This window comes from Pedobacter sp. GW456-11-11-14-TSB4 (genome assembly GCF_059424425.1).
In genome coordinates this window covers 385,681-501,023 of sequence record NZ_JBWKZK010000002.1, presented here as the reverse complement: position 1 = coordinate 501,023, position 115,343 = coordinate 385,681, and the positions used below count along the sequence as shown (strand labels likewise).

The following is a 115,343-nucleotide window of genomic DNA, read 5'->3' as shown; positions in this document are numbered from 1 at the left end:
TAGAATTAATTATACATAAATGCGGCATCGGATTTTCCTCAAGCACCAAATCAATAGTCTTTGTTTTTAAGAAATTAATAAATTTTTTAGTGTAAATAAACTCTTTTGTATTAAAATGAAAAATCACTGAGGAAAAATTAAAGAACGCAGTCGTAGGTAAAGAGTAAAATTCAAAAAGATCAGACTTAACTTTATCTTTTTTGTAAGCCCATGTATTCTCCACGTGCCACAAATCAACACTTAAAGTTCCTATTTTTAACTTATATCCGCCAAAGCTATTTTGTTTGTAATCTAAATTGGACAAGAAACTCATAAGAATAGCATTATCAGTTTTAACTACTAAGTCAAAGTCACGTATTTGTCCATTATATTTAATAAAAAAATTGCGCACTACACCGCTGAAAATATAAATCTCCGAAATTTTTGATAATTCTTCTAAAAAAGAAAAAACCTTAACACCAATCTTATCCTTTAGAAAACTTAAAAAATTATCTGTTTTCGTCTTATCAATAATGTTATTAATTAATTTTTTGTCCACTTAATTTTTGATAATGATTCAGCGCAAACTGATCGGTCATACCTGAGACAAAATCTACAATCATTCTTAATTTGTAGTATTTATCTAATTGCAATATACTATCAGTTTCAGGAAATCCATTTTCAATTAGAGCAACACGTTTTATTCCATTTGATAATAATCCTTCTGCCCTTATTCTATATGCTTTATCTTCATGAAACAAAAACTTTATATAATAATCTAATAATCCAGTCAAAACAGAGTGTCCTGTTAATTCCAGCGAAGTAATTTCTCTTTCTGGGAAAATATGTTTAATCGAAAACTCCTGTAAATGTTTTGCTAAATTATCTTTATCGTCATTGATCAACTCTTTATTGTAAGCCCCTGAAGATATTAAATCTATCTTTGATAAAAAATTTTCTGATGCTAAAGAAACAAGCCTTTGAATTAAATAGATTCTCAAATTCGCTACCCGAGTTATTTCCATACCGTTAGTTTTATGATTTTCTTCTAATTTTAAAAACTGTTCCTTCATCGAAGGAACTTTTATCAATTTTTCCTTAATAAATTCATAGTTATACCAACCTTTATTAAAACCATCTTCTAAGTCCATAACCAAATAACAGATAGAGTCTGCGGCTTCCATTAGATAACACAGAGGATGCCTTTTGATCTCATCCTTTAAAAGTAGATCACAATTATTCGAAATTTCATTTAAATACATCTTCTCGGATTGAAATACGCCTCTTTTCTTTCGATTTATTTTAGATTTATCAATTTTGTCTGTATTAGGATATTTGAGATATGCTCCAAGAGTTGCAGATGTAAGATTTAATCCCTTGTCATCATCAAGTATTTGTAATTTCGTCAATACTCTAAACCCCTGAGCATTTCCATCAAAGTGTGTAAAATCTTCCTCTTCAAGTTCTGTCAAATTAAATAGTTTATCTATTTTAACTTGAATTGCTTCTTTGTCATCAGAATGACAAGTCTTAAGCAGCTCATCTAACTTTTGTTTTTCCTTATGTTGCAAGTCAAAAATATTTTTAAAATAGTTTTGTATTACGGTCTCACCGAAATGTCCAAAAGGAGGATTTCCTATATCATGCACTAAACAAGCACTTTGTAAAATGAGTGGTATTTTTCGAATTAATTCTAATTCAGTTAGACCTGTTAATGTTTGGAAGCCTTCACTTTTACAAACTTTAATTCCTAAAGAATACCCAATTGCCATCACTTCCATTGAGTGAGTTAATCTTGAGTGGGTATTATCATCAGCGGTAAGTGGAAATACTTGGGTTTTATCATGCATCCGTCTCGTAGCGGGACTGAATACTACTCTGCCAAAATCACTTTCAAATGGATTTCTTATATCATCAAAAGTATCTTTAGATTTATCATTGTGCTCAATTGGTCTTGTAGATGTTCGAATACGTGTAGTACTTAATAAATTTTTCCAATTCATCATTTTAGTTCCTGTTTTTTTTAAGCTTTAAAAAAGATTTTTAAATTATAATTTATCATAAATTTCAGGTATATCCGCTACCATGCCCAACTCCCCGTCTACCATTTCATAAACATCTTTTATCGTAACCTGCCCATTCATTAACATAGGCAACAACCAATCTCTCAAAGATGCTAATTCTTGGTTTTGTTTAGAGTTAATAAATATTTTACTATCAAAAGTCAACACAATTTCTTCAAACTGATGTAAAACATTAGAAGACGGATAACAAAGCACTAACGAGTGTAAATCATCTTTAGTTATAGAGCCGAATGTAGTTCCTACAGAGTTAATGTTGTCAAATTTCTTCTTAAAATAACTCATTTGATAAAGCAAGAATGAATTGAAATTGTCTTTGCTATTTAAGGCTGACAATCCTCGACCTATACAGCAATCTTCTTTTGCAACATTAAAAGTTCCAACAGGTGCTCTAACACTAAGAAGGATATCGCCTATTTTAGCAAATCTCGTAGGCTTTGTTGTAAATTGTCTAATAGTCGGGAAACGCCATCCAAAATCAGTTGACCCTTGATAAAATATCATTCCTTCTCCCTCATCATTGTATGATGCTCCATCAGGCGACTGACCCATAGTTATATTTGCAATCTGGCCCAAACGCTTCGCCTCCCAGCCCTTTGGTATCTCTCTTTTCAAAACTTCATCATAAACCATTTCTCCACCTGATGATTTATAAGGTTTACCATCAGCATTAGGAAAGTCAAACTGCACAAACCAATAATCATAAAGCGTTTTGGCCATAGCCTCTAACTCTGCATTTATTTTATTGTTAAGCTCTATTTTATTGTCTAACGCGGAAAGAATAGAAGCGATTTTTTGTTGGGTTGGTAGATCTTTGTAAACAATATCAATTTCTCCAAAGTTTTTCAGAATAATTCTTGGTAGGGCACTTCCAGAAACATATTTTTTAGCAACAGTTTTTTTTACTGATTCTGTCTGTAGGTAGTATTTTAAATAATCAGGAACAACCTTCTTTAGGTTAGGTCGTAATATCCCAATTGATGATAAAATAGCTTGATCAATCTCTTCTTTTATTACAAAAACATGTTTTAAATAACTACCGTCCTTCGCTATTAGGATATCATTTTTAAGCGGCTTACAGTCGTTCCTCTTTAAAAACTCATAGTCTTCATTTGTCACATATTTGGTTTCAGAATAGTTGAAACCATTTTCTCTCATATCTTTTACTGAAAGCATTGGAATTCCAACAAAGCTATCTTTTGGGCTATAATGCGAACCATCAGTAATTCTTAAACAAAGGTCTTTTAATTTTACAAGATTATTCAAATTTCAATCCCTCCATTTGCTTCTGAATTTCTACATCTAAAACATTTCCCTCAGCAAAAAGACTACTTAACGTATTTTCAAACCCTGCCATCTTTTCTTTGAACTCCTCAGCCGTAATATCCACATAATCAATCTTCACTTCAAAATATTGCCCAGCTGAGAATGAATAATTTTTCGCTTTAATATCTTCCGCAGCTACCACTACACTAAAATCATCTTCTGCCACTTTATTGTTCATCGCATCAATAATGCGTTGCTCTTCGTTTGGCGTTAAAACTGTACGTTGGTTTTTACCTTCTTTAATGGTTTGCCCCAATTTACTGGCATCTACCAAAACAATATGTTCCGCATCGGCTCTGTTATCTAAAAACAAAACGCTTACGTTGGTACCTGTACTGGCAAAAATATTACTCGGCATACTTACCACACCACGTATTAATTTACGTTCTATCATTGCTTCACGTATTTTACGCTCAATACCACTTTGAGCAGTAATAAAGCCAGTTGGTACCACAATAGCAGCCTTACCTTTTTCGCTTAAGCTGTACATGATATGTTGGATAAACAGCAGGTAAATAGCCATACTTTCTTTCTTGGCTTTCGGAATATTGGGTATGCCAGCAAAAAAGCGAGTTTTGTTGATGTCTTTATCTAAGGCAACACTAAAATCAGAAAAATCTAATTTAAAAGGTGGATTAGAAACAATGTAATCAAATTTTTCTTCTCGGTAGTAAGGCTCTAAAATAGTATTGCCTTTAATGATATGCGGTATGCTATGGCTTAAATTGTTCAATACTAAATTCAAACGCAACATATTGCTAGATTTTTGCGAAATATCTTCACTGTAAATGCTGCAATTGTCCTCACCTATTGCGTGTGCAATGTTCATCAATAACGTACCAGAACCTGCACTTGGGTCGTACACTTTTACGCCTTTAGGCCTGTCGTTTACCATAATAGATGCCATGATACGGGCAACCGCATGTGGCGTGTAATATTCGGCATATTTACCACCGCTATCGGTATTGTAATCTTTAATCAGATATTCGAAAATGGTGGCAAAGAAATCATATTTCTCATTAAACATCCCCTCGAAGCTAAACTCAAACAACTTGCTGATTAAAGCCTTGCAAAAAGCATCACGTTGTGAAGAGTCGCTAATGAAATTGCTCAACTCATCAAACATTTTATCTTTTGCCCCACTTGCCGCTTTTACCGAATAAATCTCTGCATTGTTAATACTGATTTCTCTTAAGGTATCATCAAACAACTTGGCAAAATCGTTACTGTTTTGCTTATTGTGTAAATAGGTGATAGTTTGGTGCGGATATAATTGTGGTGTGTTTGCATTGATAAACGCCAACAAGAAATTGTATTGTTCTTCATCTAGCGCTTCTAAAGCTTCCTGAAAATTTTCTGCTTTGGCTAAGTTAAACTGTTCAATGGTTTTGGCCTCGAAGGCAAACTTATCGTTCATAAATTTATACAGAAAAACCTGTGTAATAATTTTGAACTCGTTGCCATCATTCCCCAAACCGTAATTGGCGCAAACGCTTTTTAGGCTATCAATTAACTGTTTGGTTTTGGTGATAAATGTTAAATCGGTCATTTATAAATAATTGTTATACTGTTGCAGGTATTCGCCTGCTATGAGTGTATTGATGTTTTTGGTGGTGTTATAATCTAATTTAATTTTTTGTTTGGTTACAAACTCATTGGCAACAAGATTAAGTAAGTACTTTTTAAAGAAAGCTTCATTATCTAAAATATTGTTGTTGTTTGACAACTGCTCATCTGTTTGATGTTTTACATTCATTAAAGCTTCGTGCAATTGTATTTCTTTGGCAGAGATGCCTTTGTTTTCTACCAAACGTTTATGCAAACGAGCATATTTTTCGTCTTGCTCATATTTGCTTTTCAGCAGGTTATTTTTACGATTAAGCTCTGTTACCCGATCGTAAATAGATTGCAAGAGCAAGATATTATCTCGCATATCTTCCTGCTCTACTTCGCCCAAGTTTTTCTTTTTAAAGATGCGTTCTAGTTCTTCTCTTAAGGTTACAAATTCTGGGTCTTTTTGGTCGAAATTATATAAAAGCGCTTCTCTTGTTCGTTTCAACTGCCCACGCAGTTGGTCGGCCAAAATGAGTTCTTCTTCTGATATTTTTGTGAATAAAAAGATAACATCCTCGAGTGCCGAATTTAATAAATTAGTGGTATCGGCTTCGTTATTTATGTTGTCAATTAAATTTAGTTTATCTAATTGTGCTTGTGCCACACTTAATAATTGGTGCAGTTTAAAGAAATCGAGTTTATCCAACTGTTCATCCAAACCTTTTAAGCGGATGATGTTCTTAAGCTCTTTGGCATTGCTCAACACTTTAATCAGCTCCAACAAATCCTTTTTGTCTTTAATTTCGCTTACCTGCTGACTAAATATCTCAGCATTAATGGCATCAAAGTGGAAAAGCTTTTCTTTAATTTCCAAAATTTCGGCATCAATTTCTTCAGCTGATTTAAAAAGGTTGGTGTAGTTCTGCATTTCATCGCCTAACTCTCCCTGCAGCTCTTTGAAGTAATTATCGTTGGTATCTTTAAATGCACTGGTGATATCGGCAAAATCTACCACGTAGCCATATTTGTACTTTTTATATGGACGGCTTACACGAGTTAGCGTTTGCAGTAAATTATGGTCTTTCACCACTCTTGCCAAATACAACTTCTTCAATCGTTTGGCATCAAAACCCGTCAATAACATATTAAAAACGAATAGAATATCTATTTCTCCCGCTTTAAATTGCTTAACCTGTTCTTTTCGGTCGTCTTTAGAATTGATGTCATGTAAAATTAACGCTCCCTTAAGCGGTTTACTTAACTTTTTATATTCAGCAGGTTCTTCAGCAACCATACCCAAAGATTGCATTTCTTGTACACCATATAATTCCTCAAAATATTCAAACAAAGTTTTGGCTTGGTCGCTAGTATCACATACCACCATTCCGCCTAAACTATCATCAGTTTCGGTTTTTCTAAACTGGATTAAATCTTTTACAATATAATCCAACATTGGCTTTGCAAATTTGGGATGCGCAAAAACTTGGCTTTTTGGGACATCGCCCTCCAATATTTTAATCTGTTCTAGCACCTCTTTCAATTGCATTTTATAGGTAGTATCAATCCCTTCCCTAATCAAACGCAAAGTATAGCCATCTGCGATGGACATGTTGTAATAATACTTGTGGATGTATTCACCAAACAATGCTTTGCTATCAAATTCTTTGGCCACTTCCCGTAACAAAGGCGTTCCGGTTAAAGCAATCTTAATGGCATCTTCATCAGAACGAAGTAGGTTTACCAATGCGGTACCTTTCGGATTATATCCACGATGTGCCTCATCGATAAAATAAATTCGTTGGATGTTGATGTCGTAAGCCAAATCTTTTACCGCAACGGTTTCTTCTGTAAATTTTTGAATGTTAACTACAGAAATTTCTCTATCGCCAGAGCTGTTATGTACAACACTTACTTTTTTAATATCTTCTAAAAATTCGGTTCTCGAATTTACACGGTTAACTACCAAACCTCTGTTTCCAAACTCAGTACTGGCTTGGTTAGCCAAATCAATACGATCTAGAATGAAATAGAATTTGGCAATGATGTTTCGCTTTTGGAAATGATCTGTCAAAAACTTAACATTATAATAAGCCAAGGCTGTCTTACCGCTTCCTTGGGTATGCCATATAATTCCTTTTTTAACTCCCTCATTCAGTTTACGCTCAATTGCTTTTGTAGCAAATATTTGCGGATAACGCATGATGTGTTTAAGCGTAATTGTTTTGCCCTTAATTTCTTCATCTACATAAGCAATAGCATATTTTAGTATAAAAGCCAACCTATCTTTACTAAGCAAGGAGGTTAAAATGGTATTGGTAGGTGTGTTGTAATGTTTATTGGTAATGAACTCTGGAGAATGTTTAATGGCGATGATATTGTTATCCTTTAAAATTAGATTTTCTATTTCATCGCTTTCGGCAGCCAATAAATGAGTTAGGTTTAAGTTTTCTTCTTCCCTAAAATAGTTGAATTGTAAATCAGCATATGCAGATGTAGCGTAATAAGCACCTTGCAATGGTTCTATTACTCCATCTTCATAAGGCATGTTGTTAGAGAACAACATCATTTGAGTGATGTTAGCGAAACGCTTAAATTTCTTGTTCTTATAACGATCATTAATGCGTTTACGCTCTGCCAAAACACCATCTTTATTGTTAGGCTTTTTAACTTCGATAAATACCAAAGGCATTCCGTTAATTAAAATGGTTATATCTGGTCTAAATTCTTCTTCTTCGTTTTTACAGGTTAATTCTGTGGTTACATGGAAGCTATTGTTATCAAATCTTTCAAAATCAATTAGCTTTATCCCGGATGTTGCTGTTAAACTTTTATAAAACTCACGCCCTAAATCATCAAAATCGAGTTTAAGTGTTAGCTCCTCTAAAAGTCTATTTATATCTGCTTCATCTACACCAGGGTTGATTTTGGAAATACTCTGTTTAAAAACGGTAGGGAATATATTTGTTTCTTCTTGCCTATATTGCTCTTTTCTGGAAATATAGGTATAGCCTAATCTTAACAGGTGCAATATTGCGGGTATCTTAACTCTTGAATCTTCGTTGAAAGCCATTCAATCTACGGGTTATTTAGGCGAATTTAAATAAAACATTCTCATTATAATCAATTACAATGAACCGTAATTCAAATAATGTAGGTAAATTTATCTATTTAATTACAATCACACTGATAATCAAAAATGTACTTGTGAAATCTTTCACCATAAGAGGCAGACATTCCGTAACCTCCATATTGAAAAGATTGCCAGTTTGAATTGGGTATTCCGCAAAAAAGATATGATTTAGTTTTAAAACTATATTCATTTTCTTTAATGTCTGCAACCACGTATACCTTATAATCGTAAGTATAGGCAGTAACTTTTGAGAGCCATGATGACCCTAAAGAATAACTTGTTAAAGTTGCTTTTTTATAACCTTTAGAAATAATAAATTCTAAAAGATCATTACATTTTACTGTTTGAGAGATAGCAACCGTAACTACAAATTGCATTAAAATCACTAATAAGAGCTTTTTCATTTGAGAACATTTAATATGTTACAATAATATACAAATGTTTGAACATTAAATTCCGGTTTCCCGTAAACCCAAAATTTACCCTTGTTTTTCTCTGGTAATTCCCTCCATTAAATCTTGCAGACTTACCGTATTTAAGTTTTTGCGTATGGCGGTGATGGCACAATACTGCAGCACATTTAAGATGGAAGCAGCTGTTAATTCATGATTTTCGGCGATGGTATTTAAATTGATGTCGGATGCCAATTGCGGTTTGCCATTAAAAGCATTTTGCCATAATTGTAAGCGTTGTTGCGCATTGGGCGGAGGAAAATAAATGCTGTTTTGGAAGAGTGGATAAAAACGAGGATCGATGTTGGTTTTGCGTTCGGTAGCTAAAATGACTAAACCCGCAAAGTCCGCTAACTGTTTTAAAACGGATGCGTTAATTGTGTTAACATGATGATCGTTAGCAGATTGAGCGTTGACTGGTTTGCTGAATAAGGTATCGGCTTCGTCGAAATATAAAATCCAATCCCTTTGGGTAGCCGTTTTAAAAAGCTGGGCTAGGTTTTTTTCGGTTTCGCCGATGTATTTAGAGCTGAGCGCTGCTGCATCAATTCGGTACACGGTTTTATTTAATTCTTTACCTAATAATGCGGTGCTGAGGGTTTTGCCAGTTCCGGTTGGACCATGAAATAAGGCTCGGTAACCGGGTTTAAGTTTTTGTTGCAAGTCCCAATCTTTAAGTATGGTATGCTGGTGTTGGCACCATGTGGTAATTTCATGGAGGGCGGCTTGGGTGAGCGGGTCTAAAACCAAATCATGCCAGCTGAGTGGAGTTGTTAAAACCTCTCCAAATTGATGATTGAGTGAATGTGCTAAAGGTTTGCCAGTTACAAAATGATCGAACCAATATGGGTTGAGATTGAATTGCGCATTGATTTTAGCCTCGTGTTTTTCGGTTTCGCTAAAGTTGATGACTTCGTTTTGTTGCAATACATGATCTGGAGAAAGCAGTTCGTATCCTTTTAGGAAGAGCATTGGATCATTTGCTGTAATGATGAAGATTAAAGTTTGCAGGGTTGGTACAAAACCACCTTGACTGTTCCAATTTCCACCAAATTCGCTAAATGGTCGATCTATATTTTGGTTACGAAGATACAATAGATCAAGCGTTTGTGGTTTCAAATTTGGCGCAAGGCTTAAGGCTAGTGCCAATCTACTGTAGTTATCCAATTTATATTGATCTACAAAACTGCCATAGCTACTTGTTTGGTCTACTGGAGGTGGACTTAGCTCCTGCCAGTTTCTGGGATCTTGTTGAAAGTGGCCTGCAAAAGCAACATCGATCACTTGAGAAAGCCATTCGAGCTCTTGATGCAAGGCTTTTAAATTTGAGTTGGTTAGCGTCATTTAATTTAGCAATAGGGTTTTGGCTAAGTTAAGATGTTTGCAGCAGAAAGTGAAGTGTCGAGAGTTGGGAAGTTGGGAGTTGTGAAGTTGGAAATTATTTGAGTTAAACTTTATTAAAATACTGTCACGTGAGCGTAGTCGAAGCGCATTACGGGTCTTCGACTACGCTCAGACTGACAACAATTATGAAAATTATATGCGTTTAACACCCCTCCTAAAACCCCAAACCTTAAAATAAACGGTTTCACCCACCCGCCTCTCAATCCCTCTGTTTATGGAGAGGGAGCCGAATAGCCAGAGTTCTACCACCAACTTTGATAGGGTGAGGTCTTCGACTACGCTCAGACTGACAAAAATGATGAGATTTGACTTCCTCTCTAGTTACCCTGATAATTACCCACCAATTCAATAAGTAAATCTGGTTTGTTGGTAATGATGCCATCCACTCCCATATTGCTTAAATTGATCATGTCTTCTTTTTTGTCTGCCGTCCAAGGGAGGATGAGCATATTTTTTTCGTGTACTTTTTTTACCATTGCTGCATCTACCCCACTGTAATACGGACTGTAAATGGCTGGCGTAAAACCTAAGTTTGCTAAATCTTCTTCAAGACCAACCTTTTTGGCATTCATTTGTTTAAAATAGGCTTCTACCTCTTGGGCAGTAAGTCCGTATTTTTTAAGCTGATCTGCTGTAAGGTTCATTTTACCTTGCACCAATAGCGCTAGTTTTACACTCGGCTCGGTTTGATGTAAAATCTGCAAGGTTCTTACATCAAAAGATTGAATGATTAGTCGGGCTTTGATATTTTTTTGATTGATGACCTGCATTAATGTTTGCACAAAAACAGCTGGTTTAGGATGGAACTTATCATCGCCCTGCGGTGAACATTTGGTTTCGATATTGTAATAAACCGGCTTTAAATTGTTTAGTTTAACATAGGCTTCTACGCTATCAATTAAATCACTTAACAATGGCTTATGGCTTTTTAACTTTACCTGCTCTGGAAACATAGGATGAGTTTTAATTCCCATGCTGTAGCGACGAACACTGTCGTAAGCCATTTGATAAATATTATGGTTTTTCTCGTCTTCTTTTGCAATTTCGGTACCATCGGGTTTACTCATAAAAGCGGCCGACATGTACGTATCATGCGAAACTACCACTTTGCCATCTGCGGAAATGACTACATCTAGCTCTAAGGTTTTAGCACCCAACTTTACTGCATTTAACATCGCAGGGATGGTATTTTCTGGTAGTAATGCCATGCCACCTCGGTGTGCCTGCACATCTAATTTTTGTTGGGCAAATGCCAAATTAGATGCTAATAAGGCTAGAGTAATTAATTTCGCTTTCATACTTACTGTAAATTTAATGCCCAAATTTAAAAGCTGGTATTGCGCAATTGTGTTAGGGGAATATTAAGTTTTGAGTTGGGAAGTTGGTGAGTTGGGAAGTTGGTGAGTTGAGGAGTTCTGAGTTGAGAGTTAAGGAGATTTAAAGGTCTTCGACTACGCTCAGACTGACAATATCTATGATAAATCACTATAACAGACCTTTATACAATCAACCAAATATTCCGTCCAAACGGTTACACTCACCCACCTCTAAATCCCTCTCTTTTAGGAGAGGGAACCGAATAACCCGCGTCTTACCACCAACTTTGATAGGGTGAGGTCAAACGCCTATCGCTAACCGCTTAACTATTCCTTAAACATAATACCCTGAACAATGTTCACTACATGGAAAGCACCAACACTAATACCTTAACATGATTACCATATATACAGCAGAGGGATGGCAAATTATTACCCAGCGGAGCCACGGACTATTGGCAGGCCAGATTTGCGCAAGATGGAAACTTAACGATCAGCCATCGAGGTGGACAGAAACCTTGATTGCCACAGCAGAACACGACGATGTTTTTAATGAATTTGAGCGGAACCCGCTGATAGACCCCAATGGTGCACCGATCAATTTTAAAGAAACTAGTTTTGAACTTGACGCTGCTCAACGGTTGATGGACATGGCGCTCACCAAAAGTCGCTTTATTGCTTTACTGATTAATCGGCACATTAGATTTACCCATGGTGATGATCCCCTAGCCGCTTCATTTATTGCAGACTTAAAGCAGCAGGAAGTTATTTGGCTCAAAGAGGCTGAGGTTAAGAAAAAAGAGCTCGATCAGGCCTACGAACTCCTTGAATTTTGTGATGCTTTTTCCCTATTGATCTGCCAATCTTTAATTCCACCAGAAGGCCGCCGACTAGAAATTAGCTGTGGGCCAGATGGCACTTCATATACCCTATACCAGAACCAAAACCGAATTATTGTAGAACCTTGGCCTTTTGCAACAGCAAACTTCGAAGTGCTAATGGAAACTAGAATCATCAATCAGCTGAAGTTTAGTAGTGATGATCAATTCCGAAAGATGTTAAAATCATGCCCAATACAAATGGTAAAATGGAAACTTGCCAACAAATGAGATTGCTGCTGACTTGAGCTAAACTTGATGTTATTACCATCGTTAAATACGGTTAAAATAGGTAAGCGAATTACCTCTTCCCCATGCTCCGTGTAAAACATTATCCTTACTAGGCTTGTTGATGAAACAATATGGCTCGAAAAAAAAGCATCATCTCTAAGCAGCATTATACCAAGGCATTAGCAAGTGAACAAGCTGGCAACTCTGATGCTGCGCTTAAATATTACCAAAGGGCTGTTGTGAGTGATCCATCGAACATTAAGGCTTGGAACAGGCAGCTAATTCTCTACCGAAAATTAAAATCGAAGGCGCAAGAAGTAAAACTCATCAAAACCGCGATTAACCAATATCAAAAAAGCATAGCTGATCAGCATGAAAATTGGTTAAAAAATCACCAGCAAAAGGCAGAAAGTTCGAGAGCTTTAGCCAAGGTATTAGGTATGCTAGAAGAAAATGGACTGCCAAAGGCCGAGCATCCGATAGTGGAAAAATGGGAAACGAGACTGTACCTTTTGAATTACCGAATTAAAAATGCCAGAAAGAAAAAAAGTACGGCAGCTAAAAAGAAATCGAGTGGGACAAAAAAAATTATCCAACGGTAAATTGCTCAATAAAGTTCTTCCTTGGTACCATGCACAGGTAAGGATAGCTGCCATTTAGCTGTGGCCGATGTCTCAATTCATATAAAAAATAGCCTCCCAAGTCTATCACAATTGGAAACTTGGCCTGATACCAAACCCGATGAGGATTTAACCACCTAAAGGAATACAGATGCCCAGTTCTTTTGATATCCCTGAGCTCAGGATGGTGAAAAGTTAATACCTTGGGCTTTTCTACTCCAGCAATCAACTCCTTTTTGCGTACCATAGTTAAGTTAGCGGTATGACTAAAATCAAAATCAGCAATGGCTGGATCATCCATTAAAGGTAAATTTTTTAGCACCCTAAAACCTTTAAACTTGTGACCGTTTACTACCCAAATCATTTTAGGATAAAAAGCCTCCCGACTAGCCAATTCAGCAACAGAAATCGGTGAATTTTGAAATTCAATGGCAGTTCCGCATGGAGTAAAAACATCGGCCCTATGGCAATAACCCTCGGTTTTACTTAGAAATGTCCGTTCCCTAAACTCCAATGGAAAGGCCGTTTTCCAATCCCTATGCCAATCGGTTTCCCCATATCTTTTTTCTATCGCCGCAGCTTGTTCAACATCAACTTCCTGTAATTCGCCAAAAAACATATCCATCCAATAAACGCCACAAATATCCTAAAAATTATAGCCTAACAGCTACAAGTTTTAAACATGTTTAAGAAAAAATTGCAATTAAAGGCTTACTATTCCGAAGCCTTCAGGGCTGTGGTTAAACTCGCAACAGCATCCTGAATAGTTACCCGTGGACTATAACTTGGATCTTCTATCAAACAAATCAAATCAGCGAGAATATCCTGCACACACTTTCCATAAATATCACTTTTAGTTGCCGAGAGTTTAAAATTCCCAGTTAGCATATGGTCTACAGGATAACTAATCCCCGCAGCAGAAATCCCTTTTTCACGATCACCATGCTCGAGCGCTTTAACATTAGCTAACTTCCATTCGGGTAGTGCATTGAAGAGGTCGCCACTCGAGCCCTCAACCATTGCTGTCACGCTTCCCGACATCGGGATCCAGCCATTAATCTCCACTCTTGCCAAATCAAATTGGAGCCTAATGGTAGTCTGTTCAAAAAAGTCTGGTCCAGAAAAGCTATGGTAATGTTGCGCAATTAGCCCACCATCATATTGCACAGTGGCCGAAACCTGATCTTGTTGCGCTTGATTTCTCCAACTCGAAACCCCATTTACCCTAAGCACCTGCTGAGTGGTTAGAGAATTGATCACATCAAAAAAATGAACACCATGCTCTACCATTATCCCGCCAGAAAAATCCCTGTTCCAAAACCAATGGTCGGGCGGTAGTGAGCTGTCTTGTGCATAGTTGGAAACCTCTGCCTGTCTTAATTCTCCTAAGCTTCCGCCTAAACTCAACTTGGCTATTTCCTTTAGAATTGGATTATAGCGCAACATATGGTTGACCATGATACGCATACCTGTCTGCTGGTGTGTCTTTAAAATGGCATCTGATTGCTCAAGAGAGATGGCAACAGGTTTCTCTAACATCACGTGTTTGCCAGCATTCATGGCCGCGATAGCAATCTCAGCATGAACCGATGGCGGGGTTACGATGCTCACAATATCCACCTGATCTGATGCCACCAGCTCCTCCCAATGGCGATAAATCTTGCAACCTGCCACTTCATGCAACTCTACTTTAGAATCTGCAATAGCTACCACACTTACCTGATCCATCTTTTCCCACCATTGCTGAAGAAACTTTCCAAACCCACCGTAGCCAATAATTCCAACCCTATATTTTTTCATAAATAAACAATGTTTTAATTGCCATAAGACTAACTCTTGGAAAGAAATATTGTTTTTATTAATTGTTAGTAAGGGTTAAAGATGGGAGTTGAGAGTTGGGAATTTGAGATTGTGGAGATTAGTATTTAGTGTTTAAAACTTCCTTATAATGCTAGCCCATAAAACCTATGAACACCAACTTTATCATTCAAGCTCCTCTACCTCGCTAACAAAATGAATTTTCATCACCACATCTTAACCTTTAATTAAATATTACAGCATACTTTACAGCTTAAGCATAGCTCAAGTAGGGATCAAGTATAGATCAAGTATAGATCAAGTATAGATGAAGTATTGTTGAAGTATAGTAACAATTTTTGGTCAAAAGTTAAAAACGTTCTTATTTGCATTAAAATGCCTGTTATACGTAAATATGAACGTCAAATAACTCCAATAATTTGTTTATTAAGTTTTCTTTTTAGTTAACTAACGGAACCCAGTAAATCGATGTATTTGGCTATGGCTAATTGGTGAAGGTGTTGAGTTGAAAAATTTGTGAATTGGATAGATATTAGGTGAGCCAATGATAAGTTTACTAGATCAGGTAAACGCCAAACACTTTTACCTACACACCCTCAATCCAACTCTTCAAGGAGAGGGAACCGAATAACCTGCATTCCACTACCAACTTTAATAGGGTGAGGTTAAACACTGCCCCACTAAGCGAAATAAATAGTAAATGTGGTTCCTTTTCCTAAAACACTTTCTACTGATAATCTGCCGCCGGTAGCATTGATAATTTTTTTGGCTAGGTATAAACCAATACCACTGCCTTCAATATCTTGATGCAACCTTCCGTACATCTGAAAAATTTTGCCCAAGTCTTTTTCACTCATTCCTTTACCATTATCTACAATAACTAGCGTAGTTATACCATCAACTTCTGCAGATACAATTTCTACAATCGGCAATTCATCACCCTTAAATTTGATGGCATTGGCAATGAGATTAAAAAGAATGCTCCGTAAATTTTTTTTAGAAAAATTGATTTGATTGATGGGTAAATTGCATTTAATTTTTGCCCCAGATAGTTGAATTTTATCTTGCAAACTCCATTCTATATTTTCTATAATTTCTTCGATATTAACCATTTCCATGTGACTGGTTTCGCTTTCAACTTTTGCGATCACAGAAATATCGGTAATCAATTGCCTGTAAGTTTTAATAGACCTATTGATGAGATTAAGTACATCTATAAGTTTTTCATCCGATAAGGCTATATGGTTCATTACATTTATGCTAGTTTCTATGTTACCTAAGGGAGCCAATAAATCATGCGAAGCCGTATTTATAAAATTGTCTAAGTCTTCATTAATGCGCAATAAACTCTGATTTTTCCTATCCAATTCAAGTTGAACATCTTTTAAAGCGGTAATATCTCCAAAGGTGATGATTGCACCATCGGGCTGGTTGCTTTGCTGGTGCAGGTATGGCATAATCATCATTTGGTACCATTTACCTTCAGTAGTCTGAATTTCTTGCGAAACAATGTTTCCATTTTTCATTACTTCTTTGATATCGGGCAAAATACTATGAAACTTGATATTGGTAGAAATATGACTTATCGGCCTGCCAATATCCGAATCGCGTAAATTCATAAGCTTTACTGCCGCTAAAGAAAATTTCATGAGCTGCATTTCGCCGTTTATGAAGAGTTGACCATTAACATTACTCCTAAAATAATTGTTAAGATCATCGTTGAGCTCCATTAATTCGCGGTTTTTAAGCTGATAATCTGAATTGATGGTATGTAATTCTTCATTAACAGATTGCATTTCTTCATTGGTACTTTGCATCTCTTCATTGGCAGAAACCAGCTCTTCATTAAAAGATTGCATATTTTCGTTTGATGCATCTAATTGCTCTACCAATACATTGTGTTTGTTTTTTAACGATTTAACCTCAAATTCTAGATCCTGTGTGTACTGATCAAGATAGGTTTGTCCATCAAACAATGCTGTATTACTATCAATAGGTTTTTCCGATTCTTTGAGCAACAACATGAGTAATTCTCCGGAACCATTTTTATTGGATATTGGAGCAACTGTGAGGTTTACATTTAGCTTTGTTTTATCAATTTGTATGGGAATATTTGATACAATTTCTTTTTTATTGGTACGTAAAACCTTTGCGGATGACACCTGAAGCGCAATACCTAAAGATGCTGGCAACAATGAGTTTAAATCATTATTAAAATTCTCTTGAAGTAAAAATTTAGAAGTATCACCATAAGATTTAATGACTTGGTTATTGGAGTCGATAAAAAGACAAAGGCTATCGGTTTCTAAAAGCAATGTATTGGCCATCAAATCGCTAAAATGTTGCGATGAGGTTTGTTGGGCATTGCTGCTAAATGGGGTGCTATCATTTCTCACTAAAGGCATTTCTGGCAGCGAAAAGGCATCGTAATTAAGTGAACGTTTGCCTTTGGTATTTTTAAAGATTTTATAGCGTTTGTCAATAACTTCTAAATTGCTTAATATGGATGTTGGATTTTCGCTTGAGCCTAAAAAAAGATAACCTTGTAACTTTAATCCAAAATGTAGCATGGCAAATACTTTCTTTTGCAAAATGGGCATAAGGTAAATCAATAGATTTCTGCAACAAACAAGATGCATATTACAGTAGGGTGGATTTTTAACTAAATCATGCTTAGCGAAAATCACCATTCTGCGGATGATCGGCTTAACCGTGTATTTATCTCCCTCTTTGGTAAAATAAGTTGTTAAGTAATCAGCAGGTATTTGACTAATTTTTTCATTAGTATAACTCCCCTTGGCGGCATAAACCATTGCGTCGCTATCTACATCGGTAGCAAATATTTTAACAACAACATTTTGATATGGGCACACTAATTTTTCGGCAATGGTAATGGCCATCGAATAGGCTTCTTCTCCTGTGGCACAACCAGCAACCCAAACTTTAAGTTCTTCTCCGGGTAATAATTTGGCTAATAAATCTGGGATTACTTTATCACTGATAATCGCAAAAGCACCTGCATCTCTAAAAAAAGCTGTTACACTAATCAGAAAATCTCCTGCAAGTAGCGTTAATCCCTCTGGCGATTTTTTTAAAAATGCTAGATATTGTTTAAGAGAAGCAAAATTTTCTTGTTCTGCCCTCTTTTTAGTTCTTCTTAATATGGTTGTTTGTTTATAATCGGTAAAATCTATTGGAGATACTTCATTAATGAGCGCCAAAATTTCTGTTATACACTGCTGTTCATTCAAATGAAGTGAACTATCTTCTCGTTCTGCAACAAATTTTGCAATTGAAGCTGGCATATCCTGAGGTTCCAGAACAAAATCTACCACCCCTGTGGCAATTGCATGTGCGGGCATACTAGAAAATTCGCTTGTTGCCGGATTTCTTACCATGACTACGCCTCCACCTTCATGAATAGCCATTACGCCTTCTGTACCATCAGAGCCTAAACCAGACAATACCACACCAACCGCTCTATTGCCACAACTAATTGCTAAAGAATTAAAAAAGGTATTGATGGTAAGATGTGGCCCCTTTAGTTTTCCTTTTGCCGTTAGGTATAACACTCCATCATCCACAGTCATAAACTTATCATTTGGGATGAGGTAAACTATATTTTTTCTAAGTTCATCTCCCTCTTTTGCCTCTCTAATTTCTAAGTCGCTGTGTTTGGCAAGTAACTCTACCATTCTACTTTTAAAATCTGGCGACAAATGCTGTACAATTACGTAAGCAACTCCATCTAAAGGAGTATTATCAAAAAAAATATTAATTTCTTCCATACCACCCGCAGATGCACCTATGGCAATAATGTAACTTGGTTTTTGGCTTAACATGAGATAGGGTTGAGAAGATGAGCAGCAAAAAATACTGAGATGAGTGGGGAATTGTTGAATATATGTATAATTAATTGACAATAGCCTTTTTAATTCATAAACTTGTTAAAGCAGTTAATAAATAAAAAGCTTATGGGTTTATACCATTTTGTTGGCTAATAGTATAGGACCTCATACCAAACCATTAAACCTAATCGCTTAACTCATGTATACTCACAAAAATGCGCTTTGAATAAAATTATCTAAATAGATTTGCTAAATTGTTTGAGCAAAATATGAACAACGAAATTTCAGATCACACGCATATAACGGTTAATACTTTTGATGAACTCATACATACAGCATTTGAGGGTGAAAGAAATGCAATTTGTTGGCACAGAAATCTCGAAGGAGATTTTAAGGAAATTGTTGCGCAGCTTCAGTTTAAAGAAGATGTTACTGACATTACCGTTAACGAACTCTTAGCACTCAAATTATCAACTCAAGGTGCATCAGCCAGGGAAATTATATTAAATGATTTAAAATTGCTAACAGATTACGGTTCATCGCCATCGCTTAACTTAATTAAAAACTACCAACGAGATGAGGAGTTAGCTTTCATTGCTACAGATGTTTATTCTTTTCATGTTGATAGATCGCCTATTCCTACAGATACGTTTTTGTGCACCTATTATGGGGCAGCAAGTGAGATTTTACCCAATAACCAGGCCGACCAAAAAATTTTGATCCCAGAAATTCGTGAAAAGCTAATTGATTTATATGATGATACCGAAGGCTCATTTGAAGACTTTTTAGCAGCCTACTTTTTTGATCTTCATTATCAACCAAAACCTTATGCCACACCTATTAATTTAGGCAAAGGTAATTTATGGAAATTAGCAGTAGATCATCCTAAACAAGAGGTTTTGCCTTGTGTACATCGGGCTCCTAAAGAAAAAGAAGGTGAGTATAGGCTACTTCTGATTTGTTGATTTTGATTTAACTTAAATAGAGGATTTATAAATTTTTAGTGTTTAATGAATTAGTCTTGGATCTGTTTGTGATTTCCTTAATGGCTTGATCTAATTGCGATGCCGCCTCATGAATGTAATTGATAGCCAAGGCTCTTTCCTGCTCATCTGAAGATTTAAGGATTTCTATCAATCCCATTATTTTAGATAATGGCGCCCTAAAAACATGAGATTGTATCCATGCTACTTCCTTCAACTTTTCATTCTGTTGCTCAATAGCCTGTACATATTTCTCTTGTTCGGTAATATCATTTGCTATAATAAGTTTTGCATTATGCCCTTTAAAATCAATCATTGCACTCTGAATGCTAACACGGATCAATTCCTTATTTTTCTTTTGATGTGTAAATAGTCCTTGAAAAATAAAATTTTGCTGAAGTCTACTATTTTGAAGCACTTGTTTTAAGCGCTCTTGCTCATCCAATGGCCTAATATCGAAAATATTCATTTCCAGAAATTCTTTTTGTGAATAGCCATAATGTTTAATTGCAGCTTCATTAACATCTAAAAAACGGAAAGTTTTTAGATCGAAAACCCACTTTGGCAATGGGCTTAACTGGAATAGGTCGCTATATCTTTTTTCAGAAGCAATAATTTTAAGCTGATCTAGCTTTTGAACCGTAATGTTTTTAAAATAAACACTCAGTCCGTTTGCTGATGGATAAGCGCTGATATCATACCATACTTGAGTTGATTGTGCAAAGGTCTCAAAATGAATCGGTCTTTTAGTCTTCATCGCAAGGTGGTACTGATTGTAGGAATAGGATCCTACAGCTTCAGAAAAAACATCCCAAAGATTTTGATTCATTAGCTCTTCTTTTTTCCTTTTCAGTTCTTGAGCTGCTTTGCTATTCCAAAATATAATCTTCCACTGTTTGTTTACTGCAAAAAAACCATCGCCAATACTCTCCAGAATTTCATTTCTTTCTTTCGTAATCTTTTCAGCAAGCAGTTCAGCTTTTTTTACTGCTTGAATGTCTTTAAAACTGCCTGTTATTCTTTTACATTCTCCTTTAACAAATTCTGGTTCGCCAATTATTCTTATCCATTTTTTATTATTTCTTGCGGTTAAAATCTCAATTTCTATATCAAAAGGCTTAGCTTTTGTAAATGAATTGCCAATTTGTTTAAGAATATCTTTATTGCCTCTAGTGAATTTTAAAAATGGTGCGGTGTTAGCTAAAGTTGGCTCAAAATTAGCTTCAACTTCGTAAATCTGCTTTGCTGTTTCAGACCAGTAAATTTGCTGATTATCCATTTCGTATGACCAGCTTCCTATGCCAGATAGGTTAGATGCTTTTTCCCAAACATCCTCCAGATGTTTCTTCTCGGTGATGTCTTTAATAATAGCTATCCAATGTGTGTGAGCGCCAATTTCATTAGTTAACGGTGTAAAAGAGCAATCTAAATGGTAAAGTAAATTATCTTTTCTGATAATGGTTAAAGTAATTTCAAAAGCCTTATGTTTTTTGATTGTATTTTTTATAGTTTGTAATTGTTGTTGATTATAGAACACCGACTTTAAAAACCCACTTGATCTTCCTAATACTTCCTTTGATTGATATCCACTAATATTTTCGAAAGATTTATTTACAAACACAATTTTGGTATGGTCAGGCTCTCCTGAATTAGCCTCAATCAGAATTACTCCATCTTTTATTTTTGTGATTACAGATTCGAGTACTTTCACCCAACTAAATGGTATATGGCGAATGTTTTCAGTAGGAGAAAAATCATCGAAAAGTTGATAACTAACAATGATAACATTTCCACTCTTCTCATTTAACCTATTATTAATTTTGCATTTTAACAATAATTTATAACCGGTGATTATTGTGAGCGGAATGGATAAATTTTGGTTTACAATAAGTCTATCCTCAGTTAGTATTTTTTTGATACTAGACCTAACAGACTTAGCAATTTTTTTTTGGAGCAAGTGTTTTGAGCCTAGATTTATATCATCTATAAGAGGGAAATTATCTGAATGATAAATAATATCACCAAATTCACTAAACATAATTGTACCGGCAAAAATCTCATTTTGAGATTGAGAACTTACCGCAGAATGATGCATTAACTGCTTTGCTTTTGAGAGTGTCATTATTTTGGTTAGCTTATTTCACTTAATAAAAATTACTTTATTGGTGAATAATTAAATGTAAGAAAAATATTTAATTATCAGTTAAGTTCAACTCTACATATCAGTCCAATAAAGAGTTTATTCAATTAATTATAAGCAAGAAAGGCAACCATTCGATTGCCATTCTTGCCAAAATTATCCTTCAGTTATTCCTTTATTCTGGAGCATTTAACTAATGCAAATCACGCTTTAACTTGATCGCTTCTTACCAAGATGAATTGCTGTATGTTTACATCCATATTTCGGCTACATGCGATAGTCTATTATCTTACCATGAGCTTTATTACCAGGTCTTAGTAATTCTTCCTTGTCTCAAAAACAATTGAAGTAAAAAATCTACTGTTTTACTTCATGAACTGGTTTTTGTTGTTCGGCCATTAAAGCGGCTTGTTTACTGTCTGGCGTAACGTTCCCTATGGCTACATTTAATTTATTTTTGAACCCTGAAACAACCATATCTTTCCCCTCCATTAATGCATTATAACCATCCTTAGCTACTTGCTTGGCATCTGCCAAATCACCCTCTACTACCACTTTAGCAGCTTCCATACCTGCTTTATTAAAAAAGTCGGTAGCTGTAGCGCCTGGCAATAGTGAGGTTAAGGTTACACCAGTATCTTTAATCTCATGATTAACAGCTTCGTTAAAAGAATGAACGAACGCTTTTGTACCATGGTAAACGGCTTGCCATGGGCCAGGCGTTTTACCCGCAATAGAAGCCACATTAAGGATTTTACCACTCCCTCTGCCCACCATTTCTTTTAAATAAAGTTTGGTAAGCACTACCAAAGAGGAAACATTTAGCTGGATTATTTTCAATTCATCATTAAGGTCGTTATCTACAAATTTACCATAAGCACCTTGCCCGGCATCATTTACTAAAATATCAACTTTAATGCCCATCGCAGCAACCATGTCATAAAGATCTGCTGCAGCATTTGGTTCAAAAAGATCGGTAGCTATTGGAATAACTTTTGGTGATCCCTTGCTTTCTAATAATTTGGCGGTGGCTCTTAGTTCACTTTCGGTTCTTGCAACTATTACCATGTTATAGCCATTTTTGGCAAATATTTTAGCAAGCTCTAATCCAATTCCGCTTGTTGCACCGGTAATTAGGGCAAATTGTTCATTGTTTTTCATAGTTTTTGTTTTTATGTGAATAGGTAAAATTAAGGCTGTCCATCGCCACCGGCTGCGCCATAAATTTGTCCGGTAGAGAAACTTGCATCATTAGCCGCCAACTGTACATAAATGGAAGCCAATTCTACAGGTTGTCCTGGGCGACCTAAAGGAGTTGAACCTCCAAAAGAAACCAATTTTTCTTGGGTAGCTCCCCCACTCACTTGTAAAGGTGTCCAGATTGGACCAGGTGCAACGCCGTTAACTCTAATCCCTTTTGGACCTAACTGTTTGGCTAAAGATTTCACATAATTTGTGGTAGCTGCTTTTGTAATGGCATAATCAAACAAATCTGGTGATGGATCAGTAGCTTGTACAGAAGTGGTTCCAATAATTGATGAACCAGGTTTAAGATGGGGCAATGCGGCTTTTATGGTCCAAAATGGAGCGTATACATTTGTTTTCATGGTAGCATCAAAATCAGCAGAGCTGATATCCATTACACTAGCTTTTGTCTGTTGTCTGGCAGCATTATTCACCAAAATATCCAATCCGCCTAATGCGGCAACAGCATCATTTACCAGTTTACTACAAAAAGCTTCATTGGTAAGATCACCTGGTATAGCTACTGCTTTTCTCCCAGCCGCTTTAATCAAATCAATTACTTCTTTAGCATCTGCTTCTTCAGCCGGCAAGTAATTAATGGCAACATCTGCACCTTCTCTTGCATATGCGATTGCACAAGCTCTGCCCATGCCAGAGTCTCCTCCAGTTATCAATGCTTTTCGGCCCATTAATCTACCAGAACCTTTATAGCTTTTTTCTCCATGATCTGGAACGGGCTCCATTTTTGAGGCTAGCCCCGGCCAAGGTTGTAATTGTTTTTTAAAAGGTGGTTTAGGATATTTACTTGTCGGATCTTCTAACGGTAAATTGACATCCATTGCCGGAATTGAAAAACCATTGGCGCCGAATACTGGAGAAACAGCAGCAATTGCTAAGCCAGCACCCATTCCGGTAAGGGCCGTTCTGCGTGAAATCTTTTCATCTTTTTTCATAGGGATTTTGTATTTAAAAAAACAACACCACCCTTGCGTTTTGGTTTATAAAAGTTGAAACAAGTGAGTTGTATAAAATAATTGTTGAATTTGATTTCATACCAAATTTTAAAATAAAAGACAAATACAAATAATAACGAAAACTAAAGTGAGTAGCGAGCGTTGCTTAGTTATAACAATCATTTAACCTATAAAAACAAAAAACATGGCAACTCAAAAAAACAAAGTGGATATGCCCAATGCGCATTTACACGAATTATTTGTTGATGAATTAAGAGACATTTTAGGCGCAGAAAAACAGCTACTAAAAGGTCTGAAAAAAGTTTCTCAAAGTGCAACTAACGAAACCTTAAAAATGGCATTTGATGAGCATTACAAACAAACAGAGCAGCAAATTGAGCGTTTAAAACAAGTATTCACTTCTATTGGACTAACTGCTAGAGCTAAAAAGTGCAAAGCGATGGAAGGTCTATTAGAAGAAGCGGATGAATTGATAGAGAGCTTTGATGAAGGACCAGTTTTAGATGCTGCTCTAATTTCTGCAGCTCAAAAGGTAGAGCATTACGAAATTGCTAGTTATGGCTGTTTGGTTACTTATGCAACACTAATGGAGCATACAGAAGCCCAAGAGTTGTTGCAAGCTACTTTAGATGAAGAGAAAGACACTGATGTTAAACTAACCGAAATTGCAATGTCGGAAGTGAATGTTGCTTCTTAATTAACCTTAAACAAAAGAAAGGCGCTTTAATTTAAAGCGCTTTTTTTTGCTTTTATGATGATCTTTAAGCGTATAATTTAATGAATATGCGAGCTATTGTGGATGTTTTTTAATCAAATAAGTTAATTTGAAGTAAATATTTAGATTTATTATTTTCGCGGGCAAACTTAAACCTAATTACAAACGTTTATGTTCTAATATTTTTTTATTACGAATTAAATATTTATCATGGATTATACGCAAACTGGTAAAAAAATCAATATAGATATACTTGCAAAGGTATTAGACGCTACCAATACTGGTATTGTAATTACCGACAATTTGTTGTCTGATAACCCAATTATTTATTGTAACCCAGCATTTGAGAATATATCTGGATATACAAGAGAAGAAATTATTGGACATAACTGTAGATTTTTACAAGGTAAAGATAGAGGGCAAGTGCAACGTGCTGAGATTGCAAGTGCCATTGCTAATGGCGAAAACTGTATAGTAGAAATAAGGAACTATACCAAAACTGGTAAATTGTTTTGGAATGAACTTTACATCTCTCCCGTAAAAGATAACAATGGAGATGTTACCAATTTTATTGGCATTCAAAATGACGTTACCGCTAGAAAAAAATCACAGCTTGACCTAGAAATGAGCCAAGCTGATATGGAGAAAAAGGTGGAAGACCGTACCCGAATGCTAAGGGAAAGTCAGGAATACCTCAAAAGTATTGTAGAAACCATAAGAGAGAGTTTGTTGGTAATGGATAAAGATTACAAAATCTTAAGTGCCAATAATCACTTCTTAAATACATTTAAAGTTTCTATTAACGAAACTAAAGGTAAAATACTTTACGATTTAGGTAATGGGCAATGGAATATTCCAGAACTTAAAGTAATGATGGAAGAAATTTTGCCAACCAATAATCCAGTGCTAGATTATGAAGTTGAACATGATTTTCCGCACATTGGCAAAAAATTAATGCTCCTTAATGCGCACCGTATAGAGTTAGAAGGACAATATAAAGATTGGATTTTGTTGGCCATTGAGGATATTACCGATCGAAGGGCAATACAGCAAAGAAAAGATGATTTTCTTTCTATTGCAAGCCACGAGTTAAAAACTCCACTAACAACTATTGTTGGTTACATGCAGATGATGGAAAGGTTAATGCCCGAAAATGCCAGCGATAAATTCAAAAACATAGTTGATAAAACTGGAAAGTATGTGCATCGTTTAAATCAATTATTGGCTGAGCTATTGGATGTTTCACGAATACAGACCGGTAATATTGAGTTACACCGTGAGCCTTTTGACTTTGATAAAATGTTGGCAGAAACTATTGAAGGAATTAAGGCAGCCACACCTAAACGCAAAATAGAGTTAATTGGCAAAACTGGCATTATCTATAATGGAGACGAATCTCATTTGGTGCAGGTAGTTTCAAATTTACTTAGTAATGCATTAAAATATTCGCCAGAAGACTCAACAGTAACTGTGCAAGTGAATTCGATCAGCGATTTCATCAAAGTATCAATAACTGATCAAGGAATGGGTATAGGTCATGATGAGCAGAGTAAAATATTCGATCGTTTTTATCGAGTTGGTGAAGTACAGCGTCATTTTCCAGGTATGGGGATTGGCTTATACATTTGCCAACAAATTATCACTAATCACGGTGGTACCATCTGGGTAGAGAGCGAAAAGCAAAAAGGCTCAGTATTTAGTTTCACACTTCCTGTTAACAGATAAAAGCATTAAATGAAAGACAAAAAAATATTGGTATGCGATGATGATCAAGGCATACTAGAAATGTTAGAGTTAATACTGGAAGACGAAGGTTACCAAGTAATTATCGAACCAAAAAGTGTAAATGCTTTAAGAAAAATAGAGCAAGAAATTCCGGATTTAATTTTGTTAGACATATGGATGCCGGTAATATCGGGTGATCAAATTTTAAAATCACTAAAGACTGATCAAAATATGTCTAAAATACCAGTATTGATGTATTCTGCTAGCACCGATGGTAAAGTTATCGCTAAAGCTGCAGGTGCTGATGGATATTTAGAAAAACCTTTTGACATTGAGATTTTACTTGCTAACATCGATGATTTGATAGAAACTTATCCGGTTTTGAGGTAGATTTTGTGGGTTTAGGGGGGTATAAAATTATTTTGTTAATTGTTGTATTGATCAATTGTTATAGGGCTCAAAATACCAAAACCTAAATTCTAAATCTTAATTACAGAACATCGTTAGCTGGTCTTTGACTACGCTCAGACTGGCAATAAACTGAAATATCGAATGTTATGTGTACGATTAATGTTAAACCAAAAAAGGTTTTTAGTTTTTAGAACGACCTTAGTCTCATCCCATACTAACTGGTATGTTAGAAATTTAATGGTTTTATCACGCTCAACACCATTTGCTAACCTCTGAACTCAAAGCCCTAACCTTTTTGATAACTCAGCAAATCAGCTTTGCTATTGATAGTTTTTTTAGAATACAATTCATAGTGGAAATCTTCTAACTTTTGCAATAAATATTGTAAGGTGTATTTTTCGCTAGTACTCAATTTACCTGTTATAATTCCACCCACTTGGTTCATATCCTTAAAAACATCGTATAAAAGTAATTTCCCTTGCTCTGTAATGGCTATCCTTCTCCCTCTTTTATCATTAGGATCATCCCATTGGTGCACTAAACAATGTTTTAGAAGTCTATTTAACACCTCAGTACCGGATGCTTTCTCTAATAAACTCATCTGTATGAGGGCTGTTTTAGATAAACATTTATGGGTTAATAATAGAGCTAGACAAGTAAAATCTTCGGCTGTTGCCAAATTTGTATGATGTAGCGCCTTTTTAATGTATGATTTTGCATACCTACTCATGTAAATAAATAAACGGGCAATGTTATTGTCTAACTGATAAGCCATAGCTACAGCTTCTGGCTGCTGCTTACCGAAACGCAGATCATTTACATTGTTTACTAAAATGGTAGCACCCAATTTAGCATTTAAAAATCCCGAAAAATTTTCGATACTTGAAGGCGTTTGTTCTTGCTTGTGCTGTTCAAATTCTTCAACAAGCGAAACCAGTTGATTTATCAGCTGATAATTATTCATGATCATTGTTTTTAAAACTGTGGTTACACATGGTATCTATAGCAAAAATTGCACTATCCATTGCCGCATTAATAGAACCATATAACAAATGATCACCACAAAGGTAACAATGTTCATGCAACGTGATTGCTTCAGCATTCGTTTTGTGAATTACAGTTTCATTATTTGGTAAAGCATATGGGATATCATAAATAGCCAACAACTTCCAATTAGTAGAATCTGGGTACAATTGCAGTAATTCGGTTCTGGTTTTCAGTTCAATTTCTGCTTTTGCTAAAGGCAAATCGGTATTTAAAGATACAGCTACTAAAGATTTACCCTTTGGAGCATAGGCTGGAGAAATGTGATCCATTATAGCAATATTTCGAATATGTTCGCCTTTGTTCGCATTTAAGGCAATTCTTTCACTTGGTTGTTGCATAAATGGAGCACTAAAATACAACGTTAATGCACTTTTACCCTTTATTGCTCTCGGTTTTGATATCGGCAGATCTGGTAAATCAGTTGCCACAATAATCGCTTTTGCTGTAAATGTTTGTCCAGATTTTGTGTTTACTGTAGTGCCATCTATTGCCGTTACACTTTCGTTTAGGATGAGTTCATCAGGCAATAAATTCTCTGCCAACTGTTCACTAATTTTACCCATTCCATGTGCAGGCACTGTTGCTGCACCCTCGCTAAACATTTTAAACAAAAACTCAAAGAGCCTACTTGAGGTAGTTAACCTCTGTTCTAAAAATATCCCTGAGAAAAATGGCCTGAAAAAGTTCTCGATAAATTTATTACTGAAACCAATCTTCTGCAAATAATCTTGTGTGCTTGTTTCCTTGCGATTGAAAATTTCATCCACCGATGTGAACTTAAGCTTAATTTTTAATTGCAGTAAAAGCAGTTTATCTTTAAAAGTGCCAACCGGCGATAATAAGGTAGTAAACAAAAGTTGTGGATCTCTTAGTGGATCGGCGATGCGGTAATTTTTATTTGATTTGTGAACGAGTGCCCCAGGTTTAAATGATTTTAAATCTAATTTTTGGTAATTGAGTATTTGCTTAGCCGTAGGATATGAAGTTAACAATACCTGAAAACCACGATCTAGTAAAAAACCATCTTTGTAATCGGTACGTACCCTGCCTCCTACAGCGTCTGATGCCTCTAATAGCAATATACTTTTGCCCTTTTGCTTTGCTAGCTTAGCTGCTGTTAATCCAGCAATTCCAGCTCCTACAATAATTACATCAACTAGTTTATGTTGCATATTAATATTCGTTCTGTAATTTTAAAACCTGTGGCTGCTGGTTTGGTTTTGCATAAGTTAATCTTTCTAACAGGCTGTTTTCAAAATAGCCATCTAAACCGCCAACACTAATTGTACCTGCTTTTTGATGGTTGATGTAGCCATCTTTTTCCAGTATATTTTCGTTCAATTGGATACATTTAATTTCTCCAATTAAAATTGTAGTGTTATTTAAGGCTACCGGCATCAATTGTTGCAGTTCCATACCAATTTTAATTGTCGCCTCTGCCACAAATGGAGCCTGAAAGTTTGGACTAAAATATTCTGTAAGCCCACATTCTACAAACTCTGAAACTCCACTAGGATATCTTGCACTGGTTTGGTGCGCTTGCTGATAAAAAGAAGTCAGTACATTATTTAACGTATAAACTCCAGTACGTTTAATATTACTCAGGGTATCATGATCATGTGAACCTGGTCTAAAAACCATACCCAGCAATGATGGAGAGGCCCCAAGATGAAAAACAGAGTTGAATAAACCCAAATTGCTGTGCCCGTTTTCACTCATAGTACCCACCAAATGTAAACTTTTTAAGCCTGGTAATGAATTAATTAATGTTGCTCTAAAACGATCATCGAGTTGTTTTAGGGTATTTGAAGAAATATTCATTAGCTAATGTATTTTAGAAATTCATTTTTGGTTTCCTGTTCTTTAAATTTACCATTAAACGAGGTTGTAATAGTGGTACTGCCCGAGTCTCTAATGCCTCTAGACGATACGCAATGGTGACTAGCATCAATCATTACAGCAACATCTTCTGTGCCCATTACCCTTTTTATTTCTTCAGCAATTTGAATGGTTAATCTTTCTTGTACTTGTGGTCGTTGAGAATAATACCTTACAATTCTGTTCAATTTAGATAAACCAATTACTTTGCCATTGCTAATATAAGCCACATGTGCCTTGCCTGTTATTGGCACAAAGTGATGTTCGCAATTACTAAAAATTTCAATGTTTTTCTCTACCAACATTTCTTTGTATTGGTAAGGATTTTCGAAAAGTGTTGGGATCGGTTTATTTGCTGGATTTAACCCGCTAAAAATTTCTTTAACATACATTTTAGCAATTCTTTTGGGTGTATCTTTTAAGCTATCGTCTGTTAAGTCTAAACCTAAAATATTTAAGATATTATTAAAATGGCCGGTAATGAGTTCAATTTTTTCGTCGTCGTTTAGCTCAAAAGCATTTGGCTTTAATGGTGTTTCAAAGCTTATTTTTTTTTCAGGAGATACTTCTAGGTTCTCAATGATCATGTTATTTATTTATTTAGTATGGTAAAGTACGGAAATACTTAATTATTAGATGTAAACATACTAATTATAGATAAAAAAGATTTTGCGTCTTAGAAATATGACTTTTTGGAGATGGGATTGTGTTTCGGGAAGTCGGGAAGACGGGAAGACGGGAAGACGGGAAGTCGGGAAGTCGGGAAGTCGGAAAGTTGGGAAGTTGGGAAGTCGGGAAGTCGGAAAGTCGGGAAGTCGGGAAGTCGGGAAGTTGGGAAGATGGGAAGTCGGAAAGTTGGGAAGATGGTTAGTTGTTCAGTTACTAAGAATTTTGTCGAATTGCATTCACGATTTTCCCTCAAGGCTGAGCGCCAAAACCTAATCATCTTTTCGAAATTCTATTGCCGCTGATTGCTCTTTGCCTATTACACTTGAAACGTAACATATCTGCATTGGCTTTAAATTCATGTTTTACACCCACACCAGATGAAACTCTTTTACGCCATCTCTTAAAACCAGAAGGACTGAGTTCGCTACGCATTAATTTTTCTACTTCACCCTGTGTAATACCAAATTGTAATTTAATAGCGTCAAAAGTGGTACGGTCTTCCCATGCCATTTCAATAATACGGTCTTTTTCTATTTCGGTAAAGTATTTCATATTTGAAAATTAAGTAATTACTTACGTTCAAATATAGGGTTGTGGCTCTTTTAAGATTGTAATTTATTTATCATTAATTTGCTGTAAAAAAATAGCCGCCTTCACAATAATATGTAAAGACGGCACGAGATGATTTGTTAATTTTTAATAAGCTCCTAAATAAAAACTACCCGATTGGTTTTTAAGTTTTGCACCTTTAGTTACTTGTTTGGTTTTGTAGTTAATTACATATAAGTTTCCATCAACTCCATTTGGTGTCATTGGTATATAGACATTCTCTCCAGCAAAACCAATATTTTGAAACTGACCAAAAGTGCCTGTAATGGCTGTTACACCTGTTGCAACATTTGCCGATCTGCCAGAGTAACCGATATCGTTTTGGTTGTCTGTGGTTAATTTTGTTGCCGTTTTTGCATTTAAGTCTATTAAAGAGATGAAACCACCGTTAACATTGCTTTCGTTATATAAAACAATGCCAACGCCATCTTTTAGGTATCTCCAAGCTCTAATGGTAACTGCATTTGTGGTGTTTAATGCTGTTTTTAAATCGAAATTATAGTTATCATATTCATTTGTAGCACTACTAATCCTTAAAATCTGTGAACCTGAAGTAGCCGTTGCCTGATAAACATTTCCATCAGTGCCTACGTATTGTGTCATTGTGCGGTACGAGTGATTGTTAATTTTACTAATATTTGGATCAACATAAATCAGTTTAGGATTGGTTAATGATGGATAATCAACCACTAAAGTCGCTGTACCTAATTCTCTTGTTGCTGTGCTCCAAGTCTGTGTACCTGTATTATTAACAGTAGATTTTCTAGTAGGGTCTGTTCTGGTCAAGTTACATCCAATGTAAATTTTAGTTTTTGCTTTGTTTAGTATAGGCACATCAATACGTCCAATTTGGTAACCAGCTTTAGTTTGTGCAGCTGTAAAAGGAATTACAAATTCTGTTTGACGTGTAATTTTTGGATCATCTAAATTAAGAACAGCAATTTTCGCTGTGCTTTTTACATCTATAAAATCTGCTCCAGCACCCACGCCAGAAGCCTGGATTTCTGACGAGGCATAAACCCCTACTCCTATTCCTTCGGCTGCAACTACCCAACGTGGTGCAGTACCTAAAATTGGCTCAGTGTTCACTTCTTCGCGAGTATCTACAAAGTTTTTAGCACCTTCTACTTTGTATTTGTTAAAAATACCACCATCATTACCCGTATATTGAATGTTATACAAAAAATTGCCATTTACCGAACCCTGCACACGAGCTGTACGTTGAGATCTTAATCCGTAACCATTTGCAAAAGCATTCACCTCAAAATTTGGATTTATAGCTTGCTCTAGTGTAACAGCGTAAGCCATTGTACCGCCATTCCCTGCTGTACCTTCAGCATCTGGAAAAGCTGCAGTTAAGGTAATATATTTTCTACTCATGTCATCTGCGCCAGATAATTCTGGTGCTGTAGCATCATTATTTTTTTTACAAGCGTTAAATAAACTCATGGTTACCATTGAACCAACGATCACTTTTGTAAGTAAACTAGTTTTCATATTGTTATCTTTTTAAATTATTAATTGTGAAGTTTAATTTGAAATAAAAGGCTCTACCTGGTTTTTGTACCCCGAAGTTGTCGTACAACTCGGCATTTAAAATATTTTTACAATCTAAACTGGCTACCAATTTCCCGCTAGGAAAACGGTAACTCGCACCTAAATCGTGGGCAAACTGCGTTGGAGTGGTAAACCATTCAGATTCTATCCAAATGGTACTGAATGCACCAACATAACCTGCATTGTAGTAGGCATTTAATACCGAACGTTTCTGAAACACATCATTAAAGCGGTACTGTACGTTTGCATTCACCGTAAAAAATGGTTCGTTTGGCACCTGTCGGTTATATAAAGTATTCGGATTTCCTCTTTCATCTTGCTCTAATTTAAACAGCGTATTAAATTTCGAAAAATTGAGCATGGCATTTAACCGGTTATTATAGATGTAGTTGATCTCTGCCTCAAAGCCTAAAGATTGTGTTTTGGCCAAGTTTACAAATTGCGTAACCTGAATATCTTCTACCTGATTTTCTCTACCTTCAATTACTGGATCTAAACGTGTTTGCAATACAATTTTATCGTATCCATTTCTCCAAAATCCGTTGGCATATAATGATATTTTATGTTCATTTGAACTTGAAAAACCATATCGAGCACCCAAATTATAATTGACGGCCAGTTCTGGTAAAATATCAGGATTAGCTAACAAATTGTTTTCTGGTTCACCGTAAATGTGCCTGTCTGTTGGCATGATGAACGATTTCTCGGCCGAAAAAATCAAATAGCCATTATTTATTGCCTGGTAAGACAATGTTCCTCCAAAACCTTTATTGTTTCGTTTTACACTGTTATTCTCATAAATTAAAGCTCCGTCTCTTTCTGCTATCGGAATTTGTTGATCGGTTTGATAAATGGCATATTTTCCGAAAATGTTGGTTTTTAGCTTTCCTTTTAATAAATCAGCCTCGTAATTCATTGCGAAAATATTGGTAGTTAAATCGTTTTGGGTTATCCATTTACTTCTTTCTGGAACGAGCAAATCTTGATCTTCTCGATTTGATTTTTCGAACTTGTGATTTAAGGAAACTCGATGTCCTGAGAAGATATTGTATGACAGGTTTGAACGAACATTGGTGATAGTTCTATCGATATTTGTCATTACCGCATCGCCTTGTTGCCCTTGTCCAGGTGTATAACCATACGTTTCTGGCGGACCTTCAGCATTTTTAACCAATAATGTTCCATCCCAATTGTAGCGTAAACTAACGGTATCTTGTAAATAGGTACTTCGCTGACTATGAACCGCATTTACGTTCAACGCTAAACCATCAATCAACAAATCTTTTTTTGCATAATTTAAGCTAAACACATTGGCTTGGTATTCGTTAAATCGGCCAAAATAGGGTTTAGTCATAGTTATCCCATGGGGGATTTCTTTGTATGAATCTGAAACATTGTAGCCGATGAAAAACTGATCTGCCCATTTCACATCGGTATAACCAACTTCAAAACGACCACCAATGGTTTCAAACTTATCGTTTGGTCGGCGAGTACGGTAATTTCTAATAATTCTTCCTCCTGGCAAGGTATACTTAGAAAATTTGCCCCACATTTCGTAGTTATTATCCGAATGACTGTAAAAGCCTGAAATTCTGGTCGTAAATCCGTTTTTTTGGTTGCGATACAAGCCGCCCACATCTGCACGGTAGGTGTTAAATGAACCATAAGAAACTGCCGCATTAATGTTGTTAGCTGATGCATCTTTTTTCATGATTACATTAATGGCGCCACCAACGTAATTGCCACTTAGGTGCGATGGTAAAACACCTTTGTAAACCTCAATACGTTCAATCATTGCTGGCGGAATGTTATTTAAATTAAATGAGGAGCCATAAGTAGAAATTTCAATTCCATCTAAAAACAAACCGATGGTACTACCAGTCATTCCGTTTAAATTGTACTCAATTGGCGATCCTTCACCACCATTTTGCCTAACTCGGACGCCAACAGCTCTATCTAACAATTCATTGGTTGTTAAATTTCTTAGTGATGCTTCCTTAGTTTCGATAATGGACACAGCAAAGCCTGATGTCTCAATTTCTTTTTTTACGGTTTTTTGAACTATAGCTACCTCTTTTAAATTTTGTTCATTAGCCGATACCAATTTAATCAGATGTTGTAATTCTGGCTGCTTAAGCTGAATATCAAAACTGTATGGTTTAAATTGAATTGAGGTAACAGTTATTGCATAAGTTCCAAATGGTAAGTTCTTAAATTCATAATTCCCATTTTGGTCAGTTGACAAACCTCTTTGTAATGATTTAATTTGAACAGCAATTCCTTCTACAGCATTACCATATTGATCTTTTACAGTACCGAATATTTTTCCCGTCTGCGCTTTTACTGTAATACTTAAAAGAATGGATACAACAAGGATTAAAAGGTATTTCATGTGTGTTTTGTAATATTTTAGTATCTTCTTTAGAAATAGTCTAAATAATAATAACTTCGCTGCAAAGATATATACCACACATGACGCCTAAGGGAGAAGAACTAACGCAAGAGGGAGAAATTCCTTTAATTTTTGGACTTAAAAGGAAGATTACGCAAGGTTTTTCGGCACAGGGTGAAATTTTGGAAAATCCAAATTTGATTTCTGGAAGCTTTAAAATGGTTTTTGTTTTAAAGGGAACTCTGAAATTTTATGGTTCGCTTAGCAAAAAGCCGTTAGGTTTATTAACCGAGCAACAGCATAATCTTATTTTAATTGGAGATGAGATCAAATGGAAAGCTGATGAAGCAACTCATGAACTCATTTGCCTGGAAATAGAACATTCTTTTTTAGAGCGATATTTACCAGCTGATCATGCGGGTTTAATAAACCTCAAGAAAGGATTTGATAAAAATCAATTTGGGCTGTTTTCTACCCAAAATCTACCTATCAATCCTGAAATACTAACAATACTTAACAATTTAAAAACAGCTACACATACCGGCTTTTGTGAACGCCTTTTTTTAGAGGCTAAAGTACTGGAATTGTTGATGTTCCAATCTTCGCAATTTGAGCAAATAAGTGAAAATACCGACTTAAGGCAACTCAAGACAGAAGAAATGAATAGGATGTTAGCTGCAAAAGAGATTTTGATTAAACATATTGATAATCCATTTTCACTACGTGATCTAGCACATATGGTTGGCACTAATGAGTTTAATTTGAAGCGGAATTTTAAAATTGCTTTTGGTACTACAGTTTACGGTTATCTTAATCAATATAAAATGGAAATGGCAAAAACCATGTTGTTGGCAAAGGATATTACCATTGCAGAAATCGCCAATAAAATGGGTTATACCTATCCTACTCACTTCAGCAATGCGTTTAAAAAATACTTTGGTTATTTGCCTAATAAACTAAAATCAAACAAGCTTTCGGTATTTATTTTGGCTTTTGATTTTTCATGGTTTGGAGAATTTTTAATGCTAGTTTAAGGTTTGGATTACCATCGTTACTTAACGGAGATCTGCTATGTGTTCTGTGTGCTACAGACCACTGATTGTTAAACTCTTTGCGTCATCCCGACGCAGGTGGGGATCTTAATGCGGTAGCAAAACTTAAATAAAACCTATCATAGCATTACGATGCCCAGTCAAGCTGAGCATGACGAACTCCACTTGTTAAGCGTCATCCCCACGCAGGTGGGGATCCTAATGCGGTAGCAAAACTTAAATAAAACCTTCATAGCATTACGATGCCCAGTCAAGCTGAGCATGACGATTTATACTTCTTAAGCGTCATCCCAACGCAGGTGGGGATCTTAATGCAGAAAAAAAATTTAAAAATCTCTATCATAGCATTACGATGCCCAGTCAAGCTGAGCATGACGGTTTGTTATACTTTATGCGTCATCCCCACGCAGGTGGGGATCCTAATGCGACAGCTGAACTTTAAAAATCTCCTTTCAGAGCATCACAATGCACACTTGAACTGAGCAAGAAACGAAACCAAAAAATCAATCCCTATCCTCAATTAAAATCCCTTTGTAACTAGGATATTTTTTTAAAAGCTTTAACCCATCTTTCTTACCCATAACCATAATTGATGTACTTAAAGCATTGGCAAACTCTGCACTCGGGCCAGTAACCGTAACACTAATTAATCCAGTAGCTGGGTAACCTGTTTTTGGATTAATAATATGTGAATACCTGATATCATCAATTTCGGCGAACTTTTCATAACTACCAGAAGTAACCACTGCGTTTTCTTGCAATTGAATTTTCTTATAAATTTTATTTCTTCTAAAAGGATTAGTGATGCCTACTATCCAAGGTTTTCCATTTGGTTGTTTGCCCCATGCTGCAAGATCTCCAGAGGCATTTACAATTCCGCCAGTTACACCTTTAGCCAATAGCAATTTTTTACCTTGGTCGGCGGCATAACCTTTGCCAATAGACCCGAAACCAATTTTCATACCTTTTTTGGCTAGAAAAATGGTGCAATTGACACTATCTAAAATAATATGCTGGTAACCAACATTTTCAATAGATTTTTTGATAGCTTCTTCACTAGGTAGCGCATCCATCGAACCATCAAATTTCCACATTTTATCTAATGCAGCAATGCTGATGTCAAATGCGCAGTTGGTCATTTTAGCATAATCAACTGCTCTTTTGGTTAAATTAAATACTTCTCGATCTACTTTTACAGCTTTAATTCCTGCATTTTGGTTAACCTGAGAAATCTGTGTTTCTGGTCTCCATTCAGAAATTAAATTCTCGATGCGCTCAATTTCTCTAATTACTTCTGCGATATGATTTTTAGCCATAGTGCTATCTTCATCCACCACTGTGAAATTAAAAACAGAGCCCATTAAGGTAGTTTGTTTTTTTAAAAGCACTTGAGCTTTATTTTCTTGCGCAACAAAAAACAAAGCTATAATGATGATTAAAGAATATCTTAACTGCAATTTTTTAGAAAAATTCATCAATAACAATCGCTAAGTATTTGTTTATTTTCTTTATACAAGCTTAATGGCTTGCCGTTCATTTCTAAAGTCAAATTTTCTAAAACTTGCTCTACATCTTTTTGCATTTCAAGCGAGCCACAAATCATAATCACTCCTCCCTTTTCTAAAACGTTTACAATTTTAACAGCATCATTTTTTATTAAATCCATTACATATTGCGAGTTTTCTTCTCTAGAGTAAGCAATATCAAAACTATTTAACTTACCTAATTTAATTTCCGCCGATGCGAAATCTTTATAATTTTCGATAAGCACATTTTGGTGGCGAAAACCTGCATATAAATGAACTGGGGTTTGTTTTTTATTCTCCAAAATCATTCCTAAAAACGGTGCAATACCTGTCCCATTGGCAACCATAACCACAACTTTGGCTTTTTTAGGGAAGTGAAAATTTGGATTAAGCATTACTCTACATTTCAACTCCTCTCCTTCATTCAATTTATAAAGATAACTTGAGCCGAAACCATCTTCGTATAATTTTACAATGAGTTGTATTTTTCCATTTACCTGCGCAATAGAATAAAATCTTTCTCTATGGTCTGCAGCCGGATATATCGCTAACAAATCGCCAGATCTAAATTTTATTTTTTTTAAAGGCTGAAGGATGATTTTAAAAGTAGCATTATCCTCACTTACCAATGTTTTGGCAATAACCTTAAACTGAGATAAATTAGGTACTTTTTCGTTGTAAACTGCCGGCGAGGTTGCTAAAGCAATCATTGATTTTTCACTCCAATTTTTCACCCATTTGGTAAATTCCTCAGTTGATTTATCGTTAACTAAGTAAATTGGTAAAAACCGTCTTGCCCAGGTTTGCTTGCTCATTAAATCATCCAATTCGATGGCATAGGCACAATAATCTGGATAGGCTCTTGAACCAAAACCAATTACAACATAATCTATTTCTTGTTGCTGAGGATATTTTTGCAATAAACTTTGAAACTGAGAAGCATTAGTAGGCGCCGTACCCAACCCATAAGTCGAGCTAAAAATTAGCAGCTTTTCTGCTTTTGGGTATGTTCGATATTGATTGAGTTCCGCCAAAAACGATTTTTTCCCATCTGCCAGTAATTGTTGATGGATCTGATTGGCAAAAAACAATGTACTTCCATTTTCTGAGCCTACTAAAATTACAACTTCAGCTTGATCTGCCTTAAATTTATTTTTAATTTTTGTACGTGTTCTTTTGTAGGTAATTACAAAACCTGTATAAATAAAAAACACAATATTTAACGAGGCCAAACCTAAAATGATAGCCAAAAGTACGCTTGTTCTACCTGTATGCCAATCTAAACTCAGTTTTTCTAGCAAAGCTGAATAAGGATATTTTGTAGAAGCAACCACCTGACCATTAATCTGGTTCACAGTAATTTCTCTATCTCGTAATTTTAAGATAAAAAATTCTTCAGGTTCATCTGCTATAAAAGGAAATTCTATCTTTTCTACAGCTGCCAATGGCGTTGTTTTGAAAATGGGAAATGCTGCTTCGTCTATTTTAGCCGCGTTACCATCTTTTTTGTGCTGTACTTTATCAACTTCGGCTTTCGGAATTAAATCCATCCTTACCATAAAAAGATAAGTACCTGTTAAAGCGATGATAATAATGGGTATCAAAAATATCCTGCCGGTGATAACATGAAAATATTGCGCAAAAAAATCGCGGTTAATTTTTGCAAAAAAATGTTTAATTCCTTGCTGCCTTTTTACGATTAATACCAAACCACTGATGGTAATGAGCAGCAATAAAAATGAAGCGATGCCAATGATAATTCTGCCAGTTTCTTTTAAAAACAGTGATCGGTGTAAAGCGGTTGTCCATTGGATAAATTGGCTTTTGGTTTTTACCTTGCCTAAAATTTTCCCATTGGTTGGGTCGATGTATGCTTTTACCGCCTCACCATTTTGGTCAAATGCATCTATGCTTACAAACTGATTATGGTCTACCGTAAGTTCGGTAATTTCTGGATAAACCTTTCGCAGTTCTGGTACAACCTGCGAAAGATTTAGGTCATTAAAATTTGATACGGTATACGATGGTACTTTCTCATTAACAGCATCAAAAGCTAAAATAACTCCAGTTACAGCAAGTATGAATACAAAAAGCGATGAAATTAAAGCTAATGCTAAATGGGAATACCTCCAGATAGATACTGTCATCCCTATCTTATTGCACTTTGTTTAATTTAACCATTTTAATGTATCCTTTACCTTTAGCCATTTCGGTAATACCAGCTGTCGTTAAAGGAATTTCTACATCCGTAACATGATATTTTTGCTCTTCAACTGCCGATTCGAAACGCAATTTGTATCCTTTGTTCATTTTGGCATTATCAATTTCTAAGGTTTTGATGGCTCTATCTCCACCGCCAATAGATGCACCAGTAACGGCGCTTAATTTTTCTTTGGCCTTAGTTTGATATTTGTACCAATCTTTTAACGTATTGTACCACTGCTTATCAGTTCCTAAAACAGCTAAGGTTTTTTCGTAAGCTCCTGCAGGGTTAACCAATGAAACTACAACATAAGCAGCTTCACCTTCGTAACTTACCATTTGAATGAGGCATTTGTATTTACTCGTTTGTGCAAAAACATCAGCTTTGCTAAAACCTAAAATAACAAAAAGTAAGATTATAAATTTGATATTGAATTTCATGTTGGTTATTTTAAAAAGTCTACAGATACTTTATTTTTAGCTAAAAACTCATTTTCTTTTGCTAAAGCATAAGCAGTTTCTTCAAACTCTGTTTTCAAATCTTTTTTAGCGCCTAAAGCAATTAACGCTTTTAAAATTGTATCATCTTTAGCAATTAGTGCTGCTTTGTGTAAAGCTGTTGCACCTTCACTATCTTGGGCATTGATATTTGCACCAAGCTCATTTGCTTTTCTAACAAGTGCTAAATTTTCTTTGGCTACGGCTAAATGAAATAAAGTGTTTCCATTTTTTTGAGGAGCAGCCACATCTAAACCAGCCGTTTTTAATACCGCTAATTTGTCACCAAAATCATTGCCTTGAGCATTTTCTCTGTAACCATTAAACCAGAAATAAGCTAAATTATTTCCGTCTTTGTTAGTTATTTTAACGTCAGCACCATTTTTAACCAATAGGGCAACAATTTCTGCTGAACCTGTAGCTACAGCTTGAGTTAATGCGCTTTCGCCCTTTTCATTTACTGAGTTTACGTTTTTAGCTTTTGCTAAAAGTGTTGCTACCAATTGAGCATCTTTTCCGCCAGAGGCAAGCATCAGTGCAGTATTTCCTTCATTATCAGCTTTAGCTACATCTACACCTTTCTCTAAAAAGTAATTGATCACTTCTGTATTTGGGCGACGAACAACTGCATGTAAAAGTGTGGTACCTTCTGGACTGATTACTTTTGGATCTAATTTTAAAGTTTCTACTAAATATTGAAAAGTAGCCAATCCATTGCTGCCCTGTCTAGAACCTTGAGTGGCAAAAAACAATGCCTGGTTAGTTGGTTTAACACCTTTAGCAATTAATTTTTCCATTAATTCTTTATTGCCCAATTTAGCCGCATAATCTGCAACGGTTCTTCCATATTCATCTTTATCATTAATAGATAAACCTTTAGCAGCAAAATAATCAGTTACGCTTAAATCCTGATCAGTTGCAACTGCCATCATCATTAATGTTGTACCGTTTTTAAATTTTTGTTTAGGGTTGATGCCTTTTTTAATAAGCTCATCGTAAACTGCTGTATTTTTATTTCCGGTTGATGCAGCATAAGCTATAATCACATCGCCATGGCTATCCTGATAATTCACATCAGCTCCTTTGGCAATTAAATATTGTACCAATTCTACATTTCCAGCAGATGCTGCCCAGTGTAAATAACTACGACTATGGTGCGTTTTTTTAGTTACGCTATTTCCTTCTTGCTCTACTAAAAACTTAACTACATCATTCCCTACTCTATTATTTATAGCCATCGTAACTGGGTCAAATGAACCAGCATTGGCTTGCGAAGGACTATTTCCCTTTGCAATTTCTGCCTTAACTGCAGCCAAATCTGGCTTTGTTTTCCAAAAATCGGCACTTAACAACGTGTTGGTTTGTGCATTTGCATAAACACCGGTTAATACCAGTGCAACAAGAAGGATCTTTTTCATCTTTATTTAAACTAATTCTAAATTGTGATGCGAAGATATAAAAATCTATTTGTTTACAAAAAATCAGCACTGAAATTTCTGTGTAAAAATTTATATGATGAAAAAATACCGATGTTCTTAGTCTGAAAATTTAATAATGGCGTTCGTAATTTTTAATTCCGCGGATATTATCCTACACAAATTCGTATCATTGCGCTACCAAATTTAAATGTTAAAAAACAGGCATATCCTTCCTATTATTGTAATTGCGCAATTTTTTTGTACCTCAATTTGGTTTGCAGGTAACGCGATAATTGGTAGCATATTGCCAAATGAAAGTGCACAAAACATAAGTCACGTTTTATCTGCTGTGCAGTTTGGTTTTATCAGCGGTACATTAATTTTCGCTTTGTTATCGGTAAGTGATCGTTTTTCTCCATCAAAAATATTTTTGGCAAGTGCTATAATCGCTGCAATTTTTAATGTTGGCGTGGTGTATGCCAAAGGCGATTTAACAACTATACTTTTGTTAAGGTTTTTAGCTGGTTTTTTCTTAGCTGGTATTTATCCTATCGGGATGAAAATTGTTGCAGACCATTACATAGATGGTTTAGGCAGTGCTTTAGGATTTTTAGTTGGCGCATTGGTGTTGGGTACGGCCTTACCTCATTTGCTTAAAGGCATTTCACTAAACCTTTCCTATCACTTAATATTAACCATTACTTCTGCAATGGCTTTAACTGGCGGATGTTTGGTCGGATTTATAGTACCCGTTGGACCCTACCGAATTCAAAGTAATTTTGATGCATCAGCTTTGCTTAAAATTTTTAAGCAGAAAGAATTCAGCTCAGTTGCGATAGGATATTTTGGGCACTGCTGGGAACTTTATGCATTTTGGGCTTTTGTGCCACAAATATTAATTCAGTACATTAAAATAAATAATCTGCATCATTTTAATACTTCGCTTCTGGCTTTTATCATTATCGCCTCTGGCAGTTTGGCTTGCTTTATTAGCGGAAACCTGTCTAAAAAATTAGGTGTAACAAAATTAGCCACCCTAATTCTTTTACTTTCATGCTGCTGCTGTTTATTGTCTCCTTTGCTTTTTCAAATTACCAATTTTTGGATTGTAGTTAGCATTTTAGTGATTTGGGGAATGCTCGTAGTTGCAGATTCTCCTTTATTTTCTACCTTAATGGCACAAAATGCACCTAACGGATTAAAAGGAACTGCTTTAACTATTGCCAATTGCATTGGCTTTTCAGTAACTATTATCAGCATTCAGTTTCTTGGATTATTAATTGAGCATATTAATCAATCTTTTGTATTCGTGTTTCTAGCTATTGGCCCAATCATCGGATTAATATCATTAACGCGTAGAAGATTTTCATAAAACGAAATATTTTATAAAAACCACCCCACTCGCCGCCGCGGGCAAGCCTACAAAGAAGGGGAATCGAACACCATTGTATTAAATTGATTCTTTTAGGTGTTTTACATCGATAAAATAAAATCCGCTTTGCGTCATTTCAATAAAAAACAGTGAACTAAAACCTTGAGTTTTAAAAAAAAATCTCAAATTCAAACAATTGCCAATCTGTTGCGTTATAGGCAAATCCATTTCATATTTAAACGCAATTGAACGCTAACACATCACCTGCTTTGGGCAAAGGTTTTAATACCTTAAAAACCCTAATAATTCTAGGTTTAGGACTACTTTTTGTAGTTGGAAGCTACTTTGGCTATCAACTAAATCAGCTTTCTGAACGCCAACAAAAATTAAAAGAAGATTATGCGAACATGAACAATATCATGCTTGGCTTATTTTCTATTGAGCAATGGCATGATAAAATTGAAAGAATTATCAATTACCAAAGTAACAATTTAGACATTACCCCAGCTCAGAAAAAAGCGCTGCAAAAAGAAATTGAGCAGGTTATTTTGGCTTTAATTAACAGAGCGGAAGCATTGGTAACTAAACCCGAGAAAAAATCGGTTAGAGGTAAATTGGTAAAATTTGCAGTCAAAAATTTTGTAGAGATTGACACCTTCAAAAAACAAGTTCCGAGCCTTGCAAAAGCAATGATGGATAAGGTTGATAATCCGCAAACTAAAAAACAACTGAGCAAAATTGGTTTGCAAAAGTTGGAAGAAATGGAAGATACTGAATTTATTGACAGCACATTAAAAGCTAATGCATTTAGAATTGCAAAGGTTTATCGAGTTTATAAAGTTGATAACAGAGCAGATTTTAACCGAAAAATTCAGAAGGAACTTAAAACGATCCAAAACCTTACCTACACTTACAGTATTATAATCTTATGCGGTATTATTGTAATTTTACTTGCATGGTGGACATTCAGAAAGCGTAAGGACTTACATGCCAGCTTATTCATCATGTCGCTTTTATTTGCCTTTATGTTATTGGGAGTTGGTTTAACCGCTTCAATGATTGAGGTTGATGCACGTATAAATACTTTAGAGTTTACTTTATTAGGCCAACAAATTGAGTTTAATGATCAGGTGTTGTTTTTTCAGAGCAAGAGTATTTTAGATGTTGTTTTGGTTTTAATTAGCGGCTCTGGTATCGACTCTATTGCTGTTGGTGTGTTAATTCTAGTTTTCAGTATTTTATTTCCGGTGATGAAACTAAGCTCAACAGGTATACATTTATTAGGTAAAAAGAGCTTGGCAGAAAATAAAGTGATTAAATATTTCGCCTTTCAATCTGGCAAATGGAGTATGGCCGACGTGGTGGTGATTGCAATCTTAATGGCATATATCGGGTTAAATGGTTTATTAGAAGACCAATTAAAAAAATTAGACATTCCTGCCGATACGCTAACGCTAATTTCAACGCATAATACTGCTTTACAGCCAGGTTACATCATTTTTATTGCATTCGTACTTTTTGGTTTGGTACTTTCTACCATTTTAAAGTTTATCACTCCTCACGATTCGCACTAAAAATATAATTAAACAAATCTCTATTTAAAAATATATCCTAACGTGGAAACCAATCAATCATCTTCAACTACACAAAAGCCTAAATATGCAAGCTTAGCAAATATTTTACTCCTTCTGGGGTTAGGTATATTGTTAGTTGTACAAGGATATTTTGCTTATCGTTTACATGAGCAATCTAAAGAACAGCAACAGCTTAAAGAAGATTATGCCATGTTTAACAACATCAGTTTTGGCCTTTTTTCGGTTGATTTATGGAGCGATAAAATTTCTTCAGTTGTTTCTGGTAAGATAAAAGGTTTTGAAGTTACCGCCGAGCAAAAACGTGAAATACGTAAACAGGTAGAAACCCAAATGCACACCATGGTAAATGAGGTGGTTAGGCAGTTTAACAAAAAACAAAAAGGTATAGGCAACAAATTAAAGAAGTTTGCCTTTAAACAATTTGTTGATCCGAAAGAATTACATGCCGAAGTGCCAGGCTTTGCCAAAACCATTGTAGACAGGCTATTAAGTAAAAAAGCTACCAATAAACTTAAAGATATTGCCAATACTAAGTTTGAAGAATTGGCCGATCAAACGTATGACAGTACCGGTATTGCTATTGCAAAGCTTACCAAACACATGTATACCAAGTACAAGGTAGACAATCCAGCTTCGTTAAATATAAAAATTGAGCGAAAAGTAGAGGAAATTCGCAAAGTGAATTACAACTATGCCTATGCATTACTTTTTACTTTGGTGATCGTAATTGTAATATGGGCAAGTTTAAGAAAAAAGAAACATTTGCAAACTAGCTTATTTGTAATGTCTCTTCTATTTGCTTTGCTTTTACTATTTGTAGGTGTAACTGTACCTATTATTGAGGTTGATGCTAGATTAAGTTCATTGAACTTTTTAATGATGGGAGAAAAAGTAGCTTTTGATAATCAGGTGTTATTTTACCAGAGTAAAAGCATACTTGATATTGCCATCGTTTTGTTGCAACAACCAAAGCCAGATTCAATAACTGTAGGTGTGATTATCATTCTATTTGTAATCATTTTACCTATACTAAGAATTACCTCAAGAGGAATACATTTATTGTGTAAACCATTAATTGCAGAAAACAAAGTGACCAGATATTTAGCTTTCGAATCAGCAAAATGGGATATGGCTGATGTAATGGTTGTTGGTATTTTAATGACTTACATTGGTTTAAACGGCATATTGAAAAGTCAGTTGACTGACCTAAATATTAAAAATGAATTTTTAACTACATCAACGGTGAATTATACTTCCTTACAGCCAGGTTACATTTTATTTGTAGGTTATGTGGTTTTTGCAATTATGCTGTCGTACATGCTGAAGCGATTAACTTGTAGCACAAAGTAAGATTTGTTATTTCGAGAAACAACTCGTCGCGATTTGTATGGAGGAAACCTATTATTTTTTATCGAACATAGAGATCCTTCGCTTCACTCTGGATGACAAGCGATTTAACATCATCGTAAATTATATTGATTTTTATGAGGTGAATTAATCCCTAAATCCTTCCATACATCCATGTTTGTGTAGAGAGAAAATCAGTTGCTTCAGCTTTAGGCCAGTTTTCCATCATCCACTCCCAATTATTTTCGGTTGTACCAGGTACATTCATTCTCGAAACAGCTGCTAAACCTAACAGGTCCTGCATTTGAATAATGGCAATTTTTGCAGTAGTAGCCAATAAAAATTTAATCATCAGCCTGTTAACATTTTCCTCAGTAATGTCTTGACCTAAATAGGCTGTAAGTCTCTTTTTATCTCCTTCTGCTAAATCTTCATCAAACCAACCTTTTATGGTGTTGTTATCATGTGTACCAACGTAAACCACAAAATTATCACTAGTAAATTGATGAGCTTGGTGTAATGCATAAGGCATATCTGCACCAAAAGCAAACTGAAAAACTTTCATTCCGGCTAACCCAAACTCATCTCGTAAAGCAATTGGCCCTTCCATGTCCCCACCTAAATCTTCCACTAAAAATTTTGATCGCCCAAATTCATTACAAATGCTAGTTAAAAACCCAGCACCCGGACCATTGATCCATTTCCCGTCCTTTGCACTTTTTGAATTTGAAGGAACTTCCCAATAACTATGGATTGCCCTAAAATGATCAATTCTCAGTAAATCGAATAGCTCCATGTTTTTTGCAATTCGCTGTTTCCACCAATGGTAAACTTCTACTTCACTTTCATTCCAGTTAAAAATTGGCATTCCCCATAACTGCCCATCCTCACTTAGCATATCGGGTGGTACGCCTGCAACTACAGTCATTTCCAAATTTTCATCAAGCTTAAATAATTGCGGATTAGCCCAAACATCAGCAGAATCAAAGCCAACGTAGAACGGAAGATCACCGATAAACTTTATTCCTAAATTATTGGCGTAAGCTCTTAATTCTTTCCATTGTTCTTCAAAAATAAATTGTTGCCATTTAATTTCTTCAAGTTCAGCTTGCTTATCAATAGCATATTTTTTTAATATACCTTGATCTCTGGTTTTAAAATCTTTATCCCATTGGTTCCATGGCAGCTGATTGTATTTTTGTTTTAGCGATTGATAAATGGCAAAATCATCGAGCCAAGATTTATTTTGAGCGCAAAACGATTGATATTCAATCGATAAACCACCATCATTTAACTCGTAATTTTTGTAAGCTTTATGCAATAGCTCTGCTTTATGCTGCTCGGCAATTTTGTAATCCACTTTGTGAGTAGATGAAACAATTGCATTCCCTAAATCTTGCTCCGCTAACCATCCTTTTTTAAACAACCAATGCAAGTCAATCAATAAAGTGTTACCCGCCATTGCAGAAGTTGCGCTATAGGGAGAATAAAATTGATTAGCTGTAACAGGATTTAATGGCAACAATTGCCAATATTTTTGTCGACTTTCATTTAAAAAATCTACAAACCCATAAGCTTCTTTACCCATATCGCCTATTCCTGTTTTGCTTGGCAGTGAGAAAATTGGCATCAATATTCCACTTCCTCTTTGGTTATTTGAAGCGCCAGATTCTATTATTGCCAATGGCAAATTGCCAAATAAAGACGATACAACAATTTGAGATGGAGATGAAAACTGAACATCCTTAGTTTCAATTAAGCAATTTTTCCATCCTAAACCTGTTTCTTTAGGCAAAACGATGGCTGTGTCTTTCCAATCGAAGTTATTTAACTTTTCTACCTCACCATTACAGATTGAAGCCATGCCCAAACCAGCGGCAAAAATTAGCCATTTATCTTTAAGTCTTTTTGCATAGGCAATTATATTTTCACTGTAAACACCTTCAGTTTTTAAAGGAATATATTCGCCTTGCTCAAATAATAATTTGTTTGCTGTTCTTAATTGCAGCAATTGTGTAATGAGCCAAAGTTTAATTTTGCCAGATTTACGTTCGTCCCAAAGTTCAGCTAAATCAACTCTATTTTGCAGCTCGTTAAGGTATTGCTGCCTTTTTTGGTAATCAACTGGTCGGCGGTTATCCGGATCAACTAAACTAAAATCAAAAAGCTCGGTACCTTGATAAATGTCTGGAACACCGGGACATGTAATTTTTAGCAACTGCTGTACAAGTGAATTTACAACAGCAAAAGGTTCAATTTTATGGATAAAATCTTTAAGTAATTGATTGCTTTCATGATTTTCATCAAGCATGGCTAAGGTAAAATCTCTAGCTTGCTGTTCGTAATCTTCAGCGGGATCATCCCAACTCGTTCGTTTTTTAGATTCCCTTAATGCCTTTTCTACAAAACCTGATAATCGATTTTCAAGATCTTCATCATCTCCGGTTTCCATCACGCCAACCATCGCCTGAAACAATAAAAAAGCATCATTTGGATGAATTTTAAAGGATTGATTTGCCAATAAATGCTCACTCAACTGGCTAACTAACTCATTGAACTCACTCGGCAAATCAGATAATACATTTAATCTTGCCCTGGTATCTTCTCCCCTTTTGGTATCATGCGTAGCAGAAGCATTTAAACTCAGTGGCAATTTTGCTTGTCGCTCAATCATTTCCTTATGAAAATCAGCTATGCTAATTCCAAACGCTTCAGGCGCATCACCAACTTCATTATGTGCTGCAAAACGATTGTAGGTATACATTAACGTATCTTCTATGCCTTTTGCCATTAATGGGCCACTAAATTGCATGCATCTTTTAAAAAAAGTTACCGCATCGGCGGATTTGGAACTATTGCTTTTTAACAAATTAAACGCTTCGAGTAATAGCTTCCCTGCTTGTTCGGTATTTCGATTGGCAATAACTTGAATAATAATTTCCGATAAAATATTAAAATCATATTCCTCAATTGGAGCTGTATTGATGTAAAAGCGATAAACCGGGCAGCGGATTAAAAATTCTGCAATTGCATTTTTTAATTCATCCTCATTAAGCTTTAGCAAATCTTGTTGATTAACTAGTTGTAGCTTTTTAAAGAGCTCAACCAAATGAGCTAACTCCCCGAGCATGTGACCATACAAAATTTCTTCTTTCTTTTCGTAAGCCAATTGCTTAACATCTATTTCTTTGCCAATTTGTTCGTGGTAAATTGTATCAAACTCACTTTCATTTTTCTGTGTTGTAAGTAGGTTGTTTGCTAAGGATAAAAATTCATATCCTGTTGTACCCTGTATGGGCCAATGACTTTCAAATACTTCTTCTTTTTCTAAAATTTTTTCAACAACAATGTAAACCTCCTCACCAACTAAATCTCTTAATCTTTTTAAGTAGGTTTCCGGATCGGCCAAGCCATCAACATGGTCAATTCTTAAACCATTGAAAATGCCTTTTTGAACCAATTTATTAATGTAAGAATGATAAGTTTCAAAGACCTTTTCATCATCCATGTTAATGCAAATTAAGGAGTTAACGGTAAAGAACCTCCTGTAATTAATTTGATTTGAAGTTTCATTATGGCAACACAAACGATAATATTGCAAACCTAAAACCTGCTGTAAAAATTGACGGTTTGTACTTAGTTGCTCAAGTTTAGAATCCAATTTATCGCCATTCGTTTCATCTAAAGCATCAAAAATTAAATCTTTTCCATTTTGGTTTATCGGCCAAAGTTGCCCTTGGTAATCTAAATGCAATTGATCATCCACATTGTGTAATCTCAATTTATTTTCACGCAAAGCGGATGATAGTTCTTCACCCAAAAAAGGAACCATGAGCCTTTGATCGTGAAGGTTATTTACAAAACAAATATCAAAGAAATGATAGAATGCAGAGCCTTCACCTTTTTCTAACACATCCATTAACCATAAATTTTCGGGCACATATGACATGTGATTTGGCACGATATCTTGCACCCAGCCTATTCCTTTTTCTTTAAGTTTTTGGCTCAGCTCAATTAACTCCTCCTCAGTTCCTATTTCAGGATTAATTTGATGTGGATCGGTCACATCATAGCCATGTGTACTTCCTGGTAATGCTTTAAAAATTGGTGAAGCGTAAATGGTAGAAATACCGAGTTGCTCAAAATATGGGATTAGCGATAAAAGATCTGCAAATCTGAAATCTTTATGAAATTGGATGCGATAGGTTGCACTTGGCTTATACATGTTGTTGGATAAAAATTAAAATTGAACTTGGTTTAATTTGAACCAAATTTTGATTGCTATCAATTAATGATCCTTGACCCCCAAATTCTTCGGCAGCCGAATCGATTAACAATTGATAGTTTGTATTGGGTAACTCTATTTTTTGCACCTGAACAGAAAAATTTAGGCAGCAAAATAAACGCTCTCTGGTGTTCCACCTTTCAAGAAATAAACAATTCTTATCTTGATCTATGTCGACAGCCAAATTTCTCCTATTCAGTTCATTTAAAACTGAGTTTGATTTTCTTAAGGCGATTAATTTTTTATAAAAGGCTAAAATTTGTTGATGTTCACTTTTGCTTAATTCTTCCCAGTCTAATTTTGAGTTAAAGAAAGTATTTTCAGCTTGCGGATCAGGTATTGAGAAATTATGGAATGCACTAAACTCTTTAGCCCTTCCAGCTCTTACAGCTGCTACCAATTCTTTATCAGTATGAGAAATGAAATACAAAAATGGCGTTTTGGCACCCCATTCTTCGCCCATAAATAACATGGGGATGTATGGTGAGACCATAGTTGCCGCAAATAGCAGCTTTTGCATTTCTGGTTTGTACAAATGCGATGATCGTTCACCATTCATTCGGTTTCCAACTTGATCATGGTTTTGCGAAAAAACGATAAAATTTTTCCCAGCCAAATCATTAGCTTTTGCTCCAAAATTACGTTGTCGATGTGGCGAATATTGACCATCATAAACGTAGGCATCAGTATAAGATTTTGCCAAATGCGCTAGTCCATTAAAATCTGAATAGTAGCCATTTGGTTTTTCGCCGGCAGCAACCCTTAATGCATGATGAAATTCATCAATCCATTGACTATCCATGCCAAAGCCACCAATTTGAGTTGGTTTTAAGTATTTTGGATCATTTAAATCAGACTCAATAATCAAATGTCTTTTAAAAGTTGAGGTTTTGTTTAGCTCATCAACTTGTTCATGTAGCTGTTGTAAAAAATGCTTTGCACTAAAATCTTTAATGGCATGTACAGCATCCAATCTCAAAGCATCAATGTGAAAATCGCGAAGCCACATTAACGCATTTTCTATAAAGTATTGTCGCACTCCATCAGATTGAGGTCCATCAAAATTAATCGCTTTGCCCCAAGGTGTTTGGTAGCTTTCAGTATGGTATGGCGCAAAATCTTCAAAATAATTTCCCTCTGGGCCAAAATGATTGTAAACCACATCTAATATTACAGCCAATCCTTTTTGGTGACAAGCGCTAACGAGTTTTTGCAGTTCAGTTGGGCCACCATAACTTTCTTGAACGGCGAAGGGAAAAACGCCATCGTAACCCCAATTTCTATCTCCTGGAAAGGCTGCAACTGGCATCAATTCAATTGCAGTAATGCCTAAATCGACTAAATAATCTAAATGATTGCTAATACCTTCAAAATCTGAGGTGTGGGAAAATGTACCTACATGAAGTTCGTAGATGATGTATTTATCTAAAGCTAAACCTTTCCAATTATCATTGGTAATTTTAAAATCCGTTAGATTAAAAGCTACACTGTTGTTATGTACACCTCTTGGTTGATTTAACGATGCTGGATCTGCTCTTTTTAATAATTTTCCATCTATTTTTAATTCAAAACAATAGGAATCGCCGGGTAAAAGTTGGTCAGTTGTAAGGGAGTAATAGCCATTTTTTTGGGGAGCCATTTGCAAATTCTGCTCATTTTTAATCAACAGTTCTACCTCATTAGCTTTTGGAGCCCAAACCAAAACTTGGGCCAAATTATCTATAAAATTTACTCCGATTGTACGCTTGTCAACCTGCATATTTAAACTCCTGTAATCGCAATGCGAAAAAATTTTCTTTTGAAATAATTCATCAAAAAGTGTAGAAACAACTACATATTGTGTTCTGAAACCAGCTCACCAATCTGATTTACAAAGTCAGGACTTAATTCATCCATTGTTTTCCAAGTTGTTCCATCTTTATCAACTTCGGGGTAGATTACACCTATTTTTTCTTCGCCTTCAAAAATTCTGAAGGTTCCGTTTTCTTGTGGCTCGATTTGATAAGTTTGGTTTAGTAATTGAACATTAAAGTTTTCCATACAGCCTTAACATCATCATATTAAAATTGTTTTCAATGTTATCTAAGTATATTGTCACTTAAATGTATTGTCTGATGGTTAATAAATTAGCATGAACTTTTCCTATGGTATTGTTAAAATAAACAAACACGGTTTTATCCTCAGCTAGCCAATCAATGATATAAGTTGCGTATTCACTTAAAACATCGTCAGCATATGTACCTTTATAATTTCCCTCTGGACCATGAAATCTGAGGTAAATAAAATTGGTGTTTGAGTTTAAAATAGGACTTTGAGATTTAGCTTTGTCATGCATCACCATTCCAATATTAAATTCGGCTAAAAGCTCATAAATCTCTTCGCAGTATAAGGAAGGATGCCGAAATTCGAAAGCAATTTTCCAAGGATCTATTGAATTAAATTCATCAATAGCAAGCATCAATAAATGCATTTGCTTAAAATGAGCTAACGTAATACTCGGCGGAAATTGAACCAGAACACAACCTTTTTTATCGCTCACATGATTAATCACAGTAAAGAATTGCCTAAGTATTTCAGGATCGAAATTTAGATTTTTTTGATGCGTTATTCCTTTAAAAAGTTTAAAAGTAAACTTAAAATCAACAGGTACTTCATTTCTCCACTTTGTGATGGTACGAGCCAGAGGGATTTGGTAAAAAGAACTATTAATTTCTATGGAATTATATAGAGAAGCATAATAGGTCAATCTACTTTTATCCTGAAAATTGGGTGGATAAAAAGTTTTGTTTGGAACGGGAAGTAAGAGACCGCTTGTACCAGAATAATAATGCTTAAAACCTTGCTTCATTTAGCCTTAACACTACTCGCCTATTTTTGTTGTAATGATTTGGTATTTAACTGAAACATTAATTGTAAATGTGTGTTCAACTATCACATCAATCAGAAAAAACAATGAACTATAAATTAGCAAATACCATACTTAACACGCTAAATCAAGTAGATTTAGGCAAATCAAAAGATACCAATATTGACAATGGCGAGCGGGCATTATCGCTTTTAGCAGGAAGTTATTTATTGTATAAATCGCTCAAAAACATTACCAAGCATCCGCTAATTGGTTTACAAGGAGCAGCCGCAAGTGGATTATTGATTTATAGAGGCGCAACAGGAGTTTGCCCATTATACAAAAAGTTAAATATGGATACGACCGATCCAGAGGCGATACATATCTCTGAAACGATAACTGTAAACGCTCCAAGAGAAAAAGTATATGCATTTTGGCGTGAGCTTTCAAACTTGCCAAAATTCATGAAGCATCTTAAAGAAGTAAAGGAATTTAGTGATACCGAATCTAAATGGGTTGCGCACACACTTGGACACATAGTGGATGTAAGCTGGTCTGCAGAAATTACCCATGAAGAGGAAGGTAAATATTTAGGTTGGCAATCTACCGCAGATTCGATGATTGAAAATGCAGGTAAGGTTGAATTTAAAGATACATTGAACACCATAGGCACACAGCTGCACGTAGAAATAAGTTATTTTCCGCCTGCCGGAAGTGTTGGAAGAGGAATAGCTTCACTCTTTAATGGGGTTTTTGAAAAAATGATTAGATCTGATATTAAAAACTTCAAGTTTTATGCAGAACATGCTGACTTTATGAATTATGCAGGAATAACAGATCCTATTTAAAATTAGTAATAACATAAATTTATTTAATGATGGAAGAGGGAAGAAAAAATCATTTACAGAGCGTAAGTGAGAGTGATTATCAGTTAATTGATGGCGAGCAAAACATATTTGGCTGGAAAGTAAAAAATGAAGCTGACGTAATTATTGGCTTAATAAAAGATTTATTATTTGAATTGGAAACAAATGCAATTAGATATGTGGTTGTAGATTTAAGCGAAGGAATGCTGAATTTAAATGATAAAAAAGTGGCTATCCCGATTGGTATTGCAGAGCTTCATCATGAATTGCCTGAAGTAATTATTCCTAATATTCATGGAGATCAATTTGCGGCTTTACCAGCTTATGACATAGATAAAATGGATGATGAAACTGAAAGACAAATTAGAATAATTATTGGCAGTCCGGCTGCGTTAAGAATAGAAGAAACGATTGCAGAATTGGAAGATCAGCAGTTTTACAAGCATGATCATTTTGATACGGCAAGGTTTTATGGAAATAGAAAACCAACTGATTTTTTGCCGAGAGATACACAAGAACATACCATCCATGATATGATTGAAAATTCTAAAGAAAATAACTTTCACGCAGCCGATGAACAAACAGGTGTGAACTCACATCATAACGAAGGAAAACAGATTGACATTAAAAACCAACAATCACCTATTTGATTTTGATGGAAGATTTAGCGTTGAATGAAACAATAGTTTCTGTAATTAATTCGATGGCAGCTTTGGAGAAGAAGTGTGCAAAAATCTTCAGTAAATTATCGAATGCTGCGCATGCACCAGAGTTGGCTAAAGCACTACATGAAGAACAAACTGATGTACTTAACCACATTAAAAGACTAAAATTAATTACTAAGCTTTTTCCAAAATCAATAAAAGTCTCTCAACAAAGTATTCAAGTTAATGCTGTTAAACTAGCTAAAAACAAAACACTAACACAAGATCTCGAGATTATTTTCATAGCCAACCAATTGTTGGCTATGAAAAATAATCAATATGATTTAATGGTTAAATTATTAAGCAAATGCAGCAATGATAATGCAACGGAACTAATTAAGCAGACCATTACCGACAATGAAAATACCTTGATTTGGATTAATAGAACTTTGATGCAATTGATAGATGAATAACTAGTTTCGCATTCTATTTTCCTAGCATTTTTTTCACCAATCCTACAATTAATACTACAACAAGACCAACAATAGCACCCATTGCAAACTCGGTTAGCATAGCTGGAATATTTGGAAACAGACCATGTAAAAAACCAATATTGTGAGCAAAAATACCTCCTGCTACTAATACCAATGCAATTGTACCAACAACTGCTAGAATTTTAATCAATACAGGTAACGCTTTAACTAAGAAAATACCTAACGCATTTACTACTCCTTTTTCTCCTGATTTTGTAATTAGCTTGTGTCCCAAATCATCCATCCTAACAATAAGGGCAACAATGCCATAAACTCCTATTGTTGCTACAATTGCGACTAATGAAACGGATAGAATTTGGATCGTCATGCTGCTATCTGCTGCACTACCTAAAGCAATAATTACAATCTCAACCGAGAGAATAAAATCTGTTAAAATTGCAGATTTAATTTTTGCTTTTTCTGCCTGAGGATCATCTTTAATAACTTGTGTTGCTGGTTTTGCAACTTCCTTTTTGCGATGAAAAAGAAACTCAACTATTTTTTCCATACCCTCATAGGCCAAGTATAACCCACCGATAACCAAAATAACTTTGATAGAAATTGGCCAGAAAATGTTAAGTAAAAGGGCTATTGGAACAATAATTAATTTATTTAGAAATGAGCCTTTGGTAATTGCCCATAAAACTGGTATTTCTCTAGAAGAAAGGAAACCTGTGGCCTTTTCTGCATTCACCGCAAGATCATCTCCAAGGATACCTGCCGTTTTTTTAGTCGCCACTTTTGTTGCCATTGCAACATCATCCATTAGTAAAGCAATATCATCAAGAACAGCGAGAAATCCAGAAGCCATATTAAAATCTTTTTTCGGCAAAGTAACAAAATTTATGCCACTAGCAGTTTGATGTACTTCTTAACCAAATTTTATTTTAACAACAATATGATATCAATCAACTCTAATACACAATTCAAAATTGTTAGATTTACAACCATAAAAAATTAACATGATAGCAATTGAAACACTGCCTCAAAAAGAAGTTATTCCGGGCTTTAATGGTCGCTTTGTGCATACCGAGCGTGCAACTTTAGGCTTTTGGGAAATAAAAAAAGGAGCTAGCCTTCCTGAACATAACCATATGCATGAACAAATAACCGAAGTTCGTGAAGGGGAATTTGAACTAACCTTTAATGGAGAAACAAAAATTTATACCCCCGGAATGATTGCTGTAATCCCTCCTTTTGTGGCGCATAGTGGTAAAGCGATAACAGATTGTAAAGTGTTTGATATTTTTATGCCTGTTAGAGAAGATTATAAGGCTTTATAAACCATCATTATGAAAATAGATTTAACAAACAAAAATGCGCTAGTTGGTGCTAGTTCAAAAGGCATCGGCCTTGCCATTGCTAAAGAATTAGCCAATTGTGGTGCTAACGTTACTTTAATGGCTAGAGATGAGCAAAAACTACAAGAATTAATTGCAAATCTTCCTATTAATCATAATGTGCAACATCATAGCTATTTAAGAGTAGATTTCTCAGATTTTGATGAATTTAACAGTAGCATTACTGAGTTTTTAAATAACCATACTATTGATATTTTGGTGAACAATACCAACGGTCCGAAGGCTGGTAAAACAGTTGATCTGGGCGTTGATCATTATCAAAAATCTTTCGACTTATTATTTAAAACGGTTTGCCAAACTACCCTACTTGCGCTTCCGCATATGCGTAAACAGCAATTTGGTAGAATTATTAATGTTTCTTCTATTTCTGTAAAGGAGCCAGTAGCAAATTTGGTTCTTTCTAATAGTATTCGTTCGGCTACTGCAGCATGGGCAAAAACATTAGCAACTGAAGTAGCGGCAGATGGCATTACTGTTAACAACATCATGACAGGTTTTTTCTATACCGAAAGACTACAAAGTTTAATTGCAACTGAAGCGGAACAGACTGGAAAAAGCGAAGAAGAAATCAAAAACACTAAGCAAAATCAGATACCAGCCAAAAGGTTTGGTGAACCAGAAGAGTATGGTTATCTGGTTGCATTTTTGGCCTCTTCATTTGCTAACTACATTACAGGCACCAATATTCCAATAGATGGGGGATTAGGCAAATCGAACTAATCATTTAAAAAGGGAAATCTATTTTTTGATTTCCTCAACTTCTTGTAATGAAGCATTTTCTTCCTCTACTTCTATTTCTCTTGTAGTAACGGCATAAGAGTTAGGATGAATTGCTTCGCCAAAACGCATGGCATAAGCTTTCGTAAATTCAGCTCCAAAATATAAAATTATTGAAGAGTAATATGCCCATAACAATATCACGATTAAACTTCCAGCGGCACCATAGGTACCACCTACATCACTTTGGCCAATGTAAAATGAGATGCCTAGTTTGCCTAACATAAAGAGCAAGGCAGTAACCATGGCGCCAGCAGTAACGTCTTTCCATCTAATTTTTGCATCAGGTAATACTTTAAATATCACTCCAAAAATTAAAGTAACTACTAAAAATGTAACAAGAATATTTAATCCATTAAAAAAGATAACAGATACATCTTCAAATCTCAATTTTAACCTTTCGCTAAAAGCGTCTAACACAGCCGAAATACCTAAAGAAACCAATAACACAAAACCTAAACTAACAATTACAGAAAAAGATAAAAATCTGTTTTGCAATAATTTCAACCAGCCTCTTTTCGGTTTTGGTTTAATCCCCCAAATGGTGTTAATTGAATCTTGTATGTCGGCAAAAATTGTCGTTGCCCCTACTAAAAGCGTTACCCCACCAATTATAGAAGCTACAATTCCTTTATCACCTATAGATGCTTTTTGGATCAATTCTTGAATTTGAGCTGCAGTTTCTGCTCCTAAAAACCCTCTTAACTGCAAATAAACTTGACCTTGAGCTGCATCTTTTTCTAAAAATATACCACATAAGGCGATCACCATTACCAATAACGGAGCCATTGAAAAAACTGTGTAATAAGCTAAAGAACCAGAAATTTTGGTAACCTTATGATCTGAAAATCCGGTAAATGCATCTTTTAGCACTTCCCAAATTCCTTTTAGAGAAAGCTTTTCTCTTGGCTTTTTGCTTTTTTTACTTTTGTTAACTACATCTCTTTGTATTTTTTCTTGTCGCTGCTCGTTATTTTCTTCTTGCCCCATAGTTATCAATTTGAAATTATCTATTATTTCCATTCAAATATGACATTTGCCATCATCTGAAATTATTAAACCTAAAACATCAGTTGGTAGGTATTGTTTAGGCAAAATGAAGTAATATATACTTCTTGTTTAGCTCAGCACACTAAATTTTAGTTATAAGTTCTCTGCGATGGATCGATCAATTAAAAAAATCTATCAAAAGTAAGTCCGTAAGTTAAATTTAGGTTTTCACTTTTAGTAACGTTCAACCGATTGTAATTCAACGAAGTATTAAAAGTAATCCATTCCCTTAATTTTATTCCAATTGAATTTGTTGTACGGATGATATAATCGCCATTTCTAGAAAATGAATTTTGCAGAAAGTTGTTGCCACTAAAAATAAAAATCTTTGAAACTTCGAATCGGTACTGGAGCCGCAAAGAATTTCGAAAGGTTGTATAATTTTCTGAAGCAATGAGATTACTCTTATCAAACAAAATTCCATTGCTAATATTCAAATAGGCATAGCTTGTATCTATTAGATTGTAAGCAATACCCAAGCCAGCTAATAACTGATTTTTCAATTTTAGAGATAAACTGGTATTGTAATTTAGCAGGCCCCAATAATAAAAATTTGGAAAAGTTTTGTACAAATTGAAATTTAAGCTCGATGAAAAATCATTATTGGTAAGACTATTATTTTGCTTGCCATAAAGCCATGTGTTACTTGAATTAAGCACAACGCTTTGCTTTTTCATCCCAAGATTTAAGCCATTATTAAGTAGGTAGGCGCTACCATTATCGGTTTTATTTATAGAACCCGCAGCAGAAAGTACTACATGATAACTTGTGGTATCGGTAAATTGTGCTTTTATTGGGTGGTAACAAAAATTGATTAGAAAAATTATTGGTAAAAGTTTACGCATCAATTTCACAACAACCAAAATTTAAAAATGTTCAATTAAATGATGGCCCAAAACCTCAGAAAACTTTTCAATACATGTATCCATAAATGATTGATGATATTTTAAAATACATGAAAGAAATGCTAGGATAAAAAACAATTTGTTTATCCCTTTGGGATTAAGATAAATTTAAAAAATGGTTATTTCCCAAGCTCTTTTATTTTTTCTTCAATTACATTAAAATATTCATCGGGATCTGAAATTGCCCCCTTAGGTTGCATAAAGCGTTCTATATTTCCTTTTTCATCTATAAAAAAACTTCCTAAATCTTCCCCATCAACATTGATGTGATAACCAGATCCTTCTTTGATGACAATAACATGGGTTAATTTTTGATTAATAACCACATCAAAAATAATTTTTTCTCCATCTGGATTTCCACCCCTTATCACTGGTAGTTGCGCATTTTGGTTTTCCATAACTAATGGTTTTTATTTAATCACTATCACCATAACAATCTATCAATTGCTTTGTTCCAATAAATGCGCTATCCCTTTATATCATGTTTGAACAATGATTTCAAACAAGCTATCTTTGCAACACCAAAAGGCCAATGAACACAAATAAAAAAATCATCCATCGATTTAAAAAACAATTCAGATCAGAGCACCTAAGCGACGCTATCAGAACTACGGCCTGTATTTTTATACCAACAATTTTTTTCTTTTATTTAGGCTATAGTGCATATGCTATTGCTTGCGGAACTGGAGCACTTTTAATTGCAGCAACTGATGGTCCAAACACACTGAGCGGAAAAATTAGATCTACCGTTGAAAATTTATTGCTTTTCAGCCTAACATCCATCATCATCTGTTATAGTTTTTGGAATATTCCTTTATCAACATTAATTCTGTTTATCATCACTTTATTTTGTGCTATCATCGCATGTTACGGCCAGCGTTATGCACTAAGCGGCACTATGGCTACCGCACTTTGTATTTTTGTGATTGGCCTTAAGCCAGAAAACCCTGTAATGTTTACACTTGGTATTTTAACGGGAGGTACAATTTATTACCTGCTAAGTATTCTCCATCAGCTGCTGCTGCCTTTTAGATCATTAGAACAGGCTATTTCCGAATGCTTAAAGGTTACATCAAGTTTTGTAAAAACCAAAGCAGACTGCTATGATGACCAGATGCCATTGAGCCAAGCACAAAATGAAACTATCCTTAAACACATCAAGGTAAGCGAAAAACAGGAACTCATCCGTAGCCTTTTGCTAGCAGAAAATCCAAAGAAAATGCAGTCTTCTGAAAAAGGAAGAAGACTTTTCCAAATCAGCATTACACTCATCGACCTCTATCAACAGTTTTCTGCAAGTCACCACAACTACCAAAAAATTAGAACAGAACTGAAAGGCACTGGCGCATTAGAAATTATCATTAGGCTAATTTACCTACAATCTTTAATTATTGATCATTTGGATGACGGTGATAATGTTAAAAGTCTATGTAAGGAGATCCAAACAGAAATCATCAAATTAGAAGAGCTAGGCAATAAGCTAAACTCAATACAACAACAGTTAACATCTGCCATTGGCAACAATTTAAAAAACAGTTACAAATTAATAAAGCAGCTTTCTAGCATAGCTGATGAAACAAAATATCATGAAACTACTGAAATAAACAGCACTTCTTTTGCTGATTACCAAAACTTTATCACGCCCCCACCATTAACATTTGCTACGCTTTTTAATCAATTTGATATTAAAAATCCAATTTTTAGGTTTTCACTTCGGCTGGCGCTGCTAATTTCTATAAGTTACCTAATTACAGAAGCATTTGAGTTGAGCAGATACACCTACTGGCTCTTATTAACCATCCTTGTAGTTGCCAGACCAAAACTTGCACTCACATTTAAGCGAAATAATCAGCGGCTTATCGGCACCATAATCGGTATTGCATTTTCCATTGTTTTTCTTTTGCTGATAAGTGATCCTTTTATACTAATACCTGCGATTGCAGTTTTGTTAACTGCATTTTTTTTCTATGCCCGCATAAATTATTTGATTGCAGTGGCTGCTCTTACACCCGCCATTCTTATCGCCCTTGCATTAAATGATAACAATTGGCCAGTAATGTTCGCTCAGAGATTTTTATTTACCATTGTGGGATGTTTGATTGCTTTGGTTACAGCTTTTTTATTTCCCATTTGGGAAACTAGTCGCATTAAAGAACTATTACTAAAAACATACAAAACGGCTTTTGATTACCTAAAGGCTTCACTACAAAACCAGAGCGCTAGCCCGGCAGAAATAGCCGAACTGCGACTTGCCAGAAAGCAAAACTACCTCGCCACTGCCGAACTTTTTCAGGCGATGCAAATGATAAATATTGAGCCACATGCCAAAAAACTTCCTATAAATTCGTTAAAAAGCCTTCAAGTTTCTGCATTTCAGATCAGCTCCGTAATTAGTTCTATTGCTTTGGGAAGCCATAACTCAATGCAAACTATCTCAAAAAATGATTCTAAGCAGATTATCCATATTCTACAACAAAATGTAGACATGGTTTACCAAGCACTGGCTGAAAAAAGACTGATTGTGCCTACACTATCACTTCAAGAAAATAGTCACCCTGTAACTATTGCCTTATTTGAAATTGGCCAGTCTATTTATCAGATGATAGAAAAAGACTAGCATCCATCTTTGATAAAACTATTTAAAAAGCAAATAGGCGATGATAAGTGTAATAACGATATTGAAAAGTTGGGCAATTAAAAAGGCATAAAATGGAGTTTTACTGTTTCGATCGAAAAGTTCAGAAAATTTAGTTTCTAAACCTATGCTAGTAAAAGCAAGTGCAAACCATAGGCCTTGCAGGTTCTTTAAACTGTCTTTTACATCACTGATCGCCTCCTGGCTAAGTGCAAAACTAAAAAGCAATGAAGCTGCTATAAAACCTATTACAAATTTTGGAAACCTCTCCCATATTATCTTTAAGGTAGGTTTTTCAACCGCAACCTGTCCTGCTGGTTTTTGAGTATATGTCCAGTAAACCGAAATGGCAAAAGCAGCAAGCCCTAGAAGCACATTCTGGGAAAACTTCACGATTGTACTAATTTTAAGAGCCTCTTCACCTACTAACGATCCAGAAGCCACTACCGCTCCAGTGGTATCAATACTTCCTCCTAGCCAAGCACCGGTTACCGCCTGACTAAAATTAAAATAATGAGCGATATAAGGCATGAAGATCATCATTGGTATCGCGGTAATGAGCACCATCGAGATCACATAAGATAGTTTTTTAGGATCTCCCTTTATTGCTCCCGAGGTGGCAATAGCCGCAGAAACACCACATATAGAAACCGCACTAGAAATCATCATTGTTAATTCCTGATCTACCTTAAGTTTTTTACACAGCCAAAAAGCGAAGTACCAAACAGATAGCACCACAAGCAAAGCCTGTATCAAACCTAATGAACCAGCTTTAAGAATATCTGAAAAAATTACAGAAGTACCCAATAAAACTAAACCGATTTTCACGAAAAGTTCGGTAGAAAGGTTCTCTACAAACCATTTTGGTAACTTAAAAAAATTACTGATTGCCAAACCTATGCCCAAACTAAAAATCACCCCTTCGAGGTTAAGCGATCTCATGGTAGCACTACCAGAAATAACCAAGGCCAGAATAGTAAGCACATAGACTATGGGCACAACTACGACTAATTTTTTAATAGGCTTCCCCATGGCGAGAGCACCAAGCAAGGCCACTAAAAAAATCAATAAAAACTGATAAACAAACTTCAAGAGGTTACCTAGCGAAAGCACCTTATCTGTCAATTCGGCAACGCCGCCCCATTTTAATGCAGGAACAGGCAGCACAAGCCCTGATAAAGAAATTAGAATAATAAAAAAACCAAGAACAACTACCGTCCAATCTTCTGTAAGTAAGGATTTAAATTTAGCCTGCATCTATCTAGTGGTTGAAAATCAATTCTCCAAAACTCGGTAATTCAAAACTAAAAACACAGCAATCTTCTAAATCTTATACTACTATAGCTATAGATTTCTGTAACATTTCTAACAAAATTCATGATGCAACACGTTGCTATATACCAAAAAAGCGAGGCAGATTTAACTGTCTCGCTTTTTGGTTGATTATCTTAGTATCGATAATTATTTATTGAATGCTGATTTTAACTGAGAAACAGCATATCCCATCGCATCCTTAGCTTGAGGAACAACAGCTCCCATTCCAAAAAATTCATGAGTTACGCCATTGTAGTTTTTACTATTTACACTAACACCCGCAGCCTTAAGTTTCTTTTCTAATTCCATACCATCACTTTGTAATGGATCAAATTCTGCAGTAATAATAGTTGTAACAGGCAATCCTTTAAGGTTAGCAGCTACCAAATTAATTCTTGGGTCGTTTGCTTCACCCATGTTGTTAAGGTAGTTTTTTACAAACCATAACATCATCGGTTTATCTAGAGGTTTTGCATTGGCTTGTTTAACATACGATTCGCTGTTCATATTAGAAGAAGCAACAGGATAAACTGCAAGTATAGCAGTTGGCAACATAATTTTGCTATCTCTAGCTTTTATTGCAGTATTTACAGCCAAATTACCACCAGCACTTTCTCCGGCAACAGCAATCTTTTTAGGATCTCCTTTAATTGAACTTGCATTTTTTACCACCCAATCATAAGCCGCGTATGCATCATTATGTGCAATAGGAAACTTATTTTCTGGTGCCAATCTATAAGCTACAGAAACCACTACAGCACCCACTTGTTGAGCCAATGATTTTGCTGATGCCTCATAAACTTCAATATTTGCAATTACAAAACCGCCTCCGTGGTAATAAACAACTATCGGAAATGGACCATTACCCTTTGGAGTATACACTTTAGCGTGAATGGTGCCACCATTTACCGGAATTTCCTTTCCCATTGTATCTAAATCCATCATAGGCATAGCGATGTTATTTTCTTTCATCACATCCATCACAGCATCTGTTGGTGTATGATTTTTTCTAGCTTCAACTGCAGTAAGTTCTGGAATCGGTTTGTCGTTATAACTAGCTAATTTTTCCATAACCACCTGCATTTCTGGTTTAATGCCTGGCGCCCAAGCTGGCTCTGGTCCGGCAGGGGTTAACATTTGAGCGGTAGTATCAGTAAGATTGGTATCCAACGCTGTGCTGTCGTTAGAGTCAGCGTTTTGATTACTTTGGCAAGAAGCCATGAATAGCATTCCGGCAATGCTAAATGATAAAATGATTTTTGTTTTCATAGAGATAATTTTTATTATCTCAGTAACTATGCATGTTAGTTAATTGTTTGCAGTACAACTTTAAGGTGTTGTTATAATTGTTGTTCAGTGAGAGAGGGAAATGATTTAAATTTTAATGTTGTTACTTACCGATGCATAAAGCGAAGCTAACTCACTGACAGTCAGTCCTCAACAAAAAAGACCAATCTAGAGACAATACGAAACATACTTAAAGCACTGATAATCAGATAATTATACTTAATTTTTCTAACTACGTGTTTTATAATGTTAAAGAACTGATATTGAGTTATTTGACAGAATTACTATCTGTCCAAATCCCCACATTGCCTATGCGAATATAAGTATTTTCTATTTAAACCCACATGAAAAGAAGAAATTTTCTTTCCAAGAGGTGCGATTTTTCAGAGCAGTTTGCATTAAACCCCTTCGTTTTAATTCCGTTAAATCTCGCTAAGTGAAGTTATGTACAATCAAAAACATTTAACATTAAATAGCGACAGCAAATTTCGGAAATTTGGAAGAACCCTATTGCACCATTGATCTCCTAAGCCTATCAATGGGTTTAGCAAAACGCAGCAAAATCGGACAAAGCCTGAATTAAAAGTGGAGTCGCGAAAAAAATACAGCCCGTAATGGACTGCATCTATCTTACTCCACCCCCTCATCTTCTTCCCACTCGGGAAAGATATAACTCAAATAATCGTCAATTACGTCCCAAGTAATCCCGATATTGCAATCGTGCTTATCCTTAAGCATATCGAGTACCTTTTGCGCTTGGCCCTCTTTTAGCAGATACCCGTTATCTTTTGCCCGTCCTTACAAATCCTCAAGCCCCCAAAACGATCGAGATTGTTCCATGCTGCCTCCTCTGATAGCCTAAGATTGCACGCTCATACACATATTTTGTAGACTGGTCGAAGGCAGCGGTTGCCAACTCAAGATTTCCTTCAAATTCTTTGTCGAACATGATTTCCGCGTCCCCGTTGAGTTCACCGTTTACAATCTTGCAAAGGTCATCGTTGCGCCTGATCTCATCGCAGGAATAATATTTCGGATAGTATTTTTCCACGAATTCCCAAACCCCATCACCTTGCCTAAGATCTGGCGAGTAGATTTCCGCTTCCTGCTGTATCTTGTTGATGTGGTATTTATTTAGTGATAATACATCGGTGTCTAAAGCGCTTGTAAAAACATTGCACAAAAAACTTTCAAAATCTGCATTAGTCTGTTTAACATCCGCCTCAATTGTAAGGGTGATATTGATATTTATTTCCTGTGTCATTGTTCCATGTTTTATAACGGTTAAACTTTATCCGTTGGCACCTTCAGGAGGCGGATACCAAAGAGCCAATGGTATTTTGCCCTGTATCCGCTAAAATCGATAATACCCATTAGTAGCCCTTTTGCTAATTGCACCTCGAATGCGTCATTCTTTGAGAGTTCCATTTTTTCTAGGCTTTGCAAAAGCCTTAGCGCTTGGGCTATCTTTTTCAATACTCGGCGCTCGTTCCTGTTTTTCCTTTTCATCTTCCATGCTGGGTTAAATTGGGGCGGTCTCCCGCCCCAAACAAATTAATTGAACTGTAAACTGCCCTTGCTGGCGAATTCTCCGCATAGATCAAAGGCAACCTGAGCCCTCTGCTTGGCTGTCCCCTCTATGATGGACTTAAATTTTGCCTCTCCATCCCTGAACCTGCGCACGTTCTGAAAATATCCTGTTACCGCGTTGTAGGCTCCAAATACAGTCCCCGCTGTCGTTGCCATCTGCTGGGTCTGGTTGCCCATCGCATAGCTGTAGACCTCATCGACAATGTTTCGGTAAACAGCCGAAATTTCGTCGCCTGCTCCCTGTTGTAGTTTCTGAAGAACCTCTTTGTTTGGCGCCATTGCTACCTGCACCAGTTTTTTAACTTCAGAGTCCGAAATGCGCACCTTTGCCCAGTGGTTGAATAACCCTTCCAGTTCCCCTGCAAGGCTGCCAGAAATCCCCATTAGCGTGTGTGCCTGTTTCAGCCTATCACCAGCTCCCGAGCTGTGGCGGATGCGGACTGCGTTCTTATGATTGCGCATTGCAGCATTCAAAGTATTGTTGCAGACGATGCGAACAGGCGTAAATGCCGCGGTAATGCTCCCGCCCCCATCGTGTGAGGTGGTCAGAAAAAGATACTGCTCGATAAGGTCATCAGCGCCAACACGGATGTATGAGGGAAGTTTAGCGGTTATAAAGATCCGCTCCCCCTTACCGAGTGCTCCCGCGGTCTCGTACTGGATGCCCTCGCTTCCGCCTACGATGCTATCGAAAAAAGAAAACGCGTCGATATTTTGCACTACGCTGTAATCCTTGCCCACTACCCCCAGCACCTGCTCGGTATCGGTGCGCATGGTCGCAAAAAAGTTTGGCACCTCCACGCCCGCCTCTGAGGTCAGGATCTGCTCCTGCCTAAATTCGTTGTTCAGGTTGTCCATCGTGAAAAGTGGACGCTTCACTACCGTGTAGTCCAGCCCCGCGAACTTCAGCGCTTCTGCTGAAGTGGGGTAACTATCTACTATGGTGCCCAGCCCATGCCAAGCTTTTTCCTTAACCGAAAAGAAAGAGTGTTTTTGTGTATCCTCATTGAAATTTAAATTATGTGCCATGACTATAAAGTTTGATGCTTAAATAAATTGGACTGCTTAAAATGGTAGGTCGCCAGTTTGATTGGCTGGCTCTGCTACGGTCGGATTCTTTGAACCAGAACTGAAAAGTTTGATTTCAGAAACCCGAAAAGTGAGTGCCGCTGCTGCTTCGGCTTCCTTTGTCACATAAGCCCTGCAGCCCACATGCCCGAAGACCTGCACAACGTCCCCCTTTTTCAGAAACTCGGCGATCCCCTCATTGCGCCAATAACTGCACTCAAAAAATCTTGCGATCTCTTTTCGCTGCTCACCGCTCAAATAGCTGTGGTTTACCGCAATGGTAAAGCCTACTACCTTTGTACTTTCCGATACTTCCCTGACCTGAGCGTCCGCGGTCAGCCTTCCTGTGATAATTTCCATCTTTGTGGTTTTTAGGTAAAAAATTGAACTAGTGTTTTGTCCTTTCAACCCAGTGCCCCACACATTTTTCCGGCGAGGGGGGATAAAAAGAACAGCCGTCGACCACCGTGACCTTAGGGCGAAGTCCCCGAACTATAAGTCCCTAAGGGTGGACGGCGCAGCCGGACATTATGCGTTCGGGGCCAGCCCAAGGTCACGAGACTTGCATTTCTTTTTCTCCCCACGATAGGAAAATTTTTAAATCAGAAGCCTTAATCGAGACTGGCAGCTGACCCGCCTGGGCTGAAAAGGCAAAGCAGGACACATTTAGTTCATACAGCCCGTCCCTTATATTGACCATTACCCCCACGCCCAAAGACCCGCATGGCAATCTCTACCGAGGAAAGTATCGCACTGCATTTGGCAAGGCCAAGTCCCGAGAAACGCGAAAGCCTTTTATAGCTTGCACCACCCAGCAGTCCAGCAAGTCCTCCGAAAGCCTCCAATACCCTTGCCGCAAGATCCACTGCTGTTTCCTTAGGTGTACCCGAGCCGATCAGCATCGCCAACAGTTCCGCATCAGAAAGGGCCAATGGGCCGTGGGCAAGAAGTCTTTCCCGAGGCTTCTTATCTGGTTCCCAAGACGGAATCCCGCGTTCACGCCTGACCTCAGGTCCCTGATCTGGCCCGGCCAATTTCAGGTGGGCGGCATGATGGCAAAGAGATGCCAAGGCCTGCACCACCAGGGGCAGATCCCTTTCAAAAAATACGACTCTATTGCGCTGATAGCCACCATCGCGCCGCTTCTCGCTACAGGTCAACTGCACAAACAGATCTCCCCTTGCCCCCTGTTTATAATCAAAGAAATAATGCCTCATCGGCCCCGAGGGAAAAGCCTCGGTATACATGATCTTGCTTTCCATAACAAATTGTTTTTGGTGAATAGCAAAGGTGGAAAGCCAAACAAAATTAGTCGGGAGCAAAACGATTTAACCGTTTTAAACGTTTTTAAAACGGATAGACAACTGATTTACAGCCATGAACGGATTTAACCCAAACTTTCATCCATTTGAATGCCATCATTGCGGGAAGCAGCTTTATGGTAGGCGCGACAAAAAGTATTGTAACGATACCTGCCGGAATGCCGGAAACAGGAAAAGAGTAGGTGTGGATACCTGGTATGAACCACTGTTCATTGCCCAGATCAACGCCATACTGAAAAGAAACTATAAGATCCTGAAGCAAGAACTGAACAAGAGCGGTGGTCCAACAACCCTTGGAAAATTCTACCTGATTGACAAAAACTTCAATTTCAGATTTTATACAAGTCTTCTCACCACCGGTTCGGGAACCTACCAATTCATTTACGACCATGGCTGGCGTGAACTGGAGGATGGAAGGATCATGATAGTAATGAACCCAAAGCAGGCTGAACTTTGAAAACAACTGAAGAGGAGCCTAAACAATTAAAACAGCAGGCGCTCGTTTACCAGAAGATATAATGAGGGCCCTTACAGATACACTGCAAAGGGCAAAAAGAAAGCGGGAAAAACCAAAGGCCCTTCCCGCTCATCTAAATTAACGCTCTCGAAAGATTAAATGCAAGCCGCATGAAAATGTTTTGCGCTAACTGAAATATTTTTGGACTAACCCGCCTTTTGGGTAAGAAAGTCCACCAGATGCTGTTTTAGAAGTTCAGCATCATAGGCTCCTTCTGTGGTATGTTCGGTCAGTTCCAGGTGATCAGCGCCAACGGTAATGGTAAAGGCATTCCCCTCTATCACCTCCGGAAAAGCTACATTCACAAAATCAGAAACGTGCACGGCTTCAACCGCAAGGTTACTGCCAAGTCTCTGGTCCACAAAGGCTGGAAATTCGCTCTTAAAGATTTCTGTCAACTGTGCCGCATCAAGGGGCTGTACATTTTTTATGGTTATCATATATTTTTTCAAGATACACCCAACAATGGTGCCCGGAATTAAAGCCTACCCAAAGTGCTCACAGTGCAGCCAGAGGAGGAACATTCCCAGCTGTGTCCTATTTTCAATTCCGCATCTGCTTGAACCAGGACTCACCCGGGTTTCCAATCCCCCTACAATCTGACCGTTACCCAGCGGAAGCTGGGTGTTGAAAAGTCGGGACATCAAAATCTGCCCACATCCCATATATTTGGTGGTTACAACCAGACCGACATGCACAATTTTGAATGCCTATACCTGCTCAGTAATCCCCGTTTTCAGATCATCGAGGTAAAACGGATTGGCCTTCCCGATACCGCAGGCGCTGAGCAGAAGTTTCTCTGGCTGAAAATCGATGCAAAAACCCTTGATGTATCCCCGTTGAACTTCAGCAGCATGGATTCTGCCGGAACAGTCGAGGAGCGATACTTCGAGCAGGGCTACCTTAAGTTCAACGATCAGACGGGCACCTTCATCGAAAAATACAATTCCGCCCAGCACCCCCTTCAACGCCTCGACCCACGGGACCTGGACCAGCGGATCCAACACGCTGCAGCCCCTTTCCTTACCCCGGAATAACAAGAAATCGTGAACAGTATATCCGGGAATGCGGGCTGAACCAAAGCAACAGATCATAGAAATCCTCGGGAGAAAAAACAGAAGAAGGTCTTCTATTTTAAAACTGCAAACGCCCTCCTGAATTGAAATTGGTAGACTGGCCAAACACAACCGGATCTTAGAAAAAAATATTCTTTAATTTACTTAACCAATAACCTGCTTATTGAATTTATCAGCATATGATAGGGAAGACAACAAGGCAGCAACTGTCATTCGGCCCAAAAGAGAAAGCGAGAACAAACCTAAGTCCATTCCCGCTTATCTAAATTAACGCTCTCGAGATAAATAACAGCAAAATTTTCCAGCTATTATAATCTTGGGGCAACTATTTCTTGGCCAAACTATAAGCCCTTGTATTTCTGCTCTAGAACTTCAATCTCCTTAAGCGCCTCTGCAATGCCGTTGCGCTGAGAGGTCAACAGGTTCAAATGGTCCTCGTGCAACTGGTTATCCTCGATTGCTGAGTCATATTTTGCCAAGGCCGCTTTCTCTCCGGTAACGATAGCACCCAGTAGCGCGGTCTCGCTGTTATCGGTCAAAGCCTCTTTGATATCGATCCAGGTACGGTGGATCGCTCCCAATATTCCGCCCTCATCATTATCAGACACAGCGCCATGCGCTGCCAGGTGAGCCTTGAGCTCATTCTCATAAATAGCACGCTCTGCAACATATTTCAAAAATACCGCTTTCAGTTCAACGTTATCCGTGGACTCCGAAGCTGATTGATATCCTTCCTTTCCATCGTTGATGATGGAGATCAGACCCTTTAGGTCCGATACGATTTCCTGATTATTTCCCATGGTTTTTTTTTATAAGTTATCTAATACAAACCAAAACGGCACCGAAATGTTTGTCATTTTCCAAACACAACAAACCCTCTAGAAAATTGTTAACCTTCCATGGCCAGTGAAAGAAAACCCTCTTACCTTGAATTTGAGCTCGACAGCTACCCCTGGAAACCGGACATCGATTACAGCAAGCATCCCGAAAGATACAGGGTCGGAAAGGGCGAACAGGGTGTACTGATCTGCGAGCCCTACAAGTCCCAGATCGGTCCTCATTGGCGTTTCCGGACCCCGCAGATCGCCACCCAGAGCAGCGAAAAGATCCTTGTAATGGTAAACGGCTACATCAACGGAAACGATTTCGTGGGGGTGGAAATGGCCCGGAAATACCTGCAGATGGGCTACACCCTTGCAAGGCGCCAACTATATTGACGGAACCAAATATGACTAGGGTAATTACTACCTGCCACGTAAACCGGGAACCGGATCGGACGAAAAGGCCAAGTCTGCCAACTCTTTTACATAACCTATAAGACCGCAGAATTGTACGATGTTTACGCTAAGATCAAGAAACAATGTGAAAAAGCCCGGCTGAGAGACCGTACCAGAACAGTCAACACCAATTAATCAAAACTTAAACCCAGTTGATTGGTTTTTAGCCAAACATGATGCGAGCTTTTTTATCAACCTTCAATTCTCCAATTTCAATAGCCAGAGCAAAACACTACCGGCAACTGATCTCCCTCTGGGAATGCGCCGTTAGGGCAACACACCACTTTCTATCAGAGGAAGATATCAGCCATTACAGGCTGCTGATCCACGATTATTATTTTGACAGGCTCAAGCTGTTCTGCTACAGAAAAAACAACAGGATCACTGGTTTCATCGGGGTCAGCCAGGGTGACATCCAGCTTCTTTTCGTGATGCCCGGCCACATGGGCCTTGGCATAGGAACCTGTCTTATGGAATTTGCAGTGAAAAAACTCGGAGCCCAAACAGTTGACGTGAACCAGCAGAACACCGCCGCCATTGATTTCTACACAAAACTGGGCTTTGAGCCTACCGGCATCACCCAGACCGACTCCGCCGGGAAGCCATTTCCAGTAATTTCGATGAAACTGAACTCCGTTAACCAAGAATAACTAAGTCATTCAACCAAAAAGCCCCGAAACAAAAGGTCCGGGGCTTTTTCCCAAAACGGTCATCAATACCGGTATTATTTTGCATTCTTCTTTTCGGTCACCTCAGCGCGGATCACCTGCGCCAGGTTCTTCAGCTCCTGCATCCCCTTGCGCACACGGGTCCCCGCCGCACTGTTGCCATTCTCATAGAACTTCTTGGCGTCAGCCTCGACCGAGGAGATCAGTTCCTTTACTTTTTCGAAATTTTCCATTTCCAATCTTTAAGTTAAACAATAAAACAATTCAAGGCGGCTAAATTAACAAAACGGATCAACAACCAGAAACAGCCCGCAGTCCATTTTCCATTTTAGCTGTTCAAAGAAGATAAATCACTGCCTATTCTTAGCTGAAACCCTGCGAATGATTTCCAGACATGCCCTGGTATTGTGATAGGGACATTTCCAAAAACCTACCTTATCCTCATCTTCCATCAGCGCCAAATCTTCAGTACGTCCCCAAAACCATTCTCCGTTTTCATGGTCAATAACATATAGGTTTATAAATCCCCAAAGTCTTTCAGCGATTTTCAGGTATCTATCATCTTCTGAGATTTCCCATGCGTTAATAAACCCAACCAGGGCCTCAGCCTGTACCCACCAATGCTTCTCCTTATTAAGATGTGATGTGGTCAGGTTGTGTTCATACCAGATGGACCCGTCCGCATCTAACCCTTGCAAAGCTGATTCTGCAAGCTCAATGGCGATCCTTTTATAACAGTTGATCAAATCCTCATCCCTGATCGCTTCTGCCGCTTCCAGTAACAACCAAGAGGCTTCTATATCATGTCCAAAGGAATAAATATGGGCCTTACTTTCCCAGTTTTCATCCATGAAAAGTATCAGGTGCTTACTTGAGCTATCAATGATGTGATTTTGAAAATCAGACAAAAGATTTTTGATCTGGGCTTTCAATCCATCGGTTTGCCAAACCCCATATAAGTTCACGTAAGCCTCTATCACATGCAGATGGGTATTCATGGTTTTTTTCTCATTGGCATCCTTATCACTCAACCTGAGATCCTTTATTTCCTTCCAGTCCCTGCCAAAAGCCTCAAAATATCCGCTATTGTCCTTGTCAAAACAGTAACGTTCTAGTTCCTGATACAGTTTTACAGCCAGATCCAGCGCCCCCTGATCCGCACTGATCTTGTAATATTCCGACAGACCATAGATGGCGAACGCGATGGCATAAGTCTGCTTCTTGGTATCCAGTGGTTGTCCGTTGAAATCCACCGACCAGAAGACTCCCCCAAAATGTTGATCATAAAAGAAGGTTCTGATATATTGATATGCCCTTTCGGCAAGAGCTAGGTGCACTTGCTTACCGGTAAAGGCATAAGCTGCAGAAAATGTCCACAGGATCCTTGAATTCAATACCGACCCCTTCGGCATATTTGGTATTAGCCGATCGTTATGATCCCTTTGGCCTACGAAACCTCCAAATTCCTGATCAACAGTCTTTTTCTCCCAATAACCGAGAATACTGAACAGTTCTTGTTCAATCTCTGCTGCAAACCCTATCAAAACGAGAGACTTTTGTTTGGTTGGAGTACTGATTTTGAGATTTCTCTGTTTTTATCAACGAGGCTGAAAATCAAATCAACCGAAGATGAAGATTTCAACCCGTCTTCTGGTGTATTGATCACATAGTCCATCAACCTGCCGATTGTTGAAGTTGCCACATGCATACGTGTATCCGAGGAGGCATAATAAATGAAAACCTTTCCCTCGGGATCCACGATCCAACCATTGCAAAAGGCTACATTCGAAACATCTCCCACTCTCTCTTCTCCCTCTGGAGCGAGAAAATACCCTCCCGGCTTATGAATAATCTTGGTCAAATCGTTAAGGTCGGTCATAAACATATACAATACATATCTTAGGCCTGCCGCTGTATTCCTAACTCCATGGGCTAAGTGCAGCCACCCCTTTTCAGTTTTGATCGGAGCTGGTCCCTGGCCGTTCTTGGCTTCGTAGACAGTATGGTACTGCTTCGAAAAAAGAATATGTTCATGGGCAATTTCAGCCTTTTCTATGTTTTCTGCCAGACCAAAACCTATTCCTCCCCCAGTTCCAGCCTCTATGAAACTATCCTGAGGCCTGGTATAAAAGGCATACTTGCCATCTACGAATTCGGGGTGCAAAACTACATTTCTCTGTTGTGGAGATGGGGTTTTAAGGTCTGCCATCCGCTGCCAGTTCCTTAAATCCTTTGTTCTGATTATCCCGCATTGAGCCAGCGCTGAGGTCTGGTCTGCCGCATGCGCCTCAGGGTCTCTTTTTTCGGTGCAGAAAAGACCATAGATCCACCCGTCCTGGTGTTCTACAAGGCGCATGTCATAAACGTTGGTATCTGCATTTTCATGGGTATCGAATACGATCGGATATTCCCAGAACCTGAAACCATCGATACCATTATCACTCTCCGCCACGGCAAAAAACGACTTTCTGTCCGAGCCCTCAACGCGGGCAACCATAATGTATTTTCCCTTGAATTTTATTGCGCCCGCATTAAAAACTGCATTCACCCCGATACGCTCCATGAAATAGGGGTTGGCTGTTGGATCGAAATCATACCTCCAGGACAAGGGAACATGACCTGATGTAAGTACAGGGTATTTGTATCTGTCGAATATACCGTTTCCCGCCTCCTCTATCTTGTTTTTTTTATTGATCAGTAAATCTTGTGCATCTTGCAAAAGCGCCATGCGGTTGTTAAAAGTGGATGTCATGCTATTATTGAATAGGTATTTATAATTTGATAACTTTACTTATATAGCGATCGATCTGAGGTGTTATCAGGGGTCAAATCGATAGTGCTTCATCTTTTGGTTAATTGGATCCGTCTTTCAGCCTTCTTTGTTCCAATTCTGCGGTTATCGTGTGCATCAAAGGGTCGTTGAGTTTATAGAATATGATGAAAACTGCCGATAGCACCGCACCGGCTGCCGGTATGAAACTCAGCATCATCCTGATCCCTGTCTGGGTTTCAACTGTTTGCGGCACATTTGCCTGGAAGCCATAAATGGCCAGCATCCATCCGGTAAGCGCACCTCCCAATGTCCATCCCAATTTCTGGGACATGGATGATGAGGAAAATATCAACCCGGTTGCCCTTCTTCCGGTTTTCCATTCAGAATAATCGGCAATGTCCGCGTACATCGACCAGAGTAAAGGAAAAATGCTTCCCGCACATACGCTGATCAGAAATTGAAAGGAGAAAATCAATACCAAATCATTCTGTTTGAAAAAATAGAATATGCAACTCAAAACTGCCGCCAGGACCATCGCATAAAGAAAGGTGTTTTTCTTACCTATCCTGTCAGAAACTGGCTTTGCCAACACGACCCCAACAATATTGGCAGCCTGTCCGAGCACCAGGTAGAGTGTACTGAAATTGATCGCTACATCGAAGATGGGTAACTGGAATGCCTGTTGGCTTTGAAAATAGTACTTGAAATAGTAGATCGCAGATCCATCCCTCAAGGAGTTGAATATCAAGGTGGAAACACCCGCTCCCAGCAGTATGAACCATGGCTTGTTGGTCGCCAGATTCTTTAGGTCGGCTTTCAGGGATGTTTTTTGTTCCTTTGGTGGACTTACCCTTTCCCTTGTCCATGCGAAGGTAAAATAGAAAAATACAGCGGCAATAAATGCGTAGATGATCATGGTCAGTAGCCATCCCCTCTGTGCATCTACCCCTGATGGGGTTTGGCTGAAATAACTTACAAAAGGTTCTGCAGTGGCCAAGACTAGGATACTTCCTGCAAAGGCGAAGATAAACCTGAACGTAGAAAGTGTAGTACGGTCTTTGATATTGGATGTGATCACCCCCATCAGCGAGGCATAAGGTACGTTGATCGCAGAATATACCATCATCATCAAAGTATAGGTAACATAAGCGTACACCACTTTGCCCGTCATGCTCAGCTCGGGGGTAGTGAATGTCAGTACGCCCACGATTCCGAAAGGAACGGCCACCCATAACAGATAAGGCCTGAACTTTCCCCATTTGGTATTGGTCCTGTCGGCGATAATCCCGATGATCGGATCCAAGGCCGTGTCCCAGATTCTGGTGATCAGGAACATGGTCCCGACCACAGCTGCCGAAATACCGAAAACGTCGGTATAATAGAACAGCAGGTAAACAGAAAATATTTTCCAGAACATGGAAGAGGCAAAATCCCCGAACCCATAAGCTAATTTTTCCTTTAATTTTAGTTTTTGATCCATACTTGTTTTTAAATGCTGTTGATGATTTTTCTTGCCATTGAGCACAAAACTACTTGCTGCTTAAAGTTAAGGATATTTATTGCCTACTTAGTTGCCCCAACCTGGCATCTCATCAAGGGTTATCACGTTTGTGGCGTTATGCAGCGCCCTAAGTTGTGCAGCTGTGTTACTTTGTTCCTTAAAAACCAGTTCAGACCAGCCCATAAAGAATGTCCATTTGGGCTGCTCCAGAAGTTGCTGGGCGGTAGGATATTTCTCACACTCTCCAATGGCTATCGGCTTACCTTTTGCAACATCAACCATGGTCTTGTATTTCGAAGCTGTATAACCTGCCCCATCCGAGAAATACATATCCATCGATACCACATCGAAATAGTCCTCGCCTGGATTATAGGAAATTGCATCACTGGCCATACTGCCAAAATCCTGTATATTCCATACCCAGATCAGATTTGAAAGGCCCTTTGTCTTGGTCATGTAATCATGCGTCAGCTGGTAAAGTTTTCTGGTCCCATTCGCACCTGGTCTTCCACCCCACCAAAATTTCCCCTGGTTCATTTCATGTAGTGGTCGCCATAGCACTTCCACTCCCTTATCCTCCAGCTGCTGAAGATACACAGATACCTCGTCCATCATCTGCTTCCATCTGGCGTTGATCGCAGTTCCATCTGTGATCAATTGCGTGAACTGCTGATCAGTCAAGGCGCTCAACACGCCCTTGCCATCATCCCATCCACAAGGCTGCGAGTTGGCAGGGTTACAGGCGTGCCACATGATATTGATGACCGCTCCTTTTTTCCATTGGTTTACGGCCTGATCGATCATAACCTGACGGTTATTGATATTATCGGCCTGAAAAAGAAAATCTCCGCTCCAAAGGGCTGGATACTTATCTGTTACGGTTTTCACCTCTTCTGTCCATCTGGTAGGATCCGAGTTCGGCTCTCTGTTATGGATACCCGCAACAGTTTGCTTTCCAGCTATGCTATTGAGGTAATTGATTGTTTTGAACCGGGATTTGGGCACTTGAGCTGTTGGTGTTTCATCCTTAGGATCGGCTTTCGGAGTAAGGTTATCACTGCGCTTACATGAGCAGGAGGCGAGCATCGCAACCAGCAGCAGCCCATTAATAATCTGTGTTTTCATATTTTCTACTTTTATGTTTCATCGAAAAAGATGACCCAGCATGGATCATCTCGGCATTTGGCAATTTATCATTGTTTTTTCACATCGATCCAGAACCTTCTGGGTTTTTTCACTACCTTATCATAATCGGAATAGATATTTCCCCAATCATCAATTCCATTCAGGGTAAAATCGAAGGAATTGTCTGTAACGGTTTTGCTGGTATTATTGCCAAGGGACAGGCTTCCAGCACCTCTGAATGTAGCGATGGATACAAGCCCTGTTGAAGAAGTGAACTTGACAACGTTGGCCGTATAGTCACGTTCCCATTTGCTCACCCCAATGGGTATCTTCCTGTAGAAACTGTTCACATCTGTCTGAGGAGTTGCCGTAAAAACATAGTTTGCGTATTTCCCGTCGGCACCTGCGCTATTGGTAACCTTGCCAAATGTCTTTCCATCTGCTGCTACACCCTCGAACTCAAAGGTCAACCTGTTGTCCAGCTCTGAAGAAGGCCCTGTACTTGCAGACCACAACCAAGGCTTTGCTGAAAAATCGATCACCTCACCACCTCCATATTCTGGTCCGGTACCACCGTAAACCACCTGTTTTTGGATCGCATAGGTTCCCAGAAGTGTCTCAGTGAACGGGATGAGTTCAACTACCCAATCCCTGGTCTTTCCAGATTCTGAAGTAATAGTATAGGTATACTTGTTGTTATTTGCTGCGAAATTGACCTTCTCTCCCGATGCAGGCTTGATGTCTGATTTATATGAAGTCTGGATCTGTGTTGACACAGAAGAAAGGTTTGTCCCAGCCTGGATTAGAACTTTAACCGTTACAGTTCCTGCCAGCCTATCCACAACCGCCGGCCCTATCTGTGACAGTCCGCCACCCAATGTTACTGCCTCAATCGAGCGTTCATTGCTCACAACCCCATCATATGGATCTTTCTTACATGCCCCGAATATGATTGTTGTAACAAATAGTATTACAACCACCAATTTATTGTTCATTTTCATTTCTAAAGCTTTTATGGTTTGATTAATGGATTGGTATCTAATTCTCTTTGTGGTATAGGAAAGAAATATGCCCCACTGGTAATGGTTTTGCCATAATCCCGAGCCATTTTTTCCATGCCGTTTGTACGGCGCAGATCGAACAGGCGGTTTCCTTCAAACGCAAGTTCCCAGGCCCTCTCCTGTACAACAGCGTCGCGGAATGCCCGAACACCTAGTGCCGGTGGAAGATTGCCAAGGCCTGCCCTCGCCCTAACCCTATTCACCGCTGCATATCCTTCAGTTGGCCCCGCTGCCTCTGCGTAAACAAGTAGGATATCCGAATAGCGGATAACAGGGGAATTGGCATTCATTTTATCTGCATCACGTCCAGGGTCTATAAATTTCCTGGAGAATGGCCTAGAGGCTGAGTTGATATCCAGATTATAAACCGTGCCCGAGTTGGTATAAGAAGAAACGATAAGATCTGTCTTACGCTTATCATTATTTGCATAACTGCTGTAATGGCCTGCTTCTGTCCTGAAGTGGTTCCAGCCTTGTCCTATATTGATTACTGGACTTGCAGGGTTGCTCGGATCATAGGGAATGGTCATTGGCCGATCAGAACCTATAAACATGTTTGGCAACTTTGTATATTCTCCCTCCCTTACACCCAACCTGTCAACAGCGGCATCAAAGATATGCTCGTTCACACTTCCTGCCGCTTTATATAAGGTAGTGTTGTAAATGTCAACAAGTATGTTGGTGAAGCCAAAAACAGCCTGTTCATTGATCACTTTTGCGGCATAGTTCTTTGCCTCGGTATACTTGGTCTCCGCATCGGCAACGAAAGCATATCCCGGGGAATTATAGCTTTTGGAAGAAGCCAGGTGAAGGTAAACTTTGGCTAATAGCGCCTGTGCAGCAACTCTGTTTGCTCTTCCCTCTTTATTTTTGGCTGCACTCATCAATCCCTCTGCAGTCTTCAGATCAGCTTCTATGAGCGCATAGATATCGCTCAAAGAGGATTTGGCCATTGGAACCTGATCTGCATCAGCAATAACTTCTGTCCTTAAGGGAACCTCTCCGAATAGCCTTACCAGATTAAAATTATGCAAGGCTCTCAAAAAATGCCCTTCGCCAATGATCTGGTTTTTACCAGCCTCTGTAATGCCCTGTACATTGGGCACGTTCTTGATTACCGAGTTTGCCCTGGCAATGCCCCTGTACAGATAAGTCCAAAGGTTATCCAGGTCTGAATTGTTGGGGGTCGTCCTTATTTCATCCAGTTCAAAATTAGACACTCCGGCATCGCCTTTTTGCGTCAAATTTTCAGTTGGCAGTTCAGTGATGATGTAATAGCCCCTTGAATAATAACCTACCTCTGGGAGTATGGCATAAGCATATGCCAGTGCTGAATTTGCATCCGCCTCTGTCTTATAAAAAGAGCCGGTGTTTACCAGTCCGTAAGGCTTTTCTTCTAATTTCTGACAGCTAGATAAAACTGCTGATAGAACAAAAGCACCGTATATATATTTTTTTAAGTTCATGATTTTAATAATTAAAAGCCGACATTTAAACCTAATGAGATTGCTCTGGGTCTTGGGTATGCACCTTCGTTGATGCCATTTTCGCCAAGCTCTGCATCAAAGCCAGGGTTGAACTTGGTAAATGTGTAAAGGTTGTTTCCAGAAAAGAATACCCTGAAGCTCTTGATACCCTTAACAAAGTTTGGCTGGAAGTTATATCCTACAGTTACGTTCTGGATACGAAGGAAAGAACCGTCTGTGATAAAGTAATCCGATGCCAAGAAACCACGTGTGTTATTGGCTCTTGGAATATCATTGCTAGGGTTGTCTGGCGTCCATCTCAAGATCTGTCTACTTGGCGTAAGTTTTCTGAAATCAAACACATCATTGCCGTAAATGCCATAAAGCTGAGCAGAAAGATCAAACCTTTTATATTTCAGGCTTGTATTAATGCTATAGAGAAAGTCAGGGGTTGGATTGCCGATTATTGTCCTGTCATTACCGTCAATAACGCCGTCAGGTATTCCGTTTGGCCCTGATATGTCAAGATATTTGATCTCACCGGGTTGAGCGGCAGCACCCGTAAGGCCAGAAGCAACCCCTTCGGCCACGGTCTGTATGATACCGCCTGATTTATATCCAAAGTATGAGAACATCGGCTGGCCTACCGTATAAGTAAGGATTCTTTGTCGAACCAGTTCGTATAAGGTGCCCACCTCAACACGGTCCTTTTCGCCCATGCTGATCACCTTATTTCGGTTTCGGGTAAAGTTGACGCTTAAATTCCAGGTCAGCTCACTTTTGCTGATGATATCAGCATTCAGGCCCAGTTCGATACCTTTATTGTTGATCTCTCCGTCATTGATCCACTGTTCGTCAAATCCAGAAGAGGGAGCAATAGTCCTCAACCTCAAAAGGTCATCCGTATTCTTGTTGTAATAATCGATGGTCAATCTAAACCTCTGATCCATGAAACCGATATCCACACCCAGATCCAATGAGGTGGTGGTTTCCCATTTCAGGCTGTTATTGCCTAAACCTCCCACAATGGTTAAACCCTGCTCGTTATTTGCACCAGACAAACCTGGTCCAAAGCCTGTCTGAAAACCATCACCGGTAAAGTATCGGCCTGTTCCAAACCTATCCAATGTTTGATACGGGCTAATGCCCTGATTACCGGTAAGACCATAGCTCACCCTGAATTTAAGTTCTGAGAACACATTCAGCGATTTGATAAATTCCTCTTCGTTTGCCTTCCACGCAACAGCGGCAGAAGGGAAATATCCCCATTTGTTATTCGAACCAAACTTACTGGAACCATCAGCCCTAGCGGTTAACGTGAAAAGGTAACGATCTTTATAGGCATAATTGGCACGTCCAAACCATGAGGCAAGTTCTGATCTTGAAAGTCCGTTTGAAATGATTCTGTTTACAGCCGTGCTCAGATTTTCATTCTGAATATTGTCGTTGACAAAACCATTTCCCACCAATGAACTTGTCCTGGTATTGAATTTCTGGAAGGAGTAGCCTGCCACAAAGTTAACACTGTGGTACTTACCAAAATTTTTATTTGCGGTAAGATAATTCTCGGTCAATAATTCAGTCGTATTAAAATTGTTGATCGCACCAAATCCATTGCTTTCAAAACCCCTGAAAGTTACTATTGATGGCTCATAGACATCTCCAATCGAGTTGCCATATTTAGAGCTCAATTGGGTCCTGAACTGTAACCAACTGTTTATCTTGGCATTTACGTAGGCAGTTCCTATGATATCAAGCGTCTTGTTGGTATTCAGAACTTCATTGGCATTGGCCAATGGATGTCCGAAGTCCGTTGGACTTGTCCTAAAGTAATTACCGGTATCATCATAAACCGGAAAGACCCTGGTGCGATCTGCATTGACCTGTACACCATTGTTCTTGGTGTAGGTCAGGATCACGTTGGTACCTACATTGATCGCATCGGTCAGTTTCTGGTCTAAATTCAGCCTATTGGCATACCTGTCATAGAAATTTTTGATCACCAAACCTTCTTCCTTGTAATAGTTACCAGAAATGGCATACTTGGTTTTTTCGCTGCCCCCGTCAGCAGTGAGAGTATAGTTTTGGGAAAAAGGATTCCGATAGACCAGATCTACCCAGTCTGTATCATGTGGCCACTTTGGTTTTGAGGGATCAAGCCCCCTCAATTCTGCTATGGAGGGAAAGTAGACACCTCCACGTATTTCACCAAGATATGGCAACTGGTTTGCCGGTGTCCCCCCGGTCAAGGCGGCCTCATTGGCAAATGTTGCCTCATCAACCGCATCCCTCCAGAGATCTGGTTTTGCAGACATCCCAGCAACGGTATTCAGTGTGCTCAATGATATATTGGATTGCCCAATCTTGCCCTTTTTTGTCGTGATCAGAATTACCCCGTTGGCGCCTCTTGAGCCATAAATAGCTGCAGATGATGCATCCTTTAACACTTCGATGGATTCGATGTCATCAGGATTGATCTGACTTAGATTACCCGCATCACCAAAAGGGAAGCCATCTACAACCATTAAAGGGCTGTTTGAGCCATTCAATGAGCTTGTGCCTCGTATGCGTATAGTCGCACCGGCCCCCGGTCTTCCCGAACCAGATATCACCTGGACCCCAGGTATTTTTCCCTGCAGAAGTTGGTCTACCGAAGATGAAGGCGTCCGATTTAATTCGCTTCCTTTTAAAGTGGCTACAGAACCAGTAAGATCACTTTTCCTAACGGTTCCATATCCCACCACCACAACCTCTCCCAAATTTTTCAGATCAGGCTGCAAAATGGCATTTACTGTATTCTGGCCAGAAGAAGCAATGATTTCTTGAGTTTGCATGCCCAACAATTTAAAAACGAGCGTTGAACTCTGTCCGGTCAATGTAATGGCATAATTGCCATTGGCATCTGTCGAAGTTTGGATGGCCTCTCCCTTGACAGCAATCACAACCCCTGGCAAGGGTTGGGCAGTATCGTCTACTACTCTTCCTTTTATTGTCCTTTGTTGTGCGAGTACGGTTTGGATGCCCATACATACAAAAAGAACGCAAGCAAATGCGATGTAAAAAATTCTTTTCATAAAGTTTAATTTGGTTAATAAATTATTTCGCCCATTGTTGAATGATCGACTTTTCAAAACTACTTGATATTAACCCATGGAATTAATACTTTTTTAACATTTAATAGTATTAAATCCAGACTGAACAATTTTCTTGTTGACATTTTTAAAAAAATCACATGATATTATTTTAACTTATTGTGATATTTAAAAAGCATTATAACAGTACAAAGGAGCACACAATGCTTATTTGACAACTTTGAGCCAAGTTTATGGCAATACGCATCATAATGCTTATTTAACTACTCTTGGGCGGGAAAGAATAATTTTTTATTAGATTTGAAATAGATATTTTAATGTTTTTCTAACTTCAAATGATAAACTATGGTCAACAACGTAATTAGAGAAATAACACCGCTGACTTCATATGACTGCTTCACCATTTTTACACGGGACAAAAAAGAATTTGATTTTCCTTTACATAATCATGAGGAGATGGAGCTTAACCTGATACTCAATGCCAAAGGAGCAAAGCGCATAGTTGGCGATCATATTGAAGAAATTGGTGATATGGAATTGGTATTTGTAGGCTCAAATCTTTCCCATGGGTGGTTCAACCATAATTGCGAAAGCGAAAATATAAAGGAGGTTACCATCCAATTTCACAAAGACTTGCTTGATGATATTTTTCTGAGGAGGAACCAGTTGAACCATATTCGCAAAATGTTTGAAGGCTCTCAAAGGGGAATTTTGTTTTCCCAGGAAACGATTAGACAGATTTCTCCCAGGATATTGGCTTTAGATAAGAAAACCGGATTTGATTCAATCCTGGAACTGTTTTCTATTTTTCATGATCTCTCCATCTCAAGGGATATGAAACTGCTATCCGACTCCACTTTTACCAAGGAACAGTTCAATTATAACAGTAGGCGTATAGAGAAGGTATTTGATTACATGAATAAAAATTTCCACAGGGAAATCACTTTGGCGGAGGTGGCCAAAGTGGCCAATATGCCCGAGGCATCCTTCAGTCGTTTCATCAAAAAAAGAACAGGTTATACATACGTCGACAGTCTGACAGAGATCAGATTGGGCCATGTTTCAAGAATGTTGATCGACACCACCCACTCTATTGCAGAGATTGCCTATAAATGTGGCTTTAACAATATTGCTAATTTCAACCGCGTCTTCAAGAATAAAAAAGGCTGTACGCCCAAAGATTTCAGAGCAGATTACACAGGCAATCGGGTATTTATCTAACGGTTACCATAACCCTCCTAACTACAAATCTGCTAAAATCGATAGGACCTGGCCTAAGGGTTCACCGAATCAGAATACCAATACCAGATCGGAATTTGATTTGATTGTGATGCCCTTGGCCTGTCGAGTACCAGAAAAATCCAATTTTTGATCATTCCATCTTCCATTTTCACAATCAAACACACGCCCCTTTTCAGGAAAAGAAAAGCCAGCCAAATCAAGATTTGCTGTTTTGCTAACTGAGGTGCTGTTGTAGAGATATACAAATGTTTTCTTCCCACATTTTACGGCAAAAATTTCAATGTCCTTATCATCAACCCTAACTTTTACAGGCGCAAAAGACCCCTTGCCAGAATCCATCATTTCATCCAAAATAGTCCTAACCCTCCTTAGATATGCATCTGTGCCCCTATTGTCAAAATATTCCCACCACCAGGACAAGGGCAGGATTGGCGTAGGCGAGAACAGCCCATACCATAGCCCTCTTTTGAAATCGCTATCCATTTCATCAGCGAAAAGATCGAAGTTCTTCTGCCAATCGTACTCATAACCATACTCACCTATTACGTAGGGTTTCTGAAAATCCTGTGTATAGTTAACGATGGTGGTCGCCAGAGCACGGTTATCCCGGTAAATATGTTTCTGGTTGAAATCAATATCCTCGATTGAATTCAATCCCAGTAAATCCCGGTGGGAAATACTGGTAGTGATCAGATGGTCAAAGGGATCAAGGTCGGCCAGATAAGCGCTCATCTCCCTATGCCAATCCACAATATGCGGAGCGGGAATTGGGTTATCCTTGTTTCTGTACTGCACATTGTCTATTTCGTTGAAGAATTCCCAAGCGCCAATAGATGGACTATATCCCCATCTGCCGACAATGAACCTCAACATATTCTTATATTGCGCTTTTGCCTTTGGATCCACAAAAAAATCCGCAGTTGAAACCTCATACCGTCCATGTTTAGCGGTATGGCTTCCCTGGCCCAATGTCAGCATCATATGCAGCCCCAGAGAATCGGACAGATTGATCATATCCTCCATTCTCTGAACTGCACTTGGATTGAAATATTCATCAGAGACCCCATACCTGCTGTTATTGAAACCACTCTTCCAATCCAATGCCAAGTTCCAAGCGCATATCCAGGTCCTGAAAAAATCACCTCCGTGGCCGGCAAGGGACGGAAGCATGTACTGGTAACTGTATTTTTTATTTTCATGAAGTGCCTTAAAGAACCTTGAATCATCATCATCCCTGGATTCCCAGGCCAGGTTCTCTCCAAGTCCGCGAAAGAGGGTACCGTTATCATACCTAAAGGTCCAGTTGTCATTTTTATGAAGTATCCCCTTGTTTTTGGAAGCTGAGGCTATGAAATCAGAAGAGTCAGTTGAATGAACGACTTTCCCATCTCTTTTTAGTTGGAACCGATATACGTATCTCCCGCTTTCCTGCGGCAGAAACCGAGCCTTCCAACAAGACCGCTCCAAATCCAAAGACTTATCAAAATAGCATGGCAGTACAAGCTTCCGGCCACCAGGGGAGCTCAGCAACATATCCAGGGAGATATCCTCCTGTAAAAATGGGTTATCAAATGAAGCTTCGATATCGATAGCCAACTCAAAGCGTTCATACTGGACCGCGGGCCTTTCTGGAACGCTGATTCCTGCAATCCTGCCCTGGGCCCGAGACCCGCCAAAAAAGCCAAAACAAAGTACAACATAAAGCAAGGCAAACTTAGATTTCATCCTTAGGGGTTTAAGTGACATACATATTGGAACCGGGAACACAGCAACACAGCAGCCACAAAGGATCCCGCCTGGCCAGTCCTATTCCTATAGCTCAAAAATAGCTTGATAGCGAAATGCAAATCAATACTTTTTTACCAATTGATGATATTAAAACATTCACTCCGGCTCACTGAAACTTACGATCCTTCTAAGACGCTCGACAGTACCAACAACATGTTTGTTATTACAAAAAAAAGATCCCGGGCAAAATTGCCAACGGGATCTTTCCTTAAGCAGGCTTTTAAGCCATAGACAGCTTTTTGCTGATATTAAAGCAAATGCATTCAGACACCATGGATGCTTAAATTACAACAACCCCAGCCATACTTCTGTCCAGGCCTAAAATAACAGACCTAAATCCACAGACTTACCCACAGCTAAACCGAAAGCCCCTCCTGCTGCTGCTTGCCCTGTTTGGCAGACCTTTCTTTCCCTACGGCCACTTCAGGTAGTTTCTCCTCCTTGAGGTGCTGCTCACGCTTGATCGACTTACCATCCAGGGTATACAGGTTGAGCTGTTTGTATTCAGGAACCGCCTCGGCAAGGAGCCTGACCGGCTTTCCATCAAGCTCAACATTGACCACGGCCCTGTGTCCATCCCTTAGCGCACCCTCAAGCTCCTCTTTCCACTGTGGATTGGAGAGTTCCTTGAAATCGAACCTTTCCAGCACCGCAGAAAGATCAAAGCCGTAACCTTCGGTAAAGGTCTTGGTCTTGAAGTTTCCGCCTCGATCCCTTTCCCCATCTAGCTCAAGCTTCACCCAGGCCGAGTATTCCCTGTTGGAGATATCCAGCATGTCCGGGCGGTACACCGAGCGCCCCTCCAGCAAATTCAGCCCTTGGGCAACGGTGAATCCGTTTCCCTTTTCAATGTAAAAGGTCTGGCCCGGAGAAGGGTTTTTAAGGGTCTTATAAAATTCCTTATCGATGTTGATCAGTTTACCGTCTCCCATGGTGGCAAGCTCTTTTGAATCCTGAAGGCTCAGCCCTGCATACAGCTGCGCCGCCCCGCGGATATCCTTGGAAGCTTCCATCCTGGCATTGAACTCCTTCACCGCGAGCGAAGGCATCTCGAATTCCTTCAATATCACCTCCTCGCCCTGCCTTTGGGAGGAAACAAAATACTTCTCCCCCGGAGCCAGCGGCGGCTGGGTTTCCTTCACCAGATCGAACTTGTTGAAATAATAATATTCCGAGCTTTTCGACTGGTTAAAGTGGAGCGCCATTTCCACCCTTCCCTTTTCCCCCTTGAGCTCATCGTACAGGATAAATCTCGGCTCGTTTGCCGCCATCTTGGCCTGCATCTCCGCAATCAGCTTCTCACTGAAGCCCAGTTTTGCCATTTCCTCTTTGAGGTTCTCTAAATTTTTCGCATCCATAATCGCTTTTTTTAAGTTTTCGTTTTGATAGGCATCCCTGCCCAGTTCTCTAAGTTTATTGATATCTCCGGTCAGTTTCAGCGCATCGCCGATCCTGACCGTGTAGGGCAGCTGTACCCTATGGTTCATCATGGAGCGCAGCTCGGGATGTAGCTGATAGATCATCCCCGCCACCTGTTTTCCCACTGGATAGGATTGGCACAGGTCCGAAACCACCCGGAGCCGATCTTCCAATCCCCGATCGCTGCCATCAGTCCGGTAGAGAAAATCAAGGCAGCTGACCGCAGTCGCCTGCGCAGACATCAGCTGTCCTTCCACAAACAGCCCATGCTCATCGCTGGTCCCCACCGAACGCCTGAAATCCGCTTCCAGTAAAAAGGCATCTTCCCTGAGCCATTCCTCCAGGCCATCATTTCCCAAAAGCTTTGGCACAAACACCGCGTACTCGGGAATGCGCAGCTTTCCAAGATGTTCCCTCACCAGAAGATCAACGGCAATCTCAACTCCGCCGGTCCGCTTGTAAAGGGTCACATCCATCCAGGGCAGGTCCATATTCTCCATTGCATGGATTTCAGGTCCATACAGACCAAGGCGATTGCGATCGGCATTCACGTCTCCCTCTTCCAGCCCCATCGAGCCGAAATCCGCCAGAACCGCCAGCTGCTCAAATCCCCTTTCCAGTGTCTTTTCAGCCTGGCTAAGCAAGGGGCGCAGCTGACCGACAGCCGCAAATTCGATGTTCAGTACGGAATCCTCCGCCTGCACGCGAGATCCGGCAGTCTGGAAATCCGATGCCAGGTAATTGTCCCTGCCGCGCGGATAGACCACAAACCCCTGCCCATAGTACGCCGCATCGGTAAGACCCGAAACCAGCTGCTCCAGCTGCCCCCTTGCCATCCAGATCGCCACTACCTTTCCCTACTGTTGTTTCTCAGCAGCACCTTCTGTCCAGCTTTGAGTTTCACCCGGACCACCTTCACCTTCCTTGAAAATAGTCTTTTTGCCGCATCGATCCCCGCTCCCGCCACCTGCCCGGTGATCCCGTCCATCCCGTAGACCGAAATCCCTCCCACCGCGTCGACCGCACCACCCGAGGCCACATCACCCAGCACCGCATCAGGCGCCGAAAGTCCGGGCATCCCGTCCAGCCCGTACATGGTCAACTCCACCGGAATGATCAGTTCATCCAACCTGATACTTTTGATGTCCAGCAGCAGCCGCTGGTTCACCAGCCTGCACAGCCCAAAAACCTCGTGCCCTTTGGGAATGACCACATTTTTCAGCACCACCGAATCAAGCAAACGCAGGCGAATGGTCGAACCCTGCACTACCTTGCCACCATCTGCAAGCTCGGCCGGCACTGCAAGAAATTCTCTCTCCCCTGCATCCCCATAGATCTTTGAGACCAATTTCTGCTGTGCCCTGGCAGGGTTCTGGATATCCAAAAGCTTTTCCAGCATCAGATTCATTTGCTCCATTTCAGGGTCTGAACCCTTATCCTGCTTCATCGAGTTCATCAGCATTTCCAACCGGTCTACATCGGTTTTCATTCCTGCATCGTTTTGCTTAAGGGGCTGTTCATACCCAGCGCTTTTGCCGCCTCCGATATCAACCGGTGGAGAATTGATCTCTCTGTCCAGCGCAGCAAGCTTGGCATTGATCTCCTCGGTCTTTGCATTTTCGGCAACCCCACCAAAGCCCATGTTCCCGGCCATCACCGAGATCCCGCCCGAACCAGAGGTATCCTTTTCCCCGCGAGCATAAAAGCCCATCTTGTCCACCGGTTCTTCCGTCTTGAAATCCGCACCCGGCAATGCGGTATTGATCCCCTTTGAGCCAACCCCATCTTTCGAGGTTCCCCTTCCACCACCACCGGCATAGAATGCCAGCGCCAGAAAGGGCATGGCAAGCAGCGGCAACACCAAAAGGATTTTCCTCTTGTCCCTTGTTTTTGTTTCCATAAAAAATTGATCTGATTGTTAAAAATTGAACTGTTAAAATATTGCGTTAATGAGTATGTAGACCAGATAACCAGCAAAGCCGATCAGCAAAGCGCCTAATAAAACAAGTGTATTTCTCCTGCCCAGCTTTTGGGATAGGGCATTCAGCTTCGCTGCAGTGCTGCTTTGCACCGCCAATATCTTCTCGGCTATTTTATTTGCTATCTTTTCTTGTTGCTGGGCCAAGGGCTTGGCTTCCCTTCCCCGTTTCCTTAACCATCCCATCACCTAAGGTTTTACCACATCCTGGTTCAGAACCGTTTCCCAGCGCTGGATCAGAAAACCATGCGGATTATTGTCCGAGCGGGAAACATTCCGCAAGAACCCCTGCGTGACCAGTTTCCTGGAAACCGTCGAAGTTGAGCGGACCAAAACCTGCGTCGCATAACACTTGAAACTAAATGGCTCCTGGGCCATATCAAGCAAGACAGAATCTACGGTAATGCTCTGGGAGATATTCGCAGAAATGAGATTGGTAAAGTACCCCTGCTCCTTCAGGTTATCGTATGCTGCCTTTGCCGAACCATCGGCCAGATAGAGCGCCTTTCCGATATTCGATGCAATCACCTTTTCATCGGGGTCCAGGGTAAAGAACCAGTAGTGGAACATCTTCACATGGTCTCGGATCTCAACGGCCACATTGTCCTTCCGTTCAGCGGAAAAAGCCTCCAAAGCCTTACCGTTGGCAAGGATATAGACCTTTCCCGTTATTTCCCTTACCACCTGAAAGCTTTTCCAAATCGCAAACCCCGATACCAGTACGCAGGCAATGATCAGAAAGAGCGAAAAACGTTTGATATGCGAGAAGGCGGTATCTATATTTCTAAATTGTGTAAACACTAGCTTTTAGTTAAATAAAACTTCGATTGCATTCTAATTTGGGGCTTTGGCAAAAAGCTGAGCTTCCCACCCAAGCTTCCAAAACCTATTTGCCAGATAGCCTGTCCCTCTGATGGGCATTCCCCCCATCAGGGAAATAATCCCCTTGACTTGCTCCAGCATAACCTTGACTCATCATCCGCGGCCCATTGCCTAATGCATCTGCCGCCATGCCCATTCCAGCAGAACCTGCATTGATCGCAGTCCTTGATGAGCTCGACACGATCATATTGGTTTTCTGCAGGATCGTGTTACCACCCCCTGCATGAACGATATAATTGGCAACCGTGGGAACGCAGAAGTAGGCCACGATCCCTATCACCATAAAGATCAGATAGGCCACATCTGTCGAGGAGAAGAAGGTCTCCCCTTCACCCGCGATCTGGGAGATATCTACCTTGAGCATGTTCTCTTGGATCTTTCCCAAAATGCTCCCCAGGATATTGGCAATGGGCAGCCACATGAAAATGTTCACGTAACGGGCGATCCAAACCGTCAAGCTCTGCTGAAAGCCATCGAATACCGCAAACCCGAAAACGATCGGCCCCAAAATAGTCAGCACAATCAGAATAAAGGTCCGCACCACATTGATGCACAGCGCCGCTGCCGCATAAAGTACCTCCAAGACTTCTGCCATCTTGCTGCAAACAGGCGTTTGCCGGAATCCTTCCCTTTGCATCTCTTCCAGAGCTGGTTTAATGATCGATTTTTATTTAGATTTGCGTGGTTCATAAGTTCACTGACCGGCAGAAATGACCTCAACAACTTGCGGATCTTCAGCCGCATCTGTATTGGTCTAGGTCGGAGCTTTAAGCGCAGCTTTCTGCCTAGCCCCAAAGAAGAATCACTGTAAATAAAATCTGTATTTTTTGAAGTTTTCTCACCCATAACCCAAAAGAATTAAGTACCAAAAATGAATGAAGAAATTTGGGTAATTTGACAATCCCTAAAGAACACACATGTTTTTATTCTATAGTAATTACTTTATCTTTAGCTATGCGCATATATCTCGACAGCAATATCTTCAGAAAGACAAAACAGACTTCAAAGCAGTTCAATAAAAAAGTATTTGACGTAATGGAAAACCTGAAAGATATTTTCATTTTCCAGTTTTCCGAGGGACACCTTCATGATCTTTCCAAATCAGATGAAAAATACAGACAAGAGGACCTTAAGCATATGGAGCAATACGTCGACAACAACTATATCTGCAGGGATCACATCAAAAAAGAAATTAACTTCACCCTAAAAAAACCAATTGATGCCTATCAGACGATAGACTTTGCAAAAATGGACTTCTCTTTTGAAAATCCTCTTGATTTTCTTGACGAGCTCGACGATATTGACGGTGGTAGGGAAATGAAGGAAATGTTGCAGAACATGTTTGATATGCCCATGTTCAATCCAATCGAGATGGACACTAGTGCACTTGCACCGGAAGTAAAGGAACTGGCCGAACAGTTTCAAGGCATAAGGTCGATGAACGACATGCTCAAAAAAATGCAGGGCATGTCTCCAATGCTTGATAGTCCGAAAGAGTTCAAAAAATACCAGGATATCTTGCGACCGTATATTGATCGAAAAGAATATAGTTTTGATGAATGGTCATTTGATTTCGATCAGCGGATGAAAGATACACTTTTCGGGAAATCATTTTCCGAAATGGTTGAGCTAACGCTGGTCGGAGCCGACAAGGAAGATGACTACTTAAGGTTTATCAATACTTACACGCAACTTGAAGGGTTTGGGGTAACACAGGAGACCACCGGCAGCAAACAGAAACTCAAAAAGAATAGTTTCTGGGATATCCACAAAGATGCAGTACATGGTTTTTTCGCCAGCAAGTCGGATTATTATGTAACCGACGACCTTGGCGCGCAGACAAAAGCCTTCATCGTATTCAAGCTGCTCGGCATATCCACAGAAGTACTATCTGTGAAAGATTTCCTTGCCAAATCTACGTTATTGCTCAAAAATGAAGATAACATCCATAGCCTTGCCAAGGGACTTGCCTACTCGATAGAAAAGGGTTTTGTCATCAACCATTCGGTAATAGAAGACATGCAGCTCATAAAGTTGGATTACCCTGTCATGAACTATTTTAACAGGATGCAGGTAAACAATAAGGAAAGATCTGTCAACATATTTCGATCTTCAAAACTGAAAAAGGGGATACTATTCTCAGAAGTAAATCTGCTTGTAAAAAAATGCTCAAAACTATTTGGACCTGACGTAGACTTTAGAAACCTGTCCGAACTTTCGGAATATGGGAAGTTCAAAAGCGGCGAGCCCATCAGAAAATGGAAGTCAGGAAACTGCGTGGTCACAATTTCATGGGAGGAGAATTCGCTTGGACAACCCATCATTGCGTTAACTTTATGGTTTTAAATCAATAAATTTTGTTTAGATCAACCTTCATGATTTCTTAAAATTTCGTGGCGAATTATATCTTTAAAAATTAATGCGAGGTAGCTTGATTAATGCAACTATATATCACATTTATCCTAAACTATTGGAAAACGAGGTACTTATTTTAAATTTGCATTAGATTAACAAACTCAAGCGGATGAAAAAAATCTTCAACTGGATATTAGATAAGTGGCTCGCAGGATTTATCACCGCAAGCTTCTTCTTTGCATTGAAATATTACTTAGAAACGCCAAATAAATCAAGACCAAGTTTTTTCAGTTTCAAATGGATGGGTGACTTTTTGAATACTAATATTCCTCTGTGGTGGTGCCTTTTAATTGTTTTTTGTATGATTCTATTGGCAAGAATAGATAAGTGGGTTTATAGAAATAAAAACAAGACTGTCGATAATGACTTGGATTATTATAAAACACCTTTCAATCAATATGGAAACTATACAAAAGATACTTTTGGTCCAAATAGAACAGTATGGACATGGAGTTATAGATGGGATGTGCACAAAAGACAATTCATAATAGAGGATGCTTTGCCTTCTTGCAGAACCTGTGGTACTCCACTGGATTTAGAAGATAGATTTGGTTGGAAGACATCAGCAAGCTGTTCGAAGTGTAGACTCGATGGAAAGTATTATATGCATGAAATGACTGAAAGTCCCAATGATGTACAGAAAGAAATCATCCGAAGGATTCAAAGTGGAGAAGTTTCAAAATCCCAATAATTTTAAAATGCCGACCATTGTCGGCATTTTAAAATTATAAGAAGTTTAGCGCAGCTCTTTTGGGACGTTGAAAATATCCAAAATCAATCCTGCAACCGAGGGATAAACCTTTTCGAACAGTTCCCTATTCTTATCAGGAATATCTTCAGCATCTGTCGCCAGCAGATAGACAACAAGTTCTGGAACCTCAAAATATTCGCATATCTTTTTAAGCGTACCACTGTTTGGTTTTTTGGCTCCAGACTCGATCTGCGATAATGCAGTTTGAGTAATTCCAACATTTTCCGCTAGTTGGGATTGATTTAATGATTTATTTTTTCTGAGCCTTTTAATTGCGTTACCTAATTTCATATATTCAGTATCAACCGGATTTCAGCAGCTGCATTATAATGTTTGCAGCCTGGAGGCCAAGGTTAGCCATAGCGGTCCAATCCAGTTTGTTTTTAGTAGTATGTGTATCAACCTGACCTAATAATAGCTGTGCCTCTGAGATCAGTTGTTTTTGATTAACTGTTAAATTTTCCGGGCCATTATGCAGCAATTCGGACAGAACTGCCTGTAATTTTTCTAAATTTTCTTTGTTCATAGTGCTTATTGATTTGTAAATAACTAGCGAGAGCGCTTTTGCTTAAGTTATTTACAGCACTATGTTCATCGTCAAGATTTTTGAATAGGAGTTTTACGATTGACCTAAACCTCGCCCTTTTGTCCAAGATTAGCCGCCTAAGCTTAGACAGCAAACTTTTTATGGTTCGTATAAGGCTTCTGATCCTTTTGCTGAGAAAATCGGTGAAATCGTCAACTACCCCAATTGGATGGATAAAGGCAACATGCTCTCCATTTAAGATAAAGGTTGATTGACCAGTTAACCTGGAGAATTCATCAATCAGTTTTGATCTTTTAATTTTCAGCCTTCTAATTTGTCGCTCTAATTCTTCAATCTCACTGTAAAATAGAAACCCCGACACCGTTCGCTTCAATACCGCTAGCCAATCTTCATCGAGTTTGGTTCTTTCAATTAGATGTTCGGCGACCTTTTTCACTTTTTCAGCCTCGAGCTTTTTGATATCCCGGTTGATAAGATGGATCTGGCCATAAATTTCAATACTGATATCTCTTAGTCCTTCAGCTCCAAATTTTTCGGTCTCTAGTTCAAACCAATTTTTCATGATAATTAAATTTATTACTCAAAGTTAATAAAAACTAAATTATATATCCAAATAAATTAACAAAAATATATTTTTTCTCAAATAAATATATTCAATAGAGCCCGATCACTACCAATTAATAGTTTTTCTTAATGAGGTTGTGCTGCAAGAATTTATCCTTAAATGCTTGGGAGAATAAGCCAGCCTCAGAATCCTAAAGACGTAAGTATTCCATCATTCAGTGCCAACGGATATAAAAGAAAATGGTTAACTTTAGATATGACCGATCTAAACGCCCTCAACGAAATCTTTCCGACCGCCACCACACTTAAATACCGCCCCCTGGGAAAGACCCTGTTTTTAGAAATCCCCCTGCTCAACAGCGGACTGTTCAAGCAACTCAACGCCATCCTAAAAGATGCCTCGCAGCAATCTCCGCTAACCATTGCCATCGACCTTAAAAACGAAAAGAAGATCGTCCTTTCCATCCACAAACATACCGAATGCATCGCTCTTGAAAACCTTCGGCCCATCTACAGCCTGAAAAGAAAACTCACCCAGAGCAATCCAGAACTGGTAGAACTTTGTTTGTATAATTATCAGATCCCCGGCATGTACATCGGCACAAAATTCAAGCTGGAACTAGAAGCATGAAAAACGTCAAAAAGGAAAACCTCCCCTCCAAGATCTGCTCCACCTGTAATAGGCCATTCTGTTGGCGCAAGAAATGGGAAAAGGTCTGGGATGAGGTCAACTATTGCAGCGAACGCTGCCGGAGGACCAAAAGCCCAGGCAAGCCATCCATCTAAAACTTTGAACCAGAAGAAAAGCAATGCACACATGAGCTTTTCAGCAAAGCAGATTGAGCTTTCCAGCAAAGCTTGACGCTAACTTCCAGCCTATCTTTGTATCACATTAAACACAGAAAACATGGAAAAAGTATGGTTCATCACCGGCAGCTCAAGGGGACTTGGGCGCAGTCTAACCCAAGCGGTCCTTGCAACAGGCGACAAGGTCGTAGCAACTGCTAGGGATATCAATTCGCTCAGCGAGGTCAAGGACAACTATCCTGATCAGCTCTATCCCATCAAGCTTGACGTAGACAATGCGGAAGATATCTCCGCAGCAGTTAACCAAGCCATCTCACATTTTGGAAGGATCGACGTACTGGTCAACAATGCGGGCTTCGGCATAACCGGTGCAATCGAAGGCTACACCGAACAGCAGGTGCAAAGCCAGCTGCAGACCAACCTCTACGCACCCATTGCGATCACCCGCGCAGTGCTTCCCCATATGCGCAAGGCAAAATCAGGCCATATCCTGCAGGTCAGCTCGATCGGTGGTAGGGTTGGAAGTGGCGGGGTAAGCATCTACCAGGCCGCAAAGTTTGGCCTCAGCGGTTTCAGCGAAGGACTTGCCATCGAAGTAGCCCCACTTGGGATCAAGGTGACCTGCATAGAACCGGGCGGCTTTAGGACCGACTGGGCGGGCGGATCGATGAGCTACGCCCCGCACGTTGAAGGCTATGAAACCACAGTAGATGCCAGGGTCCAAGCCTTCCAGAGCGGAAACATCAAACCCATGGGCGATCCGGACAAAGCTGCACAGGTAATGATTTCAATCACCAACCATCCCCAGCCCCCGTTGCACCTGCTGCTAGGAAGCGAAGCGGTCGCCATCGTCAAATACTCAGAGGCCGCCAAGCTCAAAGAACTTGAAAAATGGGAACACCTCAGCATCTCCACCGACGCCGATGATGCGGAAAACTTTCTACAGACCGAACACGGCAAAAAATACCTAGATTTAAAAAAGTAACCCCTATGTATTGATATGTCAACACTGCCCGAAAAACCAAAGATCTCCTATTCCTGCTATTATGAAAAGAGCAGGGAGGGAGAACAGTTCGTCGCCGACCATGTGTTCAGCTACCAGGTCTCAGGCTCGCTCACCCTGATCGACAGCGCGGGCAAACATGTTTTTGACCCGGGGGATTTTAGGTTGATCCGGCGCAACCAATTGGTGAAGTTCCTCAAAGAACCGCCAGCTCGAGGAGCGTTCCGCTCGGTTTCGGTGTACCTTGACCAGCAGACCCTGCGCGCCTTGAGCGTCGAGCATAATATCTCGGCATCCCTGCCCCCTAGCCAGGGCAACATCATCAAGCTCGCACCAAAGCCCTTGCTAAAAAGCTACATTGATTCCCTTGCGCCCTATAGCGAAGGGGGCATAACACTAGACCCCAAGCTGATCGAGGTCAAACTCCGCGAGGGAATCTTGATTCTATTGCAGAGCGAACCTAAACTAAAGGATATCCTTTTCGATTTTAGCGACCCGGAAAAAACCGACCTGCAGGGATTTATGGAAAAGAACTTCCACTTCAATGTGCCCCTGGAACGCTTCGCCTACCTGACCGGGCGGAGCCTGGCCACCTTTAAAAGGGATTTTGAAAAGCTTTTTCAAAGCAGTCCTGCCAGATGGCTCCAGCAGCGCAGACTACAGGAAGCATATTACCAGATCAGGGAAAAGGGAAGATTGGCTTCTGAGGTCTACCTTGAAGTGGGATTTGAGGACCTTTCCCATTTTTCCTTCGCCTTCAAGAACAGGTACGGCATACCTCCCTCTAGGGTGTGACCATCCTGGTAGAGACTGGTTTTAATGGCTTCTATTTAGAAGGTAAGCGCTATGATAAACTCGACCCCTTTATTTGTTACCTTTGAAGATGGAGAACAATAAGGCACTTTTAGAAAGCTATACCCAGAACGACAAACTGCGTGTTCTTCTTGTTACCCCTGAATTTGGCCATCTCTCTGGACAGCAGGCAAAAAAATATACGGGCACCCACAGAAATACGCTATACTATTTCCACCTAATGGTCGAAGGCTCGACCATTCATGGCGTAGACCTGACCGACTACCAGATAGCTAGTGGAGAGCTGCTGATGGTGTTGCCCCACCAGATCCATAAACTTCCATCAAGTGCTATCGGCACAGATTACTACAAGATCGGTTTTGACGAAAGCTGCCTGGCACTGCTTCCAAAACAGTACCCCTTTCTGCTAAACCCCTACCACCGACAAAAACTCACGCTAAGCGTAGAGGAAACCTTCAGGCTAAAGTCGATATTCAGTCTATTGCACAGCTTGCTCGCTCATAAAAATACCGATCCAGAACTGATCCTTGCCCACCTGAACACCTTACTCACCGAAATCAACGCCAGCTATTTTTCCGGCAGGGAAAATCCTGCCGAAGATAGGCTTATACAGTACACCAGCTTCAAGCAGCTCATCGAGAAAAAGCTCACCGAGCAGCTGACGGTGGCCCAAACCGCCAAAGAGCTCGCACTGAATACCAATAGCCTCTATACCCTAGTCAAGCACTACTCTGGCCTATCCCCTAAGGAATACATCACCTCAAGGCTCATCCTAGAGGCCAAGCGCAGGCTCTACTACCAAGAAAGCTCCATCAAGGAACTTGCCTTTAACCTTGGCTTCAACGATCCGGAATACTTTTCAAGGCTCTTCAGAAAACATACCGGCATGAGTGTGACCGAATTTGTGCAGGATTTGTCAGGGAAAAAATGAGATAAGTCCAGCTCCAAAGAAAACATCCTGCCGAACTTTGTTCCAACAAAACCTATCAATCATGAATAGAACACTTGGAAAAAACGGCGCGGTGGTATCGGCAGTGGGCCTGGGCTGCATGGGCATGTCCGGCGCCTATGGAAAGAGCGATGATGCAGAATCAATATCCACCATCCAAAAGGCCCTGGAGCTTGGACACAACTTTCTGGATACGGCAGACTATTACCTTGCCGGCCATAACGAACAGCTCATCGGAAAAGCCATCAGCAGAAGGCGCGAAACCGCCTTCCTATCGGTAAAGTCCGGACAGCTCTACTCTCCCGGAACAAACGGGGCGATGGGCCCAGGTCCTGTGACCGGACGCCCAGAAGATTTTGAGAACGCGATCTTTTATAGCCTTCAAAGGCTAGGCACCGATTACATCGACCTATATACCCCGGCCCGCGTTGATCCGAAGGTACCGATCGAGGAAACCATCGGGGCACTGGGCAGACTGGTCGAAAAAGGAATGATACGCCATATTGGTCTATCAGAGGCATCGCCAGAGTCCATCCGAAAGGCAGCGGCCGTCCATCCCATCACGGCCCTACAGATCGAATACTCCCTTTGGAGCCGCGACATTGAAACGGAAGTCTTGCCGACCATTCGTGAACTGGGAATCGGCCTTGTCGCCTATGCCCCATTGAGCAGGGGATTTCTGAGCGGCGAGTTCAAAAAACCAGAAGACATCAAAGACAGCCGCATGCACATGCCGCGCTACCAGGGCGAAAACTTCTACAAGAACCTGGAACTGGTGAAAAAGATAATTGCACTGGCCACTGAAAAAGGATGTACGCCAGCCCAGCTTGCCATTGCCTGGGTGCTTGCCCAGGGAGAAGATGTGATCACCATTCCCGGCACCAAGCGCATCGAACGTCTAAAGGCAAATATCGCCTCTGAAAATGTCGTGCTTTCTAGTTCAGAACTTGAAACGATCGGGCAGACCATGTCCCCAGGCATTGTTTCCGGCACACGATATCCAGAGAGGTTTTTAAGCGCACTTGGAAGATAAACCAACCTAAATCTCTCTCTACGCTGTTGATAACTCTACTAAAATTGTTAGTAATCACTAACAATTTTAGTAATAGATTTGTTGTTACTATAATACTTGGCAAAACATGCCTTGGATTTAACGGCAAATGACAGCGGAAAAACAGGAAATATTGGCCAAATTGCGCAAGCAATTATTAGAGGTGCAGGGATTTAAACCTGTCCCTATCGCCTCTGGCGATGGCTTTGGCCTGGGCCCCGTTGAAGCCTGTTTCCCAAATAAAGCATTCCCTACAGGAACCATCCACGAGTTCCTTGCCGCAAACCCTGAAGATACCGCGGCAAGCGAAGGATTTATCGCGGGGCTTCTTGCCAAGCTCATGGAAAATGGGAGCAGCTGCCTATGGATCAGCCGGAACCGAAAGCTCTTTCCGCCATCACTGGAAACCTTTGGCACCGATCCCCAGCAGATCATTTTTATCGACCTGTACTACACTAAGGAGATCTTGTGGGTAATGGAAGAGGCGCTGAAATGCGAAGGCCTTGCCTGCGTGATCGCCGAACTATCCGATATCGATTTTGCGCAAAGTCGCAGGCTCCAGCTGGCCACAGAGAAAAGCCACGTGACCGGATTTCTGTTAAGAAAAGAGCCCAAGTTCAGCCTATCCGCCACCGCCTGCGCTGCCCGCTGGCAGATCAAGCCTGCCCCAACCGAAATCATTAACGGCATCCCTGGCGTTGGCAACCCCAGATGGGAAGTCAATCTGTTAAAGGTCAAAAACGGAGAAGGCGGCAGGTTCCTGATCGAATGGGCCGAAAACAGATTTGCACCGCTACAGGCAGAGCCACAAGTCATCATCAAAGAAGAAAGGGGGCTGATCGCATGAGCAGGTACTTGAGCATTTATTTCACCAATCTTTTGGCCGATTACCTGGCCATCAAAAAACCGGAACTAAAAGATACGGTCTATGTCTTCACCATGTCCCAGAAAAATAGGATCATGGTCACTGCCGCATCCCGTGAAGCGGAAAAGCAGGGCATATTTGCCAGCATGGTCCTTGCCGATGCCAAGGCCATCGTACCTGACATCCTCGCCTTTGATGACAAGATCGATTTCAATAAAAAGCTGCTGATACGCATTGCCAGATGGGCCATCCGCTATTCACCTATTGTTGCCATCGATCTGCCCGACGGAATCATCCTTGATTCCAGCGGCTGCTCGCACCTACTCGGAGGGGAAGAAAAGTATTTGGAAACTATCATAGATAAATTAAAAGAATCAGGCTACAATTGCCGTGGAGCAATTTCAGATACCATTGGTACGTCCTGGGCAATTGCAAGGCTCGGAAAGAAATCGCCGATGATAGAAACTGGACAGCAGTACAACGCCCTTTTGAACCTCCCGCCAACGGCACTGCGTCTGGAACAGCCCATCATCGAGCGGCTACACAAGCTTGGTTTTGATAAGATCGGAAAGTTTATCCAGTTGCCCGCTTCCATGCTAAGGCGCAGGTTTGGCAATGAAATGCTGCTCCGCCTTGGCCAAGCCCTTGGCACCGAAGAGGAAACCATTACACCGATTATTGTCAAAGCGCCATACGAAGAAAGGCTCTATTGCCTCGAACCGATACGTACCAAACCCGCCATCGAAATTGCCATCGAAAAACTACTGCACGAACTGTGCGCCCGACTTGAAAAAGAAGGGCTGGGCATTAGATCCGCTGAACTCAAAGGCTATCGTTTGGATGGACGTGTCACCGAAACCAAGATCGGCACCAACCAACCTACCCACAAGGTTCCGCACCTGGCCAAGCTGTTCGAACTGAAGATCGACAAGATCGAGCCTGCCCTTGGCATCGAACTTTTCATACTCACCGCCACCAAGACCGAGCCCGTACTGATCCATCAGGAAAAATTGTGGAGCGGAAAACCAGGCCTAGCCGACCAGAACCTAGCGCAGCTCCTAGATAGACTTGCCGGAAAGATTGGCCCGCAGGCCATAAGAAGATATATCCCGCAGGCTCACTATTGGCCCGAGCGTTCACTCCGCCCTGCGATATCACTGGACGAAAAGACCGAAGTCAAATGGCAGAAAGCCAATCCCCGCCCGATGGAAATGCTCACGTATCCAGCGGCGATCCAGGTCACTGCTCCCATCCCCGATTATCCGCCGATGAACTTCCGTTACAAGGACGAACTGCATATGGTGGCAAAGGCGGATGGCCCTGAGCGCATCGAACAGGAATGGTGGATGGCTAAGGGCGAGCACCGCGACTACTACATTTTAGAGGACGACAAGGGACGACGTTACTGGGTCTTCCGCTCTGGCCACTATAACGAGGAGGGATCCGAATGGTTCCTGCACGGATTTTTTGCATAAATGAAAACGATAGGAGAAAACGATTATGGGCTACTGCGAACTACAGGTTACTTCCAACTTCAGCTTTTTAAGGGGCGCATCGCACCCCGAGGAACTTATTGAACAGGCAGCCGCCTTCGGCTACCCTAAGATAGCCATAACTGACGTGAACACGATGGCAGGAATCGTTCGAGCGCATAGCGCAGCTCGAAAGCATAACATTGAAATCATCCCAGCCTGTAGACTTGATCTTTTGGACGGCCCATCCCTTCTCGCCTATCCCACCAACCGTGAAGCATATGGCAGGCTGTCGGCTATGCTCAGCGAAGGAAATTTTAGAGCTGAAAAAGGCAAATGCTTCCTCTATAAAAATGATGTTTACAACAACCAAAAAGATATCCTATTTATTGCGATACCTCCTGATGCGCTTTCCAAGGGCTTTGATTTTGAGCCCAGCTTTGGCCAAGCCCTTAAAGAATACAAAGAAAATTTAAACGGTTCGCTCTATTTAGCGGCAAACCGCAACTATCAAGGACAGGACCAGAAACGGATGTTCAGGTTAGATGAGCTTTCCAAAAGGCTTGGCGTACCCATGGTGGCTACCAACGATGTGTATTATCATTGCCCTTCACGCAGGGAACTCCAAGATATCCTGACCTGTGTGCGGGAAAAATGTACCATCCACAATGCGGGCTTTCGCTTGATGATGAATGCCGAGCGGCATTTGAAACCCATCGAGGAAATGCATCGCCTCTTCCGCCAATATCCAGATGCCATTGAAAATACACTGGAGATCGCTGAAAAATGCCAGTTCACTTTGGACTCTTTGGAATACGTTTACCCAGAGGAAATTCTGTCCGGAGACCGGGCACCCCAGGAAGAACTGGAATACCTGACATGGAAGGGAGCCGAGGAAATGTTCGGCCTTCCCCTGCCCCAAAAGGTGCTCGACAACATCAACCACGAAATGAAGTTCGTCAAGGAAATGAACTATGCGAGTTATTTTCTGACCGTATATGATATCGTCAGGTTTGCAAGGGAGCAAAAGATTTTATGCCAAGGACGTGGCTCTGCGGCCAATTCCACTATATGCTACTGTTTGGGTATTACCTCGGTCGATCCCACCAAGTTCGATCTGCTCTTCGAGCGCTTTATTTCCTCTGCCCGTAACGAGCCGCCAGATATCGATGTGGATTTTGAGCATGAAAGACGTGAAGAGGTCATCCAGTACATCTATAACAAGTACGGCCGTGACCGCGCAGCGATCGTAGCGACCGTTACCCATCTCCACCAAAAGGGGGCACTTCGCGATGTGGCAAAGGCCATGGGACTGTCCACCGATACCATCGACCGGCTGTCGGCCTCGATCTGGGAATTTACAGACGAGTGGTTTGAATCTAACCGAGTTTCCGAGCAGGGCCTCAATCCCCGTGATCCGCTTCTGGTCAAGGTTTTGGATCTCACCCGCCAGATGATGGGCTTTCCACGGCAGCTCGGCCAGCATACCGGGGGCTTTGTGATCACCCGGGGCAAACTGACCGACCTCTGCCCCATTTTCCATGCCCGCATGGAAGACCGCACCAATATCGAATGGAACAAGGACGACATCGATGCGCTTGGGTTTTTAAAGATTGATGTACTTGCACTGGGCATGCTGACCTGTATCAGAAAGGGATTTGATCTGGCCAAAAAACATTATGACCTGGACCTTACCTTGGCCTCGATCAATAAGGAGGATGACCCAAAGGTCTATGAAATGATCAGCGCAGCGGATACCATCGGGGTCTTCCAGATCGAAAGCCGTGCCCAGCAGCAGATGCTCCCAAGGCTCCGCCCATCTTGCTTTTACGATCTGGTGATCGAGGTGGCCATCGTTCGCCCTGGCCCCATCCAGGGAGATATGGTGCATCCCTACCTTAGGCGCAGAAATGGCGAGGAGCCCGTAGAATATCCATCCAAGGAGCTTGAAGAGATCCTCGGTAAAACCTTGGGCGTACCCCTGTTCCAGGAACAGGCCATGAAGATTGCCATCGTCGCTGCCGGCTTTACCCCGGCTGAAGCGGATGAACTGCGCAGGTCAATGGCCACCTTTAAGATGCATGGCATGGTGACCAAGTTCGAAAAGAAACTGGTCGATGGTATGACAAAGAAAGGTTACAGCGAGGAATTCGCTCGACGGGTTTTCAAGCAGCTGGAAGGATTTGGATCTTACGGCTTTCCTGAAAGCCATGCGGCAAGTTTTGCACTACTGGTCTATGTTTCCTGCTGGCTCAAATGTTATTACCCTGATGTGTTTGCCTGTGCCATTTTGAACTCTATGCCGATGGGCTTTTATCAGCCCGCCCAGCTGGTCATCGATGCAAGGAACCATGGCGTAGAGGTTCGGCAGATCGATGTAAACATTTCGGAGTGGAACAATAAGCTGGAAGAAAAATCGGGCAAATATTGTGCGTTGAGATTGGGATTTAGGCAGATTTCCGGAATCCGCGAAGATGATATGGAAGCTTTGGTGCTAGCCAGGGGCACGGGCTATAAAAATCTGCATTCGCTACTGGATTCAGGGGTATCCATGGGCGCGATGGAGCGGCTCGCCGATGCGGATGCCTTCCGTTCTATGGGCCTGGACCGCAGGCAGGCGCTTTGGGAAGTATCCGCACTAAAAGACAGGCCGCAAGCGCTGTTTGAAGGACAGCCTTCGGAATCAGATCAGGAACAGCAGATATCACTTCCGCTAATGAGCAAAGGTGAACATGTGGTTCAGGACTATGCCTCGACCGCGCTTTCGCTCAAAGCGCATCCGGTCAGTCTGGTGCGCGAAAAGCTCAGGCTCTTTAACGTCAAATCTTCGCAGGAAATCCGCGATACCCAGAACGGTAGGATCGCAAAGGTAGCAGGTCTTGTGATCGTGCGCCAGCGCCCTGGAACTGCGGGCGGGGTATGTTTTATCTCCATCGAGGATGAGACCGGGTTTTCCAATCTTGTGGTCTTTGAAAAACTCTTTGAGACCTACCGCAAGGAAATCCTTCACTCCAGGCTACTTATGGTAGAGGGCAAGGTGCAAAAGGAGAGCGGCGTTGTGAACGTGATCGTTTCCAAATGCTTTGATTTTACAAAACTGCTCAAAGGACTGACCGAAAAGGATGATGACCAGCTCCCGATATTGACGCTATCTAGAGCCGATGAAAAATCACCGCCCTACCCGGCAGAAAACAAACGCTCGCAGGTACGCCAGGCAACTCCCCAGGAAATATTTGATGGGGGCAGGAATTTTAAGTAATCGATAGACAATCAAAAACTTTAATTTTGAGATGTATTTAACTTTGAACCATGAGTAACCACCATTATTGTGCATTATTAAAGTTTGGCAATTTAGTGCATCTGCTTTCATTAAGAGATGAGGGAAATCTACATTGGAAAACACTGAAATATTTTGGGGTTTTTTATCCATCACTTTGAGTGATTTGGATGAGTTTTGGCAGAGTTTTAAATGTTAAAAATCATCAAAAATCTGCATTAAAAGGTATTTAAGCTGAATTTTTATAAAAATCCTATTACCTAATCAACGAAATTTGGCTGAATTTTCCAAAAAAATGAAATTTATTAGTGGATAATTTTGTTTTTAACACTGTTTTATTTTCATCATAATTTAAGTTTTTTGCCCGCATTTCGAAGTTTAATGACTGAGTTTTGGCTGATTATTTTTCAGATAATGTAGTTTTATAGAACTTCAACACATAAGTTTATTACAATTTATTGCGTTAATAAACATGGAAAACTATAATTTTCGCATAGTTAATCTGCACGGATTGGAAGGGCGTAGGTATGTGTTTATTTCGGTGAAAGTGGCCACCCTGTTCCGTTCCAAACTGTTCACCCGAACTGAAGTCAAATTTGAAGCCGGTATAATAGCCATTGCGACAAAATAACTTCTCTATTGTGGGCAAACCTCCTGTAGTTACCTGATGTAGGACAAAAAATAGGCCTTACTGTCAAATTGCTTCGGCGTTGTCTTGAACATGGCATGAAATGCGTTGGTAAAATGGGCCTGGTCGTAAAAACTGTTTGAGATGGCAAGGCCCGTAAAATCTGATCTTCCCTCCCCTGAACTAGCGATCTTGTCAACGATACTTCTTAACCTTATGATATCAGCAAATTTCTTGGGTGTAAGCCCTAGGCCTTTTTTGAAAAGCTTCTGGAGGTATCTTGCAGAACAGCCCATCTCCGCCGACACCGCTTTGATGGTGATATCACCGCAGGACTCCATGATCAATGAAGTGGAATGTTGCAGGTCCATTGCGGGCCTTCCACTCTTTGCAAGCCATCCCCAACTTGCCGCTATCGACCGACAGAGCTCACCATTGGAGGGATTGGTATCCACGGACAGATCTGGCAGAATATCATCGGCGCGGCAAAAGCGATCGACATAACTGTCCATGCCCAGGCCGGTAAAGTAGCTGGGGGTCCATGGAAAGAGCTGCAACATCGTCGCCCTACTGTTGGGACGGATCTCTATACCAAGTGATTCGGTCATCTGACCGCAAAAATAGGTTCCCGGCCTCAAATGGATCATTGTTTCCCTGTGGGTAATTTCAAGGCCGCTGCCCCTGATGATCGCAATGTTGAAGCAGCCGTTGGGCAGGGCAAACCTGTCCAGCACCAAAGAGGAACTTTCCAGGTTATCAAGCGTCCAGATTTTCTTCACGAATAGGGACATGCTCCTTGGTACCCGATACTCGCTGTAGCTAAACTTTTCCATTTCCAATCTATCTGGTGTAAAGATACATCTTTGCAAAGCATTAACAGTAGCAAATGTTAGAAGATACCCAATTCATAATACCCAGGCGTTCGCTTTTCTCCAAGTTTTCCCCATCGGTGCCAAATACCTTTGTACGGGCAGCTGGTCTAGTTCATCCGACCTGATCTCTCCACCCAAAATAAAACCAAAAAACAGTGATAATTGCGATAAACACCAGTGACAACTACCGGACGGCCGGACTGCTTAATTTCTTCTCCGCGTCGGTCTCGCCCGAAAATGGCTGGGTCAACATCGCCTATGAGAACATCGAGCAGGTCCCGTCCATATGCAGGATACTGGTGGAGGCTGACATCGATATCCTCAGCATATCGATCATCGTTCCCGACCAGATCCCCGGTCCGTGAGCGATTGCATCTGGGAAGCACATAGTTATTTTTTGAATGGGATAAAACTGAACATTCCCAGTTGCCGGCTTAAAAATAGGATGGCGGATGGCCGGACAGTTTTTTACATATATTCTGGGTGTGTTGAGGTCTACCTTACCATAACCGCAAAAAATCAGTTAACATTATGATATCATGTGCTTAGACATCGACTAATAGCGGCGGCCACCATCGTTGCCTGTTTGCTATCTTGTTCACCTGCAAGAAACGCGGGACAGGCGAGAACTATTGGGATGCCCTCCGGCGGGAAGGATCCGCTCTATCTCGAAATCGGAAAGCTGGGCGCAGAGCTAACAGTGAGGGAACGTGTACCGGGCGTAGCAGTGGCAGTCATCCGCGACGTAAAGATAGCTCTCAACAACAACAAGATCGTGGTAAGACACTTTAAGAAATGGCTCGAGGTCAAGGGATTTACCAACCGCAAGATCGGCACGTTCAATCCCATCGACATAGACAACTTTCTTGGCTATAAGATGAACGAGCTGAAATGGGGAAAGGTAACCTACAATACCTACCACTGCGACCGCTGCCTGAAGCCCCTTGTCCGAAGACCTGCACAACGCCCCTCCTTTTTCAGAAACTCGGCAATCCCCGCATTGCGCCAATAACTACATCATAAAATCTTGCGATCTCTTTTTGCTGCTCCCTTGCTCATATGGCTGTGATTTACCGCAATGTTAAAACCTGCAACCTTTGTACATTCAGATACTTCATTGACCACAGATAATCCCTTCAGCTCCTTGATTAATTCTGTTATATCGTCCCTGTTATTATTTATCTTTCGGTGGAATAGAAAGGCCCCTTGCTGCATACAGCAAAGTCCAATGATAGTTAACTTACGTATATGCCGATAAAGAACTTATATTTTTTCAGAATAGATTGTACCATACAATTGAACATTATACGATAGTTTAGGCCGCTAACCTGACTTAGATACCAACTCAATTCTAATGCAGATGTTAATTTTAACATTGCTTATATCACATTGTTCTTAATCCAATATAGGTCTTTAACCTTGGTGTTACCTTAGTTCATCGTGTAAACATTTCATATTAAAATATAATATCCAAAGGAACAATCATCGCTTTAGATGTCAATTGGTCATCTTGGAAATTGATCTCTTACAATTAAGGTCAAAATTCAGGAATCGGCTGATGGACAATCAAAAGAATAATAACGATGGTATTTCCAACCCTATTATTCTAGATTTTATCGAGCATGGGCGAGTTTTTTGATTACTTACCAAACCCATTATCCTAAACGCTTTTAATAGTTAGGGTTCTGAACAAGTTTTTTATTTGTTTGTACTTCTATAGCGGGGAAAGGCCATAAATAATCTCTATTCTTATTAAACACCTTAGTTTCAATTATACGCATATCTGCACGGTTGGTAACATTACTGTAGTTAGGAGATCCATTTACATCAATTACCGGTGCATTTGCCAACAAACCTCTTGGTATTCTGCCATAGGCAGGTCCTACCAATACCTGTTCAGCTATTTTCCAACGGCGGATATCTGCTAAGCGTAACCCTTCCATGGCAAATTCATATTTACGCTCTTTGCGTACAATTGACCTTAATTGCTCTTGTGTTTTATTGGCGGTAATGGCTGGCATATTTACAGTGGTTCGTCTGCGTACCAAATTTATAGCATCATACACAGATTGATCTATCTGATTAAGCTCTATTTTAGCCTCAGCATAAGTTAAAAGTACCTCGGCATAACGCATAAGTATAATGTTAATTTCCGAGTTCTGTAAGTCGGTCCTATCAGTTTCATCGCAATATTTCCTAAATACGTACCCTGTGAACGAAGCGAATGCATGCGTTGCCTCTGTATTGGCTATTCTTACAGCTGGTGTAACGTTATAATTCCAAATTTGCAAACTATCTTTATGAGTTTCAAACTGATAGCCAAACAACCGATCTCCTGGTACACCACATGTAAATGATAACCTAGGATCTCGGTTCGCAAACGGCTTTTGCGGATTGTACAAAGGAGAAGCATCAATTGACAATCCGTCTGTACATTCGTAAGAATCTATAAAACTCTGAAATGGAACCTTATCACAAACGCCACCCGGAAGCCTTGGAAGGAAATACCTTGGCGTGGTATGCGTATTTACATTTTTGGCGTATTGCAGCGAAAAAATAATTTCTTTAGAGCTTTCACCTGCATACTTAAATAATTCGCCATAGTTGGCATGGAGCGCATATTTGTTTAAATCCATTATTTGCTTAGCAGTTTGAGCAGCAACGTCCCATTTTTCGTTATACAAAGCTGTTCTTGCTTTAATGGCAAGCGCTGCCCCTTTAGTTGCACGGCCATCGTTGATGATGGTCTGATTAAGTGGTAAATCCTTAGCCACTGCATCCATTTCATTGATCACAAAATCTGCAATTTCTGCATTGGTGCTTTTAGCAATCTGCGAATCATTAATGGTTAGCGTTGTGGTTACCAAAGGCACTCCGCCATACAAGGTGAGCAAATAACTATAATTCAATGCTCTAATAAAGCGGGCTTCGGCAATAGACTGGTTGTAAACAGTTGATGGAATTTTATCTTTTAACTTCACAACATTATCCAAAAGAAAATTACATCGAGCTATTCCTTTGTAAGCTTCTCTAAATTTTACCAAAACCACTCCATTATTTGCATCTATAGTACCTTTTCCTATGTCTTGTAAAGCACCATTGGTACGGTCCCAGCAAATATCTGTGGTAGCGTCTATAAAAATATGCCATGGCACACGCAAATTCCCAAGACCATAGTTTTGCTCCTGATAATTTAATTGGGCGTAACATCCTAACAAGCCAATTTGTAATTCGTCTTGGTTGGAATAAAATGATACAGACGACGGATTAAATGGTATTTTTTCCAGGTACTCGTCTTTACAGCCTCCAAACAGGGCTAAAAATAAACATCCAGCAACAGCTGAAATTAAATTTTTACTTATCATGATCTTAAAAATTAACATCTAAACCAAAATTATATACTTTAACCTGTGGATATATATTGCCCGTTCCAACAGGTGCCTCCACATCATATCCATCCCAAAATTTGTCGAACGTAAAAAGATTGCTTGCGTTTGCATAAATTCTAACACTCTTTAGCCCCACCTTTTTAATAATTTCAGAAGAAAATTTATAGCCGAGCTGAATGTTTTTTAGACGGAGATAAGAGGCATCCTTAATCCAAAAACTTGATGTCTTTTCATTATTAGATTCGCCAAAGGCCAAACGTGGAAATGCTGAATTTGTATTTTGAGGAGTCCAGTTATCCTTATGCATTTCTTGAACAGTACCACCATTAAAGAACGGCATAACAGATTGCTCGTATAAATAACCATTGGCTTTGCCCACACCTTGTAAAAATATGCCCAGATCTAAATTTTTGTAGGCTAAATTAATGTTAGCGCTGTAGGTATATCTTGGTATGGTATTGCCAATAATTACATTATCTAGGTCGGTAATTTTATTATCGCCGTTTTGGTCTTTATATTTGATATCGCCAGCTTTTACTGCACCAAACTGAATTGGGCTAGCAGCAACTTCCGCATCAGAGGTAAAATAACCTATTGCTTCAAAGCCGTATAAAGAATTAATGGCATAACCCTCATTACTTACTGTAATACCGGTACGGTTAACTCCTTTTAAGTCGGTAACTTTATTCTTTACATCAGAAAGGTTAACACCGATAGAGTATTTAAAATCCTTAACATTGCCTGCATAATTTAAACCTAGCTCCCATCCCTTGTTTTTTACTGTACCTGCATTTTGAAAAGGTGGCGCTTGACCAGTAATAATTGGGACATCTAGTTTCAAAAGAATGTCTGTTGTGGTACGCTCATAATAATCAAATGTTACATTCAGCTTCTTGAAAATTATAGCATCAAAACCAATGTCTTTCATTTCGGTACTTTCCCAAGTTATATTACTGTTAGCCGCATCATTAAGCGCCCCTATGGTATAGGTTTGGTTTCCGATAGAGTAAGCTCCCAGCTGGATCAGCGAAATGGCCGGATAAGTTCCAATGTTTTGATTGCCTAATTTACCCCACGATGCTCTGATCTTAAATTCGGGAATTACAGATGATAAAGATTGAAAGAATTTCTCTTGAGAAACTCGCCAACCTGCAGAAACAGACGGAAAGAATCCATAGCGTTTTCCTTGGGCAAATCTTGAAGAACCATCATATCTACCGTTAACTTCAAGTAGATAGCGCTCATCGAAATTGTAATTAAACCTCCCAAAAGCAGATTGGAGTGCCCATTCAGCTCTTGATCCATTATTTAATTGGGTTGCAGAAGAACCCGTTCCCAGTACCGGATAATCTGGAAAAGTAAAGGTTGTTCTAGATGCTGTTAGGTTATTATTGGTATAATCCTCTCTAGAAGCTCCTGCTAATAGTTTAAAATTATGTTTGTTAAGCGCTTTAGTTGCGGTTAAAGTACCTCGAAAATTATTATAAAAGCTCCTGCTGTTCGTTACATCCAGAGATGCAAGAGCAGGAGAAGTAAAGGCTACCGAGCCGTCTGCTTTGTAAGTTTTAATGGCTGTTACAAAGACATCCTCATCTGCTTGGTCATAGCGTGGAGCAACTGTTACGTCGGCCTGTAGCCAATTAAACGGTTTATAACTTAATGTAGCATTAAGCAATAAACCAGGATTGCTTGTTTTAGATAATCCACCATCTGGTCCGCTATAGGCGATTGGATTATTTCCATTTGAGCCTTCGCCATAATTTCCATTTGAAAATACACCAGCAAAAATAGGCGCAATTCTATTCATCTGGTTAAAAACCGAACTGCTTCCACGACCAGGCTCTTTGGTAATTCTGTTATTAATCTGCACATCAATGCTCATATTCAGTTTATCGGAGAATTTCACATCTGCATTATTGCGAATTGTAAATCTTCTAAAATTAGAGGTTTCTAATAAGCCAGCTTGATCAAAATATCCAAATGAAGTTAAAAATCTTACTTTTTCACCGCCACCATTAATGGTTACAAAGTGGTTTTGCATAAAGCCAGAACCCCTAAGTACTTCTTTTTGCCAATCTGTATCGGGATAGAGATCAGGATTAGTTCCATTTCGGGTATTTTCTATCACAGCGTTACTAAAAAGTGGTGCTCTACCAGTATTTGTATATGCAAGATTGGTCAAAGTCATATGATCTACCGCATTCACGAGATCTGGCAAATTGGTAAGCTTCTGCACACCTGCGTATGAATTGTAGCTTACAGTTAGTTGATTAGATTTTGCTCTTTTGGTTGTTACTAAAATTACCCCATTAGCAGCTCTGGAGCCATAAATAGAGGCTGAGGCAGCATCTTTTAAAATCGACACTGATTCAATAATATTTGGATCGATATTATTTAATGAGCCTTCAACATTATCTATAAGTATAAGTGGATTTGCATCATTTAGCGTACCAATTCCGCGTATTCTAATTGTTCCAGCATCACCACCTGGGCGGCCAGAGTTTTGCGTAACCGTAACCCCAGGCGCCAATCCCTGTAGTGCCGCAGAGGTTTGGCCCACAGGCCGCATGGTTAAATCCTTTGAAGAAACAACTGAAACTGCACCGGTTAGATTAACTTTCTTTTGTGTGCCATAACCTACAACAACCACTTCACCTAATAGCTGGTTGTCGGCAGCCATAGAAACATTTAGATTAGTTCTGCCTAGCAAAGGAACTTCCAATTGTTTAAAGCCAATGTAAGTAAAAATCAGCGTGTCGTTTGCTTTGCTAACCTGTATTTTATATTTTCCGTCGATATCCGATACCGTGTTGGTACTGCCAGTTTTTAACTTTACACCTACACTAGGTAAAGTTTCTCCTTTTTCGTCTTTCACAGTACCAGTAACAACCGTTTGCGCATAGCTTACATTAGTGCTAAAAAGGAGGAGGCAGAGCAAATAATGCCATTTGCCTCTTAAGAATTTTGATAAAAATGGGTTCATAATTAGTGGTTTGATTTTAATCTTATTTATCAAGGATGGTAAATTCACAAATGAGCGGTGTGTATGGAGGCATTTTAAACTTGTCTCCAGTGGCGCTATAAGCTAAATGAGAGGGAATGATGACTTTCGTCTTCATCCCTTTGGGAGCAAGAGTAAGCGCTTCATTAAGCCCGACGAAGCGAGCCTGATCTGGTCTAATTTTCTCATATCGTGTAAGGTATGCTAAGCCATCTAATGAGCTTACTATATAGCTTACATATAATTCTTTTCCTGTATTATTTACGGTCTTTAAATCAGCTGGGTACAACAATCCTGTTGATGTAGCTTTATAATTCATTTTATTAAAAGCCAGATACCTTTTAATTTTCCCAGGCTCATCTTCTTTCCGTTTTAGTTTTGCTTCCTTTTCATAAGCTTGAACCCTTTGCAGATAACCGCTATCAGTTTTTCCGTTTTGATTGATTACCTTATGGATGCGCAAGGTGTAAATCATGTATTTTGAGGTATCTATAGCAAGTAATGGAGAGTTGTTATATTTTTTGATTGAATCGAGGCTAACTTTAACTACAGCACTATCACCTTCGCTCAAATACTGAAAAGCATCTTGAAGATCACCTTGAAATTTGGTATTTGTTGCATAAACAGTTGTAAGCTGAGGATCGAATTTACCGGTACCAGCAAGTAATTTACCGTTTCCAGTAGCTTCACTGTAGGTAATATATACTGTTGCCAGTTTTCCAATTACTGGACCACTTATGTCTTCAGCAATTTGGTATTGCAACGCACCGTTTCCTTTTTTAAAACCGGGCTTAGTACAGGCTGCTAACACCAACACAATAAACACCAAAAAGTTGGCAGCTATATTGTTCATACAAATAAGTTTGATGGCCGATTCAGAAACTACTGAACCAGCCATTATTAATATTAGTTATACATGCTAACAGTAAACTTACTGTCTTTGTCGGTTTCTTCTCCATTGGCACCAGGCAAAGGTTGAATGGTACGAACCTCGATTGTGCCTGCCGTTTTGTTAAATTTCATGATACGCATAAAACCATCACCACCTTTAGTGGCTGAATTATTAGGCACATCAACACCATTAATAGTAGCAACTTCTCTAGCTTGGTAATCTGATAAGAAGGTTTTCACAACGTGCCCAGCGTAAACATCTCTGCGATAGCCTTCGCCAGTTCTATGGCCAGAAAGCATCATAAATACGGTAGGATGTGCTTGAGCAAAGGCCGAAATAATATTTCCTTGAGCTGTGTAAGGAGCCTGAGGGTTGTCAGTTGCCAAGCCCGCCTTTGCACCATGCGTTCCATTTAAACCTCCAGAAGGAGCTAAAATGCTGTGGCTAACAATAATCACTTTTGCATCTAGATTAGCTTGAATAACGTTGTCGGCCCAAGCAAAAACATTACTTTCTATGGTAGAACTGTATGGCGATTGACCAGCGATTTCTACACAGCCACCACTGCCATTAGGCATAAAACCATTGTTAGGCTCATTAAATTCGATGTATATTACTACATATTTTTGCCCAAATACAGTAAACTTGTCCCAATGGTTATCGTTATTATCTGAACCAACTGTAGTAAAGTTGCCACCGTACCACGTTTTTCCAGTAAAGCGGGTTTTACTATAATAGTAGCCGTAACCATTATTGGTAGCCCCAGAACCAGGGTCTCCATTACACCATTGGTCATGATTGCCTACAGCAAGGCCATAGGGCATATTTGTATCGTGCATTCTTTTAATTTGGCTATCTGCATTTTGCCATTCATCAAAATGACCAGGCTTATCGCCATTGTCGGTAATATCACCTACATGAGCAACATACTGGATATTCAAATCGGTTCTGTTATCTAAAATCCAATCTATTTGGTTTTTAAACATAGTCATGGTGCCATTGTGAGTGTCGTCAGGATCAGTGTAATACTGAGTATCAGGAATAACAGCGATATAAAATGTTTCATCTGCCGCAGCTGTTTGGTTGGCTGATTTATCTACTGTTAGGTTGTCCTGAAGATTATTCATTGCGAGGTCTTGAGCAGTCTTTTTGCAACTAAATGCAGACAATAGAAAAATTAAAAATAAACCTTTTCTCGAAAGGTGCGTGTGGGATTTGTACCAAAACATGTTTTGGTCAATGCGTTCAAAAATTTTCATTTTAATTGGTTTAGTATACTATTTATGTTGATTATTGATTACCTCTATCCCTTACGCCACACGAAACCAGCTTTTTTCTACCTACACAGATAAATCCCTTGGGTTGATTTCCTATTTTACTTTAATCTTAGAAAATTTCTAATGATTAGCTTTTTAATAAAGTAAAGTAAATAATTACTTTTTTACTTCATATCAAAACTAAATAAAATAATTTTAAAAGCAAATAAAATTAAAATAAACATTTTTAAAGCATCTATTTATCCTAAAAAGTGGCTAAAAATGAATAATAAAGGCTTTAATGGAGTTTTAAACAAATATTTTCACATTAACACAATGTTAAATTTATGTAACGAAATTAAAGTTCTAATTTTTGAAGGTAATAAACTTCATATCAGCCAAATTTTAGCAGCTCACAAACAAATTTCATGCACTTATATTTATGATCACTA

Annotated in this window: 97 protein-coding genes (1 of these 97 running past the window's edge); 34 read left to right on the top strand and 63 right to left on the bottom strand. The window is 39.4% G+C overall.

The window, feature by feature from the left end:
* The 8 genes from AC07XU_RS09520 to AC07XU_RS09485 all read right to left on the bottom strand — a co-directional run.
* Nucleotides 1–538, bottom strand: partial view of a hypothetical protein gene (locus AC07XU_RS09520; protein ID WP_494943412.1) — the beginning only. Its footprint begins 581 nt before the window's first position; 538 of the gene's 1,119 nt are visible here — the first part of the coding sequence; the start codon lies at nucleotides 536–538; its stop codon lies off the left edge, out of view.
* Nucleotides 519–1,985 carry a dGTP triphosphohydrolase gene (gene dgt, locus AC07XU_RS09515; RefSeq protein ID WP_494943411.1) on the bottom strand — a complete coding sequence of 489 codons (1,467 nt, stop codon included), beginning with the start codon at nucleotides 1,983–1,985 and terminating at the stop codon, nucleotides 519–521. Before dgt ends, AC07XU_RS09520 begins: the two co-directional genes overlap by 20 nt.
* Nucleotides 1,986–2,027: 42 nt before the next feature.
* The gene (locus AC07XU_RS09510; protein ID WP_494943410.1) at nucleotides 2,028–3,218 is read right to left on the bottom strand and encodes a restriction endonuclease subunit S; all 1,191 of its coding nucleotides are present in this window, start codon (nucleotides 3,216–3,218) and stop codon (nucleotides 2,028–2,030) included.
* A gap of 100 nt (nucleotides 3,219–3,318) precedes the next feature.
* A complete protein-coding gene (locus AC07XU_RS09505) occupies nucleotides 3,319–4,935 on the bottom strand; it encodes an HsdM family class I SAM-dependent methyltransferase (RefSeq protein WP_494943409.1) in 1,617 nt (538 codons plus the stop codon).
* Entirely contained in the window at nucleotides 4,936–8,010 is a 3,075-nt protein-coding gene (locus AC07XU_RS09500) for a type I restriction endonuclease (protein WP_494943408.1), read from the bottom strand.
* A gap of 98 nt (nucleotides 8,011–8,108) precedes the next feature.
* Nucleotides 8,109–8,474: a hypothetical protein gene (locus AC07XU_RS09495; RefSeq protein WP_494943407.1), complete on the bottom strand. Its 366-nt coding sequence runs from the start codon at nucleotides 8,472–8,474 to the stop codon at nucleotides 8,109–8,111.
* A gap of 75 nt (nucleotides 8,475–8,549) precedes the next feature.
* Complete coding sequence (locus tag AC07XU_RS09490) at nucleotides 8,550–9,866, bottom strand: ATP-binding protein (RefSeq protein WP_494943406.1); 1,317 nt, start codon at nucleotides 9,864–9,866, stop codon at nucleotides 8,550–8,552.
* A gap of 377 nt (nucleotides 9,867–10,243) precedes the next feature.
* Nucleotides 10,244–11,224 carry a glycerophosphodiester phosphodiesterase family protein gene (locus AC07XU_RS09485; protein ID WP_494943405.1) on the bottom strand — a complete coding sequence of 327 codons (981 nt, stop codon included), beginning with the start codon at nucleotides 11,222–11,224 and terminating at the stop codon, nucleotides 10,244–10,246.
* A gap of 413 nt (nucleotides 11,225–11,637) precedes the next feature.
* Between AC07XU_RS09485 and AC07XU_RS09480 the strand changes: the two genes are divergently transcribed.
* Both AC07XU_RS09480 and AC07XU_RS09475 read left to right on the top strand, forming a co-directional pair.
* Nucleotides 11,638–12,351 (top strand): DUF3891 family protein, encoded by a 714-nt coding sequence (locus AC07XU_RS09480; protein WP_494943404.1) that lies wholly within the window; start codon nucleotides 11,638–11,640, stop codon nucleotides 12,349–12,351.
* Between the two features lie 131 nt (nucleotides 12,352–12,482).
* The gene (locus AC07XU_RS09475; protein ID WP_494943403.1) at nucleotides 12,483–12,953 is read left to right on the top strand and encodes a hypothetical protein; all 471 of its coding nucleotides are present in this window, start codon (nucleotides 12,483–12,485) and stop codon (nucleotides 12,951–12,953) included.
* Here the strand turns inward: AC07XU_RS09475 and AC07XU_RS09470 are convergent.
* From AC07XU_RS09470 to AC07XU_RS09460, 3 genes are all read right to left on the bottom strand, one after another.
* Nucleotides 12,940–13,590 (bottom strand): competence protein CoiA family protein, encoded by a 651-nt coding sequence (locus tag AC07XU_RS09470; RefSeq protein WP_494943402.1) that lies wholly within the window; start codon nucleotides 13,588–13,590, stop codon nucleotides 12,940–12,942. The two genes, AC07XU_RS09475 and AC07XU_RS09470, sit on opposite strands and share 14 nt — an antisense overlap.
* Nucleotides 13,591–13,685: 95 nt before the next feature.
* Nucleotides 13,686–14,771, bottom strand: coding sequence for a Gfo/Idh/MocA family protein (locus AC07XU_RS09465; protein WP_494943401.1), 1,086 nt, complete (start codon nucleotides 14,769–14,771; stop codon nucleotides 13,686–13,688).
* Nucleotides 14,772–15,469: 698 nt separating this feature from the next.
* Nucleotides 15,470–18,631, bottom strand: a complete 3,162-nt coding sequence (locus tag AC07XU_RS09460; protein ID WP_494943400.1) for a chemotaxis protein CheB — start codon at nucleotides 18,629–18,631, stop codon at nucleotides 15,470–15,472.
* Nucleotides 18,632–18,906: 275 nt separating this feature from the next.
* Between AC07XU_RS09460 and AC07XU_RS09455 the strand changes: the two genes are divergently transcribed.
* The gene (locus tag AC07XU_RS09455) at nucleotides 18,907–19,602 is read left to right on the top strand and encodes a DUF1826 domain-containing protein (RefSeq protein ID WP_494943399.1); all 696 of its coding nucleotides are present in this window, start codon (nucleotides 18,907–18,909) and stop codon (nucleotides 19,600–19,602) included.
* Between the two features lie 25 nt (nucleotides 19,603–19,627).
* On the opposite strand, the gene AC07XU_RS09450 is transcribed toward AC07XU_RS09455, so the two are convergent.
* The 3 genes from AC07XU_RS09450 to AC07XU_RS09440 all read right to left on the bottom strand — a co-directional run bounded on the left by AC07XU_RS09450 (nucleotide 19,628) and on the right by AC07XU_RS09440 (nucleotide 23,958).
* Complete coding sequence (locus AC07XU_RS09450; RefSeq protein WP_494943398.1) at nucleotides 19,628–21,742, bottom strand: PAS domain-containing protein; 2,115 nt, start codon at nucleotides 21,740–21,742, stop codon at nucleotides 19,628–19,630.
* 375 nt (nucleotides 21,743–22,117) lie between these two features.
* Complete coding sequence (locus AC07XU_RS09445; RefSeq protein ID WP_494943397.1) at nucleotides 22,118–22,921, bottom strand: SDR family NAD(P)-dependent oxidoreductase; 804 nt, start codon at nucleotides 22,919–22,921, stop codon at nucleotides 22,118–22,120.
* A gap of 29 nt (nucleotides 22,922–22,950) precedes the next feature.
* Nucleotides 22,951–23,958 (bottom strand): SDR family oxidoreductase, encoded by a 1,008-nt coding sequence (locus AC07XU_RS09440; protein WP_494943396.1) that lies wholly within the window; start codon nucleotides 23,956–23,958, stop codon nucleotides 22,951–22,953.
* Nucleotides 23,959–24,163: 205 nt separating this feature from the next.
* Between AC07XU_RS09440 and AC07XU_RS09435 the strand changes: the two genes are divergently transcribed.
* The 3 genes from AC07XU_RS09435 (at nucleotide 24,164) to AC07XU_RS09425 (ending at nucleotide 26,809) form a co-directional block, all read left to right on the top strand.
* The gene (locus tag AC07XU_RS09435) at nucleotides 24,164–24,676 is read left to right on the top strand and encodes a YciE/YciF ferroxidase family protein (RefSeq protein ID WP_494943395.1); all 513 of its coding nucleotides are present in this window, start codon (nucleotides 24,164–24,166) and stop codon (nucleotides 24,674–24,676) included.
* 228 nt (nucleotides 24,677–24,904) lie between these two features.
* The gene (locus AC07XU_RS09430) at nucleotides 24,905–26,419 is read left to right on the top strand and encodes a PAS domain-containing sensor histidine kinase (RefSeq protein WP_494943394.1); all 1,515 of its coding nucleotides are present in this window, start codon (nucleotides 24,905–24,907) and stop codon (nucleotides 26,417–26,419) included.
* A 9-nt stretch (nucleotides 26,420–26,428) separates the two neighbouring features.
* Nucleotides 26,429–26,809 carry a response regulator gene (locus tag AC07XU_RS09425; protein ID WP_494943393.1) on the top strand — a complete coding sequence of 127 codons (381 nt, stop codon included), beginning with the start codon at nucleotides 26,429–26,431 and terminating at the stop codon, nucleotides 26,807–26,809.
* A 307-nt stretch (nucleotides 26,810–27,116) separates the two neighbouring features.
* Here AC07XU_RS09425 and AC07XU_RS09420 read toward each other — a convergent pair whose 3' ends face one another.
* From AC07XU_RS09420 to AC07XU_RS09390, 7 genes are all read right to left on the bottom strand, one after another.
* Nucleotides 27,117–27,794, bottom strand: a complete 678-nt coding sequence (locus AC07XU_RS09420; protein ID WP_494943392.1) for a MarR family winged helix-turn-helix transcriptional regulator — start codon at nucleotides 27,792–27,794, stop codon at nucleotides 27,117–27,119.
* Nucleotides 27,787–29,049, bottom strand: coding sequence for an NAD(P)/FAD-dependent oxidoreductase (locus AC07XU_RS09415; RefSeq protein WP_494943391.1), 1,263 nt, complete (start codon nucleotides 29,047–29,049; stop codon nucleotides 27,787–27,789). Before AC07XU_RS09415 ends, AC07XU_RS09420 begins: the two co-directional genes overlap by 8 nt.
* Nucleotide 29,050: 1 nt before the next feature.
* Complete coding sequence (locus AC07XU_RS09410) at nucleotides 29,051–29,698, bottom strand: flavin reductase family protein (protein WP_494943390.1); 648 nt, start codon at nucleotides 29,696–29,698, stop codon at nucleotides 29,051–29,053.
* The gene (folE, locus tag AC07XU_RS09405) at nucleotides 29,698–30,342 is read right to left on the bottom strand and encodes a GTP cyclohydrolase I FolE (protein WP_494943389.1); all 645 of its coding nucleotides are present in this window, start codon (nucleotides 30,340–30,342) and stop codon (nucleotides 29,698–29,700) included. Before folE ends, AC07XU_RS09410 begins: the two co-directional genes overlap by 1 nt.
* Nucleotides 30,343–30,697: 355 nt before the next feature.
* Nucleotides 30,698–30,976, bottom strand: a complete 279-nt coding sequence (locus tag AC07XU_RS09400) for a TIGR03643 family protein (protein ID WP_494943388.1) — start codon at nucleotides 30,974–30,976, stop codon at nucleotides 30,698–30,700.
* Nucleotides 30,977–31,120: 144 nt separating this feature from the next.
* A complete protein-coding gene (locus AC07XU_RS09395) occupies nucleotides 31,121–32,530 on the bottom strand; it encodes a DUF4374 domain-containing protein (protein ID WP_494943387.1) in 1,410 nt (469 codons plus the stop codon).
* A 4-nt stretch (nucleotides 32,531–32,534) separates the two neighbouring features.
* Complete coding sequence (locus tag AC07XU_RS09390) at nucleotides 32,535–34,982, bottom strand: TonB-dependent receptor (RefSeq protein ID WP_494943386.1); 2,448 nt, start codon at nucleotides 34,980–34,982, stop codon at nucleotides 32,535–32,537.
* Between the two features lie 80 nt (nucleotides 34,983–35,062).
* Between AC07XU_RS09390 and AC07XU_RS09385 the strand changes: the two genes are divergently transcribed.
* Nucleotides 35,063–36,016 carry a helix-turn-helix domain-containing protein gene (locus AC07XU_RS09385; RefSeq protein ID WP_494943385.1) on the top strand — a complete coding sequence of 318 codons (954 nt, stop codon included), beginning with the start codon at nucleotides 35,063–35,065 and terminating at the stop codon, nucleotides 36,014–36,016.
* Between the two features lie 521 nt (nucleotides 36,017–36,537).
* Here the strand turns inward: AC07XU_RS09385 and AC07XU_RS09380 are convergent.
* The 4 genes from AC07XU_RS09380 to AC07XU_RS09365 are packed head-to-tail and all read right to left on the bottom strand — an operon-like array spanning nucleotide 36,538 to nucleotide 41,678.
* On the bottom strand, nucleotides 36,538–37,509 hold the full coding sequence (locus tag AC07XU_RS09380) for an FAD:protein FMN transferase (protein WP_494943384.1): 972 nt from the start codon (nucleotides 37,507–37,509) through the stop codon (nucleotides 36,538–36,540).
* Nucleotides 37,509–39,707 carry a PepSY domain-containing protein gene (locus AC07XU_RS09375; protein ID WP_494943383.1) on the bottom strand — a complete coding sequence of 733 codons (2,199 nt, stop codon included), beginning with the start codon at nucleotides 39,705–39,707 and terminating at the stop codon, nucleotides 37,509–37,511. Before AC07XU_RS09375 ends, AC07XU_RS09380 begins: the two co-directional genes overlap by 1 nt.
* 7 nt (nucleotides 39,708–39,714) lie before the next feature.
* Nucleotides 39,715–40,203: a DUF2271 domain-containing protein gene (locus tag AC07XU_RS09370; protein WP_494943382.1), complete on the bottom strand. Its 489-nt coding sequence runs from the start codon at nucleotides 40,201–40,203 to the stop codon at nucleotides 39,715–39,717.
* Nucleotides 40,204–40,208: 5 nt separating this feature from the next.
* Nucleotides 40,209–41,678: an ankyrin repeat domain-containing protein gene (locus tag AC07XU_RS09365; RefSeq protein ID WP_494943381.1), complete on the bottom strand. Its 1,470-nt coding sequence runs from the start codon at nucleotides 41,676–41,678 to the stop codon at nucleotides 40,209–40,211.
* A gap of 208 nt (nucleotides 41,679–41,886) precedes the next feature.
* On the opposite strand from AC07XU_RS09365, the gene AC07XU_RS09360 reads away from it, so the two are divergent.
* The 3 genes from AC07XU_RS09360 (at nucleotide 41,887) to AC07XU_RS09350 (ending at nucleotide 45,995) form a co-directional block, all read left to right on the top strand.
* The gene (locus AC07XU_RS09360) at nucleotides 41,887–43,050 is read left to right on the top strand and encodes an MFS transporter (protein ID WP_494943380.1); all 1,164 of its coding nucleotides are present in this window, start codon (nucleotides 41,887–41,889) and stop codon (nucleotides 43,048–43,050) included.
* A gap of 245 nt (nucleotides 43,051–43,295) precedes the next feature.
* Nucleotides 43,296–44,624, top strand: coding sequence for a paraquat-inducible protein A (locus AC07XU_RS09355; protein WP_494943379.1), 1,329 nt, complete (start codon nucleotides 43,296–43,298; stop codon nucleotides 44,622–44,624).
* Nucleotides 44,625–44,666: 42 nt separating this feature from the next.
* A complete protein-coding gene (locus AC07XU_RS09350) occupies nucleotides 44,667–45,995 on the top strand; it encodes a paraquat-inducible protein A (protein WP_494943378.1) in 1,329 nt (442 codons plus the stop codon).
* Between the two features lie 151 nt (nucleotides 45,996–46,146).
* On the opposite strand, the gene treY is transcribed toward AC07XU_RS09350, so the two are convergent.
* The 4 genes from treY to AC07XU_RS09330 all read right to left on the bottom strand — a co-directional run bounded on the left by treY (nucleotide 46,147) and on the right by AC07XU_RS09330 (nucleotide 53,125).
* A complete protein-coding gene (gene treY, locus AC07XU_RS09345; protein WP_494943377.1) occupies nucleotides 46,147–50,217 on the bottom strand; it encodes a malto-oligosyltrehalose synthase in 4,071 nt (1,356 codons plus the stop codon).
* Entirely contained in the window at nucleotides 50,210–52,036 is a 1,827-nt protein-coding gene (treZ, locus tag AC07XU_RS09340; protein ID WP_494943376.1) for a malto-oligosyltrehalose trehalohydrolase, read from the bottom strand. The genes treY and treZ overlap by 8 nt, the downstream gene beginning before the upstream one ends.
* A gap of 71 nt (nucleotides 52,037–52,107) precedes the next feature.
* Nucleotides 52,108–52,317, bottom strand: a complete 210-nt coding sequence (locus AC07XU_RS09335; RefSeq protein WP_494943375.1) for a hypothetical protein — start codon at nucleotides 52,315–52,317, stop codon at nucleotides 52,108–52,110.
* 58 nt (nucleotides 52,318–52,375) lie between these two features.
* Nucleotides 52,376–53,125, bottom strand: coding sequence for a DUF72 domain-containing protein (locus AC07XU_RS09330; RefSeq protein ID WP_494943374.1), 750 nt, complete (start codon nucleotides 53,123–53,125; stop codon nucleotides 52,376–52,378).
* 104 nt (nucleotides 53,126–53,229) lie between these two features.
* Between AC07XU_RS09330 and AC07XU_RS09325 the strand changes: the two genes are divergently transcribed.
* Genes AC07XU_RS09325 through AC07XU_RS09315 form a run of 3 tightly spaced genes read left to right on the top strand, consistent with a single transcriptional unit; the run spans nucleotide 53,230 to nucleotide 55,105 of the window.
* Complete coding sequence (locus AC07XU_RS09325) at nucleotides 53,230–53,970, top strand: SRPBCC family protein (RefSeq protein WP_494943373.1); 741 nt, start codon at nucleotides 53,230–53,232, stop codon at nucleotides 53,968–53,970.
* Nucleotides 53,971–53,996: 26 nt separating this feature from the next.
* A complete protein-coding gene (locus tag AC07XU_RS09320; RefSeq protein ID WP_494943372.1) occupies nucleotides 53,997–54,638 on the top strand; it encodes a PRC-barrel domain-containing protein in 642 nt (213 codons plus the stop codon).
* A 5-nt stretch (nucleotides 54,639–54,643) separates the two neighbouring features.
* A complete protein-coding gene (locus AC07XU_RS09315) occupies nucleotides 54,644–55,105 on the top strand; it encodes a DUF892 family protein (RefSeq protein WP_494943371.1) in 462 nt (153 codons plus the stop codon).
* A 13-nt stretch (nucleotides 55,106–55,118) separates the two neighbouring features.
* Here AC07XU_RS09315 and AC07XU_RS09310 read toward each other — a convergent pair whose 3' ends face one another.
* On the bottom strand, nucleotides 55,119–55,976 hold the full coding sequence (locus AC07XU_RS09310) for a DUF808 family protein (protein ID WP_494943370.1): 858 nt from the start codon (nucleotides 55,974–55,976) through the stop codon (nucleotides 55,119–55,121).
* 151 nt (nucleotides 55,977–56,127) lie between these two features.
* On the opposite strand from AC07XU_RS09310, the gene AC07XU_RS09305 reads away from it, so the two are divergent.
* Together AC07XU_RS09305 and AC07XU_RS09300 are read left to right on the top strand one after the other, a co-directional pair.
* A complete protein-coding gene (locus tag AC07XU_RS09305) occupies nucleotides 56,128–56,448 on the top strand; it encodes a cupin domain-containing protein (RefSeq protein WP_494943369.1) in 321 nt (106 codons plus the stop codon).
* 9 nt (nucleotides 56,449–56,457) lie between these two features.
* The gene (locus AC07XU_RS09300; protein ID WP_494943368.1) at nucleotides 56,458–57,246 is read left to right on the top strand and encodes an SDR family oxidoreductase; all 789 of its coding nucleotides are present in this window, start codon (nucleotides 56,458–56,460) and stop codon (nucleotides 57,244–57,246) included.
* 18 nt (nucleotides 57,247–57,264) lie between these two features.
* Here AC07XU_RS09300 and AC07XU_RS09295 read toward each other — a convergent pair whose 3' ends face one another.
* From AC07XU_RS09295 to AC07XU_RS09285, 3 genes are all read right to left on the bottom strand, one after another.
* Nucleotides 57,265–58,326 (bottom strand): YihY/virulence factor BrkB family protein, encoded by a 1,062-nt coding sequence (locus tag AC07XU_RS09295; protein ID WP_494943367.1) that lies wholly within the window; start codon nucleotides 58,324–58,326, stop codon nucleotides 57,265–57,267.
* A gap of 149 nt (nucleotides 58,327–58,475) precedes the next feature.
* Nucleotides 58,476–59,198, bottom strand: coding sequence for a DUF481 domain-containing protein (locus AC07XU_RS09290; RefSeq protein WP_494943366.1), 723 nt, complete (start codon nucleotides 59,196–59,198; stop codon nucleotides 58,476–58,478).
* Nucleotides 59,199–59,377: 179 nt separating this feature from the next.
* A complete protein-coding gene (locus tag AC07XU_RS09285; protein WP_494943365.1) occupies nucleotides 59,378–59,656 on the bottom strand; it encodes a hypothetical protein in 279 nt (92 codons plus the stop codon).
* Nucleotides 59,657–59,790: 134 nt separating this feature from the next.
* Here AC07XU_RS09285 and AC07XU_RS09280 point away from each other — a divergent pair, with 134 nt between their 5' ends.
* Nucleotides 59,791–61,875: an FUSC family protein gene (locus AC07XU_RS09280; protein ID WP_494943364.1), complete on the top strand. Its 2,085-nt coding sequence runs from the start codon at nucleotides 59,791–59,793 to the stop codon at nucleotides 61,873–61,875.
* Between the two features lie 18 nt (nucleotides 61,876–61,893).
* Here AC07XU_RS09280 and AC07XU_RS09275 read toward each other — a convergent pair whose 3' ends face one another.
* The 7 genes from AC07XU_RS09275 to AC07XU_RS09245 form a co-directional block, all read right to left on the bottom strand.
* Nucleotides 61,894–63,150, bottom strand: a complete 1,257-nt coding sequence (locus AC07XU_RS09275; RefSeq protein WP_494943363.1) for a YeiH family protein — start codon at nucleotides 63,148–63,150, stop codon at nucleotides 61,894–61,896.
* Between the two features lie 204 nt (nucleotides 63,151–63,354).
* The gene (locus AC07XU_RS09270) at nucleotides 63,355–64,476 is read right to left on the bottom strand and encodes an alpha/beta hydrolase (protein ID WP_494943362.1); all 1,122 of its coding nucleotides are present in this window, start codon (nucleotides 64,474–64,476) and stop codon (nucleotides 63,355–63,357) included.
* An 826-nt stretch (nucleotides 64,477–65,302) separates the two neighbouring features.
* Nucleotides 65,303–65,758: a hypothetical protein gene (locus AC07XU_RS09265; protein ID WP_494943361.1), complete on the bottom strand. Its 456-nt coding sequence runs from the start codon at nucleotides 65,756–65,758 to the stop codon at nucleotides 65,303–65,305.
* Between the two features lie 20 nt (nucleotides 65,759–65,778).
* A complete protein-coding gene (locus AC07XU_RS09260; protein ID WP_494943360.1) occupies nucleotides 65,779–66,003 on the bottom strand; it encodes a hypothetical protein in 225 nt (74 codons plus the stop codon).
* 45 nt (nucleotides 66,004–66,048) lie between these two features.
* Nucleotides 66,049–67,113: a DUF932 domain-containing protein gene (locus AC07XU_RS09255; protein ID WP_494943359.1), complete on the bottom strand. Its 1,065-nt coding sequence runs from the start codon at nucleotides 67,111–67,113 to the stop codon at nucleotides 66,049–66,051.
* A gap of 36 nt (nucleotides 67,114–67,149) precedes the next feature.
* The gene (locus tag AC07XU_RS09250; RefSeq protein WP_494943358.1) at nucleotides 67,150–67,512 is read right to left on the bottom strand and encodes a single-stranded DNA-binding protein; all 363 of its coding nucleotides are present in this window, start codon (nucleotides 67,510–67,512) and stop codon (nucleotides 67,150–67,152) included.
* A 311-nt stretch (nucleotides 67,513–67,823) separates the two neighbouring features.
* Nucleotides 67,824–68,414: a UPF0758 domain-containing protein gene (locus AC07XU_RS09245; protein ID WP_494943357.1), complete on the bottom strand. Its 591-nt coding sequence runs from the start codon at nucleotides 68,412–68,414 to the stop codon at nucleotides 67,824–67,826.
* A gap of 115 nt (nucleotides 68,415–68,529) precedes the next feature.
* On the opposite strand from AC07XU_RS09245, the gene AC07XU_RS09240 reads away from it, so the two are divergent.
* Nucleotides 68,530–68,931, top strand: coding sequence for a hypothetical protein (locus AC07XU_RS09240; protein ID WP_494943356.1), 402 nt, complete (start codon nucleotides 68,530–68,532; stop codon nucleotides 68,929–68,931).
* A 206-nt stretch (nucleotides 68,932–69,137) separates the two neighbouring features.
* On the opposite strand, the gene AC07XU_RS09235 is transcribed toward AC07XU_RS09240, so the two are convergent.
* Nucleotides 69,138–69,431 carry a hypothetical protein gene (locus tag AC07XU_RS09235; protein WP_494943355.1) on the bottom strand — a complete coding sequence of 98 codons (294 nt, stop codon included), beginning with the start codon at nucleotides 69,429–69,431 and terminating at the stop codon, nucleotides 69,138–69,140.
* 252 nt (nucleotides 69,432–69,683) lie between these two features.
* Here AC07XU_RS09235 and AC07XU_RS09230 point away from each other — a divergent pair, with 252 nt between their 5' ends.
* Nucleotides 69,684–70,028: a hypothetical protein gene (locus AC07XU_RS09230; protein ID WP_494943354.1), complete on the top strand. Its 345-nt coding sequence runs from the start codon at nucleotides 69,684–69,686 to the stop codon at nucleotides 70,026–70,028.
* 380 nt (nucleotides 70,029–70,408) lie between these two features.
* Here the strand turns inward: AC07XU_RS09230 and AC07XU_RS09225 are convergent, their stop codons facing one another.
* On the bottom strand, nucleotides 70,409–70,867 hold the full coding sequence (locus tag AC07XU_RS09225) for a PA2169 family four-helix-bundle protein (protein ID WP_494943353.1): 459 nt from the start codon (nucleotides 70,865–70,867) through the stop codon (nucleotides 70,409–70,411).
* A gap of 99 nt (nucleotides 70,868–70,966) precedes the next feature.
* Here AC07XU_RS09225 and AC07XU_RS09220 point away from each other — a divergent pair, with 99 nt between their 5' ends.
* Both AC07XU_RS09220 and AC07XU_RS09215 read left to right on the top strand, forming a co-directional pair.
* Entirely contained in the window at nucleotides 70,967–71,284 is a 318-nt protein-coding gene (locus tag AC07XU_RS09220) for a DUF4385 family protein (RefSeq protein WP_494943352.1), read from the top strand.
* Nucleotides 71,285–71,517: 233 nt separating this feature from the next.
* Entirely contained in the window at nucleotides 71,518–71,994 is a 477-nt protein-coding gene (locus AC07XU_RS09215; RefSeq protein WP_494943351.1) for a GNAT family N-acetyltransferase, read from the top strand.
* 74 nt (nucleotides 71,995–72,068) lie between these two features.
* Here AC07XU_RS09215 and AC07XU_RS09210 read toward each other — a convergent pair whose 3' ends face one another.
* From AC07XU_RS09210 to AC07XU_RS09175, 8 genes are all read right to left on the bottom strand, one after another.
* A complete protein-coding gene (locus AC07XU_RS09210) occupies nucleotides 72,069–72,245 on the bottom strand; it encodes a BF3379 family histone-like protein (RefSeq protein ID WP_494943350.1) in 177 nt (58 codons plus the stop codon).
* Nucleotides 72,246–72,362: 117 nt separating this feature from the next.
* Nucleotides 72,363–73,556, bottom strand: coding sequence for an AGE family epimerase/isomerase (locus tag AC07XU_RS09205; protein ID WP_494943349.1), 1,194 nt, complete (start codon nucleotides 73,554–73,556; stop codon nucleotides 72,363–72,365).
* Nucleotides 73,553–74,764 (bottom strand): glycoside hydrolase family 130 protein, encoded by a 1,212-nt coding sequence (locus AC07XU_RS09200; protein ID WP_494943348.1) that lies wholly within the window; start codon nucleotides 74,762–74,764, stop codon nucleotides 73,553–73,555. The genes AC07XU_RS09205 and AC07XU_RS09200 overlap by 4 nt, the downstream gene beginning before the upstream one ends.
* A gap of 100 nt (nucleotides 74,765–74,864) precedes the next feature.
* Nucleotides 74,865–76,265, bottom strand: coding sequence for an MFS transporter (locus AC07XU_RS09195; protein ID WP_494943347.1), 1,401 nt, complete (start codon nucleotides 76,263–76,265; stop codon nucleotides 74,865–74,867).
* Between the two features lie 87 nt (nucleotides 76,266–76,352).
* A complete protein-coding gene (locus tag AC07XU_RS09190) occupies nucleotides 76,353–77,411 on the bottom strand; it encodes a glycoside hydrolase family 26 protein (RefSeq protein ID WP_494943346.1) in 1,059 nt (352 codons plus the stop codon).
* 68 nt (nucleotides 77,412–77,479) lie between these two features.
* Nucleotides 77,480–78,412, bottom strand: coding sequence for an SGBP N-terminal domain-containing protein (locus tag AC07XU_RS09185; RefSeq protein ID WP_494943345.1), 933 nt, complete (start codon nucleotides 78,410–78,412; stop codon nucleotides 77,480–77,482).
* A gap of 11 nt (nucleotides 78,413–78,423) precedes the next feature.
* Entirely contained in the window at nucleotides 78,424–79,938 is a 1,515-nt protein-coding gene (locus AC07XU_RS09180; RefSeq protein WP_494943344.1) for a RagB/SusD family nutrient uptake outer membrane protein, read from the bottom strand.
* Nucleotides 79,939–79,949: 11 nt separating this feature from the next.
* On the bottom strand, nucleotides 79,950–83,012 hold the full coding sequence (locus AC07XU_RS09175) for a SusC/RagA family TonB-linked outer membrane protein (protein WP_494943343.1): 3,063 nt from the start codon (nucleotides 83,010–83,012) through the stop codon (nucleotides 79,950–79,952).
* Nucleotides 83,013–83,375: 363 nt separating this feature from the next.
* Between AC07XU_RS09175 and AC07XU_RS09170 the strand changes: the two genes are divergently transcribed.
* Nucleotides 83,376–84,251, top strand: a complete 876-nt coding sequence (locus tag AC07XU_RS09170; protein WP_494943342.1) for an AraC family transcriptional regulator — start codon at nucleotides 83,376–83,378, stop codon at nucleotides 84,249–84,251.
* 69 nt (nucleotides 84,252–84,320) lie between these two features.
* Here the strand turns inward: AC07XU_RS09170 and AC07XU_RS09165 are convergent, their stop codons facing one another.
* The 6 genes from AC07XU_RS09165 to AC07XU_RS09140 all read right to left on the bottom strand — a co-directional run bounded on the left by AC07XU_RS09165 (nucleotide 84,321) and on the right by AC07XU_RS09140 (nucleotide 90,976).
* A complete protein-coding gene (locus tag AC07XU_RS09165; protein WP_494943341.1) occupies nucleotides 84,321–85,997 on the bottom strand; it encodes a DUF5060 domain-containing protein in 1,677 nt (558 codons plus the stop codon).
* A 419-nt stretch (nucleotides 85,998–86,416) separates the two neighbouring features.
* Nucleotides 86,417–88,315: a hypothetical protein gene (locus AC07XU_RS09160; protein ID WP_494943340.1), complete on the bottom strand. Its 1,899-nt coding sequence runs from the start codon at nucleotides 88,313–88,315 to the stop codon at nucleotides 86,417–86,419.
* Nucleotides 88,316–88,326: 11 nt separating this feature from the next.
* Complete coding sequence (gene traM, locus AC07XU_RS09155) at nucleotides 88,327–89,379, bottom strand: conjugative transposon protein TraM (protein WP_494943339.1); 1,053 nt, start codon at nucleotides 89,377–89,379, stop codon at nucleotides 88,327–88,329.
* A gap of 33 nt (nucleotides 89,380–89,412) precedes the next feature.
* On the bottom strand, nucleotides 89,413–89,643 hold the full coding sequence (locus AC07XU_RS09150) for a hypothetical protein (RefSeq protein WP_494943338.1): 231 nt from the start codon (nucleotides 89,641–89,643) through the stop codon (nucleotides 89,413–89,415).
* A gap of 3 nt (nucleotides 89,644–89,646) precedes the next feature.
* The gene (gene traK / locus AC07XU_RS09145) at nucleotides 89,647–90,258 is read right to left on the bottom strand and encodes a conjugative transposon protein TraK (protein WP_494943337.1); all 612 of its coding nucleotides are present in this window, start codon (nucleotides 90,256–90,258) and stop codon (nucleotides 89,647–89,649) included.
* An 85-nt stretch (nucleotides 90,259–90,343) separates the two neighbouring features.
* Nucleotides 90,344–90,976, bottom strand: a complete 633-nt coding sequence (locus tag AC07XU_RS09140; RefSeq protein ID WP_494943336.1) for a TraJ family protein — start codon at nucleotides 90,974–90,976, stop codon at nucleotides 90,344–90,346.
* A 317-nt stretch (nucleotides 90,977–91,293) separates the two neighbouring features.
* Between AC07XU_RS09140 and AC07XU_RS09135 the strand changes: the two genes are divergently transcribed.
* Both AC07XU_RS09135 and AC07XU_RS09130 read left to right on the top strand, forming a co-directional pair.
* Entirely contained in the window at nucleotides 91,294–92,685 is a 1,392-nt protein-coding gene (locus AC07XU_RS09135; RefSeq protein ID WP_494943335.1) for a hypothetical protein, read from the top strand.
* A 178-nt stretch (nucleotides 92,686–92,863) separates the two neighbouring features.
* Entirely contained in the window at nucleotides 92,864–93,445 is a 582-nt protein-coding gene (locus AC07XU_RS09130; protein ID WP_494943334.1) for a hypothetical protein, read from the top strand.
* A gap of 45 nt (nucleotides 93,446–93,490) precedes the next feature.
* On the opposite strand, the gene AC07XU_RS09125 is transcribed toward AC07XU_RS09130, so the two are convergent.
* Together AC07XU_RS09125 and AC07XU_RS09120 are read right to left on the bottom strand one after the other, a co-directional pair.
* The gene (locus AC07XU_RS09125) at nucleotides 93,491–93,796 is read right to left on the bottom strand and encodes a helix-turn-helix domain-containing protein (protein WP_494943333.1); all 306 of its coding nucleotides are present in this window, start codon (nucleotides 93,794–93,796) and stop codon (nucleotides 93,491–93,493) included.
* Between the two features lie 179 nt (nucleotides 93,797–93,975).
* Complete coding sequence (locus AC07XU_RS09120; RefSeq protein ID WP_494943332.1) at nucleotides 93,976–94,614, bottom strand: hypothetical protein; 639 nt, start codon at nucleotides 94,612–94,614, stop codon at nucleotides 93,976–93,978.
* 258 nt (nucleotides 94,615–94,872) lie between these two features.
* Between AC07XU_RS09120 and AC07XU_RS09115 the strand changes: the two genes are divergently transcribed.
* The 9 genes from AC07XU_RS09115 (at nucleotide 94,873) to AC07XU_RS09075 (ending at nucleotide 104,835) form a co-directional block, all read left to right on the top strand.
* The gene (locus AC07XU_RS09115) at nucleotides 94,873–95,247 is read left to right on the top strand and encodes a hypothetical protein (RefSeq protein ID WP_494943331.1); all 375 of its coding nucleotides are present in this window, start codon (nucleotides 94,873–94,875) and stop codon (nucleotides 95,245–95,247) included.
* Nucleotides 95,244–95,402, top strand: a complete 159-nt coding sequence (locus tag AC07XU_RS09110) for a DUF2256 domain-containing protein (protein WP_494943330.1) — start codon at nucleotides 95,244–95,246, stop codon at nucleotides 95,400–95,402. The genes AC07XU_RS09115 and AC07XU_RS09110 overlap by 4 nt, the downstream gene beginning before the upstream one ends.
* Before the next feature lie 121 nt (nucleotides 95,403–95,523).
* A complete protein-coding gene (locus AC07XU_RS09105; protein ID WP_494943329.1) occupies nucleotides 95,524–96,408 on the top strand; it encodes an oxidoreductase in 885 nt (294 codons plus the stop codon).
* 15 nt (nucleotides 96,409–96,423) lie between these two features.
* Entirely contained in the window at nucleotides 96,424–97,221 is a 798-nt protein-coding gene (locus tag AC07XU_RS09100) for a helix-turn-helix domain-containing protein (RefSeq protein WP_494943328.1), read from the top strand.
* Nucleotides 97,222–97,309: 88 nt separating this feature from the next.
* Nucleotides 97,310–98,170, top strand: coding sequence for a helix-turn-helix domain-containing protein (locus AC07XU_RS09095; RefSeq protein ID WP_494943327.1), 861 nt, complete (start codon nucleotides 97,310–97,312; stop codon nucleotides 98,168–98,170).
* Nucleotides 98,171–98,231: 61 nt separating this feature from the next.
* Complete coding sequence (locus AC07XU_RS09090) at nucleotides 98,232–99,221, top strand: aldo/keto reductase (protein WP_494943326.1); 990 nt, start codon at nucleotides 98,232–98,234, stop codon at nucleotides 99,219–99,221.
* Between the two features lie 127 nt (nucleotides 99,222–99,348).
* Nucleotides 99,349–100,086, top strand: coding sequence for an ImuA family protein (locus AC07XU_RS09085; RefSeq protein WP_494943325.1), 738 nt, complete (start codon nucleotides 99,349–99,351; stop codon nucleotides 100,084–100,086).
* An 8-nt stretch (nucleotides 100,087–100,094) separates the two neighbouring features.
* Nucleotides 100,095–101,579: a Y-family DNA polymerase gene (locus AC07XU_RS09080; RefSeq protein WP_494943324.1), complete on the top strand. Its 1,485-nt coding sequence runs from the start codon at nucleotides 100,095–100,097 to the stop codon at nucleotides 101,577–101,579.
* Nucleotides 101,580–101,604: 25 nt separating this feature from the next.
* Nucleotides 101,605–104,835, top strand: coding sequence for an error-prone DNA polymerase (locus tag AC07XU_RS09075; protein ID WP_494943323.1), 3,231 nt, complete (start codon nucleotides 101,605–101,607; stop codon nucleotides 104,833–104,835).
* Nucleotides 104,836–105,513: 678 nt separating this feature from the next.
* On the opposite strand, the gene AC07XU_RS09070 is transcribed toward AC07XU_RS09075, so the two are convergent.
* Entirely contained in the window at nucleotides 105,514–106,314 is an 801-nt protein-coding gene (locus tag AC07XU_RS09070) for a helix-turn-helix domain-containing protein (protein WP_494943322.1), read from the bottom strand.
* A gap of 194 nt (nucleotides 106,315–106,508) precedes the next feature.
* On the opposite strand from AC07XU_RS09070, the gene AC07XU_RS09065 reads away from it, so the two are divergent.
* Together AC07XU_RS09065 and AC07XU_RS09060 are read left to right on the top strand one after the other, a co-directional pair.
* Nucleotides 106,509–106,718 carry a hypothetical protein gene (locus tag AC07XU_RS09065; RefSeq protein ID WP_494943321.1) on the top strand — a complete coding sequence of 70 codons (210 nt, stop codon included), beginning with the start codon at nucleotides 106,509–106,511 and terminating at the stop codon, nucleotides 106,716–106,718.
* 272 nt (nucleotides 106,719–106,990) lie between these two features.
* A complete protein-coding gene (locus AC07XU_RS09060) occupies nucleotides 106,991–107,365 on the top strand; it encodes a hypothetical protein (RefSeq protein ID WP_494943320.1) in 375 nt (124 codons plus the stop codon).
* Between the two features lie 658 nt (nucleotides 107,366–108,023).
* Here the strand turns inward: AC07XU_RS09060 and AC07XU_RS09055 are convergent.
* From AC07XU_RS09055 to AC07XU_RS09040, 4 genes are read right to left on the bottom strand one after another with little or no spacing between them, the layout of a single operon-like run.
* Nucleotides 108,024–109,718 carry a RagB/SusD family nutrient uptake outer membrane protein gene (locus AC07XU_RS09055; protein WP_494943319.1) on the bottom strand — a complete coding sequence of 565 codons (1,695 nt, stop codon included), beginning with the start codon at nucleotides 109,716–109,718 and terminating at the stop codon, nucleotides 108,024–108,026.
* 4 nt (nucleotides 109,719–109,722) lie between these two features.
* Nucleotides 109,723–112,725 carry a SusC/RagA family TonB-linked outer membrane protein gene (locus AC07XU_RS09050; RefSeq protein WP_494943318.1) on the bottom strand — a complete coding sequence of 1,001 codons (3,003 nt, stop codon included), beginning with the start codon at nucleotides 112,723–112,725 and terminating at the stop codon, nucleotides 109,723–109,725.
* 22 nt (nucleotides 112,726–112,747) lie between these two features.
* Nucleotides 112,748–113,596, bottom strand: a complete 849-nt coding sequence (locus AC07XU_RS09045; protein ID WP_494943317.1) for an FKBP-type peptidyl-prolyl cis-trans isomerase — start codon at nucleotides 113,594–113,596, stop codon at nucleotides 112,748–112,750.
* Between the two features lie 53 nt (nucleotides 113,597–113,649).
* Nucleotides 113,650–114,894, bottom strand: a complete 1,245-nt coding sequence (locus tag AC07XU_RS09040; protein WP_494943316.1) for a metallophosphoesterase — start codon at nucleotides 114,892–114,894, stop codon at nucleotides 113,650–113,652.
* Nucleotides 114,895–115,343 lie beyond the last annotated feature (449 nt).

Excerpts from the sequence above, each read along its gene's own strand:
- dgt (WP_494943411.1), bottom strand. The coding sequence starts at position 1,985 with ATGATGAATTGGAAAAATTTATTAAGTACTACACGTATTCGAACATCT.
- AC07XU_RS09510 (WP_494943410.1), bottom strand. The coding sequence starts at position 3,218 with ATGAGAGAAAATGGTTTCAACTATTCTGAAACCAAATATGTGACAAAT.
- AC07XU_RS09505 (WP_494943409.1), bottom strand. The coding sequence starts at position 4,935 with ATGACCGATTTAACATTTATCACCAAAACCAAACAGTTAATTGATAGC.
- AC07XU_RS09500 (WP_494943408.1), bottom strand. The coding sequence starts at position 8,010 with ATGGCTTTCAACGAAGATTCAAGAGTTAAGATACCCGCAATATTGCAC.
- AC07XU_RS09495 (WP_494943407.1), bottom strand. The coding sequence starts at position 8,474 with ATGAAAAAGCTCTTATTAGTGATTTTAATGCAATTTGTAGTTACGGTT.
- AC07XU_RS09490 (WP_494943406.1), bottom strand. The coding sequence starts at position 9,866 with ATGACGCTAACCAACTCAAATTTAAAAGCCTTGCATCAAGAGCTCGAA.
- AC07XU_RS09485 (WP_494943405.1), bottom strand. The coding sequence starts at position 11,224 with ATGAAAGCGAAATTAATTACTCTAGCCTTATTAGCATCTAATTTGGCA.
- AC07XU_RS09480 (WP_494943404.1), top strand. The coding sequence starts at position 11,638 with ATGATTACCATATATACAGCAGAGGGATGGCAAATTATTACCCAGCGG.
- AC07XU_RS09475 (WP_494943403.1), top strand. The coding sequence starts at position 12,483 with ATGGCTCGAAAAAAAAGCATCATCTCTAAGCAGCATTATACCAAGGCA.
- AC07XU_RS09470 (WP_494943402.1), bottom strand. The coding sequence starts at position 13,590 with ATGTTTTTTGGCGAATTACAGGAAGTTGATGTTGAACAAGCTGCGGCG.
- AC07XU_RS09465 (WP_494943401.1), bottom strand. The coding sequence starts at position 14,771 with ATGAAAAAATATAGGGTTGGAATTATTGGCTACGGTGGGTTTGGAAAG.
- AC07XU_RS09460 (WP_494943400.1), bottom strand. The coding sequence starts at position 18,631 with ATGTTAAGCCAAAAACCAAGTTACATTATTGCCATAGGTGCATCTGCG.
- AC07XU_RS09455 (WP_494943399.1), top strand. The coding sequence starts at position 18,907 with ATGAACAACGAAATTTCAGATCACACGCATATAACGGTTAATACTTTT.
- AC07XU_RS09450 (WP_494943398.1), bottom strand. The coding sequence starts at position 21,742 with ATGACACTCTCAAAAGCAAAGCAGTTAATGCATCATTCTGCGGTAAGT.
- AC07XU_RS09445 (WP_494943397.1), bottom strand. The coding sequence starts at position 22,921 with ATGAAAAACAATGAACAATTTGCCCTAATTACCGGTGCAACAAGCGGA.
- AC07XU_RS09440 (WP_494943396.1), bottom strand. The coding sequence starts at position 23,958 with ATGAAAAAAGATGAAAAGATTTCACGCAGAACGGCCCTTACCGGAATG.
- AC07XU_RS09435 (WP_494943395.1), top strand. The coding sequence starts at position 24,164 with ATGGCAACTCAAAAAAACAAAGTGGATATGCCCAATGCGCATTTACAC.
- AC07XU_RS09430 (WP_494943394.1), top strand. The coding sequence starts at position 24,905 with ATGGATTATACGCAAACTGGTAAAAAAATCAATATAGATATACTTGCA.
- AC07XU_RS09425 (WP_494943393.1), top strand. The coding sequence starts at position 26,429 with ATGAAAGACAAAAAAATATTGGTATGCGATGATGATCAAGGCATACTA.
- AC07XU_RS09420 (WP_494943392.1), bottom strand. The coding sequence starts at position 27,794 with ATGAATAATTATCAGCTGATAAATCAACTGGTTTCGCTTGTTGAAGAA.
- AC07XU_RS09415 (WP_494943391.1), bottom strand. The coding sequence starts at position 29,049 with ATGCAACATAAACTAGTTGATGTAATTATTGTAGGAGCTGGAATTGCT.
- AC07XU_RS09410 (WP_494943390.1), bottom strand. The coding sequence starts at position 29,698 with ATGAATATTTCTTCAAATACCCTAAAACAACTCGATGATCGTTTTAGA.
- folE (WP_494943389.1), bottom strand. The coding sequence starts at position 30,342 with ATGATCATTGAGAACCTAGAAGTATCTCCTGAAAAAAAAATAAGCTTT.
- AC07XU_RS09400 (WP_494943388.1), bottom strand. The coding sequence starts at position 30,976 with ATGAAATACTTTACCGAAATAGAAAAAGACCGTATTATTGAAATGGCA.
- AC07XU_RS09395 (WP_494943387.1), bottom strand. The coding sequence starts at position 32,530 with ATGAAAACTAGTTTACTTACAAAAGTGATCGTTGGTTCAATGGTAACC.
- AC07XU_RS09390 (WP_494943386.1), bottom strand. The coding sequence starts at position 34,982 with ATGAAATACCTTTTAATCCTTGTTGTATCCATTCTTTTAAGTATTACA.
- AC07XU_RS09385 (WP_494943385.1), top strand. The coding sequence starts at position 35,063 with ATGACGCCTAAGGGAGAAGAACTAACGCAAGAGGGAGAAATTCCTTTA.
- AC07XU_RS09380 (WP_494943384.1), bottom strand. The coding sequence starts at position 37,509 with ATGAATTTTTCTAAAAAATTGCAGTTAAGATATTCTTTAATCATCATT.
- AC07XU_RS09375 (WP_494943383.1), bottom strand. The coding sequence starts at position 39,707 with ATGACAGTATCTATCTGGAGGTATTCCCATTTAGCATTAGCTTTAATT.
- AC07XU_RS09370 (WP_494943382.1), bottom strand. The coding sequence starts at position 40,203 with ATGAAATTCAATATCAAATTTATAATCTTACTTTTTGTTATTTTAGGT.
- AC07XU_RS09365 (WP_494943381.1), bottom strand. The coding sequence starts at position 41,678 with ATGAAAAAGATCCTTCTTGTTGCACTGGTATTAACCGGTGTTTATGCA.
- AC07XU_RS09360 (WP_494943380.1), top strand. The coding sequence starts at position 41,887 with ATGTTAAAAAACAGGCATATCCTTCCTATTATTGTAATTGCGCAATTT.
- treY (WP_494943377.1), bottom strand. The coding sequence starts at position 50,217 with ATGTATAAGCCAAGTGCAACCTATCGCATCCAATTTCATAAAGATTTC.
- treZ (WP_494943376.1), bottom strand. The coding sequence starts at position 52,036 with ATGCAGGTTGACAAGCGTACAATCGGAGTAAATTTTATAGATAATTTG.
- AC07XU_RS09335 (WP_494943375.1), bottom strand. The coding sequence starts at position 52,317 with ATGGAAAACTTTAATGTTCAATTACTAAACCAAACTTATCAAATCGAG.
- AC07XU_RS09330 (WP_494943374.1), bottom strand. The coding sequence starts at position 53,125 with ATGAAGCAAGGTTTTAAGCATTATTATTCTGGTACAAGCGGTCTCTTA.
- AC07XU_RS09325 (WP_494943373.1), top strand. The coding sequence starts at position 53,230 with ATGAACTATAAATTAGCAAATACCATACTTAACACGCTAAATCAAGTA.
- AC07XU_RS09320 (WP_494943372.1), top strand. The coding sequence starts at position 53,997 with ATGATGGAAGAGGGAAGAAAAAATCATTTACAGAGCGTAAGTGAGAGT.
- AC07XU_RS09315 (WP_494943371.1), top strand. The coding sequence starts at position 54,644 with ATGGAAGATTTAGCGTTGAATGAAACAATAGTTTCTGTAATTAATTCG.
- AC07XU_RS09310 (WP_494943370.1), bottom strand. The coding sequence starts at position 55,976 with ATGGCTTCTGGATTTCTCGCTGTTCTTGATGATATTGCTTTACTAATG.
- AC07XU_RS09305 (WP_494943369.1), top strand. The coding sequence starts at position 56,128 with ATGATAGCAATTGAAACACTGCCTCAAAAAGAAGTTATTCCGGGCTTT.
- AC07XU_RS09300 (WP_494943368.1), top strand. The coding sequence starts at position 56,458 with ATGAAAATAGATTTAACAAACAAAAATGCGCTAGTTGGTGCTAGTTCA.
- AC07XU_RS09295 (WP_494943367.1), bottom strand. The coding sequence starts at position 58,326 with ATGGAAATAATAGATAATTTCAAATTGATAACTATGGGGCAAGAAGAA.
- AC07XU_RS09290 (WP_494943366.1), bottom strand. The coding sequence starts at position 59,198 with ATGCGTAAACTTTTACCAATAATTTTTCTAATCAATTTTTGTTACCAC.
- AC07XU_RS09285 (WP_494943365.1), bottom strand. The coding sequence starts at position 59,656 with ATGGAAAACCAAAATGCGCAACTACCAGTGATAAGGGGTGGAAATCCA.
- AC07XU_RS09280 (WP_494943364.1), top strand. The coding sequence starts at position 59,791 with ATGAACACAAATAAAAAAATCATCCATCGATTTAAAAAACAATTCAGA.
- AC07XU_RS09275 (WP_494943363.1), bottom strand. The coding sequence starts at position 63,150 with ATGCAGGCTAAATTTAAATCCTTACTTACAGAAGATTGGACGGTAGTT.
- AC07XU_RS09270 (WP_494943362.1), bottom strand. The coding sequence starts at position 64,476 with ATGAAAACAAAAATCATTTTATCATTTAGCATTGCCGGAATGCTATTC.
- AC07XU_RS09265 (WP_494943361.1), bottom strand. The coding sequence starts at position 65,758 with ATGACACAGGAAATAAATATCAATATCACCCTTACAATTGAGGCGGAT.
- AC07XU_RS09260 (WP_494943360.1), bottom strand. The coding sequence starts at position 66,003 with ATGAAAAGGAAAAACAGGAACGAGCGCCGAGTATTGAAAAAGATAGCC.
- AC07XU_RS09255 (WP_494943359.1), bottom strand. The coding sequence starts at position 67,113 with ATGGCACATAATTTAAATTTCAATGAGGATACACAAAAACACTCTTTC.
- AC07XU_RS09250 (WP_494943358.1), bottom strand. The coding sequence starts at position 67,512 with ATGGAAATTATCACAGGAAGGCTGACCGCGGACGCTCAGGTCAGGGAA.
- AC07XU_RS09245 (WP_494943357.1), bottom strand. The coding sequence starts at position 68,414 with ATGGAAAGCAAGATCATGTATACCGAGGCTTTTCCCTCGGGGCCGATG.
- AC07XU_RS09240 (WP_494943356.1), top strand. The coding sequence starts at position 68,530 with ATGAACGGATTTAACCCAAACTTTCATCCATTTGAATGCCATCATTGC.
- AC07XU_RS09235 (WP_494943355.1), bottom strand. The coding sequence starts at position 69,431 with ATGATAACCATAAAAAATGTACAGCCCCTTGATGCGGCACAGTTGACA.
- AC07XU_RS09230 (WP_494943354.1), top strand. The coding sequence starts at position 69,684 with ATGCACAATTTTGAATGCCTATACCTGCTCAGTAATCCCCGTTTTCAG.
- AC07XU_RS09225 (WP_494943353.1), bottom strand. The coding sequence starts at position 70,867 with ATGGGAAATAATCAGGAAATCGTATCGGACCTAAAGGGTCTGATCTCC.
- AC07XU_RS09220 (WP_494943352.1), top strand. The coding sequence starts at position 70,967 with ATGGCCAGTGAAAGAAAACCCTCTTACCTTGAATTTGAGCTCGACAGC.
- AC07XU_RS09215 (WP_494943351.1), top strand. The coding sequence starts at position 71,518 with ATGATGCGAGCTTTTTTATCAACCTTCAATTCTCCAATTTCAATAGCC.
- AC07XU_RS09210 (WP_494943350.1), bottom strand. The coding sequence starts at position 72,245 with ATGGAAAATTTCGAAAAAGTAAAGGAACTGATCTCCTCGGTCGAGGCT.
- AC07XU_RS09200 (WP_494943348.1), bottom strand. The coding sequence starts at position 74,764 with ATGACATCCACTTTTAACAACCGCATGGCGCTTTTGCAAGATGCACAA.
- AC07XU_RS09195 (WP_494943347.1), bottom strand. The coding sequence starts at position 76,265 with ATGGATCAAAAACTAAAATTAAAGGAAAAATTAGCTTATGGGTTCGGG.
- AC07XU_RS09190 (WP_494943346.1), bottom strand. The coding sequence starts at position 77,411 with ATGAAAACACAGATTATTAATGGGCTGCTGCTGGTTGCGATGCTCGCC.
- AC07XU_RS09185 (WP_494943345.1), bottom strand. The coding sequence starts at position 78,412 with ATGAAAATGAACAATAAATTGGTGGTTGTAATACTATTTGTTACAACA.
- AC07XU_RS09180 (WP_494943344.1), bottom strand. The coding sequence starts at position 79,938 with ATGAACTTAAAAAAATATATATACGGTGCTTTTGTTCTATCAGCAGTT.
- AC07XU_RS09175 (WP_494943343.1), bottom strand. The coding sequence starts at position 83,012 with ATGAAAAGAATTTTTTACATCGCATTTGCTTGCGTTCTTTTTGTATGT.
- AC07XU_RS09170 (WP_494943342.1), top strand. The coding sequence starts at position 83,376 with ATGGTCAACAACGTAATTAGAGAAATAACACCGCTGACTTCATATGAC.
- AC07XU_RS09165 (WP_494943341.1), bottom strand. The coding sequence starts at position 85,997 with ATGAAATCTAAGTTTGCCTTGCTTTATGTTGTACTTTGTTTTGGCTTT.
- AC07XU_RS09160 (WP_494943340.1), bottom strand. The coding sequence starts at position 88,315 with ATGGCAAGGGGGCAGCTGGAGCAGCTGGTTTCGGGTCTTACCGATGCG.
- traM (WP_494943339.1), bottom strand. The coding sequence starts at position 89,379 with ATGGAAACAAAAACAAGGGACAAGAGGAAAATCCTTTTGGTGTTGCCG.
- AC07XU_RS09150 (WP_494943338.1), bottom strand. The coding sequence starts at position 89,643 with ATGGGATGGTTAAGGAAACGGGGAAGGGAAGCCAAGCCCTTGGCCCAG.
- AC07XU_RS09140 (WP_494943336.1), bottom strand. The coding sequence starts at position 90,976 with ATGCAAAGGGAAGGATTCCGGCAAACGCCTGTTTGCAGCAAGATGGCA.
- AC07XU_RS09135 (WP_494943335.1), top strand. The coding sequence starts at position 91,294 with ATGCGCATATATCTCGACAGCAATATCTTCAGAAAGACAAAACAGACT.
- AC07XU_RS09130 (WP_494943334.1), top strand. The coding sequence starts at position 92,864 with ATGAAAAAAATCTTCAACTGGATATTAGATAAGTGGCTCGCAGGATTT.
- AC07XU_RS09125 (WP_494943333.1), bottom strand. The coding sequence starts at position 93,796 with ATGAAATTAGGTAACGCAATTAAAAGGCTCAGAAAAAATAAATCATTA.
- AC07XU_RS09120 (WP_494943332.1), bottom strand. The coding sequence starts at position 94,614 with ATGAAAAATTGGTTTGAACTAGAGACCGAAAAATTTGGAGCTGAAGGA.
- AC07XU_RS09115 (WP_494943331.1), top strand. The coding sequence starts at position 94,873 with ATGACCGATCTAAACGCCCTCAACGAAATCTTTCCGACCGCCACCACA.
- AC07XU_RS09110 (WP_494943330.1), top strand. The coding sequence starts at position 95,244 with ATGAAAAACGTCAAAAAGGAAAACCTCCCCTCCAAGATCTGCTCCACC.
- AC07XU_RS09105 (WP_494943329.1), top strand. The coding sequence starts at position 95,524 with ATGGAAAAAGTATGGTTCATCACCGGCAGCTCAAGGGGACTTGGGCGC.
- AC07XU_RS09100 (WP_494943328.1), top strand. The coding sequence starts at position 96,424 with ATGTCAACACTGCCCGAAAAACCAAAGATCTCCTATTCCTGCTATTAT.
- AC07XU_RS09095 (WP_494943327.1), top strand. The coding sequence starts at position 97,310 with ATGGAGAACAATAAGGCACTTTTAGAAAGCTATACCCAGAACGACAAA.
- AC07XU_RS09090 (WP_494943326.1), top strand. The coding sequence starts at position 98,232 with ATGAATAGAACACTTGGAAAAAACGGCGCGGTGGTATCGGCAGTGGGC.
- AC07XU_RS09085 (WP_494943325.1), top strand. The coding sequence starts at position 99,349 with ATGACAGCGGAAAAACAGGAAATATTGGCCAAATTGCGCAAGCAATTA.
- AC07XU_RS09075 (WP_494943323.1), top strand. The coding sequence starts at position 101,605 with ATGGGCTACTGCGAACTACAGGTTACTTCCAACTTCAGCTTTTTAAGG.
- AC07XU_RS09070 (WP_494943322.1), bottom strand. The coding sequence starts at position 106,314 with ATGGAAAAGTTTAGCTACAGCGAGTATCGGGTACCAAGGAGCATGTCC.
- AC07XU_RS09060 (WP_494943320.1), top strand. The coding sequence starts at position 106,991 with ATGCCCTCCGGCGGGAAGGATCCGCTCTATCTCGAAATCGGAAAGCTG.
- AC07XU_RS09055 (WP_494943319.1), bottom strand. The coding sequence starts at position 109,718 with ATGATAAGTAAAAATTTAATTTCAGCTGTTGCTGGATGTTTATTTTTA.
- AC07XU_RS09050 (WP_494943318.1), bottom strand. The coding sequence starts at position 112,725 with ATGAACCCATTTTTATCAAAATTCTTAAGAGGCAAATGGCATTATTTG.
- AC07XU_RS09045 (WP_494943317.1), bottom strand. The coding sequence starts at position 113,596 with ATGAACAATATAGCTGCCAACTTTTTGGTGTTTATTGTGTTGGTGTTA.
- AC07XU_RS09040 (WP_494943316.1), bottom strand. The coding sequence starts at position 114,894 with ATGAAAATTTTTGAACGCATTGACCAAAACATGTTTTGGTACAAATCC.